Source organism: Lentibacillus sp. Marseille-P4043, assembly GCF_900258515.1.
Taxonomy (GTDB): domain Bacteria; phylum Bacillota; class Bacilli; order Bacillales; family Amphibacillaceae; genus Lentibacillus_C.
Genome location: NZ_LT984884.1, coordinates 230,687 through 344,996, shown reverse-complemented (window position 1 = coordinate 344,996; position 114,310 = coordinate 230,687). Strand labels below are relative to the sequence as shown.

Annotated in this window: 130 protein-coding genes, 13 tRNA genes, 3 rRNA genes and 3 pseudogenes (2 of these 149 cut by a window edge); 110 read left to right on the top strand and 39 right to left on the bottom strand. The window is 38.1% G+C overall.

The window, feature by feature from the left end; all coding sequences use genetic code 11:
• The 32 genes from C8270_RS01805 to C8270_RS01655 form a co-directional block, all read left to right on the top strand.
• On the top strand, window positions 1-1,163 hold the 3' portion of the coding sequence (locus C8270_RS01805) for a phage portal protein (protein WP_106494898.1). 406 nt of this gene lie to the left of the window's left edge; 1,163 of the gene's 1,569 nt are visible here — the last part of the coding sequence; its start codon lies beyond the left edge, outside the window; the stop codon is at window positions 1,161-1,163.
• On the top strand, window positions 1,160-2,251 hold the full coding sequence (locus C8270_RS01800; protein ID WP_106494897.1) for a head maturation protease, ClpP-related: 1,092 nt from the start codon (window positions 1,160-1,162) through the stop codon (window positions 2,249-2,251). Before C8270_RS01805 ends, C8270_RS01800 begins: the two co-directional genes overlap by 4 nt.
• Window positions 2,251-2,586: a head decoration protein gene (locus C8270_RS01795; protein ID WP_106494895.1), complete on the top strand. Its 336-nt coding sequence runs from the start codon at window positions 2,251-2,253 to the stop codon at window positions 2,584-2,586. Before C8270_RS01800 ends, C8270_RS01795 begins: the two co-directional genes overlap by 1 nt.
• A 15-nt stretch (window positions 2,587-2,601) precedes the next feature.
• Entirely contained in the window at window positions 2,602-3,630 is a 1,029-nt protein-coding gene (locus C8270_RS01790) for a major capsid protein (protein ID WP_106494893.1), read from the top strand.
• 13 nt (window positions 3,631-3,643) lie between these two features.
• Window positions 3,644-4,012 carry a DUF7210 family protein gene (locus C8270_RS01785; protein ID WP_106494892.1) on the top strand — a complete coding sequence of 123 codons (369 nt, stop codon included), beginning with the start codon at window positions 3,644-3,646 and terminating at the stop codon, window positions 4,010-4,012.
• Window positions 4,012-4,329 carry a hypothetical protein gene (locus tag C8270_RS01780; protein WP_106494890.1) on the top strand — a complete coding sequence of 106 codons (318 nt, stop codon included), beginning with the start codon at window positions 4,012-4,014 and terminating at the stop codon, window positions 4,327-4,329. The genes C8270_RS01785 and C8270_RS01780 overlap by 1 nt, the downstream gene beginning before the upstream one ends.
• A complete protein-coding gene (locus C8270_RS01775; protein WP_106494888.1) occupies window positions 4,326-4,892 on the top strand; it encodes a phage tail protein in 567 nt (188 codons plus the stop codon). Before C8270_RS01780 ends, C8270_RS01775 begins: the two co-directional genes overlap by 4 nt.
• 2 nt (window positions 4,893-4,894) lie before the next feature.
• Window positions 4,895-5,362: a hypothetical protein gene (locus C8270_RS01770; protein ID WP_106494886.1), complete on the top strand. Its 468-nt coding sequence runs from the start codon at window positions 4,895-4,897 to the stop codon at window positions 5,360-5,362.
• Window positions 5,359-5,607, top strand: coding sequence for a hypothetical protein (locus tag C8270_RS01765; RefSeq protein ID WP_106494884.1), 249 nt, complete (start codon window positions 5,359-5,361; stop codon window positions 5,605-5,607). Before C8270_RS01770 ends, C8270_RS01765 begins: the two co-directional genes overlap by 4 nt.
• Before the next feature lie 4 nt (window positions 5,608-5,611).
• Window positions 5,612-7,084 (top strand): phage tail sheath family protein, encoded by a 1,473-nt coding sequence (locus C8270_RS01760; protein ID WP_106494882.1) that lies wholly within the window; start codon window positions 5,612-5,614, stop codon window positions 7,082-7,084.
• Window positions 7,084-7,605, top strand: a complete 522-nt coding sequence (locus C8270_RS01755) for a phage major tail tube protein (RefSeq protein ID WP_106494880.1) — start codon at window positions 7,084-7,086, stop codon at window positions 7,603-7,605. Before C8270_RS01760 ends, C8270_RS01755 begins: the two co-directional genes overlap by 1 nt.
• A gap of 11 nt (window positions 7,606-7,616) precedes the next feature.
• Window positions 7,617-7,904 (top strand): phage tail assembly protein, encoded by a 288-nt coding sequence (locus C8270_RS01750; RefSeq protein WP_158701563.1) that lies wholly within the window; start codon window positions 7,617-7,619, stop codon window positions 7,902-7,904.
• A 175-nt stretch (window positions 7,905-8,079) separates the two neighbouring features.
• Window positions 8,080-10,137 (top strand): phage tail tape measure protein, encoded by a 2,058-nt coding sequence (locus C8270_RS01745; protein WP_106494878.1) that lies wholly within the window; start codon window positions 8,080-8,082, stop codon window positions 10,135-10,137.
• An 11-nt stretch (window positions 10,138-10,148) separates the two neighbouring features.
• Window positions 10,149-10,355 (top strand): tail protein X, encoded by a 207-nt coding sequence (locus C8270_RS01740; protein WP_234028614.1) that lies wholly within the window; start codon window positions 10,149-10,151, stop codon window positions 10,353-10,355.
• The gene (locus C8270_RS01735) at window positions 10,355-11,374 is read left to right on the top strand and encodes a phage late control D family protein (RefSeq protein WP_106494875.1); all 1,020 of its coding nucleotides are present in this window, start codon (window positions 10,355-10,357) and stop codon (window positions 11,372-11,374) included. The genes C8270_RS01740 and C8270_RS01735 overlap by 1 nt, the downstream gene beginning before the upstream one ends.
• Complete coding sequence (locus tag C8270_RS01730) at window positions 11,374-11,799, top strand: phage baseplate assembly protein V (RefSeq protein ID WP_106494874.1); 426 nt, start codon at window positions 11,374-11,376, stop codon at window positions 11,797-11,799. Before C8270_RS01735 ends, C8270_RS01730 begins: the two co-directional genes overlap by 1 nt.
• A 9-nt stretch (window positions 11,800-11,808) precedes the next feature.
• The gene (locus C8270_RS01725) at window positions 11,809-12,216 is read left to right on the top strand and encodes a phage tail protein (RefSeq protein WP_106494872.1); all 408 of its coding nucleotides are present in this window, start codon (window positions 11,809-11,811) and stop codon (window positions 12,214-12,216) included.
• Window positions 12,213-12,533 carry a hypothetical protein gene (locus C8270_RS01720; protein WP_106494870.1) on the top strand — a complete coding sequence of 107 codons (321 nt, stop codon included), beginning with the start codon at window positions 12,213-12,215 and terminating at the stop codon, window positions 12,531-12,533. The genes C8270_RS01725 and C8270_RS01720 overlap by 4 nt, the downstream gene beginning before the upstream one ends.
• Window positions 12,514-13,656, top strand: a complete 1,143-nt coding sequence (locus C8270_RS01715) for a baseplate assembly protein (RefSeq protein ID WP_106494869.1) — start codon at window positions 12,514-12,516, stop codon at window positions 13,654-13,656. The genes C8270_RS01720 and C8270_RS01715 overlap by 20 nt, the downstream gene beginning before the upstream one ends.
• Window positions 13,649-14,209, top strand: coding sequence for a phage tail protein I (locus C8270_RS01710; protein WP_106494868.1), 561 nt, complete (start codon window positions 13,649-13,651; stop codon window positions 14,207-14,209). The genes C8270_RS01715 and C8270_RS01710 overlap by 8 nt, the downstream gene beginning before the upstream one ends.
• A 10-nt stretch (window positions 14,210-14,219) precedes the next feature.
• Window positions 14,220-15,281, top strand: a complete 1,062-nt coding sequence (locus tag C8270_RS20365) for a phage tail-collar fiber domain-containing protein (RefSeq protein WP_234028460.1) — start codon at window positions 14,220-14,222, stop codon at window positions 15,279-15,281.
• Window positions 15,281-15,829 (top strand): hypothetical protein, encoded by a 549-nt coding sequence (locus C8270_RS01700; protein WP_106494867.1) that lies wholly within the window; start codon window positions 15,281-15,283, stop codon window positions 15,827-15,829. Before C8270_RS20365 ends, C8270_RS01700 begins: the two co-directional genes overlap by 1 nt.
• A 144-nt stretch (window positions 15,830-15,973) precedes the next feature.
• The gene (locus C8270_RS01695) at window positions 15,974-16,570 is read left to right on the top strand and encodes a hypothetical protein (RefSeq protein ID WP_106494865.1); all 597 of its coding nucleotides are present in this window, start codon (window positions 15,974-15,976) and stop codon (window positions 16,568-16,570) included.
• A 16-nt stretch (window positions 16,571-16,586) separates the two neighbouring features.
• Window positions 16,587-16,922, top strand: a complete 336-nt coding sequence (locus C8270_RS01690; protein WP_106494863.1) for a hypothetical protein — start codon at window positions 16,587-16,589, stop codon at window positions 16,920-16,922.
• A gap of 50 nt (window positions 16,923-16,972) precedes the next feature.
• The gene (locus C8270_RS20590) at window positions 16,973-17,107 is read left to right on the top strand and encodes a hypothetical protein (RefSeq protein ID WP_267894825.1); all 135 of its coding nucleotides are present in this window, start codon (window positions 16,973-16,975) and stop codon (window positions 17,105-17,107) included.
• 66 nt (window positions 17,108-17,173) lie between these two features.
• Entirely contained in the window at window positions 17,174-17,524 is a 351-nt protein-coding gene (locus C8270_RS01685) for a hypothetical protein (protein WP_106494862.1), read from the top strand.
• 133 nt (window positions 17,525-17,657) lie between these two features.
• The gene (locus tag C8270_RS01680; protein ID WP_106494860.1) at window positions 17,658-17,981 is read left to right on the top strand and encodes a hypothetical protein; all 324 of its coding nucleotides are present in this window, start codon (window positions 17,658-17,660) and stop codon (window positions 17,979-17,981) included.
• A 37-nt stretch (window positions 17,982-18,018) separates the two neighbouring features.
• The gene (locus tag C8270_RS01675) at window positions 18,019-18,237 is read left to right on the top strand and encodes a BhlA/UviB family holin-like peptide (RefSeq protein ID WP_106494859.1); all 219 of its coding nucleotides are present in this window, start codon (window positions 18,019-18,021) and stop codon (window positions 18,235-18,237) included.
• 31 nt (window positions 18,238-18,268) lie between these two features.
• Window positions 18,269-18,511, top strand: a complete 243-nt coding sequence (locus tag C8270_RS01670) for a phage holin (RefSeq protein WP_325034716.1) — start codon at window positions 18,269-18,271, stop codon at window positions 18,509-18,511.
• 15 nt (window positions 18,512-18,526) lie between these two features.
• The gene (locus tag C8270_RS01665) at window positions 18,527-19,393 is read left to right on the top strand and encodes an N-acetylmuramoyl-L-alanine amidase (RefSeq protein ID WP_106494856.1); all 867 of its coding nucleotides are present in this window, start codon (window positions 18,527-18,529) and stop codon (window positions 19,391-19,393) included.
• 172 nt (window positions 19,394-19,565) lie between these two features.
• Window positions 19,566-20,468 (top strand): DUF6731 family protein, encoded by a 903-nt coding sequence (locus tag C8270_RS01660; RefSeq protein WP_106494854.1) that lies wholly within the window; start codon window positions 19,566-19,568, stop codon window positions 20,466-20,468.
• Window positions 20,469-20,487: 19 nt separating this feature from the next.
• Window positions 20,488-20,931, top strand: coding sequence for a hypothetical protein (locus C8270_RS01655; protein ID WP_106494853.1), 444 nt, complete (start codon window positions 20,488-20,490; stop codon window positions 20,929-20,931).
• Between the two features lie 195 nt (window positions 20,932-21,126).
• Here the strand turns inward: C8270_RS01655 and C8270_RS01650 are convergent, their stop codons facing one another.
• The 3 genes from C8270_RS01650 to C8270_RS01640 form a co-directional block, all read right to left on the bottom strand.
• On the bottom strand, window positions 21,127-22,314 hold the full coding sequence (locus tag C8270_RS01650) for an XRE family transcriptional regulator (protein WP_106494851.1): 1,188 nt from the start codon (window positions 22,312-22,314) through the stop codon (window positions 21,127-21,129).
• On the bottom strand, window positions 22,307-22,981 hold the full coding sequence (locus C8270_RS01645; protein WP_106494850.1) for a hypothetical protein: 675 nt from the start codon (window positions 22,979-22,981) through the stop codon (window positions 22,307-22,309). The genes C8270_RS01650 and C8270_RS01645 overlap by 8 nt, the downstream gene beginning before the upstream one ends.
• Before the next feature lie 63 nt (window positions 22,982-23,044).
• The gene (locus C8270_RS01640) at window positions 23,045-23,242 is read right to left on the bottom strand and encodes a hypothetical protein (protein WP_106494849.1); all 198 of its coding nucleotides are present in this window, start codon (window positions 23,240-23,242) and stop codon (window positions 23,045-23,047) included.
• A 150-nt stretch (window positions 23,243-23,392) separates the two neighbouring features.
• Here C8270_RS01640 and C8270_RS01635 point away from each other — a divergent pair, with 150 nt between their 5' ends.
• Window positions 23,393-23,587, top strand: a complete 195-nt coding sequence (locus C8270_RS01635; RefSeq protein ID WP_106494847.1) for a hypothetical protein — start codon at window positions 23,393-23,395, stop codon at window positions 23,585-23,587.
• Window positions 23,588-23,589: 2 nt separating this feature from the next.
• Entirely contained in the window at window positions 23,590-23,913 is a 324-nt protein-coding gene (locus C8270_RS01630; RefSeq protein WP_158701562.1) for a YolD-like family protein, read from the top strand.
• A gap of 77 nt (window positions 23,914-23,990) precedes the next feature.
• Here C8270_RS01630 and C8270_RS01625 read toward each other — a convergent pair whose 3' ends face one another.
• The 4 genes from C8270_RS01625 to C8270_RS01610 all read right to left on the bottom strand — a co-directional run bounded on the left by C8270_RS01625 (window position 23,991) and on the right by C8270_RS01610 (window position 27,693).
• On the bottom strand, window positions 23,991-26,540 hold the full coding sequence (locus C8270_RS01625; RefSeq protein WP_442785819.1) for an ATP-binding protein: 2,550 nt from the start codon (window positions 26,538-26,540) through the stop codon (window positions 23,991-23,993).
• Between the two features lie 102 nt (window positions 26,541-26,642).
• Window positions 26,643-26,978 (bottom strand): hypothetical protein, encoded by a 336-nt coding sequence (locus tag C8270_RS01620; protein ID WP_106494844.1) that lies wholly within the window; start codon window positions 26,976-26,978, stop codon window positions 26,643-26,645.
• 11 nt (window positions 26,979-26,989) lie between these two features.
• The gene (locus C8270_RS01615; protein WP_106494842.1) at window positions 26,990-27,322 is read right to left on the bottom strand and encodes a glycosyltransferase; all 333 of its coding nucleotides are present in this window, start codon (window positions 27,320-27,322) and stop codon (window positions 26,990-26,992) included.
• Between the two features lie 125 nt (window positions 27,323-27,447).
• Window positions 27,448-27,693 (bottom strand): hypothetical protein, encoded by a 246-nt coding sequence (locus C8270_RS01610; protein ID WP_106494841.1) that lies wholly within the window; start codon window positions 27,691-27,693, stop codon window positions 27,448-27,450.
• A gap of 394 nt (window positions 27,694-28,087) precedes the next feature.
• On the opposite strand from C8270_RS01610, the gene C8270_RS01605 reads away from it, so the two are divergent.
• Both C8270_RS01605 and C8270_RS01600 read left to right on the top strand, forming a co-directional pair.
• Window positions 28,088-28,759 carry a TraR/DksA C4-type zinc finger protein gene (locus tag C8270_RS01605; protein WP_106494839.1) on the top strand — a complete coding sequence of 224 codons (672 nt, stop codon included), beginning with the start codon at window positions 28,088-28,090 and terminating at the stop codon, window positions 28,757-28,759.
• A gap of 122 nt (window positions 28,760-28,881) precedes the next feature.
• Window positions 28,882-29,088 carry a zinc ribbon domain-containing protein gene (locus C8270_RS01600; RefSeq protein WP_106494837.1) on the top strand — a complete coding sequence of 69 codons (207 nt, stop codon included), beginning with the start codon at window positions 28,882-28,884 and terminating at the stop codon, window positions 29,086-29,088.
• Window positions 29,089-29,145: 57 nt separating this feature from the next.
• On the opposite strand, the gene C8270_RS01595 is transcribed toward C8270_RS01600, so the two are convergent.
• Window positions 29,146-29,946, bottom strand: coding sequence for a DUF6574 domain-containing protein (locus C8270_RS01595; RefSeq protein ID WP_106494836.1), 801 nt, complete (start codon window positions 29,944-29,946; stop codon window positions 29,146-29,148).
• A gap of 261 nt (window positions 29,947-30,207) precedes the next feature.
• Window positions 30,208-31,527 carry a S1C family serine protease gene (locus tag C8270_RS01590; protein WP_234028458.1) on the bottom strand — a complete coding sequence of 440 codons (1,320 nt, stop codon included), beginning with the start codon at window positions 31,525-31,527 and terminating at the stop codon, window positions 30,208-30,210.
• Window positions 31,528-31,699: 172 nt separating this feature from the next.
• Here C8270_RS01590 and C8270_RS01585 point away from each other — a divergent pair, with 172 nt between their 5' ends.
• The 3 genes from C8270_RS01585 to typA all read left to right on the top strand — a co-directional run bounded on the left by C8270_RS01585 (window position 31,700) and on the right by typA (window position 35,759).
• Entirely contained in the window at window positions 31,700-32,386 is a 687-nt protein-coding gene (locus C8270_RS01585) for a response regulator transcription factor (protein WP_106494834.1), read from the top strand.
• Window positions 32,387-32,388: 2 nt separating this feature from the next.
• Window positions 32,389-33,720, top strand: coding sequence for a sensor histidine kinase (locus C8270_RS01580; protein WP_106494832.1), 1,332 nt, complete (start codon window positions 32,389-32,391; stop codon window positions 33,718-33,720).
• Between the two features lie 215 nt (window positions 33,721-33,935).
• Window positions 33,936-35,759, top strand: coding sequence for a translational GTPase TypA (gene typA / locus C8270_RS01575; protein WP_106494830.1), 1,824 nt, complete (start codon window positions 33,936-33,938; stop codon window positions 35,757-35,759).
• A gap of 382 nt (window positions 35,760-36,141) precedes the next feature.
• Here the strand turns inward: typA and C8270_RS01565 are convergent, their stop codons facing one another.
• The 3 genes from C8270_RS01565 to C8270_RS01555 all read right to left on the bottom strand — a co-directional run bounded on the left by C8270_RS01565 (window position 36,142) and on the right by C8270_RS01555 (window position 38,331).
• Window positions 36,142-37,098, bottom strand: a complete 957-nt coding sequence (locus C8270_RS01565) for an ABC transporter permease (RefSeq protein ID WP_106494827.1) — start codon at window positions 37,096-37,098, stop codon at window positions 36,142-36,144.
• Window positions 37,091-38,011 (bottom strand): ABC transporter ATP-binding protein, encoded by a 921-nt coding sequence (locus tag C8270_RS01560; protein WP_106494825.1) that lies wholly within the window; start codon window positions 38,009-38,011, stop codon window positions 37,091-37,093. Before C8270_RS01560 ends, C8270_RS01565 begins: the two co-directional genes overlap by 8 nt.
• 161 nt (window positions 38,012-38,172) lie before the next feature.
• Window positions 38,173-38,331 (bottom strand): YfhE family protein, encoded by a 159-nt coding sequence (locus tag C8270_RS01555; RefSeq protein ID WP_106494823.1) that lies wholly within the window; start codon window positions 38,329-38,331, stop codon window positions 38,173-38,175.
• 176 nt (window positions 38,332-38,507) lie between these two features.
• Between C8270_RS01555 and C8270_RS01550 the strand changes: the two genes are divergently transcribed.
• The 3 genes from C8270_RS01550 (at window position 38,508) to C8270_RS01545 (ending at window position 40,546) form a co-directional block, all read left to right on the top strand.
• On the top strand, window positions 38,508-39,656 hold the full coding sequence (locus C8270_RS01550) for a CapA family protein (protein ID WP_106494821.1): 1,149 nt from the start codon (window positions 38,508-38,510) through the stop codon (window positions 39,654-39,656).
• A gap of 23 nt (window positions 39,657-39,679) precedes the next feature.
• On the top strand, window positions 39,680-39,850 hold the full coding sequence (locus tag C8270_RS20210) for a hypothetical protein (RefSeq protein WP_199794629.1): 171 nt from the start codon (window positions 39,680-39,682) through the stop codon (window positions 39,848-39,850).
• 360 nt (window positions 39,851-40,210) lie between these two features.
• The gene (locus C8270_RS01545) at window positions 40,211-40,546 is read left to right on the top strand and encodes a hypothetical protein (protein ID WP_106494819.1); all 336 of its coding nucleotides are present in this window, start codon (window positions 40,211-40,213) and stop codon (window positions 40,544-40,546) included.
• A gap of 330 nt (window positions 40,547-40,876) precedes the next feature.
• On the opposite strand, the gene C8270_RS01540 is transcribed toward C8270_RS01545, so the two are convergent.
• Together C8270_RS01540 and C8270_RS01535 are read right to left on the bottom strand one after the other, a co-directional pair.
• On the bottom strand, window positions 40,877-41,557 hold the full coding sequence (locus tag C8270_RS01540) for a DUF1129 family protein (protein ID WP_106494818.1): 681 nt from the start codon (window positions 41,555-41,557) through the stop codon (window positions 40,877-40,879).
• Between the two features lies 1 nt (window position 41,558).
• A complete protein-coding gene (locus C8270_RS01535) occupies window positions 41,559-41,888 on the bottom strand; it encodes a PadR family transcriptional regulator (RefSeq protein WP_106494816.1) in 330 nt (109 codons plus the stop codon).
• A gap of 161 nt (window positions 41,889-42,049) precedes the next feature.
• On the opposite strand from C8270_RS01535, the gene C8270_RS01530 reads away from it, so the two are divergent.
• Together C8270_RS01530 and C8270_RS01525 are read left to right on the top strand one after the other, a co-directional pair.
• A complete protein-coding gene (locus C8270_RS01530; RefSeq protein ID WP_106494814.1) occupies window positions 42,050-42,865 on the top strand; it encodes a DUF368 domain-containing protein in 816 nt (271 codons plus the stop codon).
• Window positions 42,866-42,932: 67 nt separating this feature from the next.
• Window positions 42,933-43,253, top strand: coding sequence for a thioredoxin family protein (locus C8270_RS01525; protein ID WP_106494813.1), 321 nt, complete (start codon window positions 42,933-42,935; stop codon window positions 43,251-43,253).
• 102 nt (window positions 43,254-43,355) lie between these two features.
• Here the strand turns inward: C8270_RS01525 and C8270_RS01520 are convergent, their stop codons facing one another.
• Window positions 43,356-44,003 (bottom strand): VOC family protein, encoded by a 648-nt coding sequence (locus C8270_RS01520; RefSeq protein WP_158701561.1) that lies wholly within the window; start codon window positions 44,001-44,003, stop codon window positions 43,356-43,358.
• 216 nt (window positions 44,004-44,219) lie between these two features.
• Entirely contained in the window at window positions 44,220-44,828 is a 609-nt protein-coding gene (locus tag C8270_RS01515) for a TetR/AcrR family transcriptional regulator (RefSeq protein ID WP_106494809.1), read from the bottom strand.
• A gap of 187 nt (window positions 44,829-45,015) precedes the next feature.
• On the opposite strand from C8270_RS01515, the gene C8270_RS01510 reads away from it, so the two are divergent.
• The 4 genes from C8270_RS01510 (at window position 45,016) to C8270_RS01495 (ending at window position 48,717) form a co-directional block, all read left to right on the top strand.
• Window positions 45,016-45,705, top strand: a complete 690-nt coding sequence (locus tag C8270_RS01510; RefSeq protein WP_106494808.1) for a response regulator transcription factor — start codon at window positions 45,016-45,018, stop codon at window positions 45,703-45,705.
• Window positions 45,705-47,054, top strand: a complete 1,350-nt coding sequence (locus C8270_RS01505; protein WP_106494807.1) for a HAMP domain-containing sensor histidine kinase — start codon at window positions 45,705-45,707, stop codon at window positions 47,052-47,054. The genes C8270_RS01510 and C8270_RS01505 overlap by 1 nt, the downstream gene beginning before the upstream one ends.
• A gap of 92 nt (window positions 47,055-47,146) precedes the next feature.
• The gene (locus C8270_RS01500) at window positions 47,147-47,749 is read left to right on the top strand and encodes a PepSY domain-containing protein (protein ID WP_158701560.1); all 603 of its coding nucleotides are present in this window, start codon (window positions 47,147-47,149) and stop codon (window positions 47,747-47,749) included.
• Window positions 47,750-47,817: 68 nt separating this feature from the next.
• A complete protein-coding gene (locus C8270_RS01495) occupies window positions 47,818-48,717 on the top strand; it encodes a YegS/Rv2252/BmrU family lipid kinase (RefSeq protein ID WP_106498427.1) in 900 nt (299 codons plus the stop codon).
• Here C8270_RS01495 and C8270_RS01490 read toward each other — a convergent pair.
• From C8270_RS01490 to C8270_RS01480, 3 genes are all read right to left on the bottom strand, one after another.
• Window positions 48,714-48,980 carry a hypothetical protein gene (locus C8270_RS01490; protein WP_106494803.1) on the bottom strand — a complete coding sequence of 89 codons (267 nt, stop codon included), beginning with the start codon at window positions 48,978-48,980 and terminating at the stop codon, window positions 48,714-48,716. The two genes, C8270_RS01495 and C8270_RS01490, sit on opposite strands and share 4 nt — an antisense overlap.
• A gap of 182 nt (window positions 48,981-49,162) precedes the next feature.
• A complete protein-coding gene (locus C8270_RS01485; RefSeq protein ID WP_106494802.1) occupies window positions 49,163-49,444 on the bottom strand; it encodes a hypothetical protein in 282 nt (93 codons plus the stop codon).
• The gene (locus C8270_RS01480; protein WP_106494800.1) at window positions 49,437-49,670 is read right to left on the bottom strand and encodes a helix-turn-helix transcriptional regulator; all 234 of its coding nucleotides are present in this window, start codon (window positions 49,668-49,670) and stop codon (window positions 49,437-49,439) included. The genes C8270_RS01485 and C8270_RS01480 overlap by 8 nt, the downstream gene beginning before the upstream one ends.
• Before the next feature lie 638 nt (window positions 49,671-50,308).
• On the opposite strand from C8270_RS01480, the gene C8270_RS01475 reads away from it, so the two are divergent.
• The 3 genes from C8270_RS01475 to C8270_RS01465 all read left to right on the top strand — a co-directional run bounded on the left by C8270_RS01475 (window position 50,309) and on the right by C8270_RS01465 (window position 51,897).
• Window positions 50,309-50,569: a glutaredoxin family protein gene (locus C8270_RS01475; RefSeq protein ID WP_106494798.1), complete on the top strand. Its 261-nt coding sequence runs from the start codon at window positions 50,309-50,311 to the stop codon at window positions 50,567-50,569.
• Between the two features lie 73 nt (window positions 50,570-50,642).
• Window positions 50,643-51,020, top strand: a complete 378-nt coding sequence (locus tag C8270_RS01470; RefSeq protein WP_106494796.1) for a YppG family protein — start codon at window positions 50,643-50,645, stop codon at window positions 51,018-51,020.
• 184 nt (window positions 51,021-51,204) lie between these two features.
• Window positions 51,205-51,897, top strand: a complete 693-nt coding sequence (locus C8270_RS01465; RefSeq protein WP_106494795.1) for an alpha/beta hydrolase — start codon at window positions 51,205-51,207, stop codon at window positions 51,895-51,897.
• A 29-nt stretch (window positions 51,898-51,926) separates the two neighbouring features.
• Here C8270_RS01465 and C8270_RS01460 read toward each other — a convergent pair whose 3' ends face one another.
• Both C8270_RS01460 and C8270_RS01455 read right to left on the bottom strand, forming a co-directional pair.
• Entirely contained in the window at window positions 51,927-52,781 is an 855-nt protein-coding gene (locus C8270_RS01460) for a DegV family protein (protein WP_106494793.1), read from the bottom strand.
• Between the two features lie 66 nt (window positions 52,782-52,847).
• Window positions 52,848-53,756, bottom strand: coding sequence for a DMT family transporter (locus C8270_RS01455; protein WP_106494791.1), 909 nt, complete (start codon window positions 53,754-53,756; stop codon window positions 52,848-52,850).
• Window positions 53,757-54,045: 289 nt separating this feature from the next.
• Between C8270_RS01455 and C8270_RS01450 the strand changes: the two genes are divergently transcribed.
• Window positions 54,046-55,524: a DEAD/DEAH box helicase gene (locus C8270_RS01450; protein WP_106494789.1), complete on the top strand. Its 1,479-nt coding sequence runs from the start codon at window positions 54,046-54,048 to the stop codon at window positions 55,522-55,524.
• A 167-nt stretch (window positions 55,525-55,691) separates the two neighbouring features.
• Here C8270_RS01450 and C8270_RS01445 read toward each other — a convergent pair whose 3' ends face one another.
• Window positions 55,692-56,453: a rhomboid family intramembrane serine protease gene (locus tag C8270_RS01445; RefSeq protein ID WP_106494788.1), complete on the bottom strand. Its 762-nt coding sequence runs from the start codon at window positions 56,451-56,453 to the stop codon at window positions 55,692-55,694.
• A gap of 161 nt (window positions 56,454-56,614) precedes the next feature.
• Here C8270_RS01445 and acpS point away from each other — a divergent pair, with 161 nt between their 5' ends.
• From acpS to C8270_RS01370, 16 genes are all read left to right on the top strand, one after another.
• Complete coding sequence (gene acpS / locus C8270_RS01440; protein WP_325034715.1) at window positions 56,615-56,983, top strand: holo-ACP synthase; 369 nt, start codon at window positions 56,615-56,617, stop codon at window positions 56,981-56,983.
• 53 nt (window positions 56,984-57,036) lie between these two features.
• The gene (locus tag C8270_RS01435; protein ID WP_106494785.1) at window positions 57,037-58,560 is read left to right on the top strand and encodes an NAD(P)H-hydrate dehydratase; all 1,524 of its coding nucleotides are present in this window, start codon (window positions 57,037-57,039) and stop codon (window positions 58,558-58,560) included.
• A gap of 49 nt (window positions 58,561-58,609) precedes the next feature.
• Window positions 58,610-59,626, top strand: coding sequence for a LolA family protein (locus tag C8270_RS01430; RefSeq protein WP_106494783.1), 1,017 nt, complete (start codon window positions 58,610-58,612; stop codon window positions 59,624-59,626).
• Between the two features lie 300 nt (window positions 59,627-59,926).
• A complete protein-coding gene (gene alr, locus C8270_RS01425; protein ID WP_106494781.1) occupies window positions 59,927-61,051 on the top strand; it encodes an alanine racemase in 1,125 nt (374 codons plus the stop codon).
• Window positions 61,052-61,190: 139 nt separating this feature from the next.
• Window positions 61,191-61,316 carry a hypothetical protein gene (locus C8270_RS20585; protein WP_267894873.1) on the top strand — a complete coding sequence of 42 codons (126 nt, stop codon included), beginning with the start codon at window positions 61,191-61,193 and terminating at the stop codon, window positions 61,314-61,316.
• Entirely contained in the window at window positions 61,261-61,548 is a 288-nt protein-coding gene (locus C8270_RS01420; protein ID WP_106494780.1) for a CopG family ribbon-helix-helix protein, read from the top strand. Before C8270_RS20585 ends, C8270_RS01420 begins: the two co-directional genes overlap by 56 nt.
• Before the next feature lie 4 nt (window positions 61,549-61,552).
• On the top strand, window positions 61,553-61,912 hold the full coding sequence (locus tag C8270_RS01415) for a type II toxin-antitoxin system PemK/MazF family toxin (RefSeq protein ID WP_106494778.1): 360 nt from the start codon (window positions 61,553-61,555) through the stop codon (window positions 61,910-61,912).
• A 421-nt stretch (window positions 61,913-62,333) separates the two neighbouring features.
• Window positions 62,334-63,203, top strand: coding sequence for an RsbT co-antagonist protein RsbRA (locus C8270_RS01410; protein WP_106494776.1), 870 nt, complete (start codon window positions 62,334-62,336; stop codon window positions 63,201-63,203).
• Window positions 63,204-63,208: 5 nt separating this feature from the next.
• Complete coding sequence (locus tag C8270_RS01405) at window positions 63,209-63,565, top strand: STAS domain-containing protein (RefSeq protein ID WP_106494775.1); 357 nt, start codon at window positions 63,209-63,211, stop codon at window positions 63,563-63,565.
• A 2-nt stretch (window positions 63,566-63,567) separates the two neighbouring features.
• Window positions 63,568-63,969, top strand: coding sequence for an anti-sigma regulatory factor (locus C8270_RS01400; protein ID WP_106494773.1), 402 nt, complete (start codon window positions 63,568-63,570; stop codon window positions 63,967-63,969).
• A gap of 326 nt (window positions 63,970-64,295) precedes the next feature.
• Entirely contained in the window at window positions 64,296-65,306 is a 1,011-nt protein-coding gene (locus C8270_RS01395; RefSeq protein WP_106494771.1) for a PP2C family protein-serine/threonine phosphatase, read from the top strand.
• Window positions 65,307-65,386: 80 nt separating this feature from the next.
• Entirely contained in the window at window positions 65,387-65,719 is a 333-nt protein-coding gene (locus C8270_RS01390) for an STAS domain-containing protein (protein ID WP_106494769.1), read from the top strand.
• Window positions 65,719-66,195, top strand: a complete 477-nt coding sequence (gene rsbW, locus C8270_RS01385) for an anti-sigma B factor RsbW (RefSeq protein WP_106494768.1) — start codon at window positions 65,719-65,721, stop codon at window positions 66,193-66,195. The genes C8270_RS01390 and rsbW overlap by 1 nt, the downstream gene beginning before the upstream one ends.
• Window positions 66,167-66,958 carry an RNA polymerase sigma factor SigB gene (gene sigB / locus C8270_RS01380; RefSeq protein WP_106494766.1) on the top strand — a complete coding sequence of 264 codons (792 nt, stop codon included), beginning with the start codon at window positions 66,167-66,169 and terminating at the stop codon, window positions 66,956-66,958. The genes rsbW and sigB overlap by 29 nt, the downstream gene beginning before the upstream one ends.
• Window positions 66,955-67,554 carry a SpoIIE family protein phosphatase gene (locus C8270_RS01375; protein WP_106494765.1) on the top strand — a complete coding sequence of 200 codons (600 nt, stop codon included), beginning with the start codon at window positions 66,955-66,957 and terminating at the stop codon, window positions 67,552-67,554. Before sigB ends, C8270_RS01375 begins: the two co-directional genes overlap by 4 nt.
• Window positions 67,555-67,680: 126 nt before the next feature.
• The gene (locus C8270_RS01370) at window positions 67,681-69,882 is read left to right on the top strand and encodes a Tex family protein (RefSeq protein WP_106498426.1); all 2,202 of its coding nucleotides are present in this window, start codon (window positions 67,681-67,683) and stop codon (window positions 69,880-69,882) included.
• An 83-nt stretch (window positions 69,883-69,965) separates the two neighbouring features.
• Here the strand turns inward: C8270_RS01370 and C8270_RS01365 are convergent, their stop codons facing one another.
• Window positions 69,966-71,420, bottom strand: coding sequence for a catalase (locus C8270_RS01365; RefSeq protein ID WP_106494764.1), 1,455 nt, complete (start codon window positions 71,418-71,420; stop codon window positions 69,966-69,968).
• A 171-nt stretch (window positions 71,421-71,591) separates the two neighbouring features.
• Here C8270_RS01365 and C8270_RS01360 point away from each other — a divergent pair, with 171 nt between their 5' ends.
• From C8270_RS01360 to tsaD, 22 genes are all read left to right on the top strand, one after another.
• Window positions 71,592-72,053: a SprT family protein gene (locus C8270_RS01360; RefSeq protein ID WP_106494763.1), complete on the top strand. Its 462-nt coding sequence runs from the start codon at window positions 71,592-71,594 to the stop codon at window positions 72,051-72,053.
• A 233-nt stretch (window positions 72,054-72,286) separates the two neighbouring features.
• Window positions 72,287-72,361 (top strand) — tRNA-Asn (locus tag C8270_RS01355).
• A gap of 3 nt (window positions 72,362-72,364) precedes the next feature.
• Window positions 72,365-72,455 (top strand) — tRNA-Ser (locus tag C8270_RS01350).
• A gap of 7 nt (window positions 72,456-72,462) precedes the next feature.
• Window positions 72,463-72,534 (top strand) — tRNA-Glu (locus C8270_RS01345).
• 26 nt (window positions 72,535-72,560) lie between these two features.
• Window positions 72,561-72,637 (top strand) — tRNA-Asp (locus tag C8270_RS01340).
• A 6-nt stretch (window positions 72,638-72,643) separates the two neighbouring features.
• A tRNA-Gln gene (locus tag C8270_RS01335) sits at window positions 72,644-72,718 on the top strand.
• A 73-nt stretch (window positions 72,719-72,791) separates the two neighbouring features.
• A tRNA-Lys gene (locus C8270_RS01330) sits at window positions 72,792-72,864 on the top strand.
• Between the two features lie 150 nt (window positions 72,865-73,014).
• A tRNA-Leu gene (locus C8270_RS01320) sits at window positions 73,015-73,101 on the top strand.
• 55 nt (window positions 73,102-73,156) lie between these two features.
• A tRNA-Arg gene (locus C8270_RS01315) sits at window positions 73,157-73,233 on the top strand.
• 4 nt (window positions 73,234-73,237) lie between these two features.
• Window positions 73,238-73,314, top strand: a tRNA-Pro gene (locus C8270_RS01310).
• 62 nt (window positions 73,315-73,376) lie between these two features.
• Window positions 73,377-73,450: transfer RNA gene (locus C8270_RS01305), tRNA-Gly, on the top strand.
• 16 nt (window positions 73,451-73,466) lie between these two features.
• Window positions 73,467-73,540, top strand: a tRNA-Ile gene (locus C8270_RS01300).
• A 226-nt stretch (window positions 73,541-73,766) separates the two neighbouring features.
• A 16S ribosomal RNA gene (locus C8270_RS01295) occupies window positions 73,767-75,468 on the top strand.
• A gap of 179 nt (window positions 75,469-75,647) precedes the next feature.
• Window positions 75,648-78,568: ribosomal RNA gene (locus C8270_RS01290) — 23S ribosomal RNA — on the top strand.
• A 140-nt stretch (window positions 78,569-78,708) separates the two neighbouring features.
• Window positions 78,709-78,824: ribosomal RNA gene (rrf, locus tag C8270_RS01285) — 5S ribosomal RNA — on the top strand.
• The 16S, 23S and 5S rRNA genes sit together here with 13 tRNA genes alongside, the layout of an rRNA operon.
• 190 nt (window positions 78,825-79,014) lie before the next feature.
• A tRNA-Met gene (locus C8270_RS01280) sits at window positions 79,015-79,091 on the top strand.
• A gap of 23 nt (window positions 79,092-79,114) precedes the next feature.
• Window positions 79,115-79,191 (top strand) — tRNA-Asp (locus C8270_RS01275).
• A gap of 417 nt (window positions 79,192-79,608) precedes the next feature.
• Complete coding sequence (gene thiL / locus C8270_RS01270; protein ID WP_106494760.1) at window positions 79,609-80,571, top strand: thiamine-phosphate kinase; 963 nt, start codon at window positions 79,609-79,611, stop codon at window positions 80,569-80,571.
• Window positions 80,572-80,579: 8 nt separating this feature from the next.
• The gene (gene tsaE, locus C8270_RS01265) at window positions 80,580-81,035 is read left to right on the top strand and encodes a tRNA (adenosine(37)-N6)-threonylcarbamoyltransferase complex ATPase subunit type 1 TsaE (RefSeq protein WP_106494758.1); all 456 of its coding nucleotides are present in this window, start codon (window positions 80,580-80,582) and stop codon (window positions 81,033-81,035) included.
• Window positions 81,036-81,068: 33 nt separating this feature from the next.
• Window positions 81,069-81,773: a tRNA (adenosine(37)-N6)-threonylcarbamoyltransferase complex dimerization subunit type 1 TsaB gene (gene tsaB, locus C8270_RS01260; protein ID WP_106494756.1), complete on the top strand. Its 705-nt coding sequence runs from the start codon at window positions 81,069-81,071 to the stop codon at window positions 81,771-81,773.
• On the top strand, window positions 81,766-82,218 hold the full coding sequence (gene rimI, locus C8270_RS01255; RefSeq protein ID WP_106494755.1) for a ribosomal protein S18-alanine N-acetyltransferase: 453 nt from the start codon (window positions 81,766-81,768) through the stop codon (window positions 82,216-82,218). Before tsaB ends, rimI begins: the two co-directional genes overlap by 8 nt.
• Window positions 82,211-83,221, top strand: a complete 1,011-nt coding sequence (gene tsaD / locus C8270_RS01250; RefSeq protein WP_106494753.1) for a tRNA (adenosine(37)-N6)-threonylcarbamoyltransferase complex transferase subunit TsaD — start codon at window positions 82,211-82,213, stop codon at window positions 83,219-83,221. Before rimI ends, tsaD begins: the two co-directional genes overlap by 8 nt.
• 255 nt (window positions 83,222-83,476) lie before the next feature.
• Here the strand turns inward: tsaD and C8270_RS01245 are convergent, their stop codons facing one another.
• Complete coding sequence (locus C8270_RS01245; RefSeq protein ID WP_106494752.1) at window positions 83,477-85,402, bottom strand: ABC-F family ATP-binding cassette domain-containing protein; 1,926 nt, start codon at window positions 85,400-85,402, stop codon at window positions 83,477-83,479.
• A 211-nt stretch (window positions 85,403-85,613) separates the two neighbouring features.
• Here C8270_RS01245 and moaC point away from each other — a divergent pair, with 211 nt between their 5' ends.
• The 3 genes from moaC (at window position 85,614) to C8270_RS01230 (ending at window position 87,674) form a co-directional block, all read left to right on the top strand.
• The gene (gene moaC, locus C8270_RS01240; RefSeq protein ID WP_106494750.1) at window positions 85,614-86,099 is read left to right on the top strand and encodes a cyclic pyranopterin monophosphate synthase MoaC; all 486 of its coding nucleotides are present in this window, start codon (window positions 85,614-85,616) and stop codon (window positions 86,097-86,099) included.
• A gap of 11 nt (window positions 86,100-86,110) precedes the next feature.
• On the top strand, window positions 86,111-86,740 hold the full coding sequence (locus C8270_RS01235; protein ID WP_199794627.1) for a redox-sensing transcriptional repressor Rex: 630 nt from the start codon (window positions 86,111-86,113) through the stop codon (window positions 86,738-86,740).
• A 67-nt stretch (window positions 86,741-86,807) separates the two neighbouring features.
• Window positions 86,808-87,674 (top strand): DUF2268 domain-containing protein, encoded by an 867-nt coding sequence (locus tag C8270_RS01230; RefSeq protein WP_158701559.1) that lies wholly within the window; start codon window positions 86,808-86,810, stop codon window positions 87,672-87,674.
• Between the two features lie 282 nt (window positions 87,675-87,956).
• On the opposite strand, the gene C8270_RS01225 is transcribed toward C8270_RS01230, so the two are convergent.
• Window positions 87,957-88,253, bottom strand: coding sequence for a hypothetical protein (locus C8270_RS01225; RefSeq protein ID WP_106494745.1), 297 nt, complete (start codon window positions 88,251-88,253; stop codon window positions 87,957-87,959).
• Window positions 88,254-88,450: 197 nt separating this feature from the next.
• Between C8270_RS01225 and C8270_RS01220 the strand changes: the two genes are divergently transcribed.
• The gene (locus tag C8270_RS01220; protein WP_106494743.1) at window positions 88,451-89,188 is read left to right on the top strand and encodes a class I SAM-dependent methyltransferase; all 738 of its coding nucleotides are present in this window, start codon (window positions 88,451-88,453) and stop codon (window positions 89,186-89,188) included.
• 668 nt (window positions 89,189-89,856) lie between these two features.
• On the opposite strand, the gene C8270_RS01215 is transcribed toward C8270_RS01220, so the two are convergent.
• On the bottom strand, window positions 89,857-90,057 hold the full coding sequence (locus C8270_RS01215; RefSeq protein ID WP_106494742.1) for a YdiK family protein: 201 nt from the start codon (window positions 90,055-90,057) through the stop codon (window positions 89,857-89,859).
• 2 nt (window positions 90,058-90,059) lie between these two features.
• Window positions 90,060-90,773 carry a CPBP family intramembrane glutamic endopeptidase gene (locus tag C8270_RS01210; RefSeq protein WP_106494741.1) on the bottom strand — a complete coding sequence of 238 codons (714 nt, stop codon included), beginning with the start codon at window positions 90,771-90,773 and terminating at the stop codon, window positions 90,060-90,062.
• A gap of 512 nt (window positions 90,774-91,285) precedes the next feature.
• Between C8270_RS01210 and groES the strand changes: the two genes are divergently transcribed.
• Entirely contained in the window at window positions 91,286-91,570 is a 285-nt protein-coding gene (gene groES / locus C8270_RS01205) for a co-chaperone GroES (protein ID WP_106494740.1), read from the top strand.
• A 45-nt stretch (window positions 91,571-91,615) separates the two neighbouring features.
• Window positions 91,616-93,250, top strand: a complete 1,635-nt coding sequence (groL, locus tag C8270_RS01200) for a chaperonin GroEL (RefSeq protein WP_106494738.1) — start codon at window positions 91,616-91,618, stop codon at window positions 93,248-93,250.
• A gap of 91 nt (window positions 93,251-93,341) precedes the next feature.
• Here groL and C8270_RS01195 read toward each other — a convergent pair whose 3' ends face one another.
• Window positions 93,342-93,992, bottom strand: coding sequence for a site-specific integrase (locus C8270_RS01195; RefSeq protein ID WP_106494737.1), 651 nt, complete (start codon window positions 93,990-93,992; stop codon window positions 93,342-93,344).
• A gap of 319 nt (window positions 93,993-94,311) precedes the next feature.
• Between C8270_RS01195 and C8270_RS01190 the strand changes: the two genes are divergently transcribed.
• The 4 genes from C8270_RS01190 (at window position 94,312) to C8270_RS01180 (ending at window position 96,109) form a co-directional block, all read left to right on the top strand.
• Window positions 94,312-94,704 carry an AAA family ATPase gene (locus C8270_RS01190; protein ID WP_106494735.1) on the top strand — a complete coding sequence of 131 codons (393 nt, stop codon included), beginning with the start codon at window positions 94,312-94,314 and terminating at the stop codon, window positions 94,702-94,704.
• Entirely contained in the window at window positions 94,689-95,381 is a 693-nt protein-coding gene (locus C8270_RS01185) for an ATP-dependent nuclease (RefSeq protein ID WP_106494734.1), read from the top strand. Before C8270_RS01190 ends, C8270_RS01185 begins: the two co-directional genes overlap by 16 nt.
• A 136-nt stretch (window positions 95,382-95,517) precedes the next feature.
• The gene (locus C8270_RS19640; RefSeq protein ID WP_158701558.1) at window positions 95,518-95,664 is read left to right on the top strand and encodes a hypothetical protein; all 147 of its coding nucleotides are present in this window, start codon (window positions 95,518-95,520) and stop codon (window positions 95,662-95,664) included.
• A 70-nt stretch (window positions 95,665-95,734) separates the two neighbouring features.
• Complete coding sequence (locus C8270_RS01180) at window positions 95,735-96,109, top strand: hypothetical protein (RefSeq protein ID WP_106494732.1); 375 nt, start codon at window positions 95,735-95,737, stop codon at window positions 96,107-96,109.
• A 718-nt stretch (window positions 96,110-96,827) separates the two neighbouring features.
• On the opposite strand, the gene C8270_RS01175 is transcribed toward C8270_RS01180, so the two are convergent.
• The 7 genes and pseudogenes from C8270_RS01175 to istA (C8270_RS01150) all read right to left on the bottom strand — a co-directional run bounded on the left by C8270_RS01175 (window position 96,828) and on the right by istA (C8270_RS01150) (window position 103,359).
• Window positions 96,828-97,370, bottom strand: a complete 543-nt coding sequence (locus C8270_RS01175; protein ID WP_106494731.1) for a hypothetical protein — start codon at window positions 97,368-97,370, stop codon at window positions 96,828-96,830.
• Window positions 97,371-97,994: 624 nt separating this feature from the next.
• A pseudogene (istB, locus tag C8270_RS01170) lies at window positions 97,995-98,724 on the bottom strand (IS21-like element helper ATPase IstB).
• 264 nt (window positions 98,725-98,988) lie between these two features.
• On the bottom strand, window positions 98,989-99,435 hold the full coding sequence (locus tag C8270_RS20360) for a hypothetical protein (protein ID WP_234028456.1): 447 nt from the start codon (window positions 99,433-99,435) through the stop codon (window positions 98,989-98,991).
• Window positions 99,423-100,334, bottom strand: a complete 912-nt coding sequence (gene istA, locus C8270_RS20355) for an IS21 family transposase (RefSeq protein ID WP_234028455.1) — start codon at window positions 100,332-100,334, stop codon at window positions 99,423-99,425. The genes C8270_RS20360 and istA (C8270_RS20355) overlap by 13 nt, the downstream gene beginning before the upstream one ends.
• Before the next feature lie 313 nt (window positions 100,335-100,647).
• Entirely contained in the window at window positions 100,648-100,884 is a 237-nt protein-coding gene (locus tag C8270_RS01160; RefSeq protein WP_106494729.1) for a hypothetical protein, read from the bottom strand.
• Between the two features lie 197 nt (window positions 100,885-101,081).
• Window positions 101,082-101,828 (bottom strand): IS21-like element helper ATPase IstB, encoded by a 747-nt coding sequence (gene istB / locus C8270_RS01155; RefSeq protein ID WP_106494727.1) that lies wholly within the window; start codon window positions 101,826-101,828, stop codon window positions 101,082-101,084.
• Between the two features lies 1 nt (window position 101,829).
• Window positions 101,830-103,359, bottom strand: a complete 1,530-nt coding sequence (gene istA, locus C8270_RS01150) for an IS21 family transposase (RefSeq protein ID WP_442785818.1) — start codon at window positions 103,357-103,359, stop codon at window positions 101,830-101,832.
• Window positions 103,360-104,188: 829 nt separating this feature from the next.
• On the opposite strand from istA (C8270_RS01150), the pseudogene C8270_RS20580 reads away from it, so the two are divergent.
• From C8270_RS20580 to C8270_RS20205, 5 genes and pseudogenes are all read left to right on the top strand, one after another.
• Window positions 104,189-104,503: pseudogene (locus C8270_RS20580) on the top strand (ABC transporter transmembrane domain-containing protein); the annotation flags it as partial.
• Between the two features lie 138 nt (window positions 104,504-104,641).
• Entirely contained in the window at window positions 104,642-105,319 is a 678-nt protein-coding gene (locus C8270_RS20575) for an ATP-binding cassette domain-containing protein (RefSeq protein WP_267894854.1), read from the top strand.
• Between the two features lie 22 nt (window positions 105,320-105,341).
• Complete coding sequence (locus C8270_RS01140; protein ID WP_158701556.1) at window positions 105,342-105,923, top strand: GNAT family N-acetyltransferase; 582 nt, start codon at window positions 105,342-105,344, stop codon at window positions 105,921-105,923.
• A gap of 669 nt (window positions 105,924-106,592) precedes the next feature.
• Window positions 106,593-107,540 (top strand): DUF2268 domain-containing putative Zn-dependent protease, encoded by a 948-nt coding sequence (locus C8270_RS01135; RefSeq protein ID WP_158701555.1) that lies wholly within the window; start codon window positions 106,593-106,595, stop codon window positions 107,538-107,540.
• Window positions 107,541-108,044: 504 nt separating this feature from the next.
• A complete protein-coding gene (locus C8270_RS20205) occupies window positions 108,045-108,212 on the top strand; it encodes a hypothetical protein (protein ID WP_199794730.1) in 168 nt (55 codons plus the stop codon).
• Here C8270_RS20205 and C8270_RS20790 read toward each other — a convergent pair.
• Both C8270_RS20790 and C8270_RS01125 read right to left on the bottom strand, forming a co-directional pair.
• A pseudogene (locus tag C8270_RS20790) lies at window positions 108,189-108,386 on the bottom strand (AAA family ATPase); the annotation flags it as partial. The gene C8270_RS20205 and the pseudogene C8270_RS20790 overlap by 24 nt on opposite strands.
• Window positions 108,387-108,435: 49 nt before the next feature.
• Window positions 108,436-109,182, bottom strand: a complete 747-nt coding sequence (locus C8270_RS01125) for a Mu transposase domain-containing protein (RefSeq protein WP_234028453.1) — start codon at window positions 109,180-109,182, stop codon at window positions 108,436-108,438.
• A 362-nt stretch (window positions 109,183-109,544) separates the two neighbouring features.
• On the opposite strand from C8270_RS01125, the gene C8270_RS20735 reads away from it, so the two are divergent.
• The 4 genes from C8270_RS20735 (at window position 109,545) to C8270_RS20570 (ending at window position 112,057) form a co-directional block, all read left to right on the top strand.
• A complete protein-coding gene (locus C8270_RS20735) occupies window positions 109,545-110,174 on the top strand; it encodes an integrase catalytic subunit (RefSeq protein WP_325034714.1) in 630 nt (209 codons plus the stop codon).
• A 32-nt stretch (window positions 110,175-110,206) separates the two neighbouring features.
• The gene (locus C8270_RS20730; protein ID WP_325034713.1) at window positions 110,207-111,124 is read left to right on the top strand and encodes a Mu transposase domain-containing protein; all 918 of its coding nucleotides are present in this window, start codon (window positions 110,207-110,209) and stop codon (window positions 111,122-111,124) included.
• A complete protein-coding gene (locus C8270_RS01115) occupies window positions 111,114-111,860 on the top strand; it encodes an ATP-binding protein (protein ID WP_199794626.1) in 747 nt (248 codons plus the stop codon). Before C8270_RS20730 ends, C8270_RS01115 begins: the two co-directional genes overlap by 11 nt.
• Before the next feature lie 65 nt (window positions 111,861-111,925).
• Entirely contained in the window at window positions 111,926-112,057 is a 132-nt protein-coding gene (locus C8270_RS20570) for a hypothetical protein (protein WP_267894824.1), read from the top strand.
• On the opposite strand, the gene C8270_RS19635 is transcribed toward C8270_RS20570, so the two are convergent.
• Window positions 112,050-112,190 carry a hypothetical protein gene (locus C8270_RS19635; protein ID WP_158701554.1) on the bottom strand — a complete coding sequence of 47 codons (141 nt, stop codon included), beginning with the start codon at window positions 112,188-112,190 and terminating at the stop codon, window positions 112,050-112,052. The genes C8270_RS20570 and C8270_RS19635 overlap by 8 nt on opposite strands.
• A gap of 522 nt (window positions 112,191-112,712) precedes the next feature.
• Window positions 112,713-113,729, bottom strand: coding sequence for an NADP-dependent oxidoreductase (locus tag C8270_RS01105; protein ID WP_106494719.1), 1,017 nt, complete (start codon window positions 113,727-113,729; stop codon window positions 112,713-112,715).
• Between the two features lie 204 nt (window positions 113,730-113,933).
• On the opposite strand from C8270_RS01105, the gene C8270_RS01100 reads away from it, so the two are divergent.
• On the top strand, window positions 113,934-114,310 hold the 5' portion of the coding sequence (locus C8270_RS01100; protein ID WP_106494718.1) for a PepSY domain-containing protein. The gene runs 10 nt beyond the window's last position; the window shows 377 of its 387 coding nt (coding positions 1-377); its start codon is at window positions 113,934-113,936; its stop codon lies off the right edge, out of view.

Genomic DNA, 114,310 nt, shown 5'->3' with positions numbered 1-114,310 from the left:
CGCAACGTATGAATAACTTCTATGAATTGCAGCAATTAGCTTTTTTAGGGCAACTAATGTCAGGCGACAGCTTTGCTCTATTGCCTGTCATCCCAAGACCTAATCTACCATATGACATTCGGGTGCAAATCATTGAGGCTGATAGAGTTTGCACACCGGATAAAAAGATGTTTAACCCAAACAATAAAATAATTAACGGTGTTGAAGTCAATTATCGTGGTGAAATTGTGGCATATCACATAGCCCAACATCACCCGAACTCAATTTCGATGAAAAGGAACGAATGGTCCAGGGTGAGAAAGTTTGGTGCAAATACTGGTAGACCCAACATCATTCATTTAATGGAATCAGAAAGACCGGAGCAAAGGCGAGGAGTGCCAATTCTTGCGCCTGTGATTGAGAGCCTAAAACAACTTGCTCGTTATTCAGAGGCTGAACTTATGGCGGCGGTAGTGTCCGGTATGTATACGGTATTTATTAAATCAGAAAATCCTCAGAACGAACAACCGGGGCAGTACTTTGATGATTATGATGATCAAATAGAGGAAGACGACACGAATTATGAACTCGGCAATGGTTCTATAGTTGCTCTTGGAGAAAACGAGAGTATACAAGATTCCAATCCGGGTAGACCGAATCAAGCATTTGATGGATTTGTCACGGCCATATGTAGACAGATAGGGTCTGCTCTTGAAGTGCCTTATGAACTGTTGTTAAAACATTTCACAGCCTCCTATTCGGCAAGCCGTGCAGCACTTCTTGAAGCTTGGAAAATGTTTAGGATGAGACGATCTTGGTTGTCTAGTGATTTTTGCCAACCAATCTACGAAGAATTCTTAGCTGAAGCTGTTGCGAAAGGGCGAATCGATGCACCCGGATTTTTCACGGATCCGGTAGCACGAAAAGCATATTGTATGGCTGAGTGGAACGGACCATCTCAGGGTCAAATTGATCCGTTAAAAGAAGTGAAGGCGGCTGCACAACGCGTGAACGAAGGATTTAGCACGCGTACGAGAGAAACGGTCGAACTGGGTAATGGTGACTTTTTCAGAAACACTCGTCTTAGAACTGTTGAAGAAAGGCTAAGGCAAGAGGGTGGGCTGATCCAAAATGAAACTAACCCGGAAGTAGAACATGAACCGGGAGGAGGTGAAGAAGAATGAAAATAGATATTAAAGGAACGATTATTCCTAGTGCTTATCAGTGGATATATGATTTGTTTGGGATTGAAGCGACAAGCCCAGCCAAAGTTAATAGTTTAATTGATTCTGCCGATGGTGATGATCTTGAGGTTATAATTAACTCACCGGGCGGAGATGTTTATTCCGGCTCTGAGATTTATACAATGTTGAAAGAACACGAGGCGAAAGCAAATGTCGTATCAAAGATTGTTGGGGTTGCTGCATCGGCCGCGTCCGTTATTGCCATGGCTGGTAAGACATTAATATCACCTACTGCACAAATTATGATTCATAACGCATATTCTGTCGCTGGCGGTGATCACCGTGACCTGCAACACGGATCTGATTTTCTACGGGGGTGGGACAAATCTATTACTAACGCTTATGCATTAAAGACGGGGATGTCACAAAAGGAATTGTTAGATTTGATGGACAAAGAAACATGGCTAGGCGCACAAGATGCAAAGGAAAAGGGATTTGTTGATGAAATTATGTTCGAAAACCAAAATCAACCGCGACTAACGGCTAGCATTGGTAATGCGCAAATCATCCCACAACAAGTAATTGATAAAATTCGAAATGAATTTAAAAAAGGTGACAACATAACGAAGGATGATCTTCAAAAAATGTTGCCACAAGGATCTATCGTTAACCAATCCAATCCAAAAAATGAACAAGGAGATGACAAAATGGATTTAGAGAAGCTTAAAAATGAATACCCTGATCTGTATAATCAGATCAAGCAAGAAGGTCATGACGAGGGTGCAAAAGAAGAAAATGGCCGCATTAAAGCAATTGAAGATATGGCTGTTCCCGGACATGAAGAATTGATTAACAAGGCGAAATTTGAAACTAAAGAAACAGCAGAAAAGTTAGCGATGAATATTATTAAAGCACAAAAAGAGCAGGGAGCTAACTACTTACAAAACCGTAATATAGAAGCCGGAGAATTGAATAATATCCAGGGGACAAATGCCCCAGAGAATAACAAAACAGAGGATAAAGAGCGAGAGGAAAACGCAAATACTATCGCTAACTTCATCAATAAATCAAGAGGAGGTAATGCGTAATGCCAACATTAGGAGAATTTAATTACGATAACTTATTTGCTGGTGATTTTGAAATTGTAACTGATACCGCAAAAGTTGGTGCGGATTTGAGCCGTGGCACAGTTCTGGGTATCGCTGACGATGGAAGCGCGGTAGCGCTTGATTCCGCAGCGGCTGACGGGTCAAAGAATCCATATGCAGTGCTTGCAGATAATGCTACAAGCGGATCCGAAGCAACCATTTATTTAACTGGTGAGTTCAATCAAGACAAACTAGTTTTTGGCGGTGAAGATACTGCGGCAGATCACAAAAGAGCTTTACGTAATATTGGAATCTTTTTAAAGGAAAATGCATAAAGGAGGAATCAATTAATGAATATTTATGATACTAGAACTATGTTAGCGGCGGTCGAGATGATGAAACCAGCACACACATTTTTAAAAAGCACCTTTTTCCCAAATGTAAATACGTTTACAAGTGAGAACGTTGATGTTGATTACTATAAAGGTCGTAGAAAGTTAGCTCCATTCGTTTCTCCTAGGCACTCTGGCAAGGTCGTAGATCGGCAAGGATTTACAACTAAGTCTTTTAAACCTGCTATGGTAAAACCGCAACGTATTATTACTGGCGATGATATTAACAAGCGTTCCATGGGTGAAAACTTTTATTCTGCTAAGAGCCCTGACGAGCGCGCAGCGGAATTGTTAGCAAGAGATTTGTCTGATCTAGATGAATCTATCACTCGCCGAGAAGAATGGATGGCGGCCCAAATTTTATTCACCGGTAAAGTAGACGTCAAGGGCGATGGCGTTGACGCTACGCTTGATTTCGACTTTTCAAATAATGAAACACTTAGCGGAACAAGTTTATGGAGCAGTTCTGAAAGCGATCCAATTGCAAAGCTAAAAGAATGGAGATTAAAGGTCATTAAAAAGTCCGGGGTGAATCCGGACCGTGTTATCATGGCATCTGACGTTGTTGATGCATTTGTTCGACATCCAAAAGTGAAAGAACAGTTGGATAATCGCCGTATTATCCTTGGGCAAATCAATCCACAACAATTGCCAAACGGGGTAACTTACATTGGGTCTATTTCATCACTCGGATTAGATGTTTATAGTTATGATGAATGGTATTTTGATGAGGATGCCGAGGAAGAAAAACCAATGGTGCCAGCTGGTACTTTGATGTTAGGCTCATCTAACGCGCGGTCGTCTATGCTGTACGGCGCTGTCACTTTGACGAGCGCTAATACGAACAATTTTGTCACTTATGAAGGTTCTCGAGTTCCAGATTCATGGATTAAAAAGGATCCGCCTGCACGTATTTTGCAAATCAACAGTCGTCCGTTGCCTGTGCCTCATGAAGTGGATAGTTGGCACGTAGCAAAAGTGTTGTAAGGAGGGATTTCCGTTGATAAAATTAAGTGAAAAAGTTACACATGATGGGAAAACGTATGATCCCGGTAATATAATTGAAAAAATTAATAACCAACAAGCGCAGCGTCTCGTTAATCTAGGGGTCGCTTTTTTTGTGGGTAAAATAGAAAATAGCGAACCATCCGAGGATCCGGAAAAGGAAGACCAAGCATCACCCGAAGACTTACAACATTTAAACGCAAAAGAAGAACTTGAATCAATAGATTACTTTGATTTGAAATCTATCGCTAAAGAAGTTGAACTTGAATTTTCAGGTAATATTTCAAAAGCAGATCTCATCGGTTTAATTGTTGAAAATCAAAAAGTCGATGAAGTACTTGCGTTAACCGAGGAAGAAGAATAATGCCTCGTTTGAAGGATTATTTTGATTCTGATTTATCATCATTTATGAACGTCGATGAATTTGCAGATGTTATTGATATTGACGGGGATTCCGTTAAAGTAGTTTTTGATAGTGAAGCGTTGAAAGAAATACAATTATCTAATGGTGGAGAGGGGCTTGCGACTAGCGAGCTCCTATTTCATGTTGCTAAAAGCGAATTAGATTTTGAGCCGTTCCCTGGACAAGATTTAATGATTGATGGAGATTTGCTCTATGTTAATGATGTGAAGGAAGACGAGGGTATGTACACAATAACTTTAGGGGCTGCTAGATCATGAGAGCAACTGTTGAAGTAGATGAGAAAATGATTCGGGAAGTCCAGAAAAAGCTTGGCGATTTTCAAAAACAAACACCTAGCGCTATATCTAAAGCTATTAACAGGGCAGTTACGAACATTAATTCAAACGTTAAAAAAGAAGTGCGGAAGGGATATAACATCAAAGCGGGCGATATTGGAGCTACGCTGACTAAGACACGAGCAACAAAAAGCGCACTCCGAGCCAAAGTCCAGTCAAGCGGTGAATTGATTCCTTTAGATAGATTCAAAGTATCGCCAAAGACTGTTAATCCTAAACGTAAAAGCCCTATAAAAATAGCGGTCAAAAAAAGTAGTGTTAGTGCTGTTATGGGAGCATTTGTTGCTGACATAAATGGCCGAAAGGTGTTTCAACGGACAGGTGATTCTAGGTTGCCTATTAAACGTTTATTCGGTCCATCTGTTCCGCAAATGATAGGTAATGATGAAGTGCATAAAGAAATTGAAAAGCAAGGGCAAGAAACACTCAAAAAACGATTGGATCACGAGATCAATCGTATTTTAGAAAAAGGGAAGGGGAAATAGTTATGATTCCTCTTTTATTGCAGGAAGATTTGAAAATAAGGCTGTTGCAAGAATTTAATCATTTTAAGCTTAAAAACTTAACCAATGATTATGCGCCAATAAAAATTTTCGAACAGCATTTACCAAACAAGGGTAAGGAAAAAGAGGATCCCTATCCGTGTATTATCATTCGCCTGGCGGATGGTTCGAAAACGGATCCGGAGGAAGGAAATAAAACGAAGGTACAATTTATCATCGGTGTTGTTGATCGTAACAGTAACAATCAGGGGTATAAAGACGCGGTGAATGTGGCCAATCGTATTACTGATAATTTGGAAAGAAATCCTTTGATAAACGATCAATATGAACTAGGACTACCAATAAATTGGGCATACCATGATGAGGATGCAGAACCTTATTTTTTCGTTGGAATAGAAACAAACTGGAAAACACCTCAAATATTGAGAGAGGATGTGGGAGATTTAATATGAGTAAAAAGAAACCTGCCACGCTTATTTATTGTGGCCCGACTTTAAACGGATTGCCTCAGTATTCTACTTATATCGGCGAACTGCCGACGAATGCAAAAAAACATTACGATAAAAGCCAAGCAGTCCAAGAATTGTTTATAAAAGTTGATGAATTAGCATCGACAAAGCAAAAAGTAAAAAAAGTAGGAACGCGGGAAAATCTTTTTTATAAAAAAGCCCTTGATTACGCCGCGAAAGGAGAGTGATTGAATGTCTTATAAACACGGAATAACTGTTCAAGAAAATCCAACAACACTTGAGCAACCAATTGAATCGTTATCATCGCTGCAGGTTGCTTTTGGTACTGCTCCGATTAACATGGCAGAAGATATTGATGCGGTTGTTAATAAGCCGATCAAGATTCAAAATTACGAGGAAGCAAAAGCCAAGCTGGGATACAGTGACAACTGGGAATCTTACACCCTTTGCGAGGTAATGGATGCATCTTTCCGTCAAATCAAAGCAGGACCAGTCGTGTTTGTTAACGTAATAGATCCAGAAATGCACAAAAAATCTGTTTCTGCTGAATCAATAGAAATTGTCGAAAAAGAAGCTAAGATCGAGAAAGAAGGCATTCTTTTAGACTCATTGGTTCTTAAAAACAAAGATGGAGCAACAACATACGTAAAAGACACGGATTACATTGCTGATTTTGACAATGAAGGTAATGTGGTTATATCGGCGCTTTCCGGAGGTGCGATTACTGATTCGACAAACTCATTACAAGCTGATTTTGATCAATTAGACCCATCAAAGGTAACGAATGAGGATGTCATCGGTGGATATGACTCTACTACAAATGAGTACAAAGGAATCGAAACTGTCTCAACAATTTTTCCAAAACTAGATTCGGTACCAACAATTTTATTTGCACCAGGGTTTTCGAAAGACACGGCTGTTGGTGCGGCTCTTGCATCTAAATCAGAGGGCATTAATGGTTCTTTCAAAACAGAAAATGTATTGGATGTTGAAGGGAATTCAATTGATGAGGCGATTGAAGATAAGTACATGAAGATTTTTGAAGATAAATCGTCTATGGTTTGTTGGCCAAAGGTGAAAATCCGCGGGAAAGTATACTGGCTCAGTTCTATTCTTGCGCCTGTTCTTTCCCGAACTGATGCCGAGAATGGTGACGTACCTTACAAATCACCTTCCAACAAAAGAGTTCCCGTAGAAGCAGGAGTTACTAGTGATGGAAAAGAGATGTTCCTTGATCAATTGCTCGGCAATAGACTAAACGGAAAGGGCATTGTTACGGCAATTAATATGCGCGGATGGAGAATTTGGGGAAATAATACCGCCATGTATGACTATGATATTCATCAATATGAAGTGCCGGATCCTAAGGACCGATTTATTGCAGTTAGGCGTATGTTCAACTGGTGGGGTAATACTTTCATCCTGAACTATTTTGATGAAGTGGATGACCCTACTAGCTATCGATTAATAGAAAATGCCGTTGACAGTGAGAACATTCGGGCTAATGGATTCCAAGCTCGTGGTCAAATTGCCGGCGCAAAAATTGAGTTTAAACAGTCGGAAAATCCAACGTCGCAAATCTTGGATGGGAAAATTAAGTTCACCCAAAAAATTGGCTTCTTAACGCCGGCTAAAGAAATTGAGAATGAGCTAGAATTCGACCCAACAATATTAACTAATTCGTTATTCAGGGGTGAACAATAATGGCAGCAAATCCTATTCCGGAAAAGGTTATTAACTATAACGTATACAATGACACGGATGTGCTTGTAGGTGTATCAGCGGAGGTAACATTGCCTAACTTCGAAGCGATGACTGAGACAGTATCTGGAGCAGGAATAGCAGGAGAATATGAATCTTCTACTCTAGGTCACTTCGGTTCCCAAACTATTGAAATCCCTTTTCGTACAATAACTGATAAATCCTTTAGTTTGATGAAAAATAGCGGTAAATCCATTGTTCTACGGGCGGCTCAACAGAGTTATGATGTAGCGCAAGGAAAAACCGATAGAAGGGGATTGAAGATTACGTTGAGGGGGCAGCCGAAAGGATTAAATCTCGGAACAATGGCTGTAGGGGGATTAACAGAAACAACTAACATCCTCGAAGTACTCTATATAAAAATTGAAGAAGAAGGACGTACCATGCTTGAATTCGACAAATTAAACTTTGTGTTCATTGTTGATGGAGAAGATATCTTGGGTGACATTCGAAATATGATTTAGGAGGGGTAATAGTGAGTGAATTGAAGATTACATTTAAAAAGCCATATAAATTTGAGGGCGATGAATATAAAGAAGTAGATCTTTCCGGCATTGAAAATCTATCTACAAAAGATTTAATTGATGCCGATAAACAGTTTAATACAAGTGGTCAAATGGCCCTCATGAATGAAATGACAACCGGTTATTCTTGTATCGTTGCCGCCAAAGCATCAGGAAAGCCGGTTGAATTTTTCGAGAGTCTGCCAGCAGGTGAAGGATTAAAGGTGAAAAACAAGGTGATGGGTTTTTTAAACGCATAGGCCTTCTCAAGTATGAAGGTCAGAAAATATTCAAACCAACAGGCGGTCGCGCGCTAAGGAAAGCGTGCGTCCGTCTTTCTTTATCCACTTACACTGGTATTGATCACTTTGAGAAATTAGACATATTTGAACTTGGAGAAGTGGCCGAAGAAGTGAAGGGAGCGATTAAGAAAAAGTGAGTAAAAGTAATTTCGAAATCGCTTTTGAACTCGGGGCAAAAATGGATCCTTCCATGAAAAAAACTTTCGCCAACGCACAAAAACAGTTAGGTGACTTTGGAAGTAAAATGAAAAATATTGTTAAAACAGGTGCGAAAATGGCAGCAGGAGTAGCCGCAGCGGGAGTAGCTGTTGGTGGAGCGGCGGTTGGTATGGCCAATAAATTTGCGGAAACAGCAGATACGATTGATAAAACATCTATGAAAATGGGTATATCTTCTGATGCATTTCAGGAATTGCAATATGCAATGGGTCAAGTCGGGGTCTCCCAAGAAAACTTTGAAAAAGGCCTAGGAAGGTTAAATCAACGTTTAGCGAAAACGGATACGAATGAAAAATATCGCAAAGCTATTCAAAGTATTGGGGTTTCTACGGAAGACACGAATGGTAAAACAAGAGACGCGGACGCTGTATTCATGGAAACTGTAAAAAGCTTGCATCAAATGGAAGACAGCACAAAGCAAGCTGCGCTTGCGCAAGAAATATTTGGAACCAGAACAGCAAGAGAGTTGATGCCCGCCATTGTCGCGGGTGGTGACGCAATATCAGATTTGCGGAGCGAAGCGCAAGACATGGGCGTGGTAATAGGCGAAGATAGTGTAAAAGCTGGTGTCCTTTGGGCGGATACAATGGATAAAGCCAAAAATGCCCTGGGAGGTCTGTTTAATTCGATTGCTGCGGACGCACTTCCGGTTTTGCAAAAATTACTTGATAAGATTATGGACAATATGCCAGCAATTCAATCCACGGTTTCTTCAGCTATGTCAAAAGTTGGAGACTTTATCAAACAAGCTTTTGAAAAAGCTCAACCTGCAATAGATTGGATAGGCAATACCGGAATCCCACTTGCGAAAGACGCTATTTCAGGGATGCTCGGGACAGCAAAAACTTTCTATAATTTTATTTCAAATAATTGGTCTACGATTAAACCATTGCTGATCGGTATCGGGATTGCTTTAGCGAGTGTAAAAACAGCCATGCTCGCTCTATCCGTAGTACAAACAGTGACAGGATTTATAAAAGCTTTTCGAGTAGCCACGGCCGCGGCTCGTCTATCTATGTTGGGTCTTAACGGGGCGATGCTCGCTAATCCTATGACGTGGGTTGTGGCCGGAATAGTAGCTGTTATTGCTGCAGGTGTATTGCTGATAAAAAATTGGGACAAGGTAAGCCAATTTTTAGTTAATACCTGGAATTGGATAAAGGAATTAGCGATCACGGTTTTTAATGGGATAGTTGAATTTTTTAAAGAATGGGGTTTAACTTTATTAACGGTGATAACAGGACCGATTGGCGCGTTAGTCACGCTTATAACTTCGAATTGGCAAATGATAAAAAATGTTACTGCCGCGGTAGGAAAAGCAATAATTAATGCATTTACTACAGCGTATAACTGGGTGATTGGAGTGTTTTCCGGAATAGGTTCATGGTTTTCGGGAGTCTTTTCAGTTGTAACCGGCGCCGCAAAATCAGTCGGTACATCAATAAGTAACGCTTTCACTAGTGCTTATAATGGGATTAAAAATTTATTTTCTGGAATAGGCGAATGGTTTGGCGGAATTTTTGATGGTGTAACTTCTGTTTTTAAAGGCGGAGTAAATACGGTTATAAGATTTGCTAACAGCGCAATCGACAAATTAAACGGTATTAACATAAGTATTCCAGATTGGGTTCCTAAAATCGGGGGTAAATCATTCGGTGTAAATATTCCCAAAATCCCCGCACTCGCAGAAGGTGGAATTACCACAGGTGCCACCTTAGCAATGATTGGGGAAGGTTCAGAGCAAGAAGCGGTTCTCCCTTTATCAAAACTTGAAGGACTACTTAATGATGATGGTGGTTCAACGACAAATAACAATGATCAAACGATTCAAGTTGTTTATAGTCCGCAATACCAGATTCCTGATGGAGCTAGTAAGAAAGAGATTGAGCAAATCACAAAACAAGGTTACAACGAATTTAAACGGTGGATGAAGCGCTATGAATCCGAACGTAACAGACTATCTTTTGATTAGGAATGGTGGAAATGAAGTATAGAACTGTGTCCGGCGATACTTTCGACAAGGTAGCTTATGAACAATATGGAGACGAAAAACTTGCAATTAACATCATAGAAGCCAACCTAGAATATGCTCACGTTATTATTTTTGGAGCTGGTGTAGAGTTGGTTGTCCCTGAAATCGATACAACACCTACCCCTAATTTACCTCCCTGGAAGAGAGGCGATAACTAATGTTAGCAAGACGGGCTTCTGTAGCCGCAGAATATCAAGGAGTAGAAATAACAGACGAGATCAACAAAGATTTATTAAGCTTTGAATATGTTGATAACGCAAGTGGTGACAGTGACAGCGCAAGCCTTTCATTAAAGGATGAGGAACGCGTATGGTTAAATGATTGGTTTCCTGAAAAGGGTGATTCGATTACCCCGATAATAAAAACGATCAACTGGCGAGAAGACGGCGATAAGCAACGTTTGCCATGCGGTCGTTTTTTTGTTGATGAACCGTCGTATGATGGAAGACCTAGTTCTTTTACATTAAACGCGATATCTTCTCCACTAAATGGAAACTTCGCCAGTGTTGATAAAAGTCGATCGTGGAGAAACGCAACATTAAAAGCGATAGCCAGCGATATAGCCGATCAAGCTGGATTAAAACTGCAATTCATAGGTAATAACAACCCTCGATACGATGTCAAAGAGCAAACCGATACACCCGATTCATCATTTTTGTCTGATCTTTGTGAAGAGGAAGGTCTGGCTATGAAAGTCACTGATTCAAAGATTGTTATATTTGATGAAAGTGATTTTGAGAAAAAAGACGCAATAAGGACTTATAAGGAATGGGATGACGATGTTCTGTCGTATTCTTTTAAAACTTCTTTGACTAACACAAAATATGCAGGAGTTAATGTTAAATACTATGATGTAAATTCAGGAAAAACTATTAAATATCTTTACACGATCACAGACATTGACGATAAAAGCAAAATCTATCAAATTAACAAAAAAGTAAATAGTGGTGACGAGGCGAGACGATTAGCGCAACGCACGCTACGCAGGTTAAATAAAAAAGAAACAACGGGGTCACTATCTGTTTTTGGGAATATAGAGCTTCTCGGTGGTGTATGTGTTGATTTGCGAGGGTTTGGAGTGTTCGACGGAAAATATTACGTTGAAAAAGCGACTCATTCTGTTGGTGGTGGATATAGCGTTGATATTGAAATAAGGAAAGTATTGGAGGGGTATTAATGCGCGATACCGTTTTGCGCAACATGATTCGCGTCGGACAGGTGAACAGCGTGAATGAATCTAATGGAACGGTTCAAGTTTTATTTGAGGATAAAGACAATCTTGTTTCCGGAGATTTGCCCCTTTTTAGTTTTGAGTATGATATGCCTGATGTAGGTGATCAAGTAGTTTGCATATTTCTTGCTAATGGCATAGAACAAGGATTTTGTTTGGGACCATTTTTTTCAGAAATATCGAAAGTTCCTGTTCAAGATAAAAATATATTCCGGAAACACTTCAGTGATGGAACGTACATCCAATATGACAAGAACTCCCAACAATTACAGATAACTGCGCAAAAACCATTGACGTTAATTGGTGATCTAACGGTGGAAGGTAATATAACTGCTACCGGAAAAGTCACAGCAAGTAACATCGGAAATTAGGTGATACGTATGATTGGTTTTTTTGGAGATATCATATTTGAAACAAGCGATAAAAGAATAGTCACTTTTACAGGATTCCAAAGAGATGCGGGATCACGTTGGAGTAAACACGATGTGATAGGGGCTAAACCATCGTCAGAATTTATCGGCCCTGATCTAGATACTATTTCATTTAGCGTAAATCTAAATGGATTTAATGGTGTGAAGCCCCGTATTGAAATGGACCGTTGGCTAAGGAAAGAAAGAGCAGGAGAAGTCGCTCCACTTGTTATAGGAGATAGCTATTTGGGAGTAGATAAGTGGAGGATCAGTTCTGTGTCACAAATGTGGGGGGTCGTCCTTAATCGTGGTGAAGTACTTTCCGGAAAAGTAGATATCGAATTAGAAGAGTATATCGAAAGGATTGGTAGCAGATGATTAATTATCAATCTGTAGAAATTTCAGGTATCGATCCTTTTAGGGAACAAGGTGGCAATGAAATCTATCAAAACTTACGGATGTTGTACACTACCGCGGAGGGAGCGGTACCTTTTGATCGATCATTCGGAATTAATACAGACCTCCTTGATGAACCTTTGACAATTGCTAAGGGACGACTAATGGTGGAATATAGACAGAAAACAAAAAGATTTGAGCCTAGGGTATCCGTGCGAGAGGTTACATTTACAGCGGATTCTCTTGATGGACGTTTAATACCAAAGGTGGTGATTGAAGTTGACCCTGAATCTCAGTGATTTACCTGAAGTAAGCTTTGCTGAAAAGGATATAAATAAAATATTAAATGACATGATATCACGTTATGAAAAAGCCTACTTTGAATCAACTGGGCAGAAAAAAAGGTTATATCCTGGTGATCCGGTTCGCATATTTTTATACTCGCAAGCATTAAGGGAATTTCAATTGCGGGTGTTGATCGATGATGCGGCTAAGCAGAACCTTTTAAAATATGCTAGAAAAGATAAGTTACAACATTTAGGGTCGTTTAGCAGGACATATTTGTTTGATCCGAAACCAGCAACGACCAAGCAAAAATTCTTTTTAAGTAAAGCTCGTCCAACGAATGAAGTGATTTCTGCAGGAACCCGAGTATCTCCGGGAAGTGAAATTTACTTTGCAACAAATGATGATGTTGTTGTTCCAGCAGGCGCACAAGAAATAACAACAGACGTCACATGTTTGGATGAAGGAACCATCGGAAACGGGTTTACCCCAGGGCAGATTAATGTTTTGGTCGATCCTATACCTTGGGTTGCTAAAGTGGAGAACATTGAAGAAAGTCAAGGCGGGGCTGACGAGGAATCAACAGAAAACTACCGTGAACGCATCCACTTGGCACCAGAAGGATTTTCGGTCGCGGGACCCGAGGGAGCTTATGAGTATTTTGCAAGAAAGTACAGTTCGCTTGTAGGTGATATAAAGATAACGAGTCCAGACGATGGAGTAATCGATATTAAGGTGCTTTTAAAAGACGGGGAGATACCTAGAAAGTCATTCATCGATGGAATTACGGAATACCTAAGCGCAAAAGAGAGAAGGCCTTTGACTGATAAAGTTCAAGTTTCAGCGCCTATTCAAACAAAATTCAATGTTGATGTTACCTACTATATATCGAGCGAAAAGGTAGCGCAGGAAAGCAAAATCAAAGCAAATATTGAACAAGCCGTTACAGCTTATGAAACATGGCAACGATCAAAAATCGGAAGAGATATAAATCCATCAGAATTGATTACTAAAATCCGGTTAGCAGGAGCAAAAAGGGTTACTATCACTTCCCCTGCTTATACAACGATAGAAAGTGATAGCGTTGCTGTAGTTGATGTGAAAACGGTAAATTATGGAGGATTAGAAGATGAGTAATCAGACTATCCGCGATGTTAATCTGCTTGATATTTTGCCTGCAAACTTACGTAGTGATCCAGACATTATAGCTGCATCAAAGGCGGTCGATTTAGGCTTTTTAGAATTAACGAATGAAATCAATAACATCATGATACTTCCAAATGTAAACAATGCAAGCGAAGCGATATTGGATCATTTGGCGTATTTTTTTCATGTTGATTTTTATGATATGGAATTGGATATCGGAACGAAAAGAAAACTCGTAAATGAATCAGTTTTTTTACATCAAATCAAAGGTACTCCTTTGGCGGTCGAAACACTTATTCAAACTTTATTCAGTGAAGGCGAAGTGTCCGAGTGGTTCGACTACGGCGACACTCCTTATCGTTTCAGGGTTTTAACCAGTGATCCTTCAGCTACCACTGATAGAGCGGAGATATTTGTAAGAGCTTTAGATTCGGTAAAAAACAAAAGATCTACATTGGATAAGGTTGTATTACTGCAGGTTGAAAGAATGGATCTTTATTGTGGTGGCTTTGTCCATCAAGGGAACATAGAAGAATATAGGTAGGTGATAATGAATGAGTACTTTCGGAGGGATAGTCCTTACAAATAAAGGTAAAAACCTACAAAGTAAAGCTCAGGCAGGGGTTACACTTGAATACACACGAATAGGTGTTGGTGATGGCAATTTAGGATCTACATCAATACTTAGCTTAAATTATCTTGTAAATGAAATTAAATCATTAAGTATAGTTAAGTTAAAAGCCTTGGAAGGCGGTAAATCCGTAGTTGGGACTGTGCTATCTAACCAGGATTTGACGCAGGGGTTTTATTTTAGGGAAGTCGGAGTATATGCTGCTGATCCGGACTTAGGGGAGATTCTCTATTGTTACGGAAATGCGGGGGAGTTAGCAGAATACATTTCTCCCGGCGGAGGAACTGACATCATAGAAAAGAGTATTGACATCCATACTTCTGTAGGTAACACGCAAAATGTTACTGCAGTAATTGATTCATCGTTGGTGTATGCCACCCAATCAGACATAGAAAGGATCGAATTAAGGTTAAGCAACCATGAAAATAAAAAGGGGCAATCCAATGGATATGCCTCACTCGATGAAAAGGGAAATGTTCCTGAAAGCCAACTAGGGAATTTGCCCGATAATCTCGAAACAACAACTGGCGCTCAAGAAAAAGCAGATGCAGCGAAACAAGGCGCGAATAATTACACAGATACTAAGATTTCCGAAATCGATTATCCTGTTGATAGTGTGAATAACAAAACTGGTGATGTCACCTTGTCGGCAGCTGATGTCGGCGCAGAAACCCCTTCCGGCGCACAAGCTAAAGCGAATGCTGTACAAGAAAGTTTAAACAACCATAAAGGTGACACAACTAATCCGCATAACGTTACTAAGGCGCAAGTCGGACTTAGTAACGTTGGCAATGTGCAGCAGGCATCAAGGACAGAATTTTATGAACATCAGGAAGATGGTGTGCGGCACATTACTGCAGCAGAACGAAGGAAATGGAATGGCAAACAAGATGCTCTAACAGTTGAGCAAAGGCGACCAATTTACATTCAGTCAACCGCACCAGAAAATCCCCAAGAAGGCGACATTTGGATTGAGGTGGAATAATGGCGCAGATTTATACCAAAAATCAATCAAAACTCAATTCTGTTAATATTTTTCGTGATGGTGCTTGGCAAAATGAGAAGATTGGTTATGTCTATTATCAAGGGGAATGGATACCATTTATAAATTACAGAGATTATTTATTTAAAGATGGGATTGCGATTATACCCTATGAGCAAAGAGTAAATGGTTACAATTGGTTTACGGAATATAACGGCTATTTGGAATTAAGAACAAGGGGAACTTATAGTACAATGGGGTATCTGAGAGGAATTGCTGGAATGAGGTTTAACCAAGTAGACATTACCAAATACTCTAATATATGCATTGATTACACTGCGACATTAGAGCAAAGTGAACCATTTTATCCATCGGCAACTTTTGTATTGAAAACCAATCCGAGTAATTTGAGATATTCATTTAGTCAGAGCTCTTCTAGGATTATTGTTAAAACAAGTATAAAGGATCTCATAGGATTATATGATATTTTTTTCGATCTTTCTGCTTATGATGAATCAATTGCAAATATTTATAACATATGGCTCGAATAACACTTGACAGGAGGAATGAAGGCATGCCGATAATTGATACATGTATGTATGTATGTATGTATGTATGTATGTATGTATGTATGTATGTATGTATGTGCAAAAACTGTGCCAACGTAGTGACTTAGGGATAGGGGTTGTTGCCACATGACAGCCCGAATTAGAGTTGGACGGGAATTAGTTAAGCCGAAAGCTATTCACGTATACAAAGATGGTCAATGGCAGAAAAAGCGTGTGGGGTATGTATATAAGAATGGACAGTGGATTGAATTTATTAAGTATTTAATTAAAATTTATGAGAATGGATTGGAATTTATAAAACTCGAAAGTTTTGATACAGGGAATGGAGAGGCAGGGTGGTATCCGATAGAAAGAAGGGATGACTATTTATATTCCGAATCGTATAGGGTAACCAGTGCTTCTCCTTTTTATGTGCGTACTAGCTTCCCATCATGGGTAACAGCTAATCCTATAAATTTAACTGAACATAAACAAATTAAAATTCGATGGATTCTTTCGGTAATAAGACAAAATCCAAATCCGACTGCTTACCTAGTCGTGTCCACAATCAAACAAGCAGGATATACGGAAAATGACGCAATTGTTTCGACAACAGTAAGAGATACGATAGTTGAAACAATTTTGGACGTAGGTGACTTAACTGGGGATTTTTACATTAGGACACATGTGCCATCAGGTGACGGTTTGTCATCATTAAAAATATATTCTATTGAAGTAGTGTAATAAAGGAGGGAAATTCATGTATTTAGAATACCACAAAGAAACGAAGCGAGTAGTAGAAATACATGAAACAGTGCCAACAGTTACAAGTGATTATGATTATGCAATATCAGATAGCTATAATGTTGGCGATGAATTTGAGTGGACTATATGGATTAATGAAGTTGACAAGGACAAGCGATTAGTGTCATATTCAGCAATTAGGAATAATCCGAATGCAAAACGATTGCTGGAAGAAAATGAGCAGCTAAAAAAAGACAACGAACTACTAAAAGCACAAAACAAAGCAACATCAGAAAGAGCGGATTTTATTGAGAATGTCATAGCTGAAATGGCTATGCAGGTCTATCAATGATTATCCGCTTTTTATTATGGCTTCTAATCAAATTGGAAGGGGGTGAGATCATGATTGAAATGTTTTTCGCACAACGTGTTATTTTGAATAAAACGAAATTCGCTGAAATTCCTACCGTTTTGCAACCTGGGGTTAAGGGAATTCTTGATGACAGCGGGCTTGGATTTTTGATTGATGGTGAGTAATTTCATCGGATAGTCAACCCCACTTCCTTCCTTATGCTAAGATTAATAGAAAAGGAGTGGGGGTTTATGATTTTTTATCACTTTTCCAACGAGAATATTAATGTTTTAGAACCGAAGTTGGGTCCCAGGAGACACAGTTCGGAAGACTCATCAATTGTAAATAAACCAGTAATTTTTCTTAAAGCTAATGCAAATATCATGTTTTTCGACGGCAAGCCTTCGTTATTCAGATATACAGTAGATATAAACACCTTGGACAAAAACTTATATCGTGACATGTCAATGGATCATGATTATGAGATTATGAAATCACTAGATCCGACCAATGCCACTATTGATAATGCTGGGGTTTATTATTATTTGGATAACATCAAACCAATAAAAAAAGAGCAATGGAATGGCGAATTTTATGAATGATATATCATTGCGTTTTTCTTGCACATCAGGATGATGCGCAACAAGTAAAAGCACCCGATTGATGTGTGTTTTTTATTTAAAAAAGGATTTATCCTCCCTTTGTCGAAATAAGTAGGTGGAAGGGAGGGGAAAAATGAGACATTACAAAACTGAAGGTCTAATTGAAGGTTATATTCAACTTCCAATTAATATAGCTGCATACACAATGGTTTTTATGGTTGAAGGTCAACTTGCATTAGAACTTAACATAACACATGTAGCAACTTTAAATTCGAACAGTGGAGTAACGGAAGAAAATGTTTATCAGTGGTTATGGGAAAAAGGAAATGAACTTTTTTTAGATGCAATTTCATTTCCGTATGGAACTAAGATTACTCTAACTTCTAATGATGTCATTAACGGAAATATAGCAACTCCATTTGAGAATTTGAAAAATGAAGGGATTAAGCATCTATAAAAAGGTGCTTTTTCTTTGTGCTATTAGGAGGCAGTCAATGGATGCGACGATAACTCAATATTTTATTACACAAGGACCGTTTGCGGTTCTTTTTATTTGGCTTTTTTGGTCAAGTAGAAAAGAAGCAAACGAGCGAGAAAAACAGCTTTACAAAACGATTGATGATCAAAACGAAATCTTGCAAGGTTTCAGCAGCAAATACGATATTGTCATAACGAAATTAGATGACATTGAAGAACGTTTACCGCCTAGGTAGATGTTCTTTTTTTATTTTTCTTTGAAAGGGGGTGTTTGATTTGGACAAAGGCACATTAATTCGAACTGTGGTGCTTATTGTAGCGCTCATTAATCAGTTTCTTGTTACGGCCGGACTTAACCCAATTCCAGGATCACAAGAAACCTGGGGTGAAGTTTTAACAATGATTATCACTGCTGCTGTCAGTGTTTGGACGTGGTTTCGTAATAACTACATTACAGCTACCGGTAAAAAGCAGAAGGAAGTTTTAGAACGAAATAATCTTACAAAATAAAAGGAGATTGATAATATGACTTTCAAATTATATTTAGACCCAGGACATGGTGGAAGCGATCCAGGTGCAAGTGGATACGGAATTAAAGAAAAAGACGTTGTTTTAGACATGAGCCTACAAATCAGGGATTATCTTTTAAGTAATTACAAAGGCATTGACGTAAAGATGAGCCGTACAGGCGACACATATCCGTCGCTATTAGAAAGAACAAATGAAGCGAACGCTTGGGGTGCTGATACTTTCCTATCTGTACACGTAAATGCTGGCGGAGGTACCGGCTTTGAATCATACGTTTATCCGGGAGTAGGCGGTAAGACAAAAGAGTTCCAAGACAAGGTACATGCTGAGTTAATGCGCGACACGTACTTTGATTTTCGTGATCGAGGGCAAAAAACAGCAAACCTTCATGTTTGCAGAGAATCACACATGCCGGCATTACTAACGGAAAATCTGTTCATCGACACAAAAAAAGATGCGGATTTTCTGAAGCAAGCAAAACAAATCAAAGATGCTGCAATTAATCACGCGCATGGGATTGCTAAGTTTGCTGAGCTTGTACGAAAGAAAAAGAATGAAACAAAATCTCCTAGTGGGGTTTATACAGTTAAGTCCGGCGACACTCTATCCGAGATTGCAGCAGATCATGGCACAACTGTTGCTAAACTTGTTGATATTAATAATATTGATGACCCTGGTATGATTCATCCTGGGCAGAAGATTAAGTTTGAAGGATCATCAAAGAAATATCATAAGGTCGTGTCCGGGGATACAGTTTCGGAGTTAGCTGTTAAATTCGACACTAGCTTAACCAAAATTAAATCTTGGAATGATCTTGACAATGATTTTACAATTTATGTTGGGCAGAAATTACGTGTAAAATAAAAAAAGGCCCCTCCAATTGAGGGGCTAATACAAAGGTAAACTCATAGCCGTATTTAGTTTTTACGGTTTGAGAAAAAGTATACAGAATGTTAGTGATTTGTAAGATAAGCAGGAAAAAAGTCCCTTTTTGTTGAAATATATAAGTTGATAAAACAAAGAGGGGGAAATATCAATGGCAAGTAAAAAAATAAAATACGACTTTTTTTTAGTGAAATATTTGGAAGGAAACACAGATATATTCAATAACAAGTTAACTGGAGAATATGCAAAAGCGAATAAAACTGAGGTAGAACTTGCAAAAACTGTATTGAGAATTGGGGCCCTCAATAAAATAAAAAGAAATGAAAGTTTCGCCACAATGGAAAATAATTACGTTTGGGTAGCTGCAATTGAAAGAATAAACACCGATGAAGAGTCATATGTAGGTAAGAGAGGGGAAAGCTCCAGAAAAACATACGCTGCCGATCCTGATGAGGGGCCGTTAAATGATACTGTATTTCTTTATGATCCGCAAACTGGGGTGATTATTGTTCAAAGAAATAGGGGTGGTGTAAGTTTAAATGCTATGTTGAATTTTATCATAGCAATATGCCATAGTGAAAAAATTGATCTGGAAATCATGATTGATCCTAAAATACTTGATAAGCTGGATAAAATCCCCCTTATTAAATCTATAGAATACTCAGTTGCGAAACCTACAGATTTGAGCGACCATAAAAACAAAGATAGAACTACTGGCGGGGATATTAGATTGGCTAACAAATTAAAGGCAAATAAGCTTAAGGTAGTTCTAGGAGCAGATAAAGGAGAATACCTTGAAAGATCATCTGCTATCAAGAAGGTAAAATCAATAATACATTCTAAAAGTGACGTAGGGGTTATGAAAGTTAATGGTTTTCATGGAGATGTTGAGGAAACCCTAGACTTAGTAAACCAAAGGATTGTGCATGCAGAAACTGTGAAAGCCGGGAGAGGTAAAAAGGTTAATTATATAAATATTATGTCGAATATTGAAAGAGCATTTAGGAAGAAGTATAAGGCAATAAGTGATTTCACCAAAAAAGACAGAGTTTAATTAAACAGGAGATGATTTCGTGAAGAGAATTATCCTTGTAACCTCGGTTATTGGACTGATAGTTTGTTTCGTTTTATTTATTTTTAATTTAAAAGTATCATCGATCCCATTCTTCAAGGAACTACTTTCAGCGACAATATCGATGGGGGCAATTGCAGTAGGATTTTTAGCGGCAGCTATAACGCTAATGCCAACACTTCAGTCCAATGATTTTTTAGCGGACTTAAAAAGCATTGGTGGTTATGAAAAGCTTCTAAATGCACTGCTTGTGGCAATAGCAATATTATTTATACTTTGTTTAATTTCATTAACTGGTTTCTTCTTTAATATAAATAAGGTTAACACATACACAACATTGTTTCTATATGTTTGGATGTTCTTCTTTGTAAATTCTGTATCATTGGTTTCTTATGTTGTGGGTGTTTTTCTGTACTATTTGAAATCAACTTCCTCTGACAAATAAATGAACGGGTGGGTAAGAGACATCTCAAGCAAGAGATGTCTCTTACATTTTCACCAAAATACTTTATCTGCTCATTGGGGAGGACGTCATTCTTTTCTAATTTGTATGATCCAATCCACATGGTTATTTATTCTTACAAACGCACCAAAACTCCACCATTTATTAAGTGGGCATTGAAACCTTGTAAAAAAGCCCCTAAGTGTGGGGCTTAAGCCTAACAACATTATTGTAGTTGGGTTTTGGATCTGTTCGTTGTTTTGTTATATCTGAACAAATATCATCAATCATGTTAGAGGGCAGGCTTATGTCACAAAATAAATCTTCAATAAAATGGGGATTGTTTTTCCTTAGATATTCTATGCTTAAGGAAATTATTTTTGGTTTTTCGATAGGTATTTCATCGTCTAAAGGCTCATTCAACCTCCATTTATTTCTGCTAATCTGTTGTCTTAAATGCAATGTATGGCTGTTTGAAAACAAATTAATTTGTTCGGCTCTATAAATTATTGCTTGTAATGAAACTTTCCAATGTTGTTTGAGCGAAATTAAATAATTTAAATTAGATGCAGCCATATCTAACGCTAGACCATCTTCAGGTATTAAAAAACAGCCAGCAAAATAATTTGCTTCTACTTCAATTCTTTTATGATTACTAGTAGAGGAAGTTGAGTTTTCATCATATAAGGAATGCATTAGTATATGGCCTAATTCATGAGCTATATTAAAGCGCAGACGGACACTTGACTTTTTTGCTTTGTTCAATAAAATATATGGTTTGTCGTCTACTATTACCGTGTGGGCGTCTATTTTGGCGTTATCTAAATCTGCAAAAAAAACACCAATGCCAAGTTTTTCGCATAATAGTGTCATGTTACCGATTGGCCCGTTACCCAATCCACACGATTTCCTCATGCTATCGGCTAATAACTCTATTTCACTAAAGTCAATTTGTCTAAATTCCTCCTGAACAAGACTAAAGGTTGGCATAGAGAATTGAGGTAAATTAACTTTTGATTCTAAGTATTTTCTTAAACCTGAGTAGATTTTTGTATAACCTTCTACTTGTATTTGGTATTTTTTCGGTACTGCGGCTCCTTTTCGAAAGAAATTAGGACTATTTCTTTCTCCTTCAGTAAAAGTTTTTGAAAAGAAGAAACTTCTCGGAAAATCAAATACGTCAACTATTTTTTTTAATCTTTCCTCGGAAGGAGTCTTATTACCATTTTCGTAATTTGAAATCATTTGGTGAGTTACGCCGATTTTTTTGGACAGGTCAGTTAATGTCATACAGTGTAGTTCTCGTGCTAATTTTAATTTTTCACCATTAAATCGGAAATTACCAAAATAGATAGCGTTATTGTTTTCACTATCCTGCTTATACATTTTCCTCACTCTTTTCGATGTATTCTTGTAGCTTGTTAAAGTCGAAATCAATTTCTTCCGTTTTGGTCTGTATAGTATTAGTGTCTTGAACTAGTGTTAATTCTTTTGATATCTCCACTTTGTCAATCCATTTTCCGTCTGTACCAGGTATTCCAATAACTACAAATTGGGGTTTCATTGTTTGATACCCGTGATTAAGCTCAAAATAAGTTGGTTGTTCGGTAATGATTTCAGGTTCCTGTATGTCATCAAATTTTATGTAGGAATTAAAAGATTGGATACGCTTATTTCTGTAAAAAGCCTTTCTCCCAATATTGTTTTTGCTATTAACTTGATTAACACAAAGTTCAAGCTTTCTTTCCTGGTCAAATAATACAAAATAACGCGCTGAATGATTCTTGTTGTATTTTATTTCATAATCGTAAGGAAGTAAACCACTTTCTATGTATTTTATAATGGAATACTCTACAGCAAAATTCTTTAAATAAGAAAGTAAATCTTTCCCCCTTGATTTTGAGTAATTAAGGAAGTTTGTGTTTTCTTTCGCATGTATAGCCATTTCATATCCTTTATTCACTGCCATATTAAAGTGAACACGAGTTTGTTGCTTAAACAAATTTTTAATCATCTTTTTTCCAGAATGCGCATCTTGTATTATTATTTCCATCTAAAAACCACCTTTTCATGTCTTTGCAACTATTATACAATATTATTTAATTTCTGCAACCTATTATTGTTTAAGAATAATTTCCACTTCCCCAGACAAATCCTCACAAATCCGATCACATTCCTTTTTACTAGGTGTATCTTTATATGCATTGTATCGCACCTCAGACATTGCGCCACCAAACCAAATATGATCCTCATATTCCTCCAGTTCCTGCAATGATTCGAATCCAATCAAGTGACCATCTATAATCTTTTCCATGATAATAACCCCCTCATAACTATAATCGAATTGCGCACCACAGAAAGTGTCATCTTTCCGAAATAAAATTTATTTTCCATAATTTAACCGTATATGTGTTCGCGTTTTGTGATATAATAAGAACAAACGTTTCTAAATGGAGGTTTTCATATGTCAATAAAACCTGGAGAAAGACTAGAAATGATTTACATTGATCACAACAATAAGATCACACAGCGCACAATTAAGGTGCTGCGATCAAATGAAGATACAGTACTTGCCTATTGCTATACAAAGAAACAAGTGAGGACATTTAAAGTTGAAAATATATTATCCACACAACCAATTAGAAGAATGGGGGCTTAATGATGAACAAACTTACACCAGGCAGTAACATGATGTGGGAATCGAGTCGGATGATGCTACCGGAGCATAAAGCACGAATTCGACAGCATCAAAAAGAAATGATGAAGAAAACAAAGCCGATCTTAGACGATCAACAAAAATTAGAGATTGGATATAAAATTCAGTGTGCATTACATAATGATCTGACTGTAGAAATTAAGTATTTTTCGGATGGGGATTATCTGACTGTGAAAGATAAGCTGCAGATGATCGATACGCGTAAAATTAGGTTACGTGAAGGTAAGGAAGTAGCATTTGATGATGTGTTGGATGTTTATGTGGATTAAGCCCCTCTACTATGTGGAGGGGTAAATTATATTGAATTTATTTTCAGTCAAAACAAAAAGCCTTGTGTATCAAGGCTTCATAATGCTTCCTGCAATTCATGCCATTCACGCCCAAACATACGTGCATGTCGTTTTGTCAGAAAGCTGTTATCATATTCAGATTTAACAGGTGGCGACATATGACAGATAAATGCAGGCTGTATATCTCCATCTGCTCTAACGCTAATAATCGCATGGTGGGCGGGTGTTTTATAGGCTTCTTCTAAAGGTATAACATCCTCAAACCGATGTTTGGATAGATCGAATGTTTTGGTGTGATCGTTCATAAATAAAAATTGCTGCACACCACCACCTTGTAAATTTTCCTGTAATGATTGTGGAAGCTTATTCCAATGGTGGAAGGCGTATATGCCACCCAATCGTTCTTTCCTGCCTTCTGTGCCAATTCTACCCATCAACTTTGTTAATCCTTCACTTGCGTATTGTTCCGGTTCATTAAATACCACAAAGCAACCATTTTCCTGTTCTTCTTTAGTCATCAGCAGGCGCGTCATGAACGCTTTTAAAGTGATCCAATGCACTAAAGTTTTAACAGCATGTTCTCCTAATCCTCTGCCATTAGGAACACGTATAATAACCACTTTACCTTCCTGCATCCATCGCTTAAAATCAACTTCCGGTATTGGATCTTGGGCAAAAATGTCATATAGCCGTTCGTTGCCAAAGAAACGATTAAGCCTAGTTATGATTGCATCACATTTATTACCCAATTCATCGTTATCTCCCCAGGACAACAATTCTCTAGCGAGCCTTACATTACCATCATTCATTAATTGTTCAATGCGTTCGGCTCTAAAATTGTCATCCTCGATAATACGTTTTATGTTATACAAATTACCACCACTTGCTTTCGCCGCATCTGTTAAATATTTCTCTGATCGGCTTAACCCTTCAATCTGCATAAAGTCAATCATTTCATCAGCAAAGCGGCTTGATCCGTTTCTCCCTAAACCTTTTACTACTTCCGTTAAATCCATTGGCACAACATAATCCTCGTCATTTAAATCAATGTCAATAATCTTTTCAGGCGGTAAAGCATCTCTAATGCCGTCAGCCATACCACGTTCACCTTCCTCTACAATTGCATCTGGAATGATAAAGCTAACATTGTGCTTTAAATTTGCATCCACAACCCAATTTTTAATGGCAGTATCTTTACCTGCACCCTGCCCGCCTATAAATGTATATCCTCTATAAAAGTTATCTGCATTGCTAACAGGCATATAAACGGGTATCTTTTCATCCTTAACCTCCGCAACTCCTAATTCGATGCCATTTTTATCTCTCATTGCGTTTGGTATCTCAACCTCAACACGTTTTTTGACAGATAGCGCATCAGCATATTTGCGTTGCAAGTCTTTGTTAGGCATCTGTAAAGCAAGTTTTGCCATTTCATCAGTACTGATCAAATTAGGATTGGTGTCTGTTTTGGTTTGTTTGGATAGTCGTAAAGAGTTTAATTCATTTATTACTTTTTTCTTACTTCTTTTAGATTTGATCCTTACTCCTTGTAATTCGTTTGATTCAGTTAGATCAGCAAGACTTAATGATAAAGTTTCACTCATAGTGTCCCTAGTTAATCTATCTTTTGAGTGCGAAGCAACACGAATTCGACTTTTAAAAACAGGTTGGTTGCCTTTCTCATGACTAAATCGTGTGGAATGTATTTCGTCATGTAATTTTGGTTCCTCAACAATCTTTTCTTTTTTAAAGTCATTGTCGCTTTTAAAAAACACATTACTAAACGCCTGGAAAGTATCGACTAGCAAAGAATTGATTTCATTGATCACGCCAGCTATCCCGACTTTAGCGCCATTAACCGTCCGTTTTCCATTCAAATTAGCGCGCTGCGGTATCTTCCCTTTACTTGCCTTTTCATACGCCCACTGTGAGGTTTTAATCCATTTCTGGCGATTCTCTGCTTCATTTGAGATACTTAGACGCGCTATGTCTCCATCGCTTTCTAATTCGTCAAGGGTATTAAGTATGTTTGCTATTGGGGTTTTTGTATCGGATGTATTGGTGTTTAGGGTGAATATGTCGTGTTTTAAGTATTTCATTTCCTGTACTATGGTATTTTCATGCGGGATGTGCAGATCTTCTATTGCGGCTTCTTTAAAAGTGACGCTTATTTTATTTTCTATTTTCCGTTTTAGCTTCTTTGCTTGATATTCGCTTGTAGCAATGTAGAATTCAATCTTTTTCTGTCCGTTTTCTTGTTTGAAAAGCACATCGAACCAAAAATAATCTTTTTCGCGAAAAGTAAATTTAAAGCCGTCACGCTCTAATCTGCTCTTTGGTGATTCATACATTTCGTACATTTTATAAATCGCTTTCCACAGGCGCTTATTATTGTCTGTGACATCGGCGTGCGGGATGATTCTATAAACGATTATTTTATTTTGCTCGACTTGAAAAAAGTCAGACCATTTTATTGTTTTGATTCGCTTGAATCGACTTTCTTTAATTTTTGTCGGTTCTTTATAAATAGCAGGTAATTTGCTACCCTCAATAAAGCGAACGTCCTTTTTTGCTTCTTGTTTTTCTTTTCGTTTTATTTTTCCCATTATCTTTAATCCGGCTTGGTAAGCGGAAATTTCTTCCGGTGTCTTTGGTTCTTTGCCGGCCAACCTAAACGCCTTCATTGCTCTGTTGAAGTCTTTGTTCAATTATGCCCCTCCTAAAATACATAATCCAAAAATCATAAACCCCGCATAGATAGCTAACACTTTCATCATTCCGCCTTTTCCTGTCATCGCGCCCAGTATCATCAAAGCCCCGGCTAACATCGTGCCGTAACCCATAATGTCAGGAAGGAAGGTAATTAAAAAATCCCATATAACCGTTGCTCCTTCCCAAACAAGTTCAAAAAATCCACCTACAACATGATCTGTTGCCCAATCTGCGCCACCTTTCAAACCTCCTAGAAATTCCTGAAATAATGGTTTCGGTTCCTCGATTGCCGTAGCAAGCACCATTTCGCTTCCGTTGAATAAAAATTTCATGTAAACCCCTCCTATATGCCTTTCAGAAAGTCTCTTATATCCACAGCGTGACGTGCCAAGATATATCCACAACAAACGCCTATAAGTATTTCGATTGCTTTACTGCGGTGTCCTAATCCCCATGCAGCACCTGCAAAAATAATCACTAATACAACGCCTGCGTCGAAAGCATTCATGATAGCTTCGTGAACATTCCCGAACATCCCATCAGCGGTAGAAGCTAAAGCGGTTTTTGGAATTAATAAAGCCACAGCACCGATGCCAATTGCATAACGTTTAATGCTTGGCTTTTTCCAATCGCCTTTCATAAAATCATTAAAATTGATCGATTGTACTTTATTCATAAACTTTTTACCCCTCTCATGTATTAAATTTTTCAAAACAGGACATGCTAGAAATAACAACATTGAAGGGATGATTATTATGTTTGTTGCATCTGTAATTATTGGCTATGGTATTGGCTTAGCCGTCAATTCTTTGGTCGGTTAAGTTTATCCCTTATAACTTCCATTTTTTCTGAAGCTGTTAATTCTCCCTCTTTCTTAGCGCCTTCTGATTCATCAGATTGGCGTTTTTCTTTTTTATCGATGTCGGCAAGTAACAACTTTTTTACATATCCACTAAAATTTCTGCGTTTAATTGCTTTCAACATTTTCTTGTCGTTTTCGTTGGTAATATTAAAGCTGACACTTTTTATTATTTTGTTGCCACCCAAATTTAAACCCTCCAATCGTTTTATTAGTACATGGTATGACCGGTAATATCGATTTAGAACAAAAAAATACCAGACAATTTAAAACGTCTGGCGAAAATTTATAATTTAGTTAATAACGCGTTCCGTTACTTAACTATATGCAGACGAATTTTAAAATATGACTAATAAAAGGTAACAAAAAAGTAACGAATAAAATGAAAAAGAATGAAAAGCGATTAATAAATTAGATCGTAAACCCAAAAAAAGCATGTATAACACGACAAAGTGAATCAAAATTAATACCAGTAAATCATTGCTCATATTGACATGATTTGGCGCGGGAAATAAAGAATCAACTCTGCTGTTCTACACATAGTATAATTAGCAATCATTTTAAAGGAATGGAGGCTAATGAATGATCACAAAGGAGCAATTAAATAGATGTAAAATGGCATTAGTGGAACGACAAAATCAACTGATTGATCATGTACAGGATCATTTCGGTTTACAATATGAATTTTCTCAGGAATCAATCGGGGAGTTGTCGAACTATGATAATCATCCAGCAGATCACGGTACTGCACTGTTTGAACGAGGGAAGGATTTGGCATTAAACGAACACGCTGAAGAAGAACTTGAGGAAATAAATGAAGCACTCCATGCAATTGAGGAAGGGACATATGGCATCTGCACTAAATGTGGTAAAGATATACCATTTGAACGCTTAGAGGCAATTCCGACAACGGACGTTTGTATTGATCATGCGTCAAATGATACTTTCGAGCATAGTCGACCGGTGGAAGAAAAAGTATTTAGTCCGAATATAAACCCTAATGATGCCGGTGACGAGGTTGAAACAGGTTATGATGCAGAAGATGCCTGGCAGGATGTAAGTCGTTATGGTACCTCAGATTCCCCCTCCGATATATATGGCGACCAAGAAGATTATAATGACGTGTATCCGAATAGTGATGAGAATATTGGTGCCACAGAAAACGTAGAAGAGTTTTTAGCTGCCGATATAGATGGTAACTACAGCGGTGTAACCCCAAACCATAATAAATATGAGAAAGAACTTGATGAATGAAAAATACACAAGTCAGTTTGAGCCGCTACTGACTTGTGTATTTTTATGGAGGAAAAAATCGTAATAAGAATGAAACCGAATGAGTGATTATTTCGTATTACATAGAAAGGAGAGTGGATACAATGGAGGAAAATAAAGGATGTATCAAATGCGGCAGTACGGATGCAGATAAAAAGGAAGTCGCGATGACTGGCACGGGATTATCAAAGATGTTTGATGTACAAAATAACCAGTTCATTGTTGTTTACTGTAAAAACTGCGGATACTCGGAATTTTATAATAAACAAAGTTCAGCAGGAAGTAATATTTTTGACTTTTTCTTCGGGTAAAAAGCAAAAGGGTTCTTACCCAAAAAACGGTAAGAGCCCTTTATTATCTTTTCCAACCTAATACCCACCAAACATTCCACCTAATAATGTACTAAGTATTGATTCAATGAAAGATTGGATAAAAAATCCGAATACAAGTAATGAAATAAAGTAAATGCCTAGCAAAACGTAAATCCGATCAAATCCAACAGCTGGTTGTTCCAGCAAAATTAGTGTAGGAGCAATTAACAGAGTACCTAATACGCTAATTAGAATAAATAGTGCTGAAAGGGATGTGAGATCGACTAAAGCAAATAAAAAGCCAACTGCGAATAATAGTAAAAATGGAATTAAATAAGCCCCATATTTTGCTAATACATCCGTAAAAGTTAAAGCCTGTGCAGCGAATTTCACCCCAGCAAATGTTAATGCAGCAACAAGCACAAATAAAATGATGAATTCAATTAGGGGCAAAACAAAACTGTCAAAAAATGATATTGATGGCCCGCCGAAAAACCCTGTTGGAATGGTACTTATGGATAAATGATAGCCTAAAGCAATTAATAATGAAAATATCACAATGGTTGCTATACTTGAAATCAAATCGTTGCTATTTGCCTTTTTTGCCTCACTTGGACTTTTGACGAGTGTTACAAAAAAGTGACCGAAATTTGCTCCAGCAGTCTTGAGTTTATCTACTGCTTCATTTGATTGGTAACTTGTTTGTTCTTGATACTTTTCTTGGCTTTGTGGGTGAACATCATTGGTGTTGATTGTTGGATCAGCAGCTGCTGCATATTCATCATTAGGCAATTGAGCACCACAATTTGTGCAAAATTTCCCTTCCTCTGTTTGCTGTCCACAATTAGAACATTGCATTACATCACTTCCTTTTGCATGGTATTGTTCTTCTAGTTTAGTATACTTTCGACAAACTTTTCAAAAATCCTTTATAAAAGATGAATTCCGTATATAAAAATATATTGGTTGACGAAAGTACACATTACAATTATTATATCGATTAATTACAAAAAAAGAAGGAGATTCCCCTTCTTTTTAAGTTAAGCAAGAATGAATAAGAAAGACTCCGGCACCTGCTCAATGGATAAGGCGTTGCCGAAGTCTTCTCAAGGTTGCTTATTATTTTGTCTCTCTCTCGATAAGCGTTAATTGAATAGTCTTTTGCTTGCCGTTTCGGTAAATTTCTAGGTTGATTTTGTCACCAATATTTGTTTCGGAATACATGTATTTTCGTAAATCTAATAAAGAAGTTATTTTCTTATCATTAATTTTTGTTATAACGTCAAACTGCTGTAGTCCTGCCTTGTCTGCGGGCGATCCTGCTTCAACGTTTGCAATTACCATACCACCGTCAACTTTTTCTGGAAGCTTTATATTTTGACGATATTGCGTTGGAACTTGATCGATCGATGCCGTGCTAATACCGATAAATGGACGTGCTATTTCGCCATCTTTTTCGAGTTGTTCCATAATAGGAATTGCTGAATCAATTGGAATGGCAAATCCTATTCCTTCTACCGCTTCTTGGGCAATTTTCATCGAATTAATTCCAATCACTTCACCATTTTCGTTAACTAAAGCACCACCACTGTTTCCTGGGTTAATTGCTGCGTCTGTTTGAATAACTTCGGTAATCCAGTCTGGTTGGCGATCACCGTTTGTATCAATTTCAATGTTGCGTTGCAGACCACTGATGATTCCTTTCGTGACGGATCCGGAAAACTTCATGCCTAAAGGATTACCAATCGCTATAACGGTATCACCAATTTGTAAATCATCAGAGGGTCCTAGTTTTGCTACTGTTTTAATCTTACTACCGTCGATTTGTAAAACTGCCAAATCTGTTAGAGAGTCAGCTCCTAATACCTTGGCTTTTATATGCTCCTCATTATTAAGAACTACATCAACTTCTTCAGCACCATCGACAACGTGATTATTCGTCACGACATACGCCTTTCCGTCATCTTTTTTGTAGATAATTCCTGAGCCTGATCCAACTTCTTGACTAGGTGACCAAACACTTTGTTGTTGCTTATTGATAATACCAACTACAGCTTGGGAAGTTTCATCTATATTTGAAGCAATATTAGTATCATCAGAAGCAATCGTATTAGAAATTGCCGGTTGAGCTTGATTATCACTGCTTGAGCTTGACTCATTGTTACCGGTGTTACTAGAAGAATTAATTGGAATCATATTAGTAGTGAATAACGCAGCAACAATAACTGCGGAAATAATTCCGCCAATTACTCCACTTAATAATGGATGGGATTTAGATTTTGGCTTGTTATTCACTTTATTCCCTTTTGAAGGCTTGGTTAGGCCAGGGTCCTTCTCTGCATGGTAGTGATTTTGGTCCTGCTGTGCTTGATTTGCCTCCTCCATTTCATTAGTTGGCTGTTGACTATTTTGTTGTTCATCTTGATTATGACGTTCCATTTAAATCACCTTCTTGAATAATTAATATTACAATGATTATTGTACATAGTTGGTTTGGAAGGAATTTAGAATAAATGTAGAAAAAGTATGGAATTCTCTTTTCATTGTTCTTATTCCCTGTTTTGTGTAAAAATAAAAGTATATCAAAAATGCTGTTTAAGGGGGCTTCCAAATGAATTATCATATTGGTGTTGTGGAAGATGATATAAATATCCAAAACATCGTATCTGCTTACTTGAACAAAGAGGGGTTTATGGTAACGGTACAAGACTCTGCTGAGGATGCTTTTGAATTATGGCAAACACAGCCCCCAGATTTGTGGATCTTAGACATCATGCTGCCTGGGATGGATGGGTATGACTTTTGTAAAAAAATCCGTCAAGAGAGCGAAGTCCCGATTATCATTATTTCGGCAAAGGATGAAGAAATTGATAAAATTCTTGGGCTAGAGCTTGGAAGTGATGATTATTTAACGAAACCGTTTAGTCCGCGTGAGTTAATTGCACGTGTGAAACGTTTATTAAAGCGGACAAAGTTAACATTGGAAACAAATCAACCAACACAGGAAAAAGTAAAAGTAGAAAATTTATTAATATATAAGAATGATCGACGTGTTTTTTGGAATGGACAAGAACAGGAAATAACTACAAAGGAATATGACCTGATTTTATTGCTAGCTGAGAATGTAAACAGGGCTTTTTCCCGGGAAGAATTATTGGTAAGTGTATGGGGAGAGGACTACTTTGGCAGTGATCGGGCGGTCGATGATTTGGTAAAGCGAATTCGTAAAAAACTGGATGGTATCCAATTGGAAACGGTTTGGGGTTATGGGTATCGTCTACGTTCTGAAGAGGAATAGGTATGAAACTTCAACATCAGTTAAACGCTGCATTTACTACATTATTACTTGTTATTTTGGCTGTCACAGGGTTTGTGATTTACTCCTTAATACTCGATCTATTGGTTCAAGATGAGCAGCGGCAGTTAAAGCAAAAGGGAGAAATCCTTGTCAGTATTCTAAACGAGGAATATGGCGCACAACAAAATATTCAGCAATTTGGTGACTTCCTACAAGACAGGGATTTGCAACTATTTATGTATGACCGAAAACAGAATAGAGTCTTGGATTCAACTATGTCCAAACGGGTTGAAAATGGTTTTTTTGCAAATAATGATTTTGCTGATCAAAGTGAGGAACTATGGGAATATGGTAATGACAAGTATGTAACCTCGAGAATTTTGTTTTATCCCAAAAGTACAGGACTGGAGCTGATTTTATTAACTCCATTAAAAGATTTACAAGTGGTGCAGCACGATTATTTTCAACGGTTATTAATTGTCTTTCTTATCGGGGCTATTGCAGCGATTATATTGAGTTATTTTCTTACCAATAAGTTAGTTACCCCCTTATCAAAATTAAAATGGCAATTAAAAAAGGTTGAGAAAAGGCAATTTGATCAGATCGAGCGAATTCAAGCAACAGGAGAAATTAAAGAAGTAGAGCAAAGTGTGTTTGATATGGCAGATGAGCTTCAGCGGTACATGAAGTCACAGCAGGCCTTCTTCCAAAATGCAAGCCATGAATTAAAGACTCCACTAATGACAATCCAGGGATATGCAGAAGGGATTCGCGACCGTATTTTTGATGAAACGGATGAGGAAAAAGGTTTAGAAGTTATGGTGACAGAAGTGAAACGGCTGAAAAAAATTATCAATGAAATGATTTTACTGGCGAAATTAGATAGTGAACAGACCGTTTATCAGCCAGAAAGAATCGATATTTCGGATTTAGTTGATCAAGTGATGGATCGTGCATTGCCGGTTGTTAATGAGCAAGGGATAATGATAAAACATAACGTGGAACCTAGCGTGACACTTGTTGCTGATCAGGAAAAACTGTTAAGAGCGTTGTTAAATATAACATTTAACGGAATCCGTCATGCAACAAATCAAGTAAATATAAATGCAAAAAAACAAGATAAAAAAATCATGATCACCGTTGAAGATGATGGTAACGGGATTCCAGAAGAATTAATTCCACATATTTTTCACCGGTTTGTGAAAGGTAAGAATGGGGAAACTGGATTAGGATTAGCGATTGCACGGGCAATTGTTGAACAATCTGGCGGTAAAATTACAGTAGGGAAATCGGAATTAGGCGGGGCTATGTTTACCCTTTGGTTTACCGAATAGTGTAAAATGCAAAAAATAAGTTTTTATAATGTAGAATTATGTGATATAATAGTATGGTTTGAGTTATCTCACCTTAATACGCAGTTAAGATATCGTCATATAATTTAAAAGCTTAACTGCCTAATCAAGGTCCGATTCGTTTAACTAATAGTAATGGGGGGTACCCATTACATGTAGTTTTACTTTATTCGTAACGAAAGAGGAGCGTACTTTTTATGCAATTAAGAGAAGATATTCGGAATATCGCGATTATCGCCCACGTTGACCATGGTAAAACAACACTTGTGGATCAATTATTGAAATACTCGGGTACTTTTCGTGAAAATGAGCATGTGGATGAACGTGCTATGGATTCAAATGATATTGAGCGTGAACGTGGTATTACCATTTTGTCAAAGAATACTGCTATTAAATATAAAGATACGTCCATCAATATTTTAGATACACCAGGTCACGCCGACTTTGGTGGTGAAGTCGAACGTATCATGAAAATGGTTGATGGTGTACTTTTAGTTGTTGATGCATATGAAGGCTGTATGCCGCAAACTCGTTTTGTGTTGAAGAAAGCATTGGAACAAAAATTAACACCAGTAGTTGTTTTAAATAAAATCGATCGCCCAAATGCTCGTCCAAATGAGGTTATTGATGAAGTGTTGGATTTATTTATCGAATTAGGTGCAGATGATGAACAATTGGAATTCCCAGTTGTGTATGCATCAGCATTAAATGGAACATCAGGCGAAGAACCAGATGACCAACAGGAAACAATGGAACCTGTTTTTAAAACGATTATGGAACATATTCCTGCACCTGTGGACTCAGCTGATGAGCCTTTGCAATTCCAAGTAACATTGCTCGATTACAATGATTATGTTGGTCGAATTGGAGTTGGACGTGTTTTTCGCGGCAAAATAAGTGTCGGACAAAACGTAGTAGTTATGAAAAAGGATGGGACAAATAAATCATTCCGAATAAGTAAATTATTTGGTTTTATTGGGTTGAAGCGGATTGAAATTCAAGAAGCTAAAGCTGGAGACATTATTGCGATTGCTGGAATGGATGATATTAATGTGGGAGAAACGATATGTCCACAAGACCATCCAGAAGCATTGCCTATACTTCGGATTGATGAACCAACATTACAAATGACTTTCCTTGTAAATAATAGTCCATTTGCTGGAAAAGAAGGTAAATATATTACGTCAAGAAGAATTGAAGAACGGTTAATGAAACAGTTAGAAACCGATGTGAGTTTACGGGTTGAACCAACTGAATCACCTGACGCATGGACAGTATCTGGACGGGGTGAATTACACTTGTCTATTTTGATTGAAAATATGCGTCGTGAAGGTTATGAATTACAACTATCAAAACCAAAAGTTATTATTAAAGAAATCGATGGTCAACAGTGTGAACCGGTTGAGCGTGTACAGGTTGATATTCCTGAAGAATATACTGGTGGGGTTATGGAATCATTAGGAGAGCGAAAAGGTGAAATGATCGACATGATTAATCATGGAAACGGACAGGTTCGCATCGAATTCAAGGTACCATCACGTGGATTACTAGGATATACAACTGAATTTATGTCCCAAACACGCGGATATGGAATCCTGAACCATACATTTGATTCATATGAGCCATTTTTCAAAGGTCATGTTGGTGGCCGCCGCGAGGGAGTTCTTGTTGCATTGGAAAATGGAAAAGCATCCACATATGGTATTATGCAACTAGAGGACCGTGGAGTCATATTTATCGAACCTGGTACAGAAGTTTATTCTGGCATGATTGTTGGCGAGCATAATCGTGAAAATGATATTACTGTCAATATTACTAGGGAAAAACATTTAACAAACGTACGATCAGCGACGAAAGACCAAACAGCAACAATTAGAAAAACAAGAAGTATGTCACTTGAAGAAGCAATCGAGTATTTAGGTGATGATGAATATTGTGAAGTAACACCAGAATCGGTTCGTTTACGGAAAAAAATTCTAAATAAAAACGAACGCGAAAAAGCGGCAAAACGATCAGTATAAGATAATATTTACCGGAAAAGGCATGGAAGAATGCTTTTTCCGGTTTTTTATTGGATACAAAAAAAGCTGTTCGCACGTTTATGCAAACAGCTTTTGTCCGTTAATTATGGCCTTTTCCTTTTTTTTTCATTTGGAATATACTTTGTGAAATAGGCTGCGAAAATGAGACTGATGAATGATAGTCCCCAAGAGGCAATACCACTCCACTGTTTATCAAATCGCAAGCCAACAATTAATATTATAGCACTAAGAATAAGAAACATTGTAGATAAATACCGTTTCATTTGTAACACCTCGGTTTAATAAGGGCTCAAATTATTGTTATAAAATAATTACCTTTATAGTTATAACATAGGCTTTTCTCATTTACAATGCAAAAATTCTAGTGACCGGCAACATCTCGTTTGGTAAAGAATAACCACGTGACAGCTAAGAAAATCACATAATATACGGCGAGTACAGTAATTGAAAAACCTAGTGACATCCCTTCTAATAATGGTTCACCATATGCATATTGCTGTAAATTTGTGTTGGCAAATAAAATGTATTTTGCAAAAGCCTTATCTGCAAAGAAACCAACAATGGAACTACCTGCAAACATAAGGAAGATTGCTAAGCCGATTGCAAGTGAGCTTTGGCGGAAGATAGACGATATCATAAATGCAAATGTTGCCATCATTAACAGTGTTACTAGTTGATAGCCGTATCCTTCTGCAATTCTTTCCATAACTGAGATATATTCAAATCCACTACCACTCATTTTATTTTGGACAATGTGTGGATCCATTCCATTTACACCGAAAAGAATAGCGCCGACAATCCATGAAAATACTAAAACAGTTAATAGTGTTAAAAATGCGAATAACAAGACTGATATATATTTAGAAAGTAAAATTTTAGTACGCGATATTGGTCTAATCAGTAGTAACTTTATTGTTCCCCATTTAAATTCATTGGCAATAATTCCTGCCGCAACAATGATGGTAAACAACGTAACTAGCGATAATAACATTTGATTTTCCATAACAAATTGCCATGCATCGTATTTCGATGGTTGAATATCATGTTCCAAGTAATAATTATTTTTAGCAATTTCAGTGGAGTTAAACCCACTCATTGCCTCTTCTTTTTCCATTTCTTCAGTTAGTGAAGCATTTTCTTCTTGTAGTACTTCACGCCAGTCATCGCCTTGGTATTCATCGTTAAGATTACCAAACGAGTTTGTCATAAGTCCTATCCCGAGAATAATTGCGGCCAGGAGAAGATACATGACCCAAGTTGATTTTCGGATGTAGATTTTTATTTGCTCATTGTAAAGCAGCTTGAAAAAATTACTCAATTGTATTCTCTCCAATCAAATCAAAAAATTTGTCTTCCAGCGATGCTTCGGCAGCACTGACCTGATAGACAGCAATATCCTTGTTTACCAATGTTTGAATTAGCTTTGGAACGTGTTCTTTCTCGCTCTGAAATAGAAGTACACTGTCTTTGATTGTTGCATCGATATTATGTTCCAATTTTAATAGCTCTTTTGCCTTTTCTGCAGGGGTTACTTCCATATGTACTTGAATTTCCTGCTTTTCGTTAGGGATTGCATGCAAATCCTGTGTCGTAATTAATTCACCATTTTTGATAATACCTATGCGATCACACATTAGTTCAACTTCTGATAAAAGGTGGCTGGAGATGATCACCGCAACATGGTCTTGCTCAGCTAACTTTCTAATATATGTACGAATCTCTCTAATACCAGCGGGATCCAATCCATTGGTAGGTTCATCAAGTATTAGTATTGATGGTTTATGCAATAAGGCTTGGGCAATTCCTAGGCGTTGGCGCATTCCTAATGAATATTTATCAACTTTGTATTTAATTGCCTTTTCTAGCCCGACGAGTTGGATGACCTCATTTATTCGTTCTTTGGTCACTCCAGGATTCATTCGCGCGTAATGGTTTAAATTTTGGATACCACTCATAAACGGATACATTTCGGGGTTTTCAACAATTGCCCCGATTTCGCGAGCAGCTTGCTTATAATCGGTTTTAATGCTTTTTCCCAAAATCCGAATATCACCGCTAGTAATGTTCATTAATCCGACCATCATCCGAATGGTAGTTGTTTTACCAGCACCATTAGGACCGATAAATCCAAATACTTCGCCAGGATTAATAGAAAACGATAATCCTTTAATAATTTGTTTGTTACCGATCGTTTTATTAACGTCAAGTAACTGCATTGCTGGTTCTGACATATTTTCTTGCCTCCATTTCATTTTCTCTATTAGTATATACGATAACATATCCTGAAGGTTTCACCCATTTAAACTGACATAAAAATACACCCTACTTTGTAGCAGGGTGATTCATTATAATTACAGCCATGGAAGTTAAGTATTTGCCATGCCTTGAGATTTTATTTTATCAAATCAGGGTTTTCTTGCTTGGCTTCTCTTACCCTAGGATTCCGGTAGTTACCAGCAATATCGGCTTGCTTAAACTCTTTTGCGTAACGTACCTCTTGCGCGTCGGAAAGTTGTTTGTTTTTAGTTGGTTGATACTGTGTATTTCGCATAATTGAATGATCCTTTCCTAAAAATTATCGTGATTCTATTAAATGCATTCCCGATTTCTATAATCTAAAACATAATCGTTTAGTACTAGAATAAGTGATTGAGGAATTAAATAAGACGTATTCAAGATATATTATTCACGTGTTAAGATGGAGAAAAAGACCTAGGGGAATTACGAATGAAAATGCGAAAACGAACCGTCCTAATTCTAGTATTTATTTTTTTAGCTGCATGTGCTAGTGATAAAAATGTAGATACAAAAATGGAAAAGCATCGTGAAAAAGAGGTAACAAAACTTGAGCCAAAGGAAACGGTGAAACAAATTACACTTTCAGCGATTGGTGACATACTTATTCATGATCGCGTATACAATGATGCAGTAGTTGGAGATGGGTATGATTTTCTACCAATGCTAGATAAAGTTAGACCTTTTTTAAATGACACTACAATTACCGTAGCTAATCAGGAAACGATGATCGGCGGTGAGGAGATTGGCTTGTCTTCTTATCCCGCATTTAATAGTCCGATTGAGGTTGGCGATGCATTAAAAGAGGTTGGAGTCGATGTGGTATCGATTGCGAATAACCATACATTGGACCGTGGTGAGGAAGCAATACAACAAGCAATACGAAATTGGGAAACTATCGACATGATGTACACTGGTGCATATAAAGATAAAAAGGATAGTAAGGATATACGAGTCTATCAAACAGATGAGGGGATATCTGTAGCCTTTCTTGCTTATACATATGGAACAAACGGGATTCCAGTTCCAAATGGGAAAGATTATTTGGTCAATCTAATCGATAAAGAGGAAATGGCTAGTGCAATTAACAAGGCGAAAAAACAAGCCGATGTGACGGTACTCAGCCTTCATTTTGGAAATGAATATGAACGCTTGCCGAATGATAAGCAAAAGGACCTTGCGCAATTTGCTGCTGATAATGGTGTAGATATAGTTATTGGTCATCATCCACATGTCTTGCAGCCGCTTAAATGGGTTGAGGGGAAAAAAGGTAACAAAACGCTTGTCGCATATTCACTAGGTAATTTTTTATCTGGACAGGATGAACGATACAATCGGATTGGTGGTATTTTGCAGCTTACGATTAAACAGATTACGAGTGTGGATGGGGAAAAGAACACAGAAGTAACCGATCCGAAGTTCATGCCGACATTCGTTAAATTTCACAACGAAACGGATTATCGGGTTGTGCCTATGTATCAGCTTACAAATGAGGAATTGAAAGATGCGAAGAAACAGTATCAGGAGATAAGAGAGCATATGTCACAGTGGATGCCTCGACTAAAGTTTGTGGAGAAATAGGCTAGCAATAAGGAGTTGGTTTGATGAACGAAGAATATTTTGTTGGATGGGGTACGTTATCATTGATCAATGCAGGTCTGGCCCAGGGAAAGAATAGAAGTGGCTTAAACTGGTTTCTTGTCTCCTTGTTTCTTGGACCGATTGCGACATTTATATTGGTGATGGTTGAGAAAAGACCTTACCAGGATGATTAGTGGATTGGCATATAATGTGGTGTTTATATCTAGCTATCTGTTTATTCGATTTAGTTAAATGTAACAAGTTTTGTATTGCGGCTAAAGATATTTATCAGTATGATTAACTTAAATGTAAGAATAGGAGGATGTCCCTTGGATGATCTATTCTTTAAGAAAAAAATATTAAATATACTACCAAAAAGGATTTAGACAAAATTATTTTGTATTTGGTGAAAGAGAAACCAAGTGGATTGTTATCGTAGGTGAAGATCATTTTATTGAGACAGCATTCATTATTGATGTAGTCCCATATGAGGAATATTTAACCAAGCATAAAGGCTTTATCTATCTGTGCCAAATGAAGGAGGTTTTTAATCAATGACTTCTTATATGAATAAAATCGAACGCTATGGCAGAGAAATTAGGGATTTAACGGTAAGCCCATTCGAAACAATGGAAATGCTGCATCTTAGAAGTGCTCTTGAAAAGGAAATATCTAATATGGACGAAAATGAACAATTAAGATTATTATATTTTGATTTAGAGGTAATTCAAAATATCCAAAATATCTATGAGCACATTAACAATATATATGACTTTTCAACCTCTAAGGAACCAGATACAGAGTGGTGGTGGCATTTAGATAAGGTAATTAATGGTGAAATTAGGATAAAAAGTTATCCTCTATATACGGAGAAGAATATAGCGCTTTGATCAGTTGAAAATAAAAAAACTGGTTATCACTAGAGTTGATGATTGTTTGCAACTCTTGCAGTATTGATTGTGAGCAGCCGTGAAAAAAAGTAATCACCCTGTTGACCTCGAATAGACGGGTAATTACTTTTACACCTAACATTTGCAAAGTCGCCACACCCTGTGGTAACTGTCTAGAGTCGTAGGTTGAAACTTACGACTCATTTTATTATTATCTTCTATTTTTATTATATGCAATTAAATCAAAAAATACAACTTTTTTATTCTCTTCACCTTTTGCTAAAAACCTTATTGGGTCTTTCCATGAACAGAAAAGGGAATTTCGATGAGCTACCAATTTCTCTTAAACAAATAAGACACAAGATAAAGTACTCCACCAATAACGGCAAACCAGAGTGCAGGTATTGTCAGGACAGTGCCGAAATCTGGAATTACTTTTGGTACGAAAATAAACAGACCAATATGAATCACGCCAACTACCCAAAGCTGGATAAATTCTACCCACTTTTTCGGTTGCTTCTCTTTAAAGGATGAGTGTTTAATCCATATAAATATAATAAGAATAAAGCTAAAGAGGAGCAGGAGATAAAATAAAATGGACATCAGCCCTTTGCCAAGTGATATAGATACCGTATTTGTGCCTAAATCGAATAAATAATAAAGTCCAGGTCGCACAACACCTGTTACAAGGCTAATAATCCCGAGAAATTGTAATACAAGATGAACAATAAAAGGGATTTGCTGCTTCATCTGTTCTTTTGGCATCTCCCCGATTAATTCCTGACAATATGCTTTTGGATCATCACCAAACACCTCTTTCGCAGATCGGCCTTCTGACTGGGCTTGCAAAACGTGTTCAAGAAGCTCCAATAAAGTTTCTTCCGTTTGCTGTTCCGACTTGTTGAAATTAAGCCTGATATAAACAAGCATATCCTCATAATAAGCAAGGTTTTCTTCATTTAATTGTTCACGTTTCTCATTATTTAGCGCAATGAGTTCCTTGAAGTTCATATCATGTCCCCCCTTTTTCAATGATTTGGTCTACAGGGTGTTTAATTGTCTCCCAATGATGAATAAATTCGATTAAAGCCTGTTCCCCGTCTGGTGTTAAATGATAATATTTCCGTTTAGGTCCCGATTCTGACTTTTTCATCACACCTTCAATCAATTTTTCCTTTTGTAGTCGAAGCAGGATGGGATAAATAGAACCTTCACTAACATCAGCTAGACCAAATTCCTGCAATCTAACTGAAAGCTCATATCCGTATGTTGGTTGTTGTTTAATAATAGATAGAATACAGCCTTCTAGAATCCCTTTTAGTAACTGACTTCTTAGCGTCAAATTTTTGCACCTACCTTGCCTTACAAGATACCAACCAATAAGAATGCTACCTTGCGTTACAAGGTAGCATACATTCATTATAAAACTTCATATATAAAATTCAAGTATTTTTTGGTATGATAACGTTATGTGTAATAGAAAATGGATGAGGGGTTAACTAAATGGAATGGAAAAATATTTACCGCGGCATGCTGATGGGCGCAAGCGATGTGATTCCTGGGGTCAGTGGGGGAACAATCGCTGTTTTGCTCGGCATCTACGATCGGCTAATCGCAGCTATAAATGGGATCTTCAGTAAGGATTGGAAAAAGCAACTCGGCTTTTTAATCCCGCTTGCGATTGGGGTCGGGACAGCAATTTTATTATTAAGCCGGCTCATTGAATGGCTATTTGAACATTATGCAGGGCCAACACAATTTTTCTTTTTAGGCCTGATCATTGGGATTTTGCCATACTTATTTCATCAAGCGGATGCTAAAAGTACTTTTCATACGAAACATTTTGTGCTATTGGTCATCGGTGCCATACTTATAGGTTCTATGGTATTTTTACAACCAGATGAACCTGCAGTAATAAAAGATATTACGATGTCCACCTATATCTTGTTATTTTTTTCCGGATTCATTGCTAGTAGCGCGATGATTTTACCAGGGATTAGTGGCTCATTTATGCTTTTGTTAATTGGTGTATATCCAACAATTATTGGAGCGATTAGTAATTTACGACTTGATATCCTTGCTGTAACAGGTGTGGGGATTTTGATCGGAATCGTCGTCATGAGTAAAATCATTAACTTCTTTCTAAGCAACTATCGAATTGGTACGTTTGCTTTGGTAATCGGATTGGTGATTGGTTCTATTGCTGTTGTTTTTCCAGGGTGGCCAACAACAACGTCACTGTTATTTCTAAGCATTGGAGCATTTGCGATTGGGTTGTTTGTCGCATACATTCTTGGCCGGGTGGAATATACGGATTGAAGCAAACTATAAGACATTCCAGCTTATAATCGATACAATAGAAGTAGCATACCTAAGGGGTGATAGGATGGAACAAATAAAAACAGAAGAAAAGTTTAATGAAATTATTCAGAGTGAAAAGCCTGTCATTATTAAATTCTTTGCTGATTGGTGCCCGGACTGTAAGCGAATGAACATGTTTATTGGTGATGTAATGGATGAGTTTAATAATTATGATTGGTATGAAATAAATAGTGACGAGGTAAAAGGCATCGCTGAAAAATATGAAGTGATGGGGATACCAAGCATTTTGATTTTCCAAAATGGCGAAAAACTAGCACATCAACATAGTGCATACACCAAGACACCAGAGTCAGTTACAGCGTTTTTGCACGAACAGCTTGGATAATTAAAAATAATCACCTTCCTATTGAAGGTGATTATTTTTTTGCCTAACAGGCTATGGCGATCTATTGAAGGAAAGAGGAGTTATCTCATCTCCTCTTTCCCGTTAAACTAAACTAAATTCTAATTTACCATTTTCTTTAAAAAGTATTTTACTATTTTGTAAGGTTAACTGGTTTTTAACAAGTTTCTTCGGTTTTAGCTGGTAGATATGTGCGAATGTGTCCTTATCTATTCCACTAAGGTCAATCTTAGTGATCGTTTGGATATTTAGTAGACTTGTGTCTGGATAGGCATCTTTAGGGTTTTCCCATTCGATTAAAAATGGCAGTAGTTCTTTTGTGTGATTGTATTCTGGAAATAGCATCCGCCATTTCAAAACGGAGCCGTCAGGTCTTTCACGTTGACCGGCAAATGGACCTTTATAAGGAATGTTGTGTGCTTTAAAGTGAGCGATATAATTATCCATCTGGTTCGTTCTTAGAGCAAATTGAAAAGGCCCAGTCATGTCGTTTTCGATAACATAGACCAAATGCTTAATTAGGGGATTAACAGCACTTTCTGCTTTCATCCTATCAGAGACCCCTAACCATTCCAGGTAGCTATCGTTTGAAAAGTAGGATAAGTAATTATATGTTCCCCACTCTTCGTGTTCGCCGCCTTTGACCGCTTTTATGGTAAATTTATTTCCATATTGTGCACTTGCCCGTTCAGCGTTATTTCCTGCTATCACGATATGGTCTAGTGCTAACATGACATCACTCCTCATTATCAACTTTTTATAGGATTTAAAGACCTTAATCGAAAAGAATAAGAATGTATGATAGTTCCTGCGCGTGTTTTTGGAAGTTAAAATTGGGTTAATGACGTATCATCTTTTATATTATCTATTTTTGGTTGGCGGTTTGCAAAAAATATGTTTTGAAAAATTCAAATTATGATTCATTTTAAATATGGAAAGGCACTTATTCTATCGACAAAGTCCTTTTTTTAGCAAATTTAATTCATTGGAAAAACTGTTTATTGATTCATCAATTGTTAATTCCTTCTCGAAGCTGCGTACAAGGCAATGAAATGTAACGGCGATAATTATTTGTAAAATATGAAATAGATCATGTTCTTCACAAACATTTAATTTTTGTGTATTTATTAAATGACGGACTTCTGTAAACTGATTCCATCTTTCTGCCGTTAAATCTTTGGTAAATGTATTTTCTATTTTATGATTCATATTTAAAAAGGCATTCCTAAAAAAATCTCGATTTTCCTGGCAGCGGCAATTCCCCAGCATAGAACGATACGTTTCATCTACCGTAGCAAATATATCCCCATTATATTTCTTTAAACCCGAAATAAATTCCCTTTTTCTGTTTTTAACATGTTCATTGAGTAGAAAATAAAATGCATCCTCTTTATCTTTAAAATATTGATAAAAGCTCCCACGTGGAATTCCAGCAGTCTTTACGATATTTGCAATTGATGCTTCATATAATGAAACTCGTGAAAATTCCTTTTTAGCTGCATGAATTAATGTTTGTTGTTTATCCACCGGTAAATTATAAAAAGTTAATTTAGGCATTTTTTTACTCCCGTTCCTCGTAGTGACAACGTGTCATTTTAAAAGAGAATGGTGTTATTATAAATGACAGGGTGTCACAATGTCAATGATCTAGGATCGATAAGATATCCGGTGTGTTGTGTGCTTTTACAAAGTCGTGATATGTAGTACATTATAAAGAAATATATAAAATAAGTGAGTGAATAAAATGGTTAAACCAGCTATTTTAATTGTAGAAGATGAAAAGAAGCTAAGTCGTGTCTTACAACTGGAACTAACTTATGAAAATTACCAAACAAAGATTGCCGATAATGGAAAAGATGCACTCAAGTTAATGGAAGAGGAACAATGGGATTTGGTTTTACTCGATATCATGCTTCCGGAGTTGAGTGGATTGGAAGTTTTACGCCGAATCCGCCGGGGAGATCAGCATACACCGATTATTTTATTAACTGCTCGGGACCAGGTTCATGACAAAGTAAGCGGGTTGGATTTGGGTGCTAATGATTATGTGACAAAACCATTCCAAATCGAAGAACTATTGGCACGTATTCGGGTACATTTACGTAAACAGACTGTGAATGTGCAACAAACAAAAGTGCTTGAATTGGATGGTTTACATATTGATTTACAAACTAGACAGGTAAACCGAAACGAAACACCGATTGAACTAACCCCTCGGGAATACGATTTACTCGTATATTTGTTAAAAAACAAAAATATTGTATTAACGAGAGAACAATTAATCGAAAATGTGTGGGGATATGATTATTTTGGCGATACAAATGTGGTAGATGTGTATATCCGTTACCTTAGGCAGAAGGTGGATAATGGCTTTGATAAAAAGTATATTCAAACAGTACGTGGAGTAGGGTATATGATGAAGGATGCAAAATAATGAAACTACGTACAAAAATTCAGTTGTTTACTAGTATTTTTATGTTAATTTTAATCCTGCTAATTAATACATCTGTCTATTATTTGTTCTATAAATTATCCGTTGATAGTGAATTAAAGGAATTAGAAACGCAAACATCGACAATTGTTAGAACACTAAACGAAAATCCGGAGATCCCTAGCAAGGAATTGTTAGAAGCGTATTTGCCGACAGAAGGCATGATCCGCGTGATTAGCCAGAATGGAACAGCTCTTAACACGTTGACAAAGCAAAGTGAATTTCGTGATCTTCCAAGTGAGTTTTCCTCTACGCAATATAAAAAGGTGACCAAGCAAAAATCTGGTGTCAGTATAGCTGTTGTAGCTCAACCCATTATTTGGAGTGATGGCACCATTGTAACACTGCAAGTATCGAAACATTTAATCGAATTGCATAAAACAATGAAGGTGTTATTGTATGTGGTTATCATCGCTTCCATTATTATGCTCGTTCCAACGGTTATTGCAGGAAGATTTTTAAGTGGGTTTTTATTGAAACCGATACATGCTTTAATTCAGACAATGAAAGAGAACAAAATAAAGGATAACTGGAAGAAAATTGAATTAAACGGGCGTTCAAAGGATGAATTATATCAAATGGAAGTAACATTTAATGATATGATTGATCACCTAAAAGACAATTTTCAGAAACAGGAACAATTTGTTTCAGATGCTTCACATGAATTAAAGACTCCAATCGCGATTGTAAAAAGTTATGCCCAGCTTTTAGAAAGGCGAGGAAAAGATCGCCCGGAAGTCTTTCAAGAAGCGGTTGATGCAATTGACTCTGAAGCGGATCGGATGCAAAAGTTAGTTGAACAAATGCTTCTTTTGGCAAAGAGTAAGAAAGCGGAAACTGATACATCAATTAATCTAGTGAAGCTGTGTGAAACTTGTATCTCAGCTTTTACAGGTGCATATGATCGGACAATTACTCTGATCACGAAACAAGATAGTGTTTGGATAGAAGGAAATGAGGACCAAATCAAACAGGTTGTGTATATTTTAATAGCGAATGCGTTGAAATACAGTGATGATGAGATTAGCGTGGGCATTCAGGGAAATGGATATGAGGCGATTGTGACAATTGAGGATTTTGGACAAGGGATTTCTGAAGCTGAACAAGCAAAAGTGTTTGATCGATTTTATCGAGTTGATAAAGCGCGGAGTAGGGATACAGGTGGAACAGGGTTGGGGTTAGCCATTGCGAAAACAATTGTGGAAGCTCATAAAGGGTCGATTTCTGTTTCAAGCATGATTGGTGAAGGATCAACTTTTAGGGTTAGACTCCCGGTGCAAGGAAATGCATAACATGATTCTTAGCAAATTCTAATCTTGCTCACAGGTTTTTATCATTATGAAGGGATATGATAGGAACAAGAGAAAAAAGGGAGGAAGCTGAAATGAAGAGAAAAGTAGCTTTAATGATTGGAATCTTCGTGGGAGCCTGTTCATTAGGATTTGGGATTTATCATTCAAATGCATCGCAAGTGGAACCAGAATTAACGATGGACGATATTAAACAATTGGTGAAAGCACAGTATCCTGGAACAATTACCGAGTTGGAATTAGATAAAGAAAATAATAAATCTGTTTATGAAGTTGAAATTGCGGGTGATGGAAAGGAATATGACTTACATCTTGATGGTAAGACAGGAGAGGTTGTTAGTCTTAGTAAAAAGATGACACTGCCAGAAAATAACAATGAAAACGAAAAGCAGTCTAACGTGAATGATAAAATGAAGGAAACTGCAAAAGACAAGAAAGAAGATGCTACATCAAATAAGAAGCAGAACACAAAAAGTAAACCGGCAATTGATTCTAAAAAGGCGGTTGAGATTGCTTCAAATGAATTTAATGGAAGCGTAACTGACTTTGAGCTTGATGAGGAAGATGGTCGCCTTATTTATGAGATTGAAATGCACGCAATTAATAAAGAGGCAGAAATTGAAATCGATGCGTATACAGGTGAAATAATTGTATTATCGATTGACGAGGATGATTAAAACAACTAGATGAACCACATTGGAAGGGAAGGCTCCTTATGTGGTTTGGTTTACAAAGGGGATTTGGGATGCAGTATAATAAGGCACTATTTTTATATAACGGTAATGCTGGAAGTAATGATATCAAGCGAAAACTGGAACAATCCTTACCAAATCTTGCACAGGCAGTAAAGGAACTGACTATTGTTCAAACAGAAACGATTGAAGAGGCAAAAAGCTGTTGCTTAGAACATGCAAGTTACGTTGACTTAATTATTATTCTCGGTGGGGATGGTACAGTTTATGAGTGTATCAATAGTGTTGCAGAGCAAAAAATACGACCAGCAATTGCTATATTGCCAGGAGGAACATGTAATGATTTTAGCCGTATGCTACAAATCCCACAAAATATAAAGCAAGCAACAGAAGCAATTGTTGAAGGGAATATGGTTGATATTGATATTGGCAAATCAGAGGGAAGCTACTTTCTTAACTTCTGGGGAGTTGGCTTAGTATCGGAAACATCATTAAATATCGATGAATCGCAAAAGGATAACCTTGGAGTACTGAGCTATTTTATTAGTACATTGAAAACGATTAATCAAGCAGAACCGTTTTCCTATCAAATCGAAACGGATAAGGAAAATTATTCGGGCGACGCTGTGATGATTTTAGCCTTAAATGGAAAGTTTATTGGAACAAGGGAGCTTCCAATTGCATCAATTTCCCCTAATGATGGAAAGTTCGATGTGCTTATTGTTAAGAATTCGACGCTAGCGGCGTTCAAGGAATTATTAACGATGAACAATCCAAACAATGACACCAATCGATTGACCGAATTAACTTACTTTCAAACAAATAAGCTTACCATTACAACGGATATTAAGAAGGATATTGATATGGACGGTGAAATAAGTAATACTACTCCAGCTAAAATAGAACTACTCCCTAACCATATAAAAATGGTTAAAGGGTTTGGGGACTATTAGTTGTAAGGTATTGCAGGGTTTCGGGTAGAAAAGATTTTTGAAAAAATACCTTCATGTGTGATGTATGTCATAGCCCAAAAAGAAAAATCGAGATAAGATAGTAAATGAGATTTGGGATGTCTCTGCTCTATTATTATTATATCGGAGCAAGCTGTAATAAGGCTTGTACTCCACTTTACGAAAAGCAAAACTGTTACCTGCTTTGGTAATGGTTTTGCTTTTTTTACGGTTAAATTAAAATAAGCTGTATCTTTGCTAGCCATACGTGGGGTAAAGGATGCTTGTTAAGGCCCCCAAAACGTTCGGCTATGCCTTATCCCCTGAAGTCATAAGCTTAATCGCTTCCAATCAGTAACTTTCTCCTGTTCAAGAAAATGGAACGGAATTACCCTCTGAATTTTGTCGGTCGGGAATATCGAGTAAATTATGCCTACTACAATGAGTGTCAGTATTTACGGCGATAGACAAATAAATAAATGAATTGAATGAATAGGACTCCTACTACGATGATAGCTATAGCATCTTTAAATTGATTATAGGTCAAGTGGTAGAAACTATTGATGAAATGAATAACTGTCCATCCGATCAAAACATACGTAAACGTTCTTGAACGAGATTTGTAAAGAATCATCTTTCCTCTTTCGTCATGACCCTCTTGTATCATAAAGCGTTTTTCATATTGATACAGAATCCATACTAATGTAACAACGGCCAACCATTTAATCATTTAAACACTCCTCTTCCGAATGATATTGAAATACGTCATTAATATCTTTGTCGAATAAATTGGCAATCTGAAAGGCAAGCATTAAAGATGGACTGTACTTATTGGCTTCAATTGAAATAATCGTTTGTCGACTGATTCCTAGCAGTGATGCAACTTTTTTTTGAGACCAATGTTTTTCAGCCCGAAGTACATTTAATCGGTTTGTTAAGGTTCCTTTACGGATCACTTTTATCACTCCAAAACAAGGTTCCTTTATGGATTTTTTTATCACTAAAAGGGTAATATAAATTTTACTTTTAGTCAAATTTATATTACACAATGTGGGAAGGCTCGTGAACTTTTAATATTTTTAACTGACTATGACAAATAATCCTAAAATGGTACCACCAGCAAAATGCGGAAATTGTAAGTTGATAATTCGAACTATACCCGTTTTTTTTGCAATGTTCTAATCCAAATTTAATTGATTACGTGTCTTTCTTTTTTTGTGTTTTTATGGTTTTTCTTATTGTACTTGTATCCCGCTTTCTATTTTGGGTATAACACGGACGACAAAAAAGCTGCAAATTAATGTAGAACTTTTCATCTGTGAATGAGTTACTAGCATATTAAGTCAAAGCCACATTATAAACAACCACAAATTCCGTTGACGTAAAGGTCAACGGAATTTGTGTATGGATATTATTCCCGTATAAATCTGAATAAAGGCACTTATCTGAATAAAAAATTTCATCTTATGGTAAGTTTGAACTATATTTTGCAATATTGTTGCAATATTTTTGTTATATTTATGTTTTACTCGTTAACATTGTGGGTATTAAAAAGTTAGAAATGAAGAAAGAATACTTCTAGGAGGAACCTATCATGAAGAAGAAAGACGTGAAGGTTTATATTAACAGTAACCGGGATCATTATACTAAGCTTTTAGACCCATTGAATAAATTGGAAATAGATTACGAAAAGAAAGATGTCATAGAAAACCCAAAGTATATGAAGGAGTTACAGGATAAGGGGATTTACGGAACTCCCGTAACCATTATTGATGGTAAAGCAATACTAGGGTTTCAGGTAAACAAGATAAAGCAGGTCTTAGGAATGGGGCATTACTTCGGGGATGGTTTTTAAAATGACGGCTCACACTAAAAAACAATATGCATAAAATAGCATATAATACAGTTTAAAAGAGGTGTGTGCATAAATGTTTGAAAGGCCTTATGATAATTATCAGCAGTACCAAGCATATACCGGATACCCCAATTATTACCATGTGCATCCATATTATCAGATGGGACATCAACAATTGCAGCAACCAAACTCAGCTGTTTTCCAATCACCATTTGATCAGTTTGCCAAACCTAAACAGCCTAATAATTGGCATGCTGTTATGGGAAATCAGACCAGCCATAATCCGTATTCAACACCGAAAGCGAATGGGTTATTCACCTATTTTCAAGATAAAAATGGGCAAGTAGACCTTGATAAAATGTTCTCGACAGTTGGTCAATTTGCCAATACTGTTCAGCAAATTTCCCCAGTCGTCAAACAGGTTGGTTCGATTATGAAAAACATGAAATAATTAGTCTGGCAGCTAGCTGATGAAACATTTAATTTCATCAGCTTATTTGTACTTAAGAACGACATAGATTTTTATATATTTTAAGTCATGTCTCAGAAAGCAACAATGATGGGAATAGAAAACCAGGTATTACTTATGAAAATCAGGTAAATGTAAGACAGAGAATGATTGAAGGAGAATTCATATGATCGGTTGTTTGATTATCCATGGATATACAGGTGGACCATATGAAGTGGAACCATTGGCAGCATATTTACGGGAAAATACGAGTTGGCATATAGAAGTTCCGACCCTTCCCGGCCATGGAAGAAAGCTAGCACTTAAAAACGTTTCCCACAAAAAATGGCTACATGCAGCTGAAAAAGCACTCAAACAATTACATGAGAAATATGATCAAATATACTTAATTGGATTTTCAATGGGAGGAATGATTGCTTCCTATTTGGCTGCAAAATATAAAGTGGATAAACTTGTCCTTCTTGCTACTGCAGGGAAGTATTTATCATTCAAACAAATCTTGCTGGATGTTGGTGAGGCTATAGCAGATGGTTTCAGGGGGGAGCTTAATAAAAATAAATTATATTTGCATTACAAAAGAAAATTGGGCGAAGTTCCTTTTAAAGCCAACTTGGAATTTCTTAAATTGGTTAAATACACGAAGCCATATTTAAAGGACATCGATACACCAGTATTGATTGCACAAGGGCAGCAAGATAGTATGGTTCCATACAAAACTGCTTATTTCTTAGAAAAAGAGATCACATCGAAGCGAAAAGAGGTCGTATTTTTTGAACGTTCCAGACATCTAATCTGTTTAGGGAATGATAAGGATGCATTGAATACAATGATTTATGCTTTCTTAACAAAAAACAAGTAAACGACACCTCGCTTGTCGTTTACTTGTTTTTAGTCTTTAAAGAATGAAATTACTAAACCGCCTTCACCAGCATATGTCGAAATCAGTGGTCCCATTTCGGTTAAGATAGCATCTTTAAACGGGTATTTATTTCGTATTTCGGCAAGTACTTTATTTGCACGATCTTCTGCATTACAATGTGTCATGGCAATGACTTTATCTTCCGCGTTTTTTGTGTAGGTACCGATTTGTTCAATGAAATGTCGGATTGATTTCTTATCGCCGCGAACTTTTTCTGTTACTTCAATTGTTCCTTCTTCACTTCCGCGCATTAATAATTTTATATTAAGTGTTTTAGCAATGGCGCCCTTTACTTTGTCTAAACGTCCACCGAGAATCAGGTTTTCCAATGTCTTTAAAACAAATAAAGTTGTCGTTTGTTCAACACGTTCGTGAAGATGTTCTATCAGGTTTTCAAACGAGTAACCTTCGTTGATTTTAATACCTGCTTCATGGAGTAAAAGAGCCAATCCGCAAGATGCTGTCTTTGTATTTATCACTTCGATTTTTCGATGAGGTTGTTCATCGACCAGCATATCTTTCCCTGCTACCGCATTATCAAAAGTACTGCTTAGACCGCTTGACAAGCTAAACATGATGATTGGTTTCGTCTGGTCAACTTGTTTAAAGGCTTCGTAAAAGTCATTTGGGCTCGGTGCAGATGAGCGAGGAAGCTCTTTTGCTTCTTTTATTTTTTTATAAAAACGTTGCAAATCAATCGTAACGCCGCTTTTGTATTGTTCTTCCTGAAAGTGTAAATAAAGAGGTACAGTAATTAATTCTAATGATTCTGACAACCTAGCTGGAAAGTCAGCCCCACCGTCCGTCATTAGTTGAATATGCAAGACATCACCTGCTTCATAAAGGATGTCTCCATTATAACAGGTTTGTTTGACCGAATATATAGAAACTTACTGATACTTCTTAGATATCGTTACATTACGCTTTCGAGAAGTGCTCATGACAAATAAAAATAACCCAAATAATACGATAGTTCCTCCGAGCCATTGTGAAGCTGTAACTTTCTCACCCAAAATGAAGTAAGCGAGTAAAGACGCACCAATTGGTTCGAAGACAATCCCCATCGATATCGTTGCAGTGCTAAGCCACTTTAGTGCCCAATTAAATAGCGTGTGACCGAAGAATGTTGGGATAACAGCTAATGCGATGAATATCCACCAATGTTCAGCCGGGTACCCGAAGAAAGGATTTTGCACGATTAAATTGTAAATAATTAACGTTATGGAACTTACCCCGTATACAACGAATGTATATGGCATTAAAGATAACCGTTTTCTTGCATTTTGCCCAAATAAGAAATAGACAGTGACAGTGATTGCTCCGAGAAGCGCAAGTATATCGCCAAATAATGCCATGCCGCTTATTCTGAAATCACCCCAGCTGATGATGATACTACCTAATAAGGCAATAACCATACTAATGACTGCACCTTGTGAAAACCGTTCTTTAAAAAAGAAATATGTACCCAAAAATGCGAATATCGGCTGCAGTGTAACAAGGACAACGGAACTTGCCACAGATGTATAATTCAACGATTCGAACCAGAGAATAAAATGAAACGCCAAAAATACCCCGGCACAAGTAGACAAAAGCCAGTCCTTCTTATGGATAAACTTAAACTCCTGTCTTTGTTTGAAAAAAACATATGGAGCCATAATAATAACAGCAATTAATAAACGATAATTTGCAATAATGGCAGCTGGCGTACCGTTTGCCAATTTGACAAGGACTGCAGATGTTGAAACAGCAATAACACCAATTACAACCGCTATATATGGATTAAACGGAGGAATACGCATGGAAAGCCTCCTTTGGAATCATGTTTCTATTCAATCTAATATATTTTACCATGTTATGGACAAAAAATCACGAAGTAGTGGATATCAATGTGGTATTTATGTTATGATTAAATGACTGTTATTTTATGCATGAATTTTCAAAGAGGCCCCTTACCAATTTGGAGGATGCCTTTTTTTATGGTAAAGAAAATATAAATTTGGAACCAGGGTATGACTGGACTACCGAATCAGCCACGCCCAGCTGTTCATGCGAATAAATTTTGAAGAAAAAAAGGAGTAGACTATTAAGGTGACAACATTTTATGATTTAGGTGTTTCAGAGCCGATTATGAAGGCGTTAGAAAAAATGGGCTTTGAGGAAGCAACACCAATTCAAGCAGAGACGATCCCGCTTGCAATGCAAGGTAAAGATGTAATTGGACAAGCGCAAACAGGTACAGGGAAGACAGCGGCATTTGGTATCCCAATGATCGAGAAGATCGATAAATCTGTCCGCAAAATTCAAGGGTTAGTTGTAGCCCCTACAAGAGAGTTAGCTATTCAAGTAGCAGAAGAAATTAATCGATTAGGTAAATTCAAAGGTATCCGTACGTTGCCTGTTTATGGCGGTCAACACATGGAGCGACAAATCCGTGCTTTGAAAGATGGACCACAAATTGTTGTAGCGACTCCAGGACGCTTGCTCGACCATATGCGCAGGAAAACGATCCGAATTGACCATGTGCAAACGGCTGTATTGGATGAAGCAGATGAAATGCTGAACATGGGATTCATTGAAGATATTCGTGAAATTTTAAAAGGTATCCCTGAAGACAGACAAACGTTATTGTTTTCTGCAACAATGCCAAAGGAAATTCGCGAAATTGCAACACACCTCATGAAGAGTCCGGAAGAAATTAAAGTAAAAGCGAAAGAAATGACGGTTGAAAATATAAACCAGTATTTTGTTGAGGTTCCTGAGAAGTACAAATTTGACACGTTAACAAATCACCTTGACATTAATGGACCAGATTTAGCGATTGTCTTTAGCCGGACAAAAAAGCGTGTTGATGAAATCACGGAAGGATTACAAGCTCGAGGCTTTCGCGCAGAAGGCATTCATGGTGATTTAACTCAAGGCAAACGAATGTCTGTCCTGAACAAGTTTAAAAATGGCCGTGTTGAAGTATTAGTAGCAACTGATGTCGCAGCACGTGGGCTTGATATTTCTGGTGTTACACACGTTTATAATTTTGATATTCCACAAGATCCGGAAAGTTATGTCCATCGTATCGGTCGTACGGGACGCGCTGGACGCACTGGTGAAGCTATTTCCTTTATTACACCAAGAGAGATGGCCCATCTGCATTTAATTGAAAAAACGACAAAAAGTAAAATGAAACGGATCATGCCGCCATCAAGTCAAGATGCATTACGTGGACAACAACAGGTTGCAGTGAATAAATTGCTGAAGACGATTGAACAAAAAGACCTTAAAGCATATCATCAGACAGCAAATGAAATATTGCAGGATCATGATTCAATAACTGTTATTGCAGCTGCACTAAAAATGCTGACAAAAGAGCGGAGAGATACACCGGTTCGAATTTCTTCTGTGCAACCGATTAGTGTTAAAAAAGCACAAAGAAGTAAAGATAATAATAAACGTGGTGGGAAACGCAATTATTATGGGAAGCGAAACCAAGGCGGACGCGGTCAAGGTGGACGCAATCAAAATGGCGGTCGCAATCGCAAAGGGAATTTCCAAAAACGTAGAAACCGTGATTAACTTTCATAACCGCCTAAAACAAAAGCTCCTAGCGTAAAGGAGCTTTTTTTATTTGATAAAAATTTTTACTGTATGCCACAGTTTATCAAAATTAACAAAGCAACAAACAATACGAAAAGAGCCTTTTTAAAAAGGAGTAGCTTGTTGCGGCTACTCCTTTGTTGTTCTTATAAAATTCTACTTATCAATCCAAGGACAACTAGGATGCCAAAAATAATCCAAAAAATTTTAGGTGCTAATCCTCTTGGTAAGCGGCGCCTTTTCCACCGATTAGGATTAAATGAAACGGAACCTGCGTTTGGCCGTCGCCTGTTTCGTTGCGGTGAAAAGGGTTGGACATTGTTTAATAGTAATCGTGCAAGAGCAAAACCTCCAATAAAGCCAAAAACATGGGCGTAAATATTGATATTGGGGCGTAGGAACGTCATGATTAAACCAATAATAAATATCGTTAGGACAACTTGAGCGTTTGCACGATCGATTAGATCTTTACGTAAAACTACCATATAGACATAAATACCAAATAAGCCAAATATTGCTCCTGAAGCACCAACATGTGAATAAAAGCCAGTTGGTTCGATTAGATAGGTTGCAATATTGCCTATTAGCCCAGCACCAAAATAAGCAAGGATGAACTTGAACTTTCCAAGCATTTGTTCCAATGCTGGACCGAATATGGCAAGAGCAAATGAATTGAATAATGCGTGCATTAAACCGTTGTGAAGTATAATAGATGTTAATAGACGCCAATATTCACCTTCATGAATAAATAAATTATTGCCAGCCCCCCATTGATAAAAATGGATACCCAGTGGTAATTGCAATAGGTCTATAATGAGCCATAATGCTAGATGAATAATGATGAGTGTTGCTACAACTGGATAAAATTGAATAAATTCTTTTAAACTTTTTTCCGTTCGAATGAACATAGATAGTCCCCTCTATAATCATTTTTTTAATAGTTCTTATTCGGGTATTATTAGTGTAATCGTTTTTATTATATAGTATGACCAATTAAAGATTACTAAAATCATTATGTATAATGCAAAGATAAATACTTTAGACTGTTCTTTAACGAAATATCGAAGGAGTGAACAGCTTGATAAAAGGAATTGGAATGGATTTAATCGAGTTAACAAGAATCAGAAACAGCATCGAGCGAAATCCAAGGTTTATCGAACGAATTTTAACCGTAAGTGAACAAGAGTTATTTTATCAATTGTCAACTGACAATAGAAGGGCAGAATTTCTTGCCGGACGATTTGCTGCAAAGGAGGCATTTGCAAAAGCTGTTGGAACAGGAATTGGTAAATTAAGTTTTCAACATATCGAAGTGTTACCGGATAGTCATGGGGCACCTGTGTTGATCGCCGAAGGATATGAACATGCTACTGTTTTTATCTCTATTACACATAGCAATAACTATGCAGCGGCGCAAATCGTAATAGAAGATAAATAGCATAATTGATTAGGTTGTCTCATATATTTTAGTGCGGGTAGGAGGGAACGAAAGTGTATATTGTCACCGCAAAAGAAATGTACGATATGGACCGTTATACAGTGGAGGAAATGGGCTTAGATGCCAGAATATTAATGGAAAACGCGGGAAGAGCAGTTTGCTATGAACTAACAAAAATCATAACCAAAAAAGATCGAATATGTGTAATGGTTGGTGGAGGAAATAATGGTGGGGACGGATTTGTTATTGCACGGACGCTTAAAAATAAAAACTATCATGTCACTGTTATCCAAGTCGTACCAGATGAGAAAATAACAGGGGATGTCCAATATAATAAGACCTTATTTTTGAATTGTGGGGGTTCTGTTGTTGTTACAACCGAAGCTTCGGACATTAGCAAAATCGCCACAAATTCAGATGTGATTATTGATGCAATGATTGGAATAGGCGTACATGATAAGTTAAGGGAGCCAACTGCAACGATTGTCTCGATTATCAATGAATTTGCTCCACGGATTATTTCGGTTGACATTCCGACTGGGCTTCCAGCAGATGAGGGAATAACCGGATTTTCTGCCATACAGGCTGATTACACAATTATAATTGAAGCACCGAAAATGAGTCTATATTTACAGCATACTGCAGCTTTTTACGGAAAATGGAAGGTGGTTTCCATTGGTATTCCGGCTAATGCCATTGAAGAAACACCTGCGAGACTTATTTGGGATCAGCACCAATTCCAGCAAACAATGCCGAAACGGGGGCTCTATGCTCATAAAGGTGATCACGGAAAAGGCCTAGCTATTGGGGGATCAAAGGAGATGCCTGGGTCAATTGCGATGACTGCTAAAGCAGCTTTAAGAACAGGTGCAGGCTTACTCACTGTTGGCACAACGGAAAGTGTCATTCCAACTATTGCTTCAACATGTGTTGAGGCTACCTATCTAGCATTAAGTCGTAACAAAGAATCTGACTTAATGACTATGTCCATTCCGTTTGATAAATATGATGCGATCGTGATTGGGATGGGGTTAGGACGAGAAAAGAGAGCAGAGCAGTTAGTTCAAAATGTGCTAACAGAGGCAAATTATCCAGTGATTATTGATGCTGATGGGTTGTACCATGCCAAATTCGCACACACTAAATTAACAAAGCGTTTATATCCAACGATTATGACCCCGCATCCTGGTGAAATGGCCATGCTGTTAGACGTATCGGTTGCAGAACTCTTGGAAAAGCCTTTTTATTATTCTACAAAGTTTGCGCGCGATCATCAGGTGTATCTCGTGTTAAAAGGAAAAAATACAATTATCACAGCACCTGGTGGACAACAAGCTGTGAACACAACCGGGAATCAGGGGCTAGCAAAAGGTGGCAGTGGGGATGTGCTCTCGGGAATAATTCTAGCGATGGTGATGCAACACAAAAGTATTTTCCAAGCGTTATGTAATGCATGTTTTGTTCATGGAATGGCTGCTGATCTGCTTGTAACGGACAACCATTCTTATTACGATTTAATGGCAACGGATGTAATTGAAGGGATCCCTGCTGTTTATCGTACATTTCTTGATATGTAGTGACACGTTCTCTTTGTCCTGAGGAACACGAGACAAGGGAGATATGTCCATGAAGAAAAAATTTAGTATCTGGTTATTGATTGTCTTTGGTCTAATTCTGTTACTTGCTGCCTGTGGGGAAAAGTCTCAAGAAGATGTCCTTAAAAAACTAGATGAAAAAGTAGATGAGATGAGTGGGTATAAGGCTAAAGCGGAAATGAAAATGAATACCGGACAGGAAAGCCAGAAATATAAGATTGATATTTGGCATAAGAAAAAAGATTTTTATCGTGTTTCACTAAAGAATGATCAAGATGAAAAAGGCAGTCAAATCATTTTAAAGAATAAAGATGGTGTCTTTGTTCTTACCCCTGCCTTGAATAAAAGCTTCAAATTCCAAACAAACTGGCCAGATAATAGCAGTCAACCCTACCTTTACCAATCACTTGTAGATGACATTAAGGGGGATAAAGAAGCTGAATTTAAAGTGAGTGATTCACATTACATTTTCCAAACCAAAACAAATTACCAAAGCAATAACAATTTACCATATCAGGAAATACACTTTGATAAAAAGACTTATACACCAGTGTTAGTTAAGGTTTTGGATAAAGATAAAAACGCACTTGTCGAGGTGAAATTCTCTGACTTCAATACAAAGCCAAGCTTTAAAGACGATGACTTTGCAATGGAAAAAAATATGACTAGCGGTGATGCTGATGCACCCGTGTCTACTAATGAAAATGCCGAATCATTGACTGTTGTATTCCCGTTATACATGGCTGGCGCTGAACTTGCAGAGCAAAAAGAAATTGCAACTGAAAATGGAAAACGCGTTGTGATGACATACGTAGGAGAAAAGAGTTTCACATTAATTGAAGAACAGACGGAGGTAGCGCCAACACTTTCCTCTCCACAGGAAGTAAGAGGTGACATTGTCAATCTAGGGCATACAATTGGCGCACTTTCAGATAATACAATTGAGTGGAACAATAATGGCGTGAATTTTTATTTAGCGAGTGAAGACCTAACAAAAGAGGAACTAATTGAAGTAGCAAAATCCGTTCAAGGCAAAGCAGTGAAGTAATAATGAGCAAATGCAAGCAGACTCATGTGGAGAGGGGGTCTGCTTTTTATTTTTAAAAGGATGTTCAAAAAGCCACCAAATAATAAGCGGCTAACCTCTTCGTTGGCTTGTTTCTACGCTGTTCACGTATCTAACTAAATACGTTCCGCTGCTAGAAACTACGCCGCCTCGACCTTCTTGCTTCTAATTTGGCAACTTTTTGAACACAAGTCGACTTCAAAAAAAATTGACAGTCGAGTGAGAAAGCGAAATAATAAAAGAATCATCTTTTCTAAAAATGCGTAAAGGGGCTATTGCACTGTGTTAGATTCTTTTTATCGAAATACATGGGCCGAAATAAACCTTGATGCAATTGGTTACAATATGGAACAAATGAAGAAAAAGCTGCCATCTAAAACAAAAATCATTGCAGTTGTGAAGGCGAATGGATACGGCCACGGAGCACATGAGGTTGCTGCAAAGGCCATAGAATCAGGGGCGAGTGCTCTGGCTGTTGCGCTGTTGGATGAAGCGTTAGTACTTCGTCAAGCGGGCTTCACTGTACCTATTTTAGTATTAGGCTGGGTTGCTCCTAAGGATACACTGCTTGCTGCTGAAAATAATATTACATTAACTTTTTTTCAAAAGGAATGGATCGAGGAAGTCAACCACTATACTTTTCCACAACAACTCAAACTGCATATGAAGTGGGATACTGGTATGGGAAGAGTCGGTATTCGTACAGAAGCAGAGTTAAAGGAACTTCTAGAGGAATTAGGAAATAATCAGCAAATCCGGCTAACAGGAGTGTATACACATTTTGCAACAGCGGATGAGCAGGATCTAACTTATTATGATGAGCAGCGAAACAGGTTTCAATCTCTATTGGAAGCATTCGAAAGGTTGTGTAAACAGCCGGTTGCACTTCACGTAGGAAATAGTGCTGCATCAATTCGCTTTCCAAAGGATATGTATCATTTCATCCGGTTTGGTATTGCTATGTACGGATTATATCCATCTGAGACCGTTAGACAGGAGAAAAGCATTGATTTGAAGCAAGCATTCTCTTTAAATAGCCGTTTAATTCATGTGAAAAAAGTAGTTGCTAATGAGTCCATTAGTTATGGCGCGACATACACAACTGAGAAAGAAGAATGGATTGGAACGATTCCAATTGGGTATGCGGATGGATGGATTCGTAAGCTTCAAGGAATGGATGTATTAGTTGATGGGAAGCGCATGCCAATTGTTGGCAGGATTTGCATGGACCAAACAATGATACGACTTGATAAAGCATATCCTGTAGGGACAAAAGTCACGTTAATTGGAGAGCAAGGAAACGCAGAAATAAAAATGGATGAAGTAGCAGCATATTTAGACACGATTAATTATGAAATCCCATGCATGATTAGTAGCCGAGTGCCAAGGGTTTATTTAGGAAAATAACGAGAAAAGTAGTTTTTTCACTAATAAAATGGCATAATATTGATAAGCCTAAAGTAAAATATATATACCACAGATGGTTACCTTTAAACTTGGAAATAGTTCTTTTTTCATAAAAAGTCTCTACAGCCCTTTGCAAAGCGTGGTATACAATGATATTATTAAAGTGAATTTAATTTCGGTCGTTCAACAGTTGGCGGAGGTGCATGGTTTTGTCAGAGAGCATACAAGAAATCTTGGTACGATTACCAAAAAACCTGTTAAATGAGGTGGACGGATTAATGAAATATGAAAATAGCGATTTAAGTGACTTCATATGTCAGGCTACAAGAAACTATTTAGAAACTAAGAAAGAGGAGCATATCCAGCAATTCCGTGATTCAATGAAAAAAGGATACACGGAAATGGCCAGAATTAATCTAACTATCGCTTCGGAAGCTTTTCAAGCCGAAGAGGAGGCAGAACAAAACACCCTAGAGCGCTCTGTGATCGGGGTGTAACAATTTGATCGTTCAAAGAGGCGAAGTATATTTCGCTGACTTATCCCCTGTGGTTGGATCAGAACAGGGGGGCATCCGCCCGGTATTGATCTTACAAAATGATATTGGAAATCGGTTTAGCCCAACCGTTATTGTGGCAGCTATCACTGCACAGATTCAAAAGGCGAAGCTCCCAACGCATGTGGAGATAAACGCAAAACGATATGGGTTTGACCGCAATTCTGTTATCTTGCTTGAACAAATTAGGACGTTGGATAAACAGCGATTAACAGATAAAATCACAAAGCTGGACAAAGAAATGATGGAAAAAATCGACCATGCATTGGAAATTAGTCTAGGACTTAAAGAAATGTATGGTCAATAACAAAACCCTTGTTAGGTAGTAAACAAGGGTTTTTATTATGCGTAAGGACAGTATAAAATTTGGGATCTAATTTATTTACGTGCAGGATAAGCCACGTCCAAATCCAGCACTAAAGCGTTAGCGAGACTTCTTTCACCTCCTGCCCCGCACGAGGTGGGGTAGTTCGACGTCGCCACAAATGTTTTCGGTGGGACGAGAGTAATCGCAGTCCTAAGGCGCAGTCCGTACGTCGCTAAACGAGTGCTTTTTGTTATGCCATCATTTGAAAGTCTGTGATATAATTAAGAAAATACAATATTTGACGAAATTAGACATTAGAGCCATTGCTATTTAAGCCACTAGTTAGAAATGCTCGGATTACGCAATTGTGTGGCAATATTCTAACCGCTATTATAAAAAGTTTATTTAGGGGGACTGTGAAATGGAAGATAAATTCAAAAAAATTGCATTAGAAAACAGTGACTCAATCGTGCATAAATGGATTGAAGAAGTTGATTCATCAAAAGATGGCAATTATACTGCTACTATCTCTGATGAGTTGTTTGAGAGTACAAATAGAGAATTTGTAAATGTAATTTTTGCTAGTATAAAAAATCAAGGGTCAACGAAGACACTTGAGGATTTTTCTGAGAAATTGATTAACTTGGGCTGGCCGTTAAGCTACATAACAGACGGTCTACAAGTATTTAGACGAGTAACGATTGATTATATTCTCAGTCAGTCTGATAAAGTAGATTCAACGTTTATATCTAATGTACTGCAAAGTGTTGATAATTGGGTTGAGCCGATTATTAGACAATTAGTTAATGAGTACTCAGGAAGCTGGGAACATATTGTTTCGTTACAACGAGTAGCTTTACAGGAGTTATCTGCTCCACTTATTCCAGTCATGGACAATATTACGATTATGCCATTAATCGGCACAATTGATACAGAACGCGCTAAGTTAATCATGGAAAACCTACTTGATGGTGTTATTAAACATAACGCTGAAGTGGTATTAATGGACATTACAGGCGTACCGGTTGTTGATACGATGGTAGCCCATCACATAATTCAAGCAGCTGAAGCGGTACGGCTGATTGGTTCAACATGCATTTTAGTTGGAATTCGCCCGGAAATTGCTCAAACAATTGTTAACTTAGGAATTGATTTAGGTAAATTTCCAACGAAAAGTTCTCTGAAAAAAGGCTTCCAAAAAGCACTGGAAATAACCAATCGAACAATTGACGATCACCATTCTAAGGATGAAGAGATCGCCAATATGTTGAATTCATTACATGGGGAGTGATTATTGTGCGAATACCTATTCTTAAACTGCATAACTATTTATTGATTTCCATTCAAACGGAAATTGACGATAATACAGCAATTCAATTTCAAGAAGACTTGTTAAATAAAATTCACAAAAGCGGAGCAATAGGTGTAGTCATTGATCTAACATCAGTAGAGATTATCGATTCGTTCATCGCGAAAGTATTAGGTGATGTTGTAACCATGTCAGACCTAATGGGGGCGAAAGTAGTTTTAACTGGGATTCAGCCAGCTGTAGCAATGACATTAATCGATCTAGGAATTCATATGAAAAGCGTTCCTACCGCACTAGACTTAGAACAAGGGCTGATTAAATTACATCAGGAATTGGGGGATTAATAATGAGTCTCCAATCCTGTGTTAATATAAAAAAAGAGTGGGATATTGTTGGTGCACGTCAAGTTGGCCGTGACATAGCCAAGAAGACGGGTTTTGGTACTGTAGATCAGGCCCGCATTGCCACCGCGATTTCTGAACTCGCTCGTAATATTTATTTATATGCTGGTTCCGGCCAAATTTGCTTTGAAGTAATTGATAACATAAATCAAAAAGGAATGTGTATGGTTGCGATTGATGCAGGACCTGGGATTAACGATATTAGTCAAGTCATGGAAGATGGGTTCTCGACTTCTGGGGGACTTGGCGCTGGTTTACCCGGTGTGAAACGCTTAATGGATGTTTTTGATATTAAATCCGAGAAAGATAAAGGCACAGAAATAAAAGCGATCAAATGGGTACGGTAAAAACAAAAGCGGAGGCGCCCGTTTAGCGACGTACGGACTGGACTGAGCCGTAGGAGATAAAGGAAACACGGTGAGCCGTAGCGAACCGATGTTGACTTATCGGACGGAGGTGAGGGAAGTCGCGCTAGTCGCTGGGCGCTGGAGCTGGACGTGGCTCATCATGCCGAAAGCAAATTAGAGCCAAATTTTATACTTTCTTACCTAAAAACAAAAGCGGAGGCGCCCGTTTTATTGTAACTTCAAGTTATATTTTTAAGGATGGCTTAAGTGAAAGTCATCCTTGTCTATAAGAAAAATAACCCCATAAATAAAGGAGGTATCAGTTATTGGATACATTGTATTCTGACGTCGCTAATTATAAAAAATTGTTGAAACAATATATTGAAACACAAGACGAGAAATCTCTTTATGGGGCTGAACAAATTAGTAAATCATTTATTAAAAATAAAATCCCCCCAGAGGAAATTATTAATTTACATATCCAGGCATTAGCAGAACTGTACCCATCCCTGTCTGAAGAAATGCAGCATTCGATGAACTTTCTTTTGGAAACAATGATTGCTTATGGGATAGCACATCAAGAATTCCAGGCATTAAGGGAGAAACAACTTGAATTGAAGTCCGAGATAGGTGTAGCTGCTGGTATGCAAGAAAACCTGTTAGCAACAACCAAACCAATTATTGAAGGTTTGGACATAGGGGTTGTTAGTGTTCCGGCCCATCAAATGAACGGGGACTATCACCATTTCATTAAAGGAAAAGATGGTTCGTTAGGTGTAGCTGTAGCTGATGTAGTTGGGAAAGGCGTACCTGCTGCGTTATGTATGTCGATGATCAAATATTCAATGGACAGTTTACCTGAAGAATCAATGAGCCCTAAAGCTATTTTAGAAAACTTAAATAGGGTCGTGGAGAGAAACGTTGATCCAAGTATGTTTATCACGATGTTTTACGCTCAATATCTACCTTCTGAAAATAAGCTGCGCTACTCATCAGCTGGGCATGAACCGGGCTTTTATTATCATAAAAAAGAAGATCGTTTTGAAGAAATTGAAACAAAAGGGTTAGTCCTGGGTGTTGCAGCGGATTCAAACTACCATCGCTATGAACGATTTGTACAAAATGGGGATATGATTATTATTTTAACCGATGGTGTAACAGAATGCAGACAAGGCGAACGGTTTATTGAAACAGAGGAAGTATTAGATGTTATTAAGAGCTATTCTCATTTGTCAGCTCAGGATATGGTAGACCACGTTTACAAATACTTTGAACGGATGCAAAATTTCGAACTTCGGGATGATTTCACATTAATTATTTTACGAAAAGAAGTTTAATCTTTACTGAGATAGGGTACAGGAACGGGACTGAGGTACAGTTTAGTAAGGAAGTATTGATAGTACGAGGAGGATGAAAATTGAATTTAACTGTTGATGTCGTGGAAGATAATAATAAATCCAAAGTTATCCTATCTGGAGAAATTGATGCATACACAGCACCACAATTAAAGGAAGCGCTTTTACCATTGACGAAAGTGGATGGGCAAATTGTTGAAGCTAATTTAGAACATGTAAATTATATGGATAGTACTGGATTAGGTGTTTTTATCAGTGCTTTAAAATCTACAAAGGAAAACAATTCTCATCTGAAATTAATTGATTTACAAGAGCGTGTTTTTCGCCTGTTTAAAATTACTGGATTAATTGACATTATGGACATTAAGGCTGCGATAAGAGGTGGAAGTGAATAATGGAGACATTTGATTTTATCGAAATGAAGGTACCTGCAAAGGCAGATTATGTTGGTGTTTTACGGCTAAGTATTTCGGGAATTGCTAATCGAATGGGTTTTTCCTATGAAGATATTGAGGACTTGAAAGTTGCAATTTCTGAGGCAATCACAAATGCGGTAACACATGCTTACAATGATGAAGATCAGGGAGAAGTAACAATTGGCTTCGGAGTCTATGAAAATCGTCTCGAAGTAATGGTGGCTGACCATGGAGGCAGTTTTGATTTACAAGAAGTGAAAGGAACAATCGGCCCGTATGAACAGACTGAATCTGTTGAAACCTTAAGGGAAGGAGGCTTTGGCCTTTTCTTAATTGAGGCTTTGATGGATAAAGTAGAGATCAACAATGACTTTGGCGTAATTGTTTTAATGACAAAGTACCTTCAAGGAACAGAGGTGGATTTTGATGACGACCAAATCTCAACCACACAATAAGGGGAGAGACGAGGTTTACCAATGGATTGAACACTTACAGGACGAGCCGACCGATGAAGTGATTCAAGAGAAAATTGTGCTTACTTATAAGGATCTTGTAGAATCCATTGCCAGAAAGTATTCAAAAAATAGTGGTATTCATGAGGATTTAGTACAAGTTGGTATGATTGGTCTTTTAGCAGCAGTCAAAAGATATGATGCAACATTCGGTAAATCCTTTGAATCATTTGCAATCCCTACAATCATAGGGGAAATTAAACGGTTTATCCGTGATAAAACATGGAGCGTGCATGTTCCCCGACGAATTAAAGAATTAGGACCCAAGATTAAGAAGGCGATCGATGAATTAACTTCATCGAAACAGAAGTCACCTACTGTAACCGAAATTGCCAATTATTTAGAAGTAGCAGAAGAGGACATATTAGAGACAATGGAGATGGGAAAAAGCTACAAAGCACTATCCGTTGACCGTAAGATTGAAGCAGATTCAGATGGCAGTACCGTGGCTATTTTAGACTTGGTAGGAAATGATGAGAACGGTTATGATAATGTTGATCAGCGGATGCTTTTGGAAAAAATTTTACCAATCTTATCGGAACGTGAACAACAAATATTACGATTTACTTATTTTGATAATCGGAGTCAAAAGGAAACGGGGGAGCTTTTAGGGATCTCGCAAATGCATGTTTCCAGATTACAAAGACGTGCCTTACGTAAACTTCGGGAAGCTATCCAATCCGAGAGTGCGGAGGTATTCGATTGAGAACAGAAGAGAATAATGTACAAGTAGCTGTCTATCAAAAGGCAAAAAAAGGAAACTTCCATTGTGGTGACAGCTATTTTTATATAGAGACAGAAAATGAGTTTGTTTGTGCTTTAGCGGACGGATTAGGAAGTGGGGAATTTGCCAAGGAATCATCTCAGATTGTCATTGATATTATCCAAAGCAATATACATGCAACTGTTGAACAATTGGTAAAACGCAGTAACAAAGAATTGTTTCATAAACGTGGTGTTGTATTAGGGATATTAAAATTGGATTTCCAATCTAAGCGATATTCATTTTCTTCAATCGGGAATATTGGCATCATGACTATAACGAAAGATGGAAAGAAGAAGCGGAATATCCCGAATGCTGGCTATTTAGCAGGTTATCCGAGGCCATTTAAAGTAACAACAGATAATTTGGATTCTAATATGAATTTCATTATGTTTTCAGATGGTGTAACAGATGCAGATCTATCGCAAAAATTTTTGTTGGGAAATGACATGGACGAAATTACAAGTATGTATGCCAATGTAAACGGTGAATCACGGATTGATGATACGACATTAATTGCAATGCGGTATGAAGAATGAAGATGGCTGTCAGTTTCAAATGGCAGTCTATTTTTATTTTGTGCTTGAAAAGGAGTAAGCCTAAGACGGACCAATCAATCTAAGGAAGCTTTTATAGATTAGGAAAACGCTTTGTTATTTGGTAAAATGAAAGCTGTATATAAAGGAGGAACAAATGTGGCAGTTGAATTAAACCAAGATCTTAGTAGCTGGGTAGCGAAAGAATCTCAAGTAAAAACAAGTACTGTTAAAAAAGTAATTGATTTATTAGATGGCGGAAATACAGTACCATTTATCGCCCGTTATCGAAAAGAGGTAACAGGTGGACTTGACGAGGTGCAAATTAAATTAATTCAAGATAAATGGCATTACGCCGTGAACTTAGCGGAAAGGAAACAAGAAGTAATTCGCTTGATTGATGAACAAGGAAAATTAACAGAGGAACTGGAAAAAGATATTACTGAGGCAACCCAATTGCAACGGGTAGAGGATTTATATCGCCCGTACAAACAAAAGCGTCGTACAAAAGCAACTATTGCAAAGGAAAAAGGGTTAGAGCCATTAGCTGACCTAGTATGGAAACAAGCAGATATCGATTTCAAACAGGAAGCCGAAAAATATTTTTCAGAGGAACATGAATTACATACGGTTGAAGATGTGCGAAATGGCGTCAATGACATTATTGCAGAATGGATCTCTGATGACCCAGAATTTCGTGATTATATTCGTGATGAGACATATAAAAAAGGCTCTATACGTTCAGAAGTGAAAGTGACCGAATTGGATGAAAAGGGCGTATACGAGATGTATTATGACTACCACGAATCCGTTCGTTCGCTAGTATCGCACCGAATTCTTGCATTGAATCGCGGTGAGAAGGAAGGGGTCTTAAAAGTAGCTGTTGAACCGCCAATGGAACGAATTGTCGAGTTTTTACAGTGGAAAGTAATTAATACAAGGGATAATCAAACGATTGTTGATATTCTGCAGGCAGCGATTAAGGATAGCTACAAACGTTTAATCCAGCCATCGATTGAACGGGAAATTAGAACAAGCCTGACAGAAAAGGCCGAGGAACAGGCAATTGATGTTTTTTCGAAAAACCTGAAGAACTTATTATTGCAACCACCTTTAAAAGGGAAAACGGTACTTGGGGTTGACCCTGCTTTTAGAACTGGTTGTAAGCTAGCTGTTGTTGATGAGACAGGTAAAGTTCATCAAGTCAGTGTCATGTATCCGACAGCACCAAAACATGATACAGCAGGTGCGGAAAAAATTATGATGGAATTTATAAATACGTATGATGTTGAACTAATTGCGATTGGGAATGGAACGGCATCTCGTGAAACAGAACAATTTGTTGCAGATGTAATTGGAAAACACAAGCTTGATGTCCCGTATATTATTGCAAACGAAGCAGGAGCTAGTGTTTATTCCGCATCGAAATTAGCACGTGAGGAGTTCCCAGATTTACAGGTAGAAGAAAGAAGTGCGGCCTCCATTGCTAGACGGGTGCAGGATCCACTTGCAGAACTTGTGAAAATAGATCCGAAATCCATCGGGGTTGGGCAATATCAGCATGACGTAAGCCAAAAGGCGCTGAATGCCTCGCTAACATTTGTTGTGGAGACGGCGGTAAACCAGGTTGGTGTAAATGTAAATACGGCATCATCCTCATTACTACAATATGTTTCTGGCTTAAGTAAAACAGTAGCCAATAATATTGTGAACAAGCGTAATGAAGAAGGAAAATTTACCAATCGTAAACAATTGAAGAAAATTCCGCGTTTAGGCGCCAAAACATATGAACAATCAATTGGCTTCTTACGGATAGTTGATGGAGATAATTCATTAGATCGAACGCCAATTCATCCGGAAACCTACACACAAGTAGCGGAACTTTTAAACATGTTTGGCTGTACATTGGATGACCTTGGAACAGATGTATTGCAAGACAAATTAAATACAGTGAATAAAAAACAAGTGGCAGAAGAACTTGGAATTGGTGAACCTACGTTAATAGACATCATGAGTGCACTAAGTCGTCCGGAACGAGATCCGCGTGATGATTTGCCAAAACCATTATTGAAACAGAATGTGTTATCAATGGAAGATTTACAGCCCGGAATGGAAATGCAAGGTACGGTGCGCAATGTCGTGGATTTTGGGGTCTTTGTTGATATTGGTGTTAAACAGGATGGCCTAGTCCATATTTCTAAAATGTCCAATCATTTTGTTAAACACCCCATGGATATCGCTGCCGTTGGCGATGTAGTAACTGTTTGGGTGGAACAAATTGATACTGCAAAAGGTAGGATTGCTCTTTCCATGGTGGAAGGGAAAAAGTAATCTTAAAAGAAAGTGATTTTGCTTTTTAAGATAAGCATTAAAAAGAGCGCCTTCTCGGGCGCTCTTTTATAATTTAAATGATATTATTTAACACTTGCAGGGACTTTCAATCCTAAGCCTTCTGCAACACGTTCTCCATATTCTGGATCCGCTTTATAGAAATGCTCGATTTGTCTTTGTTTAATCTCATCACTTTCTACTGGTTTCATATGATTTACCACTGCTTTAATGAGGCGATCCTTTTCATCGGTACTCATAAGACGATACAAATCACCAGCTTGTGTGTAATGGTCATTTTCGTATGGAATACTATCTACTTCACCATAAACTTCAAATGGCTTAATTTTTGATGGAGCATCTTCTTTTACGCCATCAAAGCTGTTAGGTTCGTAGTTAGTAGATCCACCGCCATTATAGAAGCTCATGTGGCCACCACGTTGATGATGATTAACGTCATTTATTGGACGATTAATTGGTAATTGCTGATGGTTTGCTCCAATACGATAGCGATGTGCATCGGAATAGCCAAATAGGCGACCTTGTAACATTTTATCTGGTGATGCCTCGATTCCAGGTACGAAATTGCCAGGTGAGAATGCAGCTTGTTCCACTTCAGCAAAGTAATTTTCTGGATTACGATCGAGAACCATGCGACCTACTTCAATAAGTGGGTAGTCTTTATGTGACCATACTTTTGTATCATCAAATGCATCCCATTTATAATCCTTAGCGTCTTCATATGGCATGATTTGTACATAAAGTGTCCAAGCAGGGAAGTCCCCTTTATCAATTGCATTATATAAATCTTCTGTATGATAATCAGGGTTTTCTCCAGCTATTTTTGTTGCAACGTCTTCATCTAAGCCTTTAACACCTTGTTCACTAATAAAGTGATATTTAACCCAAACTGCTTCCCCTTGGTCATTCACCCATTTGAATGTGTGGGTACCATAACCATTCATATGACGAAGTGTTGCTGGAATACCACGATCACCGTGTAGGTATGTTACTTGGTGTAAAGATTCTGGTGATAATGACCAGAAGTCCCAAACAGCATTAGGATCTTTCAAGTTCGTTTTTGGATTACGTTTTTGTGTATGAATGAAATCCGGGAATTTGATTGCATCTTGAATGAAGAAAAGTGGTGTGTTATTCCCAACTAAATCATAATTCCCTTCTTGTGTATAAAATTTAACTGCGAAACCACGTGGATCGCGAACAGTATCTGCGGAACCTAATTCCCCAGCAACAGTTGAAAAACGAATAAACATTGGAGTACGTTTGCCAGCCCCATTTAAGAAATCCGCTTTTGTATATTTACTCATGTCATTTTTTAATTCAAAATATCCGTGTGCGCCAGCGCCTTTAGCATGTACAACACGTTCTGGAACGCGCTCTCTATTAAAGTGTGCTAGTTTTTCAAGAAGATGAACATCTTGAATTAATACTGGGCCACGATGACCAGCTGTAATTGAATTTTGGTTATCTCCGACTGGAGCACCTGATGCAGTTGTTAGTCTTTTCTTTTCGTTACTCACGATTTGAACACCTCTCCTTTTGATTAACAATCTACTATTAATTATAATATAAATCTATTAAAAATCAATGTTTAATTATACTAACTTTAAATAACTGACTTTTACTACAACTATCATCGTGTCATATATATGATAAAATATATGTATTAATACGTGTTGAGGTGTAAGAATATGAGTGTATTAAATGAAAAAGACCTGTATCAATTAGTTGATAACTTATCAAGGGAATTTTTCCATAAGCCATTTACTGATGATGTTCGGTTTAACAATCGATTACGAACAACTGGTGGTAGGTATTTACCTGCAAAAAGGAAAATTGAACTAAATCCGAAATACGTAATGGAGATGGATGAAGAGGAGTTCATCGGGATTATTAAGCATGAATTATGCCATTACCATCTTCATATAGAAGGAAAAGGATATAAACATGGGGATGAAACATTTAAGAAGTTATTAAAAGAAACAGGATCCCCAAGGCACTGCAACCCATTACCTTCCGTAAAACGATCCTATAAATATGTATATGTTTGTTCGGAATGTGGGCGCGAGTATAAACGTGCTAGAAGAGTTGACATGAAACGATTTAGATGTGGGAGATGCAGAGGTAAGCTTAGGCTCCAAAGTGATTCATAATAGGTATGTTCTCATTAATAAATGAAAAAGCATGATGTTCAATTGAAAAAAATCGACTCAGCTATTGACGAAATATGTCTTACATGTTAAATTTAATAAGCCTTAAAAAAAGGAACAACATTTTCCGAAAATCTTTCGATAAAATTGTTGACAATACAGAAAACATGATGTATTATATTTTCTGTCGCAATTGTTAGAGAGACGTTGTGGTAACGAGATGCTTATTAGATTATTCCACAGTAGCTCAGTGGTAGAGCTATCGGCTGTTAACCGATCGGTCGTAGGTTCGAATCCTACCTGTGGAGCCATATGGAGAAGTACTCAAGTGGCTGAAGAGGCGCCCCTGCTAAGGGTGTAGGTCGTGTAAGCGGCGCGAGGGTTCAAATCCCTCCTTCTCCGCCATTTTTTAGGCCCGTTGGTCAAGCGGTTAAGACACCGCCCTTTCACGGCGGTAACACGGGTTCGAGTCCCGTACGGGTCATCTGCATAAATAATATAGTTTGGTTCGGTCCGGTAGTTCAGCTGGTTAGAATGCCTGCCTGTCACGCAGGAGGTCGCGGGTTCGAGTCCCGTCCGGACCGCCATTTTGTTGGGCTATAGCCAAGCGGTAAGGCAGCGGGTTTTGATCCCGTCATTCCCAGGTTCGAATCCTGGTAGCCCAGCCAAATTTTATTTATTTGTAGTAATAGGACAAGTACATAAATGAATGTGTTGTTCATGGTATTAATTGAATATTGCGAGCCATTAGCTCAGTTGGTAGAGCATCTGACTTTTAATCAGAGGGTCGGAGGTTCGAATCCTCCATGGCTCATCATTGTTTAGCGGGTGTGGCGGAATGGCGGACGGGCTTGACCTGGGATCTAGTATCTTATGACATGGAGTTTCAAATTCCTTCACTCGTATTCGCAACAAATGGTATTGCTGTGATAATCCACGGCATTTTATTTTGCTGTGAGGAACTGCGGTCGTGGCGGAATGGCAGACGCGCTAGGTTGAGGGCCTAGTGGGTGGATAACCCGTGGAGGTTCAAGTCCTCTCGGCCGCACCAAAAAAACTTGCAAATATCTTTTGGAAATGTTATTCTTCTTTAGTTGCTTTTATAAGCGCCCGTAGCTCAATTGGATAGAGCGTTTGACTACGGATCAAGAGGTTAGGGGTTCGACTCCTCTCGGGCGCGCCATTTACGGGAAGTAGCTCAGCTTGGTAGAGCACATGGTTTGGGACCATGGGGTCGCAGGTTCGAATCCTGTCTTCCCGACCAGCGAAACATTTTATTTCATTATAAAGTAAGAATGGTATATAAAGAATGTCTTTATACCAAATGCGGGTGTAGTTTAGTGGTAAAACCTCAGCCTTCCAAGCTGATGATGAGGGTTCGATTCCCTTCACCCGCTCCATAACTTCTATCATGTTGGGCCTGTAGCTCAGCTGGTTAGAGCGCACGCCTGATAAGCGTGAGGTCGGTGGTTCGAGTCCACTCAGGCCCATTTGCTTTTAAAAGCAAAAAAAGGTATTGACTTATCAAATTCAGCATGATAAACTAATTAAGTTGCTATTTTGAAGCAACGAAAAGTTCGCTCTTTGAAAACTGAACAAAACAACCAGTATGTCAAGAAAAACACAAACCGTTTTTCTTTTAAAGAACTAGAAGGTAACACTTCTAAAAGCTAAGACATTGAGATGTGATTGATCGGTGTTAATCACATACAAACTTTTTTGGAGAGTTTGATCTTGGCTCAGGACGAACGCTGGCGGCGTGCCTAATACATGCAAGTCGAGCGCGTGAAACTTGCTGAAGCCTTCGGGTGGATGCTTGTGGATCGAGCGGCGGACGGGTGAGTAACACGTGGGCAACCTGCCTGTAAGATCGGGATAACTTCGGGAAACCAAGGCTAATACCGGATGATACTTTTTCTCGCATGGGGAGAAGTTGAAAGATGGCNGTGGATGCTTGTGGATCGAGCGGCGGACGGGTGAGTAACACGTGGGCAACCTGCCTGTAAGATCGGGATAACTTCGGGAAACCAAGGCTAATACCGGATGATACTTTTTCTCGCATGGGGAGAAGTTGAAAGATGGCTTCTGCTATCACTTACAGATGGGCCCGCGGCGCATTAGCTAGTTGGTAAGGTAATGGCTTACCAAGGCAACGATGCGTAGCCGACCTGAGAGGGTGATCGGCCACACTGGGACTGAGACACGGCCCAGACTCCTACGGGAGGCAGCAGTAGGGAATCTTCCGCAATGGACGAAAGTCTGACGGAGCAACGCCGCGTGAGTGATGAAGGTTTTCGGATCGTAAAACTCTGTTGTTAGGGAAGAACAAGTATCGTTCGAATAGGGCGATGCCTTGACGGTACCTAACCAGAAAGCCCCGGCTAACTACGTGCCAGCAGCCGCGGTAATACGTAGGGGGCAAGCGTTGTCCGGAATTATTGGGCGTAAAGCGCGCGCAGGCGGTCTTTTAAGTCTGATGTGAAATCTCGTGGCTTAACCACGAGCGGTCATTGGAAACTGGAGGGCTTGAGTGCAGAAGAGGAGAGTGGAATTCCACGTGTAGCGGTGAAATGCGTAGAGATGTGGAGGAACACCAGTGGCGAAGGCGACTCTCTGGTCTGTAACTGACGCTGAGGCGCGAAAGCGTGGGTAGCGAACAGGATTAGATACCCTGGTAGTCCACGCCGTAAACGATGAGTGCTAGGTGTTAGGGGGTTTCCGCCCCTTAGTGCTGAAGTTAACGCATTAAGCACTCCGCCTGGGGAGTACGGCCGCAAGGCTGAAACTCAAAAGAATTGACGGGGGCCCGCACAAGCGGTGGAGCATGTGGTTTAATTCGAAGCAACGCGAAGAACCTTACCAGGTCTTGACATCCTCTGCAAACTCTAGAGATAGAGTGTTCCCTTCGGGGACAGAGTGACAGGTGGTGCATGGTTGTCGTCAGCTCGTGTCGTGAGATGTTGGGTTAAGTCCCGCAACGAGCGCAACCCTTGATCTTAGTTGCCAGCATTAAGTTGGGCACTCTAAGGTGACTGCCGGTGACAAACCGGAGGAAGGTGGGGATGACGTCAAATCATCATGCCCCTTATGACCTGGGCTACACACGTGCTACAATGGATGGAACAAAGGGCAGCGAAGCCGCAAGGTCAAGCAAATCCCATAAAACCATTCTCAGTTCGGATTGCAGGCTGCAACTCGCCTGCATGAAGCCGGAATCGCTAGTAATCGCGGATCAGCATGCCGCGGTGAATACGTTCCCGGGCCTTGTACACACCGCCCGTCACACCACGAGAGTTGGCAACACCCGAAGTCGGTGAGGTAACCTTTTTGGAGCCAGCCGCCGAAGGTGGGGCCAATGATTGGGGTGAAGTCGTAACAAGGTAGCCGTATCGGAAGGTGCGGCTGGATCACCTCCTTTCTAAGGATTATTAGAGGGAACGCGGAGTGAGGTCATTTCAGATGATCTCCTCGGTAAGGGCGTACTTGGTTGTTTGGTTCAGTTTTGAGAGAGTGAATCTCTCGTTTTGTACCTTGAAAACTAAATAAGAGTAAGACATTCAACGACATCAATTTTAAGTTCTTAAACTTAATTATAATAGTTAAGTGAATAAGGGCGCACGGTGAATGCCTTGGCACTAGGAGCCGATGAAGGACGGGACTAACACCGATATGCCTCGGGGAGTCGTAAGTAGACTTCGATCCGAGGATTTCCGAATGGGGGAACCCACTGTTCGTAATGGAGCAGTATTTGTATCTGAATACATAGGATACAAGAGGCAGACCCGGGGAACTGAAACATCTCAGTACCCGGAGGAAGAGAAAGCAAACGCGATTTCCCAAGTAGCGGCGAGCGAAACGGAATCAGCCCAAACCAGAAAGCTTGCTTTCTGGGGTTGTAGGACACTCCTTTGGAGTTACCAAGAAATTCTTTAGATGAATCGATCTGGAACGATCAGCCATAGCGGGTAAGAGCCCTGTAATCGAAAAGGAATTTCCTCCGGAGTGGATCCTGAGTACGGCGGAACACGAGGAATTCCGTCGGAATCTGGGAGGACCATCTCCCAAGGCTAAATACTCCCTAGTGACCGATAGTGAACCAGTACCGTGAGGGAAAGGTGAAAAGCACCCCGGAAGGGGAGTGAAAGAGAACCTGAAACCGTGCGCTTACAAGTAGTCGAAGCCCGTTAATGGGTGACGGCGTACCTTTTGTAGAATGGACCGGCGAGTTACGATCGTATGCAAGGTTAAGTGGAAGACACGGAGCCGAAGCGAAAGCGAGTCTGAACAGGGCGAATATAGTATGCGGTCGTAGACCCGAAACCGTGTGATCTACCCATGTCCAGGGTGAAGGTCAGGTAACACTGACAGGAGGCCCGAACCCACGTATGTTGAAAAATGCGGGGATGAGGTGTGGGTAGGGGTGAAATGCCAATCGAACACGGAGATAGCTGGTTCTCTCCGAAATAGCTTTAGGGCTAGCCTCAAGCAAAGAGTACTGGAGGTAGAGCACTGATTGAACTAGGGGCCCTCATCGGGTTACCGAATTCAGTCAAACTCCGAATGCCAGCTACTTAGACTTGGGAGTCAGACTATGGGTGATAAGGTTCATAGTCGAAAGGGAAACAGCCCAGACCGCCAGCTAAGGTCCCAAAGTATACGTTAAGTGGAAAAGGATGTGGAGTTGCCCAGACAACCAGGATGTTGGCTTAGAAGCAGCCATCATTTAAAGAGTGCGTAATAGCTCACTGGTCGAGTGACTCTGCGCCGAAAATATACCGGGGCTAAACGTATCACCGAAGCTGCGGATTGTTCTTTGAACAATGGTAGGAGAGCGTTCTAAGCGCTGTGAAGTCAGACCGTGAGGACTGGTGGAGCGCTTAGAAGTGAGAATGCCGGTATGAGTAGCGAAAAAAGAGTGAGAATCTCTTTCACCGAATGCCTAAGGTTTCCTGAGGAAGGCTCGTCCTCTCAGGGTTAGTCGGGACCTAAGCCGAGGCCGAAAGGCGTAGGCGATGGACAACAGGTAGATATTCCTGTACCACCTCATGACCGCTATTAGCGATGGGGGGACGCAGAAGGATATGGAAAGCGCACCGATGGATGTGTGCGCCCAAGCAGTTAGAAAGTTGGATAGGCAAATCCGTCCAACAATTTCAAGCTGTGATGGGGAGGGAACTAGAGTACCGAAGTTCCAGATTCCACACTGCCAAGAAAATCCTCTAGCAAGGTCACAGGTGCCCGTACCGCAAACCGACACAGGTAGGCGAGGAGAGAATCCTAAGGTGATCGGGAGAACTCTCGTTAAGGAACTCGGCAAAATGACCCCGTAACTTCGGGAGAAGGGGTGCTTCATTTACATGGAGCCGCAGTGAATAGGCCCAAGCGACTGTTTAGCAAAAACACAGGTCTCTGCGAAGCCGAAAGGCGAAGTATAGGGGCTGACACCTGCCCGGTGCTGGAAGGTTAAGGGGAAGCGTTAGCGCCATTGGCGCGAAGCGTAGAACCGAAGCCCCAGTAAACGGCGGCCGTAACTATAACGGTCCTAAGGTAGCGAAATTCCTTGTCGGGTAAGTTCCGACCCGCACGAAAGGTGCAACGACTTGGGCACTGTCTCAACGAGAGACCCGGTGAAATTATACTATGCGTGAAGATGCGCATTACCCGCGACAGGACGGAAAGACCCCGTGGAGCTTTACTGTAGCCTGATATTGAATGTTGGTACAGCTTGTACAGGATAGGTGGGAGCCTTGGAAACCGGAGCGCTAGCTTCGGTGGAGGCACCCGTGGGATACCACCCTGGCTGTACGGACATTCTAACCCAGGACCGTGATCCGGTTCGGAGACAGTGTCAGGCGGGCAGTTTGACTGGGGCGGTCGCCTCCTAAAAGGTAACGGAGGCGCCCAAAGGTTCCCTCAGAATGGTTGGAAATCATTCGCAGAGTGTAAAGGCAGAAGGGAGCTTGACTGCGAGACCTACAAGTCGAGCAGGGACGAAAGTCGGGCTTAGTGATCCGGTGGTTCCGCATGGAAGGGCCATCGCTCAACGGATAAAAGCTACCCCGGGGATAACAGGCTTATCTCCCCCAAGAGTTCACATCGACGGGGAGGTTTGGCACCTCGATGTCGGCTCATCGCATCCTGGGGCTGTAGTCGGTCCCAAGGGTTGGGCTGTTCGCCCATTAAAGCGGTACGCGAGCTGGGTTCAGAACGTCGTGAGACAGTTCGGTCCCTATCCGTCGTGGGCGTTGGAAGTCTGAGAGGAGCTGTCCTTAGTACGAGAGGACCGGGATGGACACACCGCTGGTGTACCAGTTGTTCCGCCAGGAGCATAGCTGGGTAGCTACGTGTGGCAAGGATAAGTGCTGAAAGCATCTAAGCATGAAGCCCCCCTCAAGATGAGACTTCCCATCACTTCGAGTGAGTAAGATCCCTCAGAGACGATGAGGTTGATAGGTCCGAGGTGGAAGCGTGGTGACACGTGGAGCTGACGGATACTAATCGATCGAGGACTTAACTATATTTATTTTTGATTCGTTGTTTGAAAAACTCTTATTTAGTTTTTAGGGTATAAAAAATGTTATACCTGTAAAACTAAGAAGGAAGTTCTGTAAAGACCGTTCGCGTTCAGTGAACAACACAGAACGACCTATTCTATAGGTCTGGTAGCAATAGCAGAGAGGTCACACCTGTTCCCATGCCGAACACAGTAGTTAAGCTCTCTAGCGCCGATGGTAGTTGGGGCATTGCCCCTGCAAGAGTAGGACGCCGCCAGGCATATTTAATAAAATCATAAGTTAATATTTATCTCATATCGCGGGGTGGAGCAAGCCGTCAACTTCTTTGAGTAAGCCACTATGTGTAGGCTTGCGAGGAGTGCTACTTCTGCGAAAAGCTTTCAACACGACGAGCAGTTTGGGAAAAAGTTAGTTAAAGGGCAGGAAAATTTTTAATATTTATCTCATATCGCGGGGTGGAGCAGTCTGGTAGCTCGTTGGGCTCATAACCCAAAGGTCGTAGGTTCAAATCCTGCCCCCGCAACCAATTTAAAATAAGTACATAATATTGGTCTGGTAGTTCAGCTGGTTAGAATGCCTGCCTGTCACGCAGGAGGTCGCGGGTTCGAGTCCCGTCCAGACCGCCATTTAAATAAACGTTCACATGTTTTCATTGATAAGAATCATGTGTTTTTTTATGTCCAAAATTAGGCGATTTTAGCTCACAAGTAACCACAAATTTTGTTTCTACATTAATTTTCCACCTAAAAGGTCCCATTCCATCAATATGCAAATTCCCTTCTTGAATCAGAGATTTTAGCTTATCACCAGCTCAAATTTAATTATAATATATCAATATTTCCCTTAGCAAAATGATATATATCAACAATTCTACATGATGTAGTTGATAATTTTGTCCCCCTGATAAATACTAACCATACTAATCCTCTTCAATGTGAACACTTTGGGGTAGAGTGTTAATTATTGGGGTGGTATTATTTTTTCCTTTTTATAGTCTTTTTGCTATCATTAATATAGTCGAAAAATGAAACTGGGTGATATTCATGGATGAGTTTACGTTTATTAATTCAATTAAACAAACTTCATATAAACAATCTTCCCTATTAAAGGGGATTGGGGACGATGCAGCAGTTTTTCGCCAAACCAGTCAGGATGTTGTAACGACAGTGGATACGTTTGTGGAAAACGTTCATTTTTCCCGTAAAACAATGGAGCCGTTTCATATAGGTCATAGGGTGCTTGCCGCAAACGTTAGCGATATGGCTGCGATGGGGTCCATGCCGGCATTTTATTTGGTGTCCATTGTCATTCCACCACATTGGTCAGATGAAGAACTGCAACAAATTTACCAGGGGATGCGAATGCTGGCAAATAATTATAAAGTGGATTTAATCGGTGGAGATACTGTTTCTGGAAACGAGTTAGCAATTTCTATTACAGTTATTGGGTATGTAGATAAGAATAAGGCGCGTTACCGGAGTTCCGCAGAGATAGAGGATATCGTTTTTGTTACTGGTACATTAGGAGATTCTCGGGCTGGTTTTCATATTTTAACTCAGCCTGGGCAGTACACAGACAAGGAATATTATATGAACAAACATCGATTGCCTTCACCACGTGTTACGTTTTCCCATGAATTAAGACAACTATCACGAATAGCACTCAATGATGTAAGTGATGGGATTGCAAATGAGGCTGCGGAAATTGCGGAGGCATCCGAGGTTTCAATTGTTTTAGATTATGATAAATTACCAAGAAGTGCGGCTTTTCATCAGTTTAGTGTTGATCAGCAACGAAATTGGCAGCTTTTTGGTGGGGAAGATTTTGAACTGATCGGAACAGTTGCTAAAAGTGATTGGCCATTAATTAAACAACTAGCTGAACAAACAAACACAAAGGTTACGGAAATTGGCTATGTAGATAATAAGCAGACCAATCTTGTTTATTTACAAGAAAAAGGTCAGCGTGTTGTATTGAAAAAACAAGGATATACACATTTTAAGTAGGTGAAACAATGCAGGAGAATCAAATCAAAACACATTCGGAACAAGAAACAATGCAATTAGCTGAGAAGCTTGCAGTGTTATTAAAGCCGGGGGATGTGATTACATTAGAAGGAGATCTGGGTGCTGGTAAAACAACCCTTACAAAAGGGATTGCCAGGGGACTCGGTGTTACGCGGACTGTAAATAGTCCAACGTTTACAATCATTAAGGAATATGTTGGGGAGCTTCCGCTTTATCATATGGATGTTTACCGATTAGAGGATTCTGATGAAGATATTGGTTTTTCGGAGTATTTTAATGGGGAGGGCATCTCGATTGTGGAATGGGCTCAGTTTATCGAGGATTTTTTACCACCCGAGCATTTAAATATAAACATTACATATCTTGACGAGCATTCGCGTTTATTGGCGTTTACTCCTAAGGGTACCCATTTCGAATTAGTTGTAGATCAATTAATTGGGTAGGAAAATTACTTATGAAAACAGGGAGTTACTTGAATGAATATATTAGCTATCGATACATCAAACCAAGTATTAGGTGTTGCCATACTAAAGGACGAGCTTATTATCGGTGAATTGGTCACAAATATTAAAAAGAATCATTCAGTTCGTTTAATGCCTGCAATTGACCAACTGATGAAAGAAACAAATATGACACCAGATATGCTGGATAAAATTGTTGTTGCGAAAGGCCCTGGCTCATTTACAGGTGTACGAATTGGTCTTGCAACAGCCAAATCATTAGCATGGGCTCTGGATATTCCAGTCGTCGGTATCTCCAGTTTAGAAACACTAGCGTATCAGGGATGTTTTTTAAACATGTTTGTCTGTCCTTTTTTTGATGCAAGACGCTCGAATGTTTATACAGGTTTATATCAATGGGATGAAGATAAAATGACACTTGTAAAAAATGAGCAAAATATAAGCATGACAGACTGGTTAGAGCAATTACAAATGGATGGAAAGAAAGTGCTTTTCCTAAGTCCGGATATTCATTTATACGAAGATGTGATTATGGAATATATGGGCAATCTTGCTGTTATCCCACAAGGTCCGTATCATTTAGCCAAACCATCTCATTTGGGATTGGCTGGGCTTACGAAACAGCCAGATAATACACATACGTTAATACCTAATTACTTACGTTTAGCTGAAGCAGAAGCTAAATGGCTTAAAGCACAGAAGGAACAAAATAATGGCTGAACTAGTGATTCGGAAAATGGAATATAACGATATAGATCAAGTTTTTGAGGTAGAACAGGCATCATTTGAAAACCCATGGGAAAAAGATATATTTGAGCAGGAGATTGTTGAAAATCAGTTTGCCCATTACTTTATCTTGGAATTGGATCAAAAGATTATTGGCTATGCTGGTCTTTGGGTAGTGATCGATGATGCACAAATAACAAATATTGCAGTTACGCCTGATTATCGAGGGAATAAACTAGGGGAAAAGCTATTCCACTACACAATGGAACAGGCTATACGTCTTGGCGGTCGTCGTTTATCGTTGGAAGTACGGACATCCAACATTGTTGCTCAACGAATGTATCGGAAGTTTGGTCTTGTTCCTGGAGGTATTCGGAAAAATTATTATACAGATAACCAGGAGGATGCAATTGTCATGTGGGTGAATTTATATGGATAAAGATAATTATATAGTAGGAATTGAAACGAGTTGTGATGAAACAGCTGTAGCTATTGTTAAAAATGGGACGGAAATAATCTCAAATGTGGTGGCATCACAAATTGAAAGTCATAAACGTTTTGGTGGGGTTGTGCCTGAAATAGCCTCACGACACCATGTGGAACAAATGACAGTCGTTCTAGAAGAAGCGTTTGAACAAGTAGCTATTACTTGGGATGAAATTGATGCGATTGCAGTAACAGAAGGTCCTGGCTTAGTTGGGGCATTATTAATTGGGGTTAATTCAGCAAAAGCAGTGGCATTTGCCAAGCAAAAACCTCTCATAGGAGTTCACCATATTGCCGGGCACATTTATGCGAACCGTTTTGAACAAGAGTTCCAGTTTCCATTACTGGCTTTGGTTGTATCTGGTGGGCATACGGAGCTTGTCTTAATGAAGGAACATGGCCATTTTGAAGTAATTGGTGAAACGCGTGATGACGCAGCTGGGGAGGCATATGATAAAGTTGCTCGTATGCTGGATCTACCCTATCCTGGTGGCCCGCAGATTGATCGGTTAGCAAGTATCGGCAGTGAGAGCATTTCATTTCCGCGTGCATGGCTAGAAGACGGTAGTTACGATTTTAGTTTTAGTGGATTAAAATCTTCCGTTATTAACACAATCCACAATGCGAAACAACGCGGTGAAGAACTGAAAAGGGAAGATATCGCTGCAAGTTTTCAAGCAAGTGTTGTTGAAGTATTAACGGAAAAGACATTTAAAGCAGCTAAACAATATGATGTAAAACAAGTTATTGTTGCTGGGGGTGTTGCTGCGAATAAAGGCTTACGTGGGGCTATCCAACAGTGTTTTTCTAATACAGGAATTCCATTGTCGATTCCACCTTTAAACCTTTGTACTGATAATGCAGCAATGATTGCAGCTGCTGGGACCATTTCCTATGAGCAAGGTAAGCGGTCAGGATTGGATTTGAATGCAAACCCATCGTTAGTATTAAGTTAATAACAGGTTATCAACAAGTATGTGTATATCTTCTAGAAAAAGCCTAATACTTTTATATTGATTATGTGGATAAAAACTGTGGACAACTATCGTTTTAGTTGTGGATAATGTGAATAACCGTAATGATTTTAATTATAATAGTGCTTTTTATGTGTATAACATTGTGGATTACTTAATAAGACAGTATTATATTTGTAATCAAACGTTTGATCAATAAAAAATTAATACAAAAAAACCGGGTTATCCCGGTTTTTGTTATTCATCCTCTTGTAATGCGGTCCATTCTTCCATAAGTTGTTCGATTTCTTGCTTAATTTCCCCCGTTTGCTTTGTCAGTTCCAATGCTTTTTCATGATCTTGGTAAATTTCTGGTTCGGTCATTTTTTGCTCGAGTTCAGCAAGTTCATTTTCACGTTGTTCTATTGTATCTTCTAGTTCCGTTATTTTACGTTCTTTTTTTCGTTGTTCACTGCGAAGCTTTTTTTCTTCTTTAAAGCTTAAATTACTTTGATCTTTTTTGTTCATTACTTCTGCGGTTTGTCGCAGTCTTGCACGTTCAGCTTCCTCTTCTTTTTTCTCCATATAATAATCATAATCGCCTAAATAAACAGTAGCGCCATCTTGCTGCATTTCCACAACCTGGTCTGTAATTTTATTGATAAAATATCTGTCGTGGGATACAAATATGATAGTCCCTGGAAAATCGATTAGTGCCGCTTCCAATACTTCCTTGCTGTCGATGTCCAAGTGGTTTGTCGGTTCATCCAGTACTAATAAATTGGCTTTTTGCATCATTAATTTGGCCAATGATAATCGTGCCTTTTCCCCACCACTAAGGGAATGGACAAGTTTTAAAACATCGTCACCTGAAAATAAAAAATTACCTAAAACGGTGCGAATATCTTTTTCATTTACCGTAGGATGTTCGTCCCATAATTCTTGTAAAATGGTTTTTGATGGTGTTAGAGTCATCTGTTCTTGATCGTAATAGCCAATTTGAACGTTTGTTCCAAGTTGGATTGTCCCACGGCTCGGTTTCAGTCTCCCTAAAATCGTCTTGAGTAAAGTAGTTTTACCAACACCATTTGGACCAACAAGTGCAATCCGATCCCCGCGATTTACATGAATTTTTACATTGGAAAACAAGTCCTCTCCGCTGTCTTCATATCGAAATGATAGGTCATCGATTTTTAATACGTCATTTCCACTTCGCCGGGTGATTTGGAAGGAAAAGGATGCAGACGATTCCTCACCAGCTGGTTTTTCCAATTTATCCATTCTTTCAAGCTGCTTCCGTCTGCTCTGGGCTCGTTTGGTTGTGGATGCACGAACGATATTTTTTTGAATAAATTCTTCCATCTTTTTAATCTCTGTTTGCTGTTTTTCAAACTCTTTCATATCCTGCTCAAAATTTAATGCTTTCTGCTCGAGAAATTTGCTGTATGTCCCATGATATTTTTTCGTTCGATGATAGGATATTTCGTATACAATCGTGACGGTTTTATCCAAAAAGTACCTGTCGTGGGACACGATTGTAACTGCTCCCGGATAATTAGCCAAATAATTTTCAAGCCATGCTAGTGTATCAATGTCCAGATGATTTGTCGGTTCATCTAAAATTAATAGTTCAGGTTTCTTTAATAGTAATTTTCCTAAGGCTAAGCGTGTTTTTTGTCCGCCACTTAGTTCATGGATTGGTGTTTCATAGTCATAATCCTGAAAATGGAGTCCGGTCAAGACTGCCTTAATATCTGCTTCATAGCGATAGCCTCCACCAGCTTCAAATGCCTGTTGTTTCTTATCGTAATCATGTAAAAGTTGCTCGTAGTTTGCTGTTGATAAAGAAGATGCTTGTTCCATTTCGCGTTCTAACAGTCTTAGTTCCTTTTCCTGATCAATTAAATGTTGGAACACGTCAAGCATTTCATTCCAAATGGTTTTGTCTGATTCGAGCCCAGTATGCTGGGATAAGTAGCCGATGGACAGGTCCTTCGGCTTATGTATTTCACCTTCATCATAGCTTAATTCACCCGCCATAATTTTAAGTAGTGTCGACTTACCAGCACCGTTTCTTCCAACAATAGCAATTCGATCTTTTTGTTTTATTTCGAGTTTTATAGTAGATAATATTTTTTCTGCACCAAAGGATTTTGATATTCCGTTTAATTGCATGATAATCATTTCGTTCACCTCATCCTTTTAAGTGTATCGTATTGTGAACGAGTAAGGAAGTATAATAATTTAGATTATAATGACGTCAAGTATAGGAGAAGCCACGTCTAGCTTCAAGGCTTTTAATGCAAGCAATTTATTTGTGAATTTAATCACGACTTATCGAATTTTTTCTGATAAACTAAGATGTATAAGTACGAAGTGAAATGGAGATGAGTATATGGCAAATTTCACACATTTTAATGAACAAGGCAGAGCGCGGATGGTTGATATAAGTGAAAAGCAAGAATCGGAACGAACCGCCTTTGCAAGGTCAAGTATTCAAGTCACAGAAGAAATCTATCATAAAATTAATGATAATGAGATAAAAAAAGGCGATGTGTTAGCCGTTGCCCAAGTAGCAGGGATTATGGCTGCTAAAAAGACATCAGATTGGATTCCAATGTGTCATCCATTACAATTAAAAGGCATTGACATATCGTTTGATTGGCAGATTACAGCGGATATGTTTGTATTACAAATAGAAGCTTTTGTAAAAACGAAGGGAAGTACAGGGGTTGAAATGGAGGCATTAACTGCAGCTTCAGCAACAGCCCTGACAGTTTACGATATGTGTAAGGCACTTGATAAAGGAATGGTCATTGGAGAAACTTTTTTACTAGAGAAAAAAGGTGGCAAATCCGGTGATTACTATCGAGAAAGCTAGGGGGGATAATAATGGAACAGCATAAAATTCCGCAAGCTACTGCAAAGCGGCTGCCATTATATTATCGGTTTTTAAATAATTTACATCATCAAGGCAAGAAGAGGGTGTCATCAAAAGAGCTGAGTGAAGCTGTTAAAGTTGATTCAGCAACAATTCGCCGCGATTTTAGCTATTTTGGTGCGTTAGGAAAAAAAGGATATGGCTACAATGTAGAATATTTACTGGGCTTTTTCCGCAAGACGCTCGACCAAGATGAAGTAACAGAAGTGGCTTTAATCGGCGTAGGGAATCTTGGTACAGCATTTTTACATTATAACTTTATGCGAAGTAATAATACAAAAATTGTAATGGCATTTGATACGAATGAGACAAAAGTAGGAACAGAAGTTGGTGGAGTTCCTGTATACCATATCAACGATTTAGAGGAAAAAATTAATGGTGTTCAAGTTGCGATTTTAACAGTTCCTGCCAATGAAGCTGAAGGAATTACCGAACGACTTGTCAAGCAAGGGATTTCGGGGATCCTTAACTTCACACCGGCACGAATAACTGTTCCAGATAATATTCGGGTGCATCATATTGATTTAGCTGTGGAACTGCAAGCATTGGTTTATTTTTTAAAGCACTATCCATTAGATTAGCCGTGAAATAAGTTACAAACAATTGTACAATATTTTCACCAGTTTTGACCTGCTATCATACAGTATAATGATCAATTTATATTTTGAGAAAAGAGTTGAGACACTGTACATGGCAGTTAAAGATACGAGGGAATGGCTAAAGGAATATTTGCGAATTAAGGGAAGTTCATGGGTCAATAATATTGAGCATCAGAAACAATGCATAAGTGAAAAACTCGTTTCTTACTTTCCAGGAAGTTCATCATCGGTAATCCATGATCATTTACTACAACATGGCCTTTTTTTGCCAAATGTGCAGGATGAAAGTATTATCAATTCCTTAACTAATGTTAATCCATGGAAAATTGCAAGAGTAGAGCTAATGCGATTAAAAAAGGAATGGGAAGGACCCGACATACCGATATTTATTTTTCCTTCTGATTCCAATAATCGGCAGTTAAAACGGGATTTTAATGGGTTGTCTGGGGTGTCCCATCATGATAAAGTGTTCTTGTTTGTGTCTGGAACCATGTCACAGCAAGAACTGCAGGCGCTTATTACGCATGAATATAATCATGTTTGCAGGCTGCATTATCTCGATAAAAAGGAAAAGAATATGAAACTCTTGGATTCTATTGTCTTGGAAGGTTTGGCTGAAATGGCTGTACAGGAACGTTTGGGAACAGAACATTTGGCAAAATGGGCTACCATACGACCCATTGATTCGGCCTTGAATTATTGGAGGAAGTGGCTAAAGCCAAATATGAAGTTGTCGAAAGCGGATCCTCGTCATAATGAACTGCTATATGGGGGAGGCTTTGTTCCGAAATGGCTGGGTTACAACGCTGGCTACCATTTGGTTTCCTCTTTTATTAAAAATAAACAAACGCACATAAAAGAAACGTTACATTTACCAGCCGAAACAATAGTAGAAGGATCTGATTTTTCGTTTTAACCAAAAGACTGTCCTAGCAAAGGTTCATACCATTCCTTGCCGGACAGTCTTCTGCTTATAATGTGTGTTCAAAAAGTATGCCAAATTAGAAGCAAGGCCGACTAAGTACGTCACGTCCTGTGACAACGTCGACACTAGCACGTCCTGTACGTCGAAGGTCGAGGCGGCGTAGCTTTGAGCCCCGGAGTGTACATAAATAGGTACATGAGGAGCGGAAAAGCAAGCCAACGAAGAGATTCGCTGCTTATTATTTGGTGACTTTTTGAACAACCTTTTATAATACTACCAGAAAAATAATGGTGACAATGCAGCAATGGTAGCTAGAGCAATTCCCCAGCCAGCACCCCATCCACCATATCCGCCATAACCACCGTATCCGCCGTATCTACCATATCCACCATATCCACCGAAACCATATCCGAATCCGCCCAGATTTCTGCCTTCTAGTGGACGAAGAAAGACATGCGAGTTGCTAACTCTAGTAACAACACCCCGGTGCATTCTACCATCTCTTGTTCTAATTCCGACAGGGCGTCCAACACATCCTAGACACTGCCGATAAAAAGGACTTACTGCCATCCTGTATGAACTCCTTTCCTGTTAATAATATGGATTTATTATGGGTGTTAAATGACGATAAACAAATGCAAAGAAGTGAAATGGATTAATTCCACTACTATTAGTAATACCTTATGTTTTAAATTTTTTACCGATTGGACAAAAACCTTAGTATCTATTAATAAATAAAAAATGGTAAGAACAAGGGAGGGACATAAATGAAAAATTATACGTATCATGATTTTTTAGCCTTTTTAGGGGTTGGTGGGGCTCACCCAGGTGGAATTGCTCTAACAAAAAAATTGTTAAGAGATGTGCCAATCAACCAAACCTGTAACATACTTGATGCCGGGTGTGGAACAGGACAAACAGCGGCTTATTTAGCACAAGCTTATGGTTGTAAAGTAACCGGACTTGACCTGCACCCATTAATGATAGAGAAGGCACAAAAGAGATTTGCCAAGGAAAATATTACAGTTCGTTTAGTTGAGGGAGACATTGAAAATAGTTCTTTGCTAGCGGAGTCCTTCGATTTGATTATAGCTGAATCGGTTACGGTCTTCACCAACATTACGAAAACTGCTAATGAATATTTACGTTTGTTAAGAAAAGGTGGAATTCTGCTGGATCTTGAAATGACAGCGGGTAAATCTTTTTCAAAGGAGGAAATCGAGGGGTTTCGAGATGTGTACGGGGTCGACGAAGTACCTTTGCAGGATGAATGGAAAGCTATGTTTCGTTCAGTTGGCTTTCGTTCCGTTGAAGTAGTCAAAGAAAATACGGTGGAAGAAATGTTACATGATCAATCGTTTCAGGAAGATTCCTCTTCGTCACCAGAAATAAACCCTTCAAAACCAATGGACCCGTCATTATATAAGATATGGGATAAACATCAGCTGCTAGCAGAGAGGTTTTCCAATCAATTAAAGTACAGCGTCTACAAAGCAATGAAATAGTAATTTTATTAAAAGGCTCTTTTCGTAATGTTTGTTGCTTTTTAATTTCGTCGTTGATATAAAGTGCGACGTAGTGAAATTTCCTTTCGTAACAATGATGATGCAATGCCTAAATTCCGCTCCGGCAGAATACTTCGCTTTCCGCGGGCACGGCTTCAGCCTCCTCACGGAAAACCGCCGCTGCGGGGTCTTCAGACTCGTGCTGTTCCCGCAGGACAAGGAAAGCCTCGGCAGCGTTACATCGCACGCAGAAAATTGATCTGTATTTTCAAGGAGTCTACGTATTCTGCCTCCGCTGGTAGTGGTGCTCTGATTATCGACAGGGAAAAGCCATGGATTCTAACGTTACACAAGACTTTTTCACCCTTGAACAGAAATTAACTCAAGCAATAGCTGAATGTAATGAGTTTTTAAATCACAACACCAGTGGAGGAAATACACGTAGACTCCTGGGGGAAAGCGAAGACGATGAGACACCAAAGTGAGTGGTTTTCTCACGAGGAGGCTCATCTCAAGCCCCCGGAAAGCGAAGTGTATTTCCGTAACGGTAATTAGTGCACAGTTTATATCTATTGTGTCAAAAACAACAAATGGCTTCGGTGGGGCGAGTGATCGCAGCCCCAATCTTTTAGAAAACAGCCTATTAAAAAGAAGAAGCAGCTAGTGCGCTACTTCTTCTTTTTATGTTTTAACCGAAAATGGATGGACATCAATCGTATAGAAACACCAAAGTCAAGCGTCGCGAAAATTGCAAGAAGGATCGTTGGAAAACTCCATACAGTATCTTCAACCGTTTGTGTAGCTATAAACGTAAATAATAAGCCCATTATAAAATAAAAAATGGCCATAGTCTTTGGTGAGGTGCTCATGTTTAGCCTCCAATAAAAATCATTTGCATCTGTTCATATTGTTGCATCATTTTTTCAATATCTTCCGGTGATAGGGAGAGTTGGACAATTACTGAAATGGAATTCATGGCCATGTGAACAATAATTGGCACAATAATTCGCTTTGTTTTTACATAAAGAAATGCAAATACAAACCCCATCGAACCATAGATTAAAATGTGTTCAGGTTCCCCGTGAATAATAGCAAAAATGAAAGCAGATAGCAGTGCAGCAATAAAAAAGTTTGTCTTTTTATATAGACCGCCAAAAATTATTTTCCGAAAAATTATTTCTTCCAAGATAGGTGCTACGAGTGCTGGAATGATGATAAACAAAGGTGTAGCACGCGTTATGTCCATAATCATCTGTGTGTTCTCTGACCCTATTGTTATGCCGAAGAATTCAGTTTCAATCAGTGATGCCAGGCCTTGAGAAAAGTAGGCCATAAATACACCGCCAATAGCCCATAGAACACCATTCCCAATATCTGTTGCGTTACGATCACTACCAGCTTTCATATCCGGTTTCATTAATAACAGTACAATGACAAGCCCCGCAATAAAGCTGAAAATAGACCAATAGACAACAGCATCAGATTTGCTTAATGGGGATGTCATATACAATAATGGAGCAAAAATGATCCCTGAGAATTGCATGATGATATAGGTTAAAATGACATACCAATATCTTTTTGTCAAAATGAAACGACCCCTTCATGAGTAGTATTAAAATAGTTTATGCTAGGATGTGGACATCTATTAACAAAAGCGTAAGCGCCCGATTAGCGACGTACGGACTGGACTGAGCCGTAGGAGATAAAGGAAACACGGTGAGCGGAAGCGAACCGATGTTGACTTATCGTACGGAGGTGAGGGAAGTCTCGCTAGTCGCTGGGCGCTGGAGCTGGACGTAGCTTATCCTGCTCAAGAACAAATTAGAGCAAAATTTTATGCTTTACCATACCTATTAAAAAATCATCATTTAAGCATTAATTTAAACACTAACACGTATTTTAGCATATTTTCTATCCTGATAATAATGGTATGGTTTAAGAAGAATTGTAGCAAATAAAAATTGGAAAAAAGCAATTAGATTACTTGCATTTTTAGAATGAATTATTTATTATATTAAGTGGAATTAGCACTCAACATTCATGAGTGCTAATAAATCAAAAAATACAATATAGAAATGAATTAAGGAGGTTGTCTACATGATAAAACCACTAGGAGATCGTGTTGTAATCGAGCTTGTTGAACAAGAGGAGAAAACTGCAAGCGGTATTGTACTTCCAGACTCTGCTAAAGAAAAACCACAAGAAGGTAAAGTTGTTGCCGTTGGTTCTGGTCGTGTAACAGAACATGGGGAAAAAGTTGCCCTTGAGGTTGCAGAGGGAAATCATGTAATTTTTTCTAAGTTCGCTGGTACAGAAGTGAAATATGAAGGCACAGAATACTTAATTCTTCGTGAAAATGACATTTTAGCTATCATTGGCTAACGAAAAAAATATCCTATCATTCAATTATAAGGAGGGCATTTAAAAATGGCTAAAGAAATTAAATTTAGTGAAGACGCTCGTCGCGCGATGCTTCGCGGTGTAGATACATTAGCAGATGCAGTGAAGGTAACATTAGGGCCAAAAGGTCGTAATGTTGTTTTAGATAAAAAATTTGGTTCTCCGTTAATTACAAATGACGGTGTTACTATTGCGAAAGAAATTGAACTGGAAGACCAGTTCGAAAACATGGGTGCACAGCTTGTATCAGAAGTAGCATCCAAAACAAACGATGTTGCTGGTGATGGTACAACAACTGCAACCGTATTAGCTCAATCCATGATTCGTGAAGGATTGAAAAACGTTACATCTGGAGCAAATCCTGTAGGTGTTCGCCGTGGTATCGAAAAAGCGGTTGAAGCAGCAGTTGGAGAATTAAAAACTATTTCAAAACCAATCGAATCAAAAGAATCAATTGCACAAGTTGCAGCTGTTTCATCTGATGATAAAGAAGTTGGTAACCTTATTTCTGAAGCAATGGAACGTGTTGGTAATGATGGTGTTATCACAATTGAAGAATCAAAAGGCTTCAACACGGAATTAGAAGTAGTTGAAGGGATGCAATTTGATCGTGGCTACTCATCTCCATACATGGTAACAGACCAAGATAAAATGGAAGCAGTATTAGACGATCCATACATTTTAATTACAGATAAAAAAATCGGTAATATCCAAGAAATTCTTCCTGTACTTGAACAAGTTGTACAACAAAGTAAACCACTTCTTTTAATCGCGGAAGATGTGGAAGGGGAAGCCCTTGCAACATTAGTATTGAACAAGCTTCGCGGCACATTCAATGTTGTTGCAGTTAAGGCTCCTGGCTTTGGTGATCGTCGTAAAGCAATGCTTGAAGACATCGCTGTATTAACTGGTGCAGAAGTTATTACCGAAGATCTAGGCTTAGATCTTAAAAATGCAACTGTTGACCAATTAGGACGAGCTTCAAAAGTTGTTGTAACAAAAGATAATACAACAGTTGTAGAAGGTTCAGGAAATCCTGAAGCTATTTCTTCTCGTGTAACGCAAATCCGTGCACAAGCAGAAGAAACAACTTCTGACTTTGATAAAGAAAAATTACAAGAACGCCTTGCAAAATTATCTGGTGGTGTAGCAGTCATCAAAGTTGGTGCTGCAACCGAAACAGAATTAAAAGAACGTAAACTACGCATTGAAGATGCACTGAACTCAACTCGTGCAGCAGTTGAAGAAGGTATTGTATCTGGTGGTGGTACAGCATTAATTAACGTTTACGCTAAAGTTAATGAACTATCACTTGAAGGTGACGAAGCAACAGGTGCAAGCATCGTTCTTCGTGCACTAGAAGAACCAGTACGTCAAATTGCTCACAATGCTGGTCTTGAAGGTTCGATCGTTGTAGAACGTCTAAAAGGTGAAAAAGTTGGCGTTGGCTTTAATGCAGCAACAGGCGAATGGGTAGATATGGTTGAGACAGGTATCGTTGACCCAACTAAAGTTACTCGTTATGCATTGCAAAACGCTGCATCAGTAGCAGCAATGTTCTTGACTACTGAAGCAGTTGTTGCTGACTTGCCTGAAGAAAATGCAGGCGGCGGAATGCCTGATATGGGCGGCATGGGCGGCGGAATGCCGGGCATGATGTAAGGCTAATTAAATAAAGCTTGATATGACGGGGTTTGCCAAAGGGCAGATCCCGTTTTTTAATGAAAAGGTAACAAAAAGGTAACATTTATTTTTAAAAAGATAATTTTTGTAGCAAATCTCCATTCATTGAGGTAATGCCATTAATCGATTTTATTTTCATCTTTTCAGTAACATGTGTATATACTTTTAGTGTTGTATCTGGATCTTCATGGCCAATCCTTTTCATGGTGTGTAGATCAACACCAGCTTCTGTCATCATAGAAATGTGTGTATGTCTGAAAGAATGTGGTGTCATTGTCCTGGCTTTATTCGTTTTTGTTGTTTCAAGTCCGTATTCTTTCATATTGTTATTTTCACTATAAAGCGTCTTGCTGATTCTAATAGTTTTATTCTCAAAATCTAAATCCGACTTCTTTAATGCAACTAGCTCACCTGGACGCATTCCAGAAAAAGCTAGTGTGTAAAACCGCTCTACGTTTAGTTCTAATCCTATTTTTAATACTGCATCCAAAAATGTTAATAACTCTTTTTGTTCAAAATACGTTTCTTCAAGTGTGTTTTTTTCCAAGTCTTCTATCGTTATGGCTTTTTTTGGTATGATGGCATCTATTCTCGGATTGTCTTTCATTAGTTTGTTTCGTATACCATACTTGAAGATCATATTAGCCCATGTATTTACGCCACTAATTGTTGTATGTGCATATCCTTCTTTATCCAAGTCAATTAGCATATTTTGAAACATATAATGGGTTATTTCTGATACAGGTGTTTTAGCGAAATATCTGTTGAGTATTTTTATTTCCTTTTCCCGTACTCTTACACTAGATGCTAGGGAAAGATACGTTTCCGGCAATTATTCAATTGGAATCAACCCTATTTACTCGCTGACGATCCAGAGTTTAATTAAATATTAATGAAGTTGAATCAATGTTTTGAATAGATAAAACTTAGTTGACAGAAGAATTTGCTAGTCATACTCCCCCCTATAATAGAATGAAAATTCATATATTACTGGCATAATAGTAATATATGTAAAATCTAATTTTGTAGGGGGAAAAGTTATGGCTAAGAAAACTGAATCGCAAGTAACTTTGCAATCAAAGGACCCAAATGTTCCAAGACCTAGATTAAGCAAACTAATAATAAAAAGTTTCCGGTGTATTGGGAATAAACCAGTTAAAATTGAACTGGACGATATAGTAGTTTTGGTTGGCCCAAATAACGCTGGAAAAAGCACTATATTAAAAGCTTATGAGGTTATAATGTTTCATGGATCTAATGCGGATAAATTAACAATTGATGATTTCCCTAATGGAAAAATTGTCGAAGGGGCTTATCCTGAAATGGAATTACATACCGTTGTCCATGATAATAGTCCTGGACAACGTTGGATTAAGATTGATGAAAAGACGAATGAAAATATGTACGCGAACAGTGGATTTGGAAAGATGTAGGGGCACCCATAAGAAGGGGATATGATATAGAGCTAGATGATTGGTCCAATAATGTACCGTGGGAAGCGCCTAACATAGCAAATGCCCAAAGACCACAACCTCATTTAGTAGAAGCATTTGAAGATCCAGAGAAACAAGCAAATGAGATTACGAAAATACTATCTTCCGTTATTACTGAGCGAGTTAAAAATATTTCAACAAAAAATACAGATTCAAATGGAGAAGAGGATACCGACTATGAAAGATTACTAAATAAAATTCAAGAAATGCAAGAACAAGTTTTGGTGGATACAAAAGATGAAATAGAGGAGGCGGAGGAGCAGTTATCATCAATTATTGATAATGTGTTTCCTGGTTATAAAGTTAAATTTGATGCTAGACCCGAAGAAGAGCTCGAGAAAAGTATAAGTTTATTTAAAGCAAAGTCCCAACTTCTAATGGGACCACAGGGAGGATATCAAAGTTCTATAGCTAGGCAGGGAAGTGGAGCTAGGAGAACCCTTCTATGGGCTGCACTTCGTTTTGTAAATGGAACTGAATTAAGTAAGAATAAGAAAAAAAGGGATGAAAGACCACATGTATTATTATTAGATGAACCAGAACTTTGCTTACACCCTAACGCAATTCGAGAGGCATATAAAAGTCTTTATGATCTACCAAATAACAATAATTTTTAAAAGGTGGTACACCGATCGAGGTAATTTCTGAAATTATGAACCATAAAACAATACGCGGGACACAGCATTACACCCATCCACTTCAAAAGGAAGTGAAGAAACGTTTTAATGAGGTTCTTAATGAAGGCGCTATATTATGGGGGAAAAAGCACTACAAATTAAAGACAAACTAAAAAAGCATAACCCATTTAAAGGTAAAACGACTGATCAGGTTGATAAACTTCGTAAGGCTATGAAAATCCAAGTTTTATCACATATTTTGTGCTTACACCATCCAATGTAATGAACCTTGTGCTGGTGACGGCGTTTGCTTAGGGTGTCGGAATTTTTTAACGACACCAGAGTTTCTTGACATGCATAAAGGACGTTTGGAAAGAGTGAGAAATGCACTAGACAGAACTCCAAGTGAAGGCCCATATGAAAGCAAATTAAGACATATGGAGACTTATTTAGTAAAAATTATAGAAGACCTTGAAAAGCAAATGAATTATTCGGGTCAAGAAGATAATGCAAATTATAAAGACCCTGCCATAGGGGGGAATATAGTGGCAAGTTATAAGCAACAAGAAATGCTCAAGATGAAGATAGATCAAGCTATTTCAATTCTTAGACGTGAAAAAAAGAAGCTATCAATCTCCAAAATTGCCGAAATGGCTAAAATTGCTAGAAAGACAATATACAACAACCCAGAACTAAAACAACGCTGTGACCAAGCCATACACATTTAAGAAGAGCAAAATATAGCACTACAAGAGGTTGTAACTGGTTTAGCTAATCAAGCCGAAAATAAGCCTTAAACTGGAAGAAAGCTTCTTGAAGAACGATATAAAAAATCAAGGGAAGACTTGGAGTCAGAAAGTGATAAAAACGCAAAGTTGTTAGAGAGTAATAGACTGCTTGTGTTAGAGAAGGCTGAATTAAAGAATAGGGTTCAAATGTTACAACAACAAATGGAATGGCTTAAAGCTCAAAAGGTAAAACCTTTAAGATAATTTTACATAAATAATGGATAGTAGAATACTTTGAAAGAAATTGAACAGTCCGCTGAAACGAAACGGGGCTAGCTGAATAAGATAAAATGAGAATATTATCAAACAGGATATGATCTAGATTCCCAAATTCAAACTGACAACAAATAAGTAAGAAAATGGAGAGTCCTCTAACATAGTGACACGGAGGACCAGCCATTTTCTTTTCGAGAGTAAAACGGTTTGATATATACCATTATGTGTTAAACTAAATATAATCTGAGAGTAGGGATAACGCAAAGTCACCAAACTTATTCTGTTATTCTTATTGCTTGTTCTTAGCATCTTTTAGGACAATACAGCTAATCCCCAGATGGTTAGGGCAACTCCATTGTTTCTTAAAATCCTTCTGCTTTAATGTTATAATAAGTATACATTCTTGATTTAGCTACTTGCATTATATTAAATCACCTGAAAATTATTTGATTTTGATATTCCGTTCTTCCAATTCATGAAAAATTTGTTGCTTAATATCTTGAAAATATCCATTTTCGCCAATCGTTATGCTATTGCCATCTTGAAAGATAAATTCATATTTAGAAGCGCTTCGATCAGGCTTCATGCGATGGATAACTTTTGTCAAATCATCCCAAGAATAAGCGTATTTGTTTTCCGAAAATAGAGGTCGATAGTATATACCTTTTTCTGATATCGCTTCGTAATGCTGGGAAGCAGTATAGAAAACAAATATACTTAACACAACACATATAGTGCTTAGCAGGATAGGTAACTTCTTTATATTAAAAATGGCAAGAAGAAGTCCAGCAACAAATAAAAGAAAAAAACCGGTACCGTAAACGAGATAAACGGCTGGAGATAGAAATACAAACCAGGTTTCTGTTGTATAGTGGATGTTGTTGGCAATCGTTATGGGTACAAATAACAGAAATATTGGTGAAGCAACAGCGATGACAATGCTGATAGCAATAAAGATATGACGTGACTCGTAATTTTTTTGCATGCCAGCCCTCCCTTTATGTAACTTTAATATCTCTTGGAATTTTTCCAACTATTGTAGTAGAAACGGAAGTGAGCGGAGTATATAATCTTCTAATTCACTCTAATCCTTACATTATTCATCCTGTGTATTACAGATGAAGGCAGGGAAAGGTTCTAAGCTGAGTCTTATGCCCGAATGTTCAATACTACGTTATTAGTGTAGTCTTTTCCGGAAATAATAGAGCATATATACAGATTAAGTTGCCTGTATTGATTTCTTTTGTGGTATTCCTTCAATAACGTTCTCTCATCAAATTCATATTGTTCTTTCTATGACGTACACTTAGCAGAATTCCAAAAACTCAATGAGCAATTGTCCCTGCGAGAATTGGTTTGTTGTTTAAACTTCCCTGTAACATTTTAGCTAAATGCAGTTTATTATTTTATCTAAAAATTTAATTATCGCAATCATAATAGTGATTAAAGTTTATTCCCTAAAGCCAAAATTGGTTAATATTAGTAATATGACAACTGATTCATTTTATAAGTTATGGTATACTTCTGTTCATCTACTGTCAAGTTCATTGTTTTTGAGTTTACCCTTTCTCGGTGTGACCGTCAAGTAGAATAACACAATTTTTGCTCGTTAATTTGAAACACTTTGTTGACCAAATATAGTCGATCTATGTTTCATTCGCCAACTATCTTCATCCAAGTGAATTATTTCCACTCGGTGTAGTATGCGATCTAATATTGCGGTAGTAATCGCTTGATCTCCTAATAGTTCTCCACATTCTTTTGGACCTTTATCTGAAGTCAAAATGATTGATGATTGGTTATAAAGGTCATTAATTAAATGAAAGAACATATTTGCTTCTTGTTTGTCCATTGCCATAAACATCAGATCATCAATAATGACTAGATCTGCTTCTCTAATTCTGTTCATTCTTGTTTTTGATTTTCTAGTAATTTCTTCTGTCTTTAACACACTTATAAGGTCTCCCATGGTTGTAAATATCACTTTGTAACCCTGGTTTAAAGCCTCAATTCCTAATCCAATGGATAGATGCGTCTTACCTACACCTGGCGGTCCAAGAAGAATAATATTGTACAATTGCACAATCCATGTTAAGTCCTTGAGTTGGTTTAGTTTCTTATTACTCAATGATTTTTGTTCTTTCAAATGATATTCATCTAAAGTAAAACGGAAATGTTGCCCATTTAAATCGTTTCTCTAGTTGTTTTTCTTCTCTACGGTTTTGCTCATATGTTGCTACATCTAAGAGGAACTGAGTAAAGGAAGAATCCTTTTCCTCAGCTTCTCTTATTAATGTAGGAAGATGATTCGCTATTTCAGCTAATCGAAGGCTTCTCATCAAGTCTTGTAACTGATTTAACTGACTCAATTTAAATCACCTTCCAATATATCTGTATAGGTATCAACTTTTCTTTTCTGTGCTTCTGTTTCCATAATCCATCCAGAAATTTTATTCAACGGTGTCACAATCTAATCGTTGTCGGTTACTGTATCATCAACACGTCGTTGTCGTTTCAAGTATGAAACGATATCGCTGAAATCTGTCGCACTGTATAAGCTCCTTTTGATACATTCGTGCAGTGCGGCTGATAAAATACTCTCATTATTCTTTTTCGTTTCTCTTAATACAATCTAATTGATCTTTAATATATCTAGGATATTTTTCTCTAAGGGCATCCAGATAGTCATAAGCTATTTCAGTATCTACGAACTGGTTTGCAACTGTATCGATAAAGGCATCAACACCTTTAGTTCTATCACGTGAGTGATTTCTATCTTTAACTAACTGTCCTTTTCCCTCCGGGATCTTATGTTTTGCAATTATTTCACCGGTTTGATAAATATAGACTAATAGATGCTTATCTTCAGTCTCTTTTATACAGACATTTTCATACTTGTTAAAAGTGCCAAGTGAAAGGGAATACCAGTTAGACAAATATCGAATTGTATTGTCCTTATGGACACTTCTTGTTATACTATTTTCATAATTGTTTATAAGATCTATATCTTGTGTGACCGGTCTTAAGTGTTGCTTTTCTAAGGAAAACACTTCGACTGGTCTTTTTTTGTAGTGTTGTGAATCTTGTAATTGCCTGTCCTATTTAACCATCGCCAACCCTGCTCATTCCAGGAATCGATATTGTGAAACACTCTATGTTTAACGAAATTGTGTTTTATAAAACCTACCACATTCTCAATTTTTCCTTTACTCTCAGGATCAGCTTTTCTACGAACATGAAGCTTTAGGTTCCTAGTTTCTTTATATTGTTGAAATTCCTTTGTTAAGATTAAATCTCCACCGTTTTCACTTACCACTATTAAACTATCTTGGTCATATACAAGTTCTCTTGGTATTCCTTCGAACCATTTAAATGCATTTTTATGAGCTCGAATAACATCCTGTGTTGTAAAAGGTCTATCTAACCATTCTTGGTATTTGTATCTTGAATTAGCCAAAACAAATGCAATAAAGTTAAGTTTTGCATCCTTATTATCAGAAGTTTTTTGTTTGGTGTGACCAAAATCAACTTGAATTTGTTCTCCCACCGGCAAATCCGGAATAGCTTCATAATCCCTAGGTGATGTTTCTTTTTCTATTTGATATTCTTCTCTTAACTCTCTAACAAAAGCACGAACCGTACTTTCGCCAATCTTCAAGCTTTCATACTTTTCTTCTAGCCAATCTTGGACTTGTGCGGCTGACATGTTAGGGTATTCCCTCAACCAAGAAAGAATTAACTCCTTATAAGGATCTAACTTTTTCCTCCTTGTTTTTAAGAAGTCTACCCATTCAGCCATCTCAGAAGGAGACTTTTCTAAGTTTCGATATACTGTTGATCTTGATACTCCTAACTTTTCCGCCACCTTTGTTTTACTAAAGCCTTGCTTAATCAACTGTTTTATCTCCATATACATTTCCCACTTACCCACCTTTACTGTTCCCTCCATTGATGTGTTATTGGTAAGACATAAACATCATACAATGAAAGAGTCTTTTATTTTGCTGGTATATTTGGGTAAATAAGTGTTTCTTTTTATCTAGCAAGAACTGTCTACTCTAGTTTAGCAGTCACACTCGGTTAGGAGTGGTTCCTTTTTATCAACCGGATAACCTTTAGGGAATATTTCGGTGGTTTTATAATCTATAGCGAAACTTTGGCAACACAAAAAACATACCGTTCCGTATGTTTTTCAAGTTATTCAATTAGTAACCTCAAAGTTGGAACGTTAGTTGCCATGCGCCTTTTGATTTTTTCATGTATTAAAATTGCCTCATGCCATACACGTCTTTCTTCAATATGGCCTCTATTCTTGCTGAAAAGCGATAAAGAAACATTTTAATTTGACCCTGTGCCTTAATGCCCTTCGTCCGTTTGATCACACAGTGGAGAAATCCATTTTGCTCTTCTATTTTCAACAACATAAAGGTGATCATCATCGATACAAGTGAAAACATCCTTTTCAGTTCAGGTAGACCACTAACCCGAATATTTTCCAAGTCTAATTCCTGCTTTTGCAGGCGAAACATTTCTTCGATGCGCTATCTATAATATAGCTTTTAAAATGGAGAGCACCTCATCCTTTTTGCGTACTCGTTTATTGGTAAGCAGCACCAACGGCTTTCTTCCATATCTATATGTATTTCGCAAGTGAAAATTGAGCCACATCGCAATTTAATTTTGAGCCACTTACTTTTTAGTTATTTTTAATCCAATCTTCTGTTTCTCTCATTCGATAAGAAGTACCATTCATATTTAAAACGTGTGACTTATGAGTTAAACGATCCGTTAATGCTGCTGTTAATACGGCATCGTGGAAGATCTCTTGCCACTTTAAAAATGACAAATTACTGGTGATGATCGTTGACTTTCGATCTGCCCTTAAGGATAGATGGGAAAACAGTAATTCAGCTCCTTCTTTATCAAATGAGATATATCCTAATTCATCCAATATTACGAGATCATACTTTTCAAATTTTAATTCAAATGATCGTAATGTGCGTTCCGAGCGATGTTCCTTCAATTGATTAATAAAAGAAGGCACTGTCGCAAAGAAAACACGATATCCGGCTAAACATGCTTCCATTCCTAACCCAATAGCTAGATGCGTTTTACCGGTTCCAGGAGGGCCTGTCAAAATGACATTCCGGCCCTCTTTAATAAAGGATAGGGTTTTTAGGTCTGGTAGTTTTTGTTGCGCTGGCTTTGGTAATGCTTCTTCTACTAATTCATCTAACAATTTCTTTTGTGGAAAATTCGCAGCCCTAATTCGGTTTTGCTTTGCGCGAATTAATCGATCTGCTTTTTCCTGTGTTAATACTTGAAGTAATACATCATATGCCCGTTCTGGATGTTTAAAATTGCTAGAATCCTGAACCATTTTTCGAATGCTTGGTAGTCTTAAATCCTTACATAACTCAATTAGCTTTGTTTGTTGTTCCATTTCACACTACTCCTTCTGTTGTATAAAAAAGATCCTGATAAGCTCGTAGATTCGATTCAGCTTGTTTTGCTATATCATCATTTTCTTCGATCATTGGAGATCCGTCTGATTGCTCACATATAAACTGAATTCGCTCTGTTGAAATATAATCGAATCGGACTTGTTTCAATTGCTCAATGGCCTTTAATACTTCCTCAAGATTATCTTTTTCCTTTATAAAATGGAGTAGCTCTAGAAAATCTTTCTCTTTTCCGATATAATACTGTTGATAGATATTTTTAATATGGGTTGGTGCCTGCTTCATACATTGACTTTGATTCAGGGCACCTTTTTTCTTTTCAAATGTTTTCAAATAGTGATAGATATCCATTTCCCACTGATGAATCCCCCAATTTCGAGGATGGGCCGCCACAAATTCACCATCAATAAATATTCGAATATGCTCTGCCCCTACCTTGGCACGGATATATTTCCCCACATGTCCCTCAGGGACAGAATAGTGATTTTGTTTAATCACAATGGTACTGTATTTATCTACTCGGCATTCAACCAATTCTGCTGCGTCAAATGGGTGAATTGTATTCTTTTTCACTGTCTTTTTCTCTTTTTTCAACAGGTCGATATGCTTTTCCTTATATTCATGATGCAGTCGCTGGTTCAATGTTTGTAATACAGTAATTAAATGTTGATTAGCTTCTGTTATGTTTTCGAACTTGTATATGGATGAAAATGCCTTCCGCCGTATAAACTCGACACTTCGTTCTACATGCCCTTTTTCATTTCCTTTTCTCGCTTCACATAATCGGATACGAAATTGATAATAGTTCGAGATCTGGATCATTGGGTCCGTGATCGTTTTTGCGTTACCAATAAATGATTTCACCACTGTTCGCATGTTGTCGTAAGTAAAGACTGCTGGTATAAAATCCAAGTGTTCGATCAGTTTCGCATGTACGTCCAATACACATATTTGAGTTTCCGATTCATATAATCTCGCAAACCGATAATTACTATATGGCAACGTAAAAACAGCTAGCGAATAACTTCCTATCTTTCCATCTATCTCTAATTTCACTTCTCCCCAATCAAATTCAACCTCTGCACCTGGTTCACAATACTTGCGAATAAACACTTCTCTCTTCTTCTCCGTTTCTTCATTCACATAATTTCTAACCGTTGTATAGCCGATGTTATACCCTTCGTCTCGTAATGCTTCATACATATCAATCATTTTCATTTGTTGTTTAGCCATGTAATGTTGTTTTTTCCATTCATTTTCAGCAATGAATTGTTGTAACTTCGCTTGTATTTCCTCTGTAAGGACGCGTTTTTTACTGATTCTTGGTTTATACGTTGGTGCGCTCATAATGTCTTCAGGAATCGGCAACTGTCGAATATCCTGCTGTTTGCTTTCTTCAAACTTCGCAATGTATTTCTTTATCGTATTCCTTGCGACTTTAGTTGCTTTTGAAATGCTTCTTTGGCTCTCTCCATTTAGATATCTTTTAATAATTTCTTGTTTCATGTTCAATGTCACCACTCCCGAAACTCCCCCAATATTAAATTGTAATACTAGGGTATTTTCTAATAAGGTGGCTCAATTTTCAATTGTCATTGTGGTTCAATTTTAAGTTACCATATACANAATAATTTCTTGTTTCATGTTCAATGTCACCACTCCCGAAACTCCCCCAATATTAAATTGTAATACTAGGGTATTTTCTAATAAGGTGGCTCAATTTTCAATTGTCATTGTGGTTCAATTTTAAGTTACCATATACATCTATACACCACACCATTGTGAGCTATTATCCTTTAGGTATCTCCATTGTAAGGTGAGATACCTTCAAATCATAGACGATTCCATTGATTTCGGTGCGAAAATTGATTTTTCCTTTCCTGCGGATCGCCTAATCGTGAATGAAGAATTTCTTGTTCAGATATAATAAATTCGGGTTTTTATTCAGTCGAATAATACCTATGCCTATTTTTTGTAGAAGGTCAATCAATATTTTCAGGTAATCTTAAACATTGTTGGCTTTATGGTTATATTTTTAATGACCAGCCGCAAAAATGTGCCGTTTCACCAACATCCGTGACTTGCTGTTAGCCAATGTGTTGTATTAGGGAAATGGAAAGCACATAAAAATAGTAATACTTTTTTATATGACTCTGCAAACCAGTTTTTCCTAATTGCGCAGTTGGATTTCTAATTCTTACTAAGATTATATACTCGGAGTAATAGCACCATTCGGAATGGTTTGAAAATTCAATTGACAAACTAATGGAAGCATAGTAATATTTAATTGGACAGCGATTACGCAACAAGTGATTACTATTTTTAGCTTGTTCTAGGGAAAAAGGTAACAAAGGAATCTAATAATGTACAAAACAAATTAGAAGAAATTACGTCCGCAGTAAATAATAGTATAAAGCTATCGAAAGAGATCCGCATTTTTAACAAAGAGAAATGGGATTATCAAAGAGTTAGTCATTCCTTTGAAAAAATTATTAAACCAGTAACTAAACTGGAAATTTTATATAGTATATTACTTTTTGGTAATTTTTTTTACCTTATTATTATGTGTGGGATTATGTACTTTGGAGGCCTTAAGGTTTTGAACGGTAACCTAACAATAGGAACATTAATTGCATTGATAACATATTTAGGCTATTTAACCGAGCCTATTCAGACGGTTGTGAATAATTTTGGTTCGATAAAAACTATTAAAGCCTCCGAAATCCGTATAAATAACTTATTTAATAGTGAGGAAAGAGAACCGGGGGTCAAAGAAATAAATCCATCTTTACCTATGGATATTATTTTCGAAAACGTTAATTTTGAAAAGAAAGGGAAGACTATACTAAATAATGTTACATTCTGTATAAAATCAGGTGAGTTTATTGGAATAGCAGGTAAAAATGGTAGTGGTAAATCATCTTTATTGAATCTATTAAGTAGACTTGAGTATTTAAATTCCGGCAAAATTAAGATACAAAACATTGATTTAAGTGACATCAATTATGTAAGTTTATACAAAAACGTAAAGTATGTTTGTCAAGAAAATGAATTTATACAAGGAACTATTTTGGACAACATTTTTGGGGAGCCAAATGACGACATTGATGTTACCTATATTGAATGGCTTTTTAATAAATTTGATATGCCTTTTTCAAGAAAAGACCTTTATAATTACCAAGTGAGTGAGAATGGTAATAATCTGTCGGGTGGACAAAAACAAAGACTAGCAATTATTAGGGCCTTAGTCTTCAACCCGCCTATCTTATTACTTGATGAAATTACATCTTCTCTAGATAAAGAAACTGAAAAGAAGGTCCTAAGTACTATTGATGAATTAAGAAAAGGGAAAATCACTCTATTTATATCACACAGGATGGATAACTTAAAAAACGTGGATAAACTAATCAAGCTTGACAATGGAAAGGTTAGCGAAATTTTATTAAATGATAAAATAATTTATGTTGAATAGCTATAGTATTGGAGGGATAAAGGTGTATAAAATAAACAATAACATTTCTCTTAAATTAATTTCTCTTCCCGATGTAGACGAAATTTATAGTTTAATTGAAGAATCTAAAGATCACTTAACTAAATGGTTACCATGGGTTGATTCTGTTGTAAAACCAGAAGATATGGAGAGCGTAGTAAAAACGTGGATAAAAATGTATGATGATAATAATGGTTTTCAGACAGTAATATTATATAATAATAAAATAATAGGTTCTATTGGATTAATGGGAATTGACTGGAGGATAAGACAGGCAAGCATAGGGGCGGCATGGATAGTTAGGGAGTGGGAAGGAACTGGAATGATCAGTAAATCGGTACAAAAATTAATTAAATACTCTTTTGGTGAATTGAATCTTAACAGAATTGAAATTTGCTGTGCAGTAAATAATTTTAAAAGCCAACGGATACCTGAAAGGTTTGATTTTCATCAAGATGGAATTATAAGAGACGGAGAATATGTTAACGATCAATATCATGATGTTGCAGTTTATAGTTTATTAAAACGTGAATGGTATCATACTAAATCAGCGGATGAACTAATTCAAAGTAAACACAACCAGTAGTTATTATGCTGGCATTATTCTTCATTATTACAAGATGTTACAAAACCACTGTATAACATTTGGGTGAATAATCTAGATTCCACATCTTGCAACTAGTTTAAATTGAACTTGATACGCCTTAGGAAATTAAACTTAATCCTTAGTTCTTGTATATCAAGTACGCTATTTTGCCTTATATGGGTGACATAAGGACCACCTTTCCATTTTTATGGTAGTGAGTTCAATTACCGTTCGTTTTTATTCTTTTGTATTTTTAAGCCTTCGTGGATGGTAAAAGGGTTGATATTATAAATTCATTCACCTAGCAATATACATCGAGCAAAAATTATGGTGATGATTTCTGTACCATATTTAAGTGCACACGGTCACAGGGGCTTTTGCTTGATTCAAATAAGTTTTACCCCAAGATGTTATTTCAGATTCTATTTGCACCTATAGGATCTATAATGATTTCCCATTATAACAAGGCCTGGACTAGATTTCATATGTGATCGGAAGGTAAGGGATAGCGCCAAACTTGCGGAAAAGGGCAAGATTGCGCAAATTGAAATTATCTTTAATTTGAAGAATGTATTTGGGGTAATTATAATTGCGCTAGGGTTAATGAAATTGGATTTTGAAGAAATGTCATTAAACTAGCGATACGGCTGAGATGATCGGGGGTAAATGATGAAAAAAAGCATTATATTTTTTTTAGTGGCGACGTTAGTTCTAGCGGGGTGCCAAAATCTATCAGGTACTCAACAGACAAACAATTATAATGACACAAATAGTAAAAAATACGAGGCAACCACAAAAAACAAAAAAGGCCAGGTATTTCGTGTGATTTCCGCTTATAAGTGGGCCAATCATTATGTACAAAAGGCAAAAGATACCAACAGCGAAAGTGATCGTTCGGAGTTATGGCAGAAATTAGTGAAGGATCACATTCAGGATCAATGTTTGAACGGGGAGTATTCACACCTTGTGAAAGAATATGTTTCTACACCACCAGAGAGTTTGGAAAACTTAAAAGTCGATATTGAAATGCTAGACTCTTCAAATTTAGAAGAAGCTATAATTGAGGCGCTAAAAGCATCAGCCAAAAAATTTCCTGGTCCAGAAACAACTGTCTGTATTTTACCACAAGGAAACGGCACGAATTCTTCTGGAGTGACATTAGGCTCAGGGAAGATTACGATTTTTTACTCTCCATCCCAAAGCAAATCTATTTTAGAAAGAACAATCGCTCACGAATACCATCACAGCACCTGGACAGCAGAATACTCGGATGACTATCGATGGGATTTACTTGGTTCTATTATATTCGAAGGGAAGGCGGAATATTTTGCTTCGTTAGTATTTGGTCAGCGTGTTGGAGATAACTATGTGAGCGCTGAGCAAGAGAAAAAACTATGGGGCAAAGTAAAGGAATCGATTCATTCCACGAACTTGGATAAAATAAATACCATACTTTATGGAGGCGAGAATGGTCTACCGTACAATTATGGGTATTTTCTTGGATACCAGATTGTTCGCAGGTATGTCGAAAATCATCCTGGAACAACCGTTGAAGAGTGGTCAAAATTGTCGCCAAAGGAACTTTACGAAAAAAGTGGATATGAGGATTCATTGTAACTGTTAGCCTTAATTACTTGTTTCTAATTCTACATTGTTAATAAATGTCTATAGTGACATAGTCACATTCATTATTCTGTAGGGATATTCTGCTAAAGCAACTTTAATGAAGAGCTAGGTATGGTAACCTGTCGGTTTTTCAATAGTCGACTTCCCGTGGAGGAGCAGAGGAAAGCCCTCTGCAAGCAATAATTGTAGAGGGCTTCCTTTCTACATACTTGTAAGGCAGTGATATGGCACGACTTGCATCCGAATTAAAAGGTGGTTATTTTCCACACCGATTGATGAAATAAAACGTATCAACAACGGTTAAACATACTAGTAGTGAACGAATCAAATTGATTGATCCTTGCTGCGGAACTGGAGAGGCTCTTGGTATTATCCGTCAGCACCTAAAAACAAAAGGGGCCACCACGCGTTATAGGTGGAATAGCAACGTCAGGTGAGGAAACTACCACAACTACTAATAATGACGCTGTTGAGGAAAGTGGCCCTGTTGAAGAATTGGAAAAGGTAGACGAGGCTAAAGAAGAACTTGATAATATCATAGAGGAAACTGAAACAGCCAGTGGTAAGGATATTGACGGCAACGGTGATGTAGCTGGTGAAGAAAAGAAAGAAGAACCTAAGGAAGAAGTTAAGGAAGAACCTGAATTCCGCTTGTTTGATTAGGCGGTCAAGTTTGTTGTTTTGCCTTCTGGACCATTCAATATCAACCAGTAAGGCAAATCGATCTTCAAAAGATAGTTCTTGATATTCCGGATTTCTTAATTGCTCTCTACATGTTTCTGCCATCGCAGACATTCTCATTTCATTTAATTTCGTTAAGGTGTTATCAGTTGTCATTATTATTCCCTCCGTAGTAAGCAGCTCCACGAGTAAACTGTAAGCGTTGTCATTTTTGTGTGTTCATTTGTTTGCTCGTTTCCTCTAATGGCAATTTATCATGTCCTGTTTTTAGGATGGTTTGTATGCTTTTTAGTTTTAGTCGTGGCGTATAAGACAATACTCTTTCACACGCCTTCTCTATGCGTTCGATAGAGTATTTATCTGCAAGTTTCATCAATGCATAGGTAGATTTCAATCCCTGTTTTTCCGTAGGATAAGATTCTAGGATTCTTTCAATTGTTAATAAGGTGGACGGGCCAGTTGTGGCACCCCACTCTAATATAAAATCCTTATCGAATGAAGCATACTTTCTATGATCCCTAGGCATATGATCAGGAATCGTACTGAAATCCCCACCTGACTTATTTGATCTTTTGTGCGAAGCAATCCGGATATGCTTATAAAATACTTCAATTATATTTCTCGTTACTCGAACGTCAACCGTACATTTGATATAATCATAGGGAACAGAATAATAGTTATTATCAATTTTCACATGATAGTCAGGCTGGACAACGGTCTTTGCCCAGCTCGCAATCTCATATGGTGAATGAGGCAGGGGGACCAGTGCGAATTTTTCTTCTTCTAAGAACGCTTCCTGCCTATTCCCTTTTCTCTTTTGGAAAGGTTTTGTATTCACCATATCTAATTTCTCTTTAATTGCTTTGTTTAGTTCGGTCAAGGAAAAGAACTTTTCATTGCGAAGTGAAGCAATAATCCAAGTTGATAGTAAACCCGTATTCAAATAACGCATATAAAAAGAGCAGCACCTCTTGTTATGATAAACATATCAATTTAAGGAGGTGCTTTTCATATGCCACAACAAAAACTAACCATTGTCCCCGTTACATTACATACCGAAAGTGATTATTGCATCTAAATTGTACCAACCTTGCGGTTGTTTGTACCAGTGATTGCGGATGATTTTACCATTATCTATTAAAACTGAATATTGCAGATGAATTGAGCCACTAGTGCGTACTTTTGAGCCAGTCATTGCGGAAAAAAGAGCCACCCTTTGCGGACTAGAAAGCCAGTACACTATATAGAATAACCTCTTGTATAATAAAAACTGCATGCGAACAAGCATGACACTATTATACAGGAGGTTTTTTTATGGTTAATTGCCGTAAAATCCTGGAGATGTATTTTGAAGGGGTTAGCCAAAGGACAATCAGTTCTAGCACTGGTCACACAAGGAATACAGTCTCCGAGGTTGTGCAACGTGCTAAGAAGCTTGGTGTGGAAAGCTTGAGCGATACCATGACCAATCAATGGCTGGAGACGTCTCTCTTTCCAGAGAAACAAGCTGTTGAGAAGGGATACTTTCCAATTGATTGGGAAGAAGTGCATAAGGAGTTACAAAAAAAGAATGTCACCTTGTCCTTACTGCATTTTGAGTATGCCGCTGAAGCACGTGAGAGTGGGAAGATTCCTTATGCTTATCGAACTTTTTGTGAGAAGTATGGGAAATACGCAAAGAAATACAAACTGACGATGCCAATTCGCAGAAAGCCTGGCGAAATTATGGAGGTGGATTGGGCTGGTTCCACACTGTACATTATAGATCGTTCAACAGGTGAAACAATTCCAGCGTATGTTTTTATTGCGACATTGCCTTACAGCCAATTAAGTTATGTGGAAGCATTTTTAGATATGAAATCGCCTAATTGGCTTACTGCTCATATCCATGCATTCGAATATTTTGATGGAGTTCCCGAAACCTTGGTTCCGGATAATTTGTAATGTAAATCTTTTCATTAAATCTTAAAACTGGTGTGACAAAACATACTTCGAAGGAGTTAATCTTAAATCCTACTTACAAAGAAATGGCAGATTACTATAATACTGTGATTATGCCTGCACGCGTTCGTTCACCGAAAGACAAAGCAGCTGTCGAAGGGGCTGTTGGGGCTATTTCTACATGGATTATCGCGGCATTAAGAAATACTCAATGCTTCAGTATTGATGAGTTGAATGAAGAAGTCTGGATGAAATTAGAAGAATTTAACGAGCGACCTTTTACTCGCAAAAAAGGTTGTCGCTTATCAGCATTTGAAGAAGAGGAGAAATTTGCCCTTTCTCCTCTTCCAATCACACCTTACAAAATGTCTAAGTGGAATACTGTGAAAGTGCGTCCTGATTATCACGTATCTGTAGAAAGTATGTTTTATTCGGTTCCATACGAATATATCAATCAAGAAGTGGACGTAAGAGTTTCAGATGACTTAGTTGAAGTTCATTTTAATCATATGCGAATAGCTTCTCACAAACGATTATATGGGAAGTTTGGTCAATTATCCACTATTCATGATCATATGCCTGATAATCATAAATTATTTGTAGAGCAGACACCTGAAGCAGCAATTGAATGGGCTGAGAGTATGGGAACATCAACGGTGGACGTGGTTCAGTACATTCTCGATACTTCCCAAACTGAAAAACTAGCATTACAGTCAATATTCTCTTTAAAAAAGTCTGAGCAACGTTACTCAAAATATGAAATTGAACGTGCATGTAAGATGGTTATTTCAATGACTAAACGACCAACCGTCAAAAGTATTCAAACCATATTAAAGAACAATAAAAAGAATGATGCGGAGCAAGAACTAAAACGCAAAACAGAAATAAATCAAAATAACTATGGTTTCACACGTGGAGCTGCATATTACGGAGGTAAACAAAATGATAAATGAACAAACGTTAACAAAATTACATGAAATGAAATTAAGTGGCATGGCCGAAGCGTATAAAGAGCAAGCTTCGAACAAGGAATTCCAAAAGATGAGTTTTGAAGATCGTTTTTCTTTACTCGTTGACATAGAACAATCTCGACGCCAGAACAATAAACTTCAACGGTTAATAAAATCAGCCACTTTTTTAAATTCAAATGCATCTATTGAAGATATAGAATATCATGAGGATCGTAAACTAGATAAAGAGTTGATATTAAAGCTAGCTAGCTGTACCTATATCCGTGACTGTCATAGCATTATCCTAAAAGGACCTACAGGTTCCGGAAAGACATTCTTAGCTACTGCATTTGGAATATCTGCTTGCTACAAGGTAAAATATATTAGGTTACCAGAATTACTAGATGAATTGTCGCTCGCAAAAATAGCAGCTGATGGAAGTTACCGAAAAATCATTAAAAAATATACGAAAGTCGATTTACTCATATTGGTCGAATGGCTACTAACAGATTTAACAACAGATGAGGCGGCAATCTTGTTAGAGATTACTGAAGCTCGCCATAAAGTGGCTTCAACAGTTTTCTGTTCACAAATCGACCCCAATGGATGGCATATAAAATTGGGAAATGAGACCATTGCCGAGGCAATCTTAGATCGTATTATCCACGACTCCTATCAAATTATGATAGATGGAGAAGTTTCAATGAGAGAACGTCATGGATTGGCGGTGCCCAAATGATTCCAATAGAGGTCGAAAATCGCATAGCTAAGTATTTCTTTCACAGGTATTTACCTCAGGAAGTGATGATTAAAGTAGAAGATAGACTATTATCTACATGTTTATGGAGTGAAGAAGAGGAGTTAAATCATGATGAACTCGTTCGTTGGGCTATTCAGATTATTAATAAGCAATTAGAAGATAAGAGTTTTAGATAATAATAACAGCCATTGGAATGTGACAAATCCAATGGCTATTTATCATCTTCTGTTTGACTACCATTGGTTCTCTTTCTTCGTAATCCATATTCATGGTAAATACTTTGGCAATCGGTGGTAATTTCCGTGGCACTTGGTGGTAAATAACATGTCAAGGGTGGTAAATTCTAATGGCAGTATTCATGGATCAAAAAGATGGCATCACCGGTTCAATTTGATGGCTGTAAACACCTAATTGAAAGATCTAAAATTCAAGTTGGAAAGAACAAGGAAAGAAGTGCAAGTTAAGGAATATTTAGAAGAAAATGATCTCACATAGCAAGGTGAATTACAGTTTGATTTGACCAATTTGATAAGAATAAAAAGTAACAAAAAAGTAACAGGAATAAACAAAACTACGCATTTACACGCAATTCCTTTTACAATATTCATTTGAAATCATTGATTTAAAGCTATTCACAATTCAACAAAGCACAAAAAAGCGACTTACAACACGCCGGGCATGATGTAACGTTATACCGTTCATGATGTAATACGCTAAGGTTAAAAAACGAAAGGCCACTCATTAATTCTAATGAATTTCTGAGTGGTCTTTTTCATTTAAAATAAACGTAAAGACGAAAGAAAAGGCGGGACTATAATGCCCGACTTTTAATTATTTTTCAAAATCTGCTACCTTGACTAGTTGTTTACCAAGATTTGCTCCTTTAAATAAGTCAAGGAAAGCATCCAGAATATGATCGAATCCCTCTGTAATTGTTTCTTCATATTTAAGTCTACCTTCATTTAACCAAGTTGCTAGTGCAGTTCTACCTTCTTGAAGCCGTTCAGAATAATCTCCTAATGTGAAACCTTGCATAAGTGCGCTTGTTTTAATCAGAGCGCTTTGAACACGTGGTCCCATATCGGGTTTTACATTATTGTATGAAGAAATTGATCCACACACCGGGATACGCGCGAACTTATTAAGAAGTGGGAATACAGCATCTGATATCTCTCCTCCAACATTATCATAGTAGACATCAATTCCATTTGGGCATGCTGTTTCTAATGCACTTGGTACATCCTCTTCTTTGTAGTTAATGGCAGCATCAAATCCTAATTCATTTAACAAGTAGTCACACTTTGCCTTTGTACCTGCGATTCCGACAACCCGTGTTCCTTTAATTTTAGCAATTTGTCCAACTGTTGAACCGACTGCACCTGCTGCTCCCGAAACGACAACGGTTTCTCCTTCTTTTGGCTGACCAATATCCAGAAGACCAAAATACGCCGTTAATCCGGTCATTCCAATAATACTTAGATGTGCGGTAACTGGTGCAAGATCTGGATCAATTTTTTGAACTGCTTTCTCACTTGCAACAACATATTCTTTCCAGCCGAGATTGCCGATAATTACATCGCCTTTCGAAAAACGGTCTGATTTCGATTCGACTACTTGGCCAATCATTCCACTTGTAATAACTTCATCCAATTTAAATGGCGCAACATAGGATTTGGTATCCTGCATTCTTCCCCTTAAATATGGATCAACTGAAATATATACGGCGCGGATTAACAGTTCATCATCAGCTGGCGCTTTGATAGGTGCTTTGGAGAAATCAAAATCCGCTATAGTTGGGACCCCGACAGGACGTTTTGCAAGTTTGATTTGTTTTTGCATTTGCTTCATTTTTTATCCTCCATTTAAAAAGACTTCTCTATTCCATATATAATCACACCCTACCATTATGGTTAAATAAGGTCAAAATCTTTGGTTGGGCGTAGTGCAGTATTCTTTATAGGGCCAATACCCAGTTATCGTAAAACAAATCACCCAATATAGGCTGATGAATAGGATAATAAGGAAATAATGAAGGAGAAGGGGATACGAAAAATGTACAATTACAGTTGGAATAATCCAAACCAATCCTGGAATCCGAATTGGCAAAATCCAAATTGGGAGAATCCGAATTGGCAGAACTCAAATTGGGGAAATCCGAATTGGCAGGATCCAAATTGGCAAAACCCGAATTGGCCAAATCCAAATCAAAACCCGTATGGATTTGCTCCAAATGGGGCTCATTGGTATCGTCAAATAACAATTGAAGAAGCGATGGACATAGCATTGCAGCAAGTACCGGGGCAAGTAGTGAAGGTGGAATTAGATTCAAAAAATGGTATGCAGGTTTATGAGGTGGAAATTATAACATCACAAGGCAGCAAATATGAAGTCGAAGTTGATGTGAATACAGGTGGAATTGTAGATATAGA

Excerpts from the sequence above, each read along its gene's own strand:
- C8270_RS01800 (WP_106494897.1), top strand. The coding sequence starts at position 1,160 with ATGAAAATAGATATTAAAGGAACGATTATTCCTAGTGCTTATCAGTGG.
- C8270_RS01795 (WP_106494895.1), top strand. The coding sequence starts at position 2,251 with ATGCCAACATTAGGAGAATTTAATTACGATAACTTATTTGCTGGTGAT.
- C8270_RS01790 (WP_106494893.1), top strand. The coding sequence starts at position 2,602 with ATGAATATTTATGATACTAGAACTATGTTAGCGGCGGTCGAGATGATG.
- C8270_RS01780 (WP_106494890.1), top strand. The coding sequence starts at position 4,012 with ATGCCTCGTTTGAAGGATTATTTTGATTCTGATTTATCATCATTTATG.
- C8270_RS01775 (WP_106494888.1), top strand. The coding sequence starts at position 4,326 with ATGAGAGCAACTGTTGAAGTAGATGAGAAAATGATTCGGGAAGTCCAG.
- C8270_RS01770 (WP_106494886.1), top strand. The coding sequence starts at position 4,895 with ATGATTCCTCTTTTATTGCAGGAAGATTTGAAAATAAGGCTGTTGCAA.
- C8270_RS01765 (WP_106494884.1), top strand. The coding sequence starts at position 5,359 with ATGAGTAAAAAGAAACCTGCCACGCTTATTTATTGTGGCCCGACTTTA.
- C8270_RS01760 (WP_106494882.1), top strand. The coding sequence starts at position 5,612 with ATGTCTTATAAACACGGAATAACTGTTCAAGAAAATCCAACAACACTT.
- C8270_RS01755 (WP_106494880.1), top strand. The coding sequence starts at position 7,084 with ATGGCAGCAAATCCTATTCCGGAAAAGGTTATTAACTATAACGTATAC.
- C8270_RS01740 (WP_234028614.1), top strand. The coding sequence starts at position 10,149 with ATGAAGTATAGAACTGTGTCCGGCGATACTTTCGACAAGGTAGCTTAT.
- C8270_RS01735 (WP_106494875.1), top strand. The coding sequence starts at position 10,355 with ATGTTAGCAAGACGGGCTTCTGTAGCCGCAGAATATCAAGGAGTAGAA.
- C8270_RS01730 (WP_106494874.1), top strand. The coding sequence starts at position 11,374 with ATGCGCGATACCGTTTTGCGCAACATGATTCGCGTCGGACAGGTGAAC.
- C8270_RS01725 (WP_106494872.1), top strand. The coding sequence starts at position 11,809 with ATGATTGGTTTTTTTGGAGATATCATATTTGAAACAAGCGATAAAAGA.
- C8270_RS01720 (WP_106494870.1), top strand. The coding sequence starts at position 12,213 with ATGATTAATTATCAATCTGTAGAAATTTCAGGTATCGATCCTTTTAGG.
- C8270_RS01710 (WP_106494868.1), top strand. The coding sequence starts at position 13,649 with ATGAGTAATCAGACTATCCGCGATGTTAATCTGCTTGATATTTTGCCT.
- C8270_RS20365 (WP_234028460.1), top strand. The coding sequence starts at position 14,220 with ATGAGTACTTTCGGAGGGATAGTCCTTACAAATAAAGGTAAAAACCTA.
- C8270_RS01700 (WP_106494867.1), top strand. The coding sequence starts at position 15,281 with ATGGCGCAGATTTATACCAAAAATCAATCAAAACTCAATTCTGTTAAT.
- C8270_RS01695 (WP_106494865.1), top strand. The coding sequence starts at position 15,974 with ATGACAGCCCGAATTAGAGTTGGACGGGAATTAGTTAAGCCGAAAGCT.
- C8270_RS01690 (WP_106494863.1), top strand. The coding sequence starts at position 16,587 with ATGTATTTAGAATACCACAAAGAAACGAAGCGAGTAGTAGAAATACAT.
- C8270_RS20590 (WP_267894825.1), top strand. The coding sequence starts at position 16,973 with ATGATTGAAATGTTTTTCGCACAACGTGTTATTTTGAATAAAACGAAA.
- C8270_RS01685 (WP_106494862.1), top strand. The coding sequence starts at position 17,174 with ATGATTTTTTATCACTTTTCCAACGAGAATATTAATGTTTTAGAACCG.
- C8270_RS01680 (WP_106494860.1), top strand. The coding sequence starts at position 17,658 with ATGAGACATTACAAAACTGAAGGTCTAATTGAAGGTTATATTCAACTT.
- C8270_RS01675 (WP_106494859.1), top strand. The coding sequence starts at position 18,019 with ATGGATGCGACGATAACTCAATATTTTATTACACAAGGACCGTTTGCG.
- C8270_RS01665 (WP_106494856.1), top strand. The coding sequence starts at position 18,527 with ATGACTTTCAAATTATATTTAGACCCAGGACATGGTGGAAGCGATCCA.
- C8270_RS01660 (WP_106494854.1), top strand. The coding sequence starts at position 19,566 with ATGGCAAGTAAAAAAATAAAATACGACTTTTTTTTAGTGAAATATTTG.
- C8270_RS01650 (WP_106494851.1), bottom strand. The coding sequence starts at position 22,314 with ATGTATAAGCAGGATAGTGAAAACAATAACGCTATCTATTTTGGTAAT.
- C8270_RS01645 (WP_106494850.1), bottom strand. The coding sequence starts at position 22,981 with ATGGAAATAATAATACAAGATGCGCATTCTGGAAAAAAGATGATTAAA.
- C8270_RS01640 (WP_106494849.1), bottom strand. The coding sequence starts at position 23,242 with ATGGAAAAGATTATAGATGGTCACTTGATTGGATTCGAATCATTGCAG.
- C8270_RS01635 (WP_106494847.1), top strand. The coding sequence starts at position 23,393 with ATGTCAATAAAACCTGGAGAAAGACTAGAAATGATTTACATTGATCAC.
- C8270_RS01630 (WP_158701562.1), top strand. The coding sequence starts at position 23,590 with ATGAACAAACTTACACCAGGCAGTAACATGATGTGGGAATCGAGTCGG.
- C8270_RS01625 (WP_442785819.1), bottom strand. The coding sequence starts at position 26,540 with ATGGGAAAAATAAAACGAAAAGAAAAACAAGAAGCAAAAAAGGACGTT.
- C8270_RS01620 (WP_106494844.1), bottom strand. The coding sequence starts at position 26,978 with ATGAAATTTTTATTCAACGGAAGCGAAATGGTGCTTGCTACGGCAATC.
- C8270_RS01615 (WP_106494842.1), bottom strand. The coding sequence starts at position 27,322 with ATGAATAAAGTACAATCGATCAATTTTAATGATTTTATGAAAGGCGAT.
- C8270_RS01605 (WP_106494839.1), top strand. The coding sequence starts at position 28,088 with ATGATCACAAAGGAGCAATTAAATAGATGTAAAATGGCATTAGTGGAA.
- C8270_RS01600 (WP_106494837.1), top strand. The coding sequence starts at position 28,882 with ATGGAGGAAAATAAAGGATGTATCAAATGCGGCAGTACGGATGCAGAT.
- C8270_RS01595 (WP_106494836.1), bottom strand. The coding sequence starts at position 29,946 with ATGCAATGTTCTAATTGTGGACAGCAAACAGAGGAAGGGAAATTTTGC.
- C8270_RS01590 (WP_234028458.1), bottom strand. The coding sequence starts at position 31,527 with ATGGAACGTCATAATCAAGATGAACAACAAAATAGTCAACAGCCAACT.
- C8270_RS01585 (WP_106494834.1), top strand. The coding sequence starts at position 31,700 with ATGAATTATCATATTGGTGTTGTGGAAGATGATATAAATATCCAAAAC.
- C8270_RS01580 (WP_106494832.1), top strand. The coding sequence starts at position 32,389 with ATGAAACTTCAACATCAGTTAAACGCTGCATTTACTACATTATTACTT.
- typA (WP_106494830.1), top strand. The coding sequence starts at position 33,936 with ATGCAATTAAGAGAAGATATTCGGAATATCGCGATTATCGCCCACGTT.
- C8270_RS01560 (WP_106494825.1), bottom strand. The coding sequence starts at position 38,011 with ATGTCAGAACCAGCAATGCAGTTACTTGACGTTAATAAAACGATCGGT.
- C8270_RS01555 (WP_106494823.1), bottom strand. The coding sequence starts at position 38,331 with ATGCGAAATACACAGTATCAACCAACTAAAAACAAACAACTTTCCGAC.
- C8270_RS01550 (WP_106494821.1), top strand. The coding sequence starts at position 38,508 with ATGAAAATGCGAAAACGAACCGTCCTAATTCTAGTATTTATTTTTTTA.
- C8270_RS20210 (WP_199794629.1), top strand. The coding sequence starts at position 39,680 with ATGAACGAAGAATATTTTGTTGGATGGGGTACGTTATCATTGATCAAT.
- C8270_RS01545 (WP_106494819.1), top strand. The coding sequence starts at position 40,211 with ATGACTTCTTATATGAATAAAATCGAACGCTATGGCAGAGAAATTAGG.
- C8270_RS01540 (WP_106494818.1), bottom strand. The coding sequence starts at position 41,557 with ATGAACTTCAAGGAACTCATTGCGCTAAATAATGAGAAACGTGAACAA.
- C8270_RS01530 (WP_106494814.1), top strand. The coding sequence starts at position 42,050 with ATGGAATGGAAAAATATTTACCGCGGCATGCTGATGGGCGCAAGCGAT.
- C8270_RS01525 (WP_106494813.1), top strand. The coding sequence starts at position 42,933 with ATGGAACAAATAAAAACAGAAGAAAAGTTTAATGAAATTATTCAGAGT.
- C8270_RS01520 (WP_158701561.1), bottom strand. The coding sequence starts at position 44,003 with ATGTTAGCACTAGACCATATCGTGATAGCAGGAAATAACGCTGAACGG.
- C8270_RS01515 (WP_106494809.1), bottom strand. The coding sequence starts at position 44,828 with ATGCCTAAATTAACTTTTTATAATTTACCGGTGGATAAACAACAAACA.
- C8270_RS01510 (WP_106494808.1), top strand. The coding sequence starts at position 45,016 with ATGGTTAAACCAGCTATTTTAATTGTAGAAGATGAAAAGAAGCTAAGT.
- C8270_RS01505 (WP_106494807.1), top strand. The coding sequence starts at position 45,705 with ATGAAACTACGTACAAAAATTCAGTTGTTTACTAGTATTTTTATGTTA.
- C8270_RS01500 (WP_158701560.1), top strand. The coding sequence starts at position 47,147 with ATGAAGAGAAAAGTAGCTTTAATGATTGGAATCTTCGTGGGAGCCTGT.
- C8270_RS01495 (WP_106498427.1), top strand. The coding sequence starts at position 47,818 with ATGCAGTATAATAAGGCACTATTTTTATATAACGGTAATGCTGGAAGT.
- C8270_RS01490 (WP_106494803.1), bottom strand. The coding sequence starts at position 48,980 with ATGGCTAGCAAAGATACAGCTTATTTTAATTTAACCGTAAAAAAAGCA.
- C8270_RS01485 (WP_106494802.1), bottom strand. The coding sequence starts at position 49,444 with ATGATTAAATGGTTGGCCGTTGTTACATTAGTATGGATTCTGTATCAA.
- C8270_RS01475 (WP_106494798.1), top strand. The coding sequence starts at position 50,309 with ATGAAGAAGAAAGACGTGAAGGTTTATATTAACAGTAACCGGGATCAT.
- C8270_RS01470 (WP_106494796.1), top strand. The coding sequence starts at position 50,643 with ATGTTTGAAAGGCCTTATGATAATTATCAGCAGTACCAAGCATATACC.
- C8270_RS01465 (WP_106494795.1), top strand. The coding sequence starts at position 51,205 with ATGATCGGTTGTTTGATTATCCATGGATATACAGGTGGACCATATGAA.
- C8270_RS01455 (WP_106494791.1), bottom strand. The coding sequence starts at position 53,756 with ATGCGTATTCCTCCGTTTAATCCATATATAGCGGTTGTAATTGGTGTT.
- C8270_RS01445 (WP_106494788.1), bottom strand. The coding sequence starts at position 56,453 with ATGTTCATTCGAACGGAAAAAAGTTTAAAAGAATTTATTCAATTTTAT.
- C8270_RS01430 (WP_106494783.1), top strand. The coding sequence starts at position 58,610 with ATGAAGAAAAAATTTAGTATCTGGTTATTGATTGTCTTTGGTCTAATT.
- C8270_RS01410 (WP_106494776.1), top strand. The coding sequence starts at position 62,334 with ATGGAAGATAAATTCAAAAAAATTGCATTAGAAAACAGTGACTCAATC.
- C8270_RS01400 (WP_106494773.1), top strand. The coding sequence starts at position 63,568 with ATGAGTCTCCAATCCTGTGTTAATATAAAAAAAGAGTGGGATATTGTT.
- rsbW (WP_106494768.1), top strand. The coding sequence starts at position 65,719 with ATGGAGACATTTGATTTTATCGAAATGAAGGTACCTGCAAAGGCAGAT.
- sigB (WP_106494766.1), top strand. The coding sequence starts at position 66,167 with ATGACGACCAAATCTCAACCACACAATAAGGGGAGAGACGAGGTTTAC.
- C8270_RS01370 (WP_106498426.1), top strand. The coding sequence starts at position 67,681 with ATGAAAGCTGTATATAAAGGAGGAACAAATGTGGCAGTTGAATTAAAC.
- C8270_RS01360 (WP_106494763.1), top strand. The coding sequence starts at position 71,592 with ATGAGTGTATTAAATGAAAAAGACCTGTATCAATTAGTTGATAACTTA.
- thiL (WP_106494760.1), top strand. The coding sequence starts at position 79,609 with ATGGATGAGTTTACGTTTATTAATTCAATTAAACAAACTTCATATAAA.
- tsaE (WP_106494758.1), top strand. The coding sequence starts at position 80,580 with ATGCAGGAGAATCAAATCAAAACACATTCGGAACAAGAAACAATGCAA.
- tsaB (WP_106494756.1), top strand. The coding sequence starts at position 81,069 with ATGAATATATTAGCTATCGATACATCAAACCAAGTATTAGGTGTTGCC.
- rimI (WP_106494755.1), top strand. The coding sequence starts at position 81,766 with ATGGCTGAACTAGTGATTCGGAAAATGGAATATAACGATATAGATCAA.
- tsaD (WP_106494753.1), top strand. The coding sequence starts at position 82,211 with ATGGATAAAGATAATTATATAGTAGGAATTGAAACGAGTTGTGATGAA.
- C8270_RS01245 (WP_106494752.1), bottom strand. The coding sequence starts at position 85,402 with ATGATTATCATGCAATTAAACGGAATATCAAAATCCTTTGGTGCAGAA.
- moaC (WP_106494750.1), top strand. The coding sequence starts at position 85,614 with ATGGCAAATTTCACACATTTTAATGAACAAGGCAGAGCGCGGATGGTT.
- C8270_RS01235 (WP_199794627.1), top strand. The coding sequence starts at position 86,111 with ATGGAACAGCATAAAATTCCGCAAGCTACTGCAAAGCGGCTGCCATTA.
- C8270_RS01230 (WP_158701559.1), top strand. The coding sequence starts at position 86,808 with ATGATCAATTTATATTTTGAGAAAAGAGTTGAGACACTGTACATGGCA.
- C8270_RS01225 (WP_106494745.1), bottom strand. The coding sequence starts at position 88,253 with ATGGCAGTAAGTCCTTTTTATCGGCAGTGTCTAGGATGTGTTGGACGC.
- C8270_RS01220 (WP_106494743.1), top strand. The coding sequence starts at position 88,451 with ATGAAAAATTATACGTATCATGATTTTTTAGCCTTTTTAGGGGTTGGT.
- C8270_RS01215 (WP_106494742.1), bottom strand. The coding sequence starts at position 90,057 with ATGAGCACCTCACCAAAGACTATGGCCATTTTTTATTTTATAATGGGC.
- groES (WP_106494740.1), top strand. The coding sequence starts at position 91,286 with ATGATAAAACCACTAGGAGATCGTGTTGTAATCGAGCTTGTTGAACAA.
- groL (WP_106494738.1), top strand. The coding sequence starts at position 91,616 with ATGGCTAAAGAAATTAAATTTAGTGAAGACGCTCGTCGCGCGATGCTT.
- C8270_RS01195 (WP_106494737.1), bottom strand. The coding sequence starts at position 93,992 with ATGTTTCAAAATATGCTAATTGACTTGGATAAAGAAGGATATGCACAT.
- C8270_RS01190 (WP_106494735.1), top strand. The coding sequence starts at position 94,312 with ATGGCTAAGAAAACTGAATCGCAAGTAACTTTGCAATCAAAGGACCCA.
- C8270_RS19640 (WP_158701558.1), top strand. The coding sequence starts at position 95,518 with ATGGGGGAAAAAGCACTACAAATTAAAGACAAACTAAAAAAGCATAAC.
- C8270_RS01180 (WP_106494732.1), top strand. The coding sequence starts at position 95,735 with ATGCATAAAGGACGTTTGGAAAGAGTGAGAAATGCACTAGACAGAACT.
- C8270_RS01175 (WP_106494731.1), bottom strand. The coding sequence starts at position 97,370 with ATGCAAAAAAATTACGAGTCACGTCATATCTTTATTGCTATCAGCATT.
- istA (WP_234028455.1), bottom strand. The coding sequence starts at position 100,334 with ATGGAGGGAACAGTAAAGGTGGGTAAGTGGGAAATGTATATGGAGATA.
- istB (WP_106494727.1), bottom strand. The coding sequence starts at position 101,828 with ATGGAACAACAAACAAAGCTAATTGAGTTATGTAAGGATTTAAGACTA.
- C8270_RS20575 (WP_267894854.1), top strand. The coding sequence starts at position 104,642 with ATGGATATTATTTTCGAAAACGTTAATTTTGAAAAGAAAGGGAAGACT.
- C8270_RS01135 (WP_158701555.1), top strand. The coding sequence starts at position 106,593 with ATGAAAAAAAGCATTATATTTTTTTTAGTGGCGACGTTAGTTCTAGCG.
- C8270_RS01125 (WP_234028453.1), bottom strand. The coding sequence starts at position 109,182 with ATGCGTTATTTGAATACGGGTTTACTATCAACTTGGATTATTGCTTCA.
- C8270_RS20735 (WP_325034714.1), top strand. The coding sequence starts at position 109,545 with ATGGTTAATTGCCGTAAAATCCTGGAGATGTATTTTGAAGGGGTTAGC.
- C8270_RS01115 (WP_199794626.1), top strand. The coding sequence starts at position 111,114 with ATGATAAATGAACAAACGTTAACAAAATTACATGAAATGAAATTAAGT.
- C8270_RS20570 (WP_267894824.1), top strand. The coding sequence starts at position 111,926 with ATGATTAAAGTAGAAGATAGACTATTATCTACATGTTTATGGAGTGAA.
- C8270_RS01105 (WP_106494719.1), bottom strand. The coding sequence starts at position 113,729 with ATGAAGCAAATGCAAAAACAAATCAAACTTGCAAAACGTCCTGTCGGG.